Source organism: Jeotgalibaca arthritidis (assembly GCF_011100465.1).
In the GTDB taxonomy this organism is placed as follows: Bacteria; Bacillota; Bacilli; order Lactobacillales; family Aerococcaceae; genus Jeotgalibaca; species Jeotgalibaca arthritidis.
The window spans coordinates 2,035,071-2,150,413 of the sequence record NZ_CP049740.1; the positions used below are offsets into that span (position 1 = coordinate 2,035,071).

General features: G+C 37.8%; 104 protein-coding genes and 1 riboswitch (1 of these 105 only partly in view). Of the genes, 97 read left to right on the forward strand and 7 right to left on the reverse strand.

The window, feature by feature from the left end:
* From G7057_RS10255 to queA, 18 genes are all read left to right on the forward strand, one after another.
* Window positions 1-669, forward strand: the 3' portion of a protein-coding gene (locus G7057_RS10255) for an ABC transporter permease (protein ID WP_166163493.1). Its footprint begins 405 nt before the window's first position; the window shows 669 of its 1,074 coding nt (coding positions 406-1,074); its start codon lies beyond the left edge, outside the window; the stop codon is at window positions 667-669.
* On the forward strand, window positions 670-1,629 hold the full coding sequence (locus tag G7057_RS10260; protein WP_076766330.1) for an ABC transporter permease: 960 nt from the start codon (window positions 670-672) through the stop codon (window positions 1,627-1,629).
* Window positions 1,630-1,768: 139 nt separating this feature from the next.
* Window positions 1,769-3,037: an EF-P 5-aminopentanol modification-associated protein YfmF gene (gene yfmF, locus G7057_RS10265; RefSeq protein WP_166163495.1), complete on the forward strand. Its 1,269-nt coding sequence runs from the start codon at window positions 1,769-1,771 to the stop codon at window positions 3,035-3,037.
* Complete coding sequence (yfmH, locus tag G7057_RS10270) at window positions 3,030-4,325, forward strand: EF-P 5-aminopentanol modification-associated protein YfmH (RefSeq protein WP_166163497.1); 1,296 nt, start codon at window positions 3,030-3,032, stop codon at window positions 4,323-4,325. The genes yfmF and yfmH overlap by 8 nt, the downstream gene beginning before the upstream one ends.
* Before the next feature lies 1 nt (window position 4,326).
* On the forward strand, window positions 4,327-5,052 hold the full coding sequence (gene ymfI / locus G7057_RS10275; protein ID WP_166163499.1) for an elongation factor P 5-aminopentanone reductase: 726 nt from the start codon (window positions 4,327-4,329) through the stop codon (window positions 5,050-5,052).
* Between the two features lie 89 nt (window positions 5,053-5,141).
* A complete protein-coding gene (locus tag G7057_RS10280) occupies window positions 5,142-6,041 on the forward strand; it encodes a helix-turn-helix domain-containing protein (protein WP_076766322.1) in 900 nt (299 codons plus the stop codon).
* A gap of 27 nt (window positions 6,042-6,068) precedes the next feature.
* A complete protein-coding gene (pgsA, locus tag G7057_RS10285; protein WP_166163501.1) occupies window positions 6,069-6,653 on the forward strand; it encodes a CDP-diacylglycerol--glycerol-3-phosphate 3-phosphatidyltransferase in 585 nt (194 codons plus the stop codon).
* 119 nt (window positions 6,654-6,772) lie between these two features.
* On the forward strand, window positions 6,773-8,017 hold the full coding sequence (locus G7057_RS10290) for a competence/damage-inducible protein A (protein ID WP_166163503.1): 1,245 nt from the start codon (window positions 6,773-6,775) through the stop codon (window positions 8,015-8,017).
* 106 nt (window positions 8,018-8,123) lie between these two features.
* On the forward strand, window positions 8,124-9,179 hold the full coding sequence (gene recA / locus G7057_RS10295) for a recombinase RecA (RefSeq protein WP_076766316.1): 1,056 nt from the start codon (window positions 8,124-8,126) through the stop codon (window positions 9,177-9,179).
* Window positions 9,180-9,372: 193 nt separating this feature from the next.
* Complete coding sequence (gene rny, locus G7057_RS10300; protein ID WP_166163505.1) at window positions 9,373-10,932, forward strand: ribonuclease Y; 1,560 nt, start codon at window positions 9,373-9,375, stop codon at window positions 10,930-10,932.
* A gap of 121 nt (window positions 10,933-11,053) precedes the next feature.
* The gene (locus tag G7057_RS10305) at window positions 11,054-11,857 is read left to right on the forward strand and encodes a TIGR00282 family metallophosphoesterase (RefSeq protein ID WP_076766312.1); all 804 of its coding nucleotides are present in this window, start codon (window positions 11,054-11,056) and stop codon (window positions 11,855-11,857) included.
* A 3-nt stretch (window positions 11,858-11,860) separates the two neighbouring features.
* Window positions 11,861-12,229 (forward strand): YlbF family regulator, encoded by a 369-nt coding sequence (locus G7057_RS10310; RefSeq protein WP_076766310.1) that lies wholly within the window; start codon window positions 11,861-11,863, stop codon window positions 12,227-12,229.
* A gap of 26 nt (window positions 12,230-12,255) precedes the next feature.
* Window positions 12,256-14,817: a DNA mismatch repair protein MutS gene (gene mutS / locus G7057_RS10315; protein ID WP_166163507.1), complete on the forward strand. Its 2,562-nt coding sequence runs from the start codon at window positions 12,256-12,258 to the stop codon at window positions 14,815-14,817.
* A gap of 11 nt (window positions 14,818-14,828) precedes the next feature.
* Entirely contained in the window at window positions 14,829-16,754 is a 1,926-nt protein-coding gene (mutL, locus tag G7057_RS10320; protein ID WP_166163509.1) for a DNA mismatch repair endonuclease MutL, read from the forward strand.
* A 71-nt stretch (window positions 16,755-16,825) separates the two neighbouring features.
* Window positions 16,826-17,260: a peptide-methionine (R)-S-oxide reductase MsrB gene (gene msrB / locus G7057_RS10325; RefSeq protein ID WP_166163511.1), complete on the forward strand. Its 435-nt coding sequence runs from the start codon at window positions 16,826-16,828 to the stop codon at window positions 17,258-17,260.
* 115 nt (window positions 17,261-17,375) lie between these two features.
* Complete coding sequence (gene ruvA / locus G7057_RS10330) at window positions 17,376-17,984, forward strand: Holliday junction branch migration protein RuvA (protein WP_166163513.1); 609 nt, start codon at window positions 17,376-17,378, stop codon at window positions 17,982-17,984.
* Between the two features lie 18 nt (window positions 17,985-18,002).
* Window positions 18,003-19,007: a Holliday junction branch migration DNA helicase RuvB gene (gene ruvB, locus G7057_RS10335; RefSeq protein ID WP_076766300.1), complete on the forward strand. Its 1,005-nt coding sequence runs from the start codon at window positions 18,003-18,005 to the stop codon at window positions 19,005-19,007.
* 27 nt (window positions 19,008-19,034) lie between these two features.
* A complete protein-coding gene (gene queA / locus G7057_RS10340) occupies window positions 19,035-20,066 on the forward strand; it encodes a tRNA preQ1(34) S-adenosylmethionine ribosyltransferase-isomerase QueA (RefSeq protein WP_166164227.1) in 1,032 nt (343 codons plus the stop codon).
* A gap of 55 nt (window positions 20,067-20,121) precedes the next feature.
* On the opposite strand, the gene G7057_RS10345 is transcribed toward queA, so the two are convergent.
* Window positions 20,122-20,307: a YjzD family protein gene (locus tag G7057_RS10345; protein WP_076766296.1), complete on the reverse strand. Its 186-nt coding sequence runs from the start codon at window positions 20,305-20,307 to the stop codon at window positions 20,122-20,124.
* Between the two features lie 149 nt (window positions 20,308-20,456).
* On the opposite strand from G7057_RS10345, the gene dnaE reads away from it, so the two are divergent.
* The 15 genes from dnaE (at window position 20,457) to G7057_RS10420 (ending at window position 37,250) form a co-directional block, all read left to right on the forward strand.
* On the forward strand, window positions 20,457-23,792 hold the full coding sequence (gene dnaE / locus G7057_RS10350; protein ID WP_166163515.1) for a DNA polymerase III subunit alpha: 3,336 nt from the start codon (window positions 20,457-20,459) through the stop codon (window positions 23,790-23,792).
* A gap of 144 nt (window positions 23,793-23,936) precedes the next feature.
* Window positions 23,937-24,899 carry a 6-phosphofructokinase gene (gene pfkA / locus G7057_RS10355; protein WP_166163517.1) on the forward strand — a complete coding sequence of 321 codons (963 nt, stop codon included), beginning with the start codon at window positions 23,937-23,939 and terminating at the stop codon, window positions 24,897-24,899.
* Window positions 24,900-24,939: 40 nt separating this feature from the next.
* The gene (gene pyk, locus G7057_RS10360; RefSeq protein WP_166163519.1) at window positions 24,940-26,697 is read left to right on the forward strand and encodes a pyruvate kinase; all 1,758 of its coding nucleotides are present in this window, start codon (window positions 24,940-24,942) and stop codon (window positions 26,695-26,697) included.
* 149 nt (window positions 26,698-26,846) lie between these two features.
* A complete protein-coding gene (locus G7057_RS10365; RefSeq protein WP_166163521.1) occupies window positions 26,847-27,713 on the forward strand; it encodes a CvfB family protein in 867 nt (288 codons plus the stop codon).
* Window positions 27,714-27,736: 23 nt separating this feature from the next.
* On the forward strand, window positions 27,737-28,213 hold the full coding sequence (locus G7057_RS10370) for a Fur family transcriptional regulator (RefSeq protein ID WP_166163523.1): 477 nt from the start codon (window positions 27,737-27,739) through the stop codon (window positions 28,211-28,213).
* On the forward strand, window positions 28,214-29,104 hold the full coding sequence (gene xerD / locus G7057_RS10375; protein WP_166163525.1) for a site-specific tyrosine recombinase XerD: 891 nt from the start codon (window positions 28,214-28,216) through the stop codon (window positions 29,102-29,104). It abuts the gene before it with no gap.
* 16 nt (window positions 29,105-29,120) lie between these two features.
* Window positions 29,121-30,293 (forward strand): phosphopentomutase, encoded by a 1,173-nt coding sequence (gene deoB, locus G7057_RS10380; RefSeq protein ID WP_166163527.1) that lies wholly within the window; start codon window positions 29,121-29,123, stop codon window positions 30,291-30,293.
* Between the two features lie 18 nt (window positions 30,294-30,311).
* On the forward strand, window positions 30,312-31,124 hold the full coding sequence (locus G7057_RS10385; RefSeq protein ID WP_166163529.1) for a purine-nucleoside phosphorylase: 813 nt from the start codon (window positions 30,312-30,314) through the stop codon (window positions 31,122-31,124).
* A gap of 143 nt (window positions 31,125-31,267) precedes the next feature.
* Complete coding sequence (locus G7057_RS10390) at window positions 31,268-31,657, forward strand: N-acetyltransferase (protein ID WP_166163531.1); 390 nt, start codon at window positions 31,268-31,270, stop codon at window positions 31,655-31,657.
* Complete coding sequence (locus G7057_RS10395; RefSeq protein WP_166163533.1) at window positions 31,654-32,433, forward strand: segregation/condensation protein A; 780 nt, start codon at window positions 31,654-31,656, stop codon at window positions 32,431-32,433. The genes G7057_RS10390 and G7057_RS10395 overlap by 4 nt, the downstream gene beginning before the upstream one ends.
* Entirely contained in the window at window positions 32,426-33,013 is a 588-nt protein-coding gene (gene scpB, locus G7057_RS10400; protein ID WP_166163535.1) for an SMC-Scp complex subunit ScpB, read from the forward strand. The genes G7057_RS10395 and scpB overlap by 8 nt, the downstream gene beginning before the upstream one ends.
* 22 nt (window positions 33,014-33,035) lie before the next feature.
* Window positions 33,036-33,776: a pseudouridine synthase gene (locus G7057_RS10405; protein WP_166163537.1), complete on the forward strand. Its 741-nt coding sequence runs from the start codon at window positions 33,036-33,038 to the stop codon at window positions 33,774-33,776.
* A 36-nt stretch (window positions 33,777-33,812) separates the two neighbouring features.
* A complete protein-coding gene (locus tag G7057_RS10410; protein WP_166163539.1) occupies window positions 33,813-34,547 on the forward strand; it encodes a response regulator transcription factor in 735 nt (244 codons plus the stop codon).
* Window positions 34,544-36,358, forward strand: coding sequence for an ATP-binding protein (locus G7057_RS10415; RefSeq protein ID WP_166163541.1), 1,815 nt, complete (start codon window positions 34,544-34,546; stop codon window positions 36,356-36,358). Before G7057_RS10410 ends, G7057_RS10415 begins: the two co-directional genes overlap by 4 nt.
* A 65-nt stretch (window positions 36,359-36,423) precedes the next feature.
* A riboswitch (FMN riboswitch) is annotated at window positions 36,424-36,552 on the forward strand.
* A 122-nt stretch (window positions 36,553-36,674) separates the two neighbouring features.
* Window positions 36,675-37,250: an ECF transporter S component gene (locus G7057_RS10420; RefSeq protein ID WP_166163543.1), complete on the forward strand. Its 576-nt coding sequence runs from the start codon at window positions 36,675-36,677 to the stop codon at window positions 37,248-37,250.
* 70 nt (window positions 37,251-37,320) lie between these two features.
* Here G7057_RS10420 and G7057_RS10425 read toward each other — a convergent pair whose 3' ends face one another.
* The gene (locus tag G7057_RS10425) at window positions 37,321-37,545 is read right to left on the reverse strand and encodes a ferredoxin (RefSeq protein ID WP_166163545.1); all 225 of its coding nucleotides are present in this window, start codon (window positions 37,543-37,545) and stop codon (window positions 37,321-37,323) included.
* A 36-nt stretch (window positions 37,546-37,581) separates the two neighbouring features.
* On the opposite strand from G7057_RS10425, the gene G7057_RS10430 reads away from it, so the two are divergent.
* The 16 genes from G7057_RS10430 (at window position 37,582) to G7057_RS10505 (ending at window position 55,692) form a co-directional block, all read left to right on the forward strand.
* Window positions 37,582-38,649, forward strand: a complete 1,068-nt coding sequence (locus G7057_RS10430; RefSeq protein ID WP_166163547.1) for a helix-turn-helix domain-containing protein — start codon at window positions 37,582-37,584, stop codon at window positions 38,647-38,649.
* Complete coding sequence (locus G7057_RS10435; RefSeq protein ID WP_166163549.1) at window positions 38,637-40,088, forward strand: RecQ family ATP-dependent DNA helicase; 1,452 nt, start codon at window positions 38,637-38,639, stop codon at window positions 40,086-40,088. The genes G7057_RS10430 and G7057_RS10435 overlap by 13 nt, the downstream gene beginning before the upstream one ends.
* Before the next feature lie 59 nt (window positions 40,089-40,147).
* On the forward strand, window positions 40,148-40,753 hold the full coding sequence (locus tag G7057_RS10440) for a LysM peptidoglycan-binding domain-containing protein (protein ID WP_166163551.1): 606 nt from the start codon (window positions 40,148-40,150) through the stop codon (window positions 40,751-40,753).
* 75 nt (window positions 40,754-40,828) lie between these two features.
* Window positions 40,829-41,503, forward strand: a complete 675-nt coding sequence (gene cmk, locus G7057_RS10445; RefSeq protein ID WP_166163553.1) for a (d)CMP kinase — start codon at window positions 40,829-40,831, stop codon at window positions 41,501-41,503.
* 160 nt (window positions 41,504-41,663) lie between these two features.
* On the forward strand, window positions 41,664-42,890 hold the full coding sequence (gene rpsA / locus G7057_RS10450) for a 30S ribosomal protein S1 (RefSeq protein WP_166163555.1): 1,227 nt from the start codon (window positions 41,664-41,666) through the stop codon (window positions 42,888-42,890).
* A 75-nt stretch (window positions 42,891-42,965) separates the two neighbouring features.
* Complete coding sequence (gene der, locus G7057_RS10455; RefSeq protein ID WP_166163557.1) at window positions 42,966-44,279, forward strand: ribosome biogenesis GTPase Der; 1,314 nt, start codon at window positions 42,966-42,968, stop codon at window positions 44,277-44,279.
* 195 nt (window positions 44,280-44,474) lie between these two features.
* Window positions 44,475-44,753, forward strand: coding sequence for an HU family DNA-binding protein (locus G7057_RS10460; RefSeq protein ID WP_076766251.1), 279 nt, complete (start codon window positions 44,475-44,477; stop codon window positions 44,751-44,753).
* Between the two features lie 124 nt (window positions 44,754-44,877).
* Window positions 44,878-46,158: a tetratricopeptide repeat protein gene (locus G7057_RS10465; RefSeq protein ID WP_166163559.1), complete on the forward strand. Its 1,281-nt coding sequence runs from the start codon at window positions 44,878-44,880 to the stop codon at window positions 46,156-46,158.
* A 21-nt stretch (window positions 46,159-46,179) separates the two neighbouring features.
* Window positions 46,180-46,731 (forward strand): YpiB family protein, encoded by a 552-nt coding sequence (locus G7057_RS10470; RefSeq protein WP_166164229.1) that lies wholly within the window; start codon window positions 46,180-46,182, stop codon window positions 46,729-46,731.
* A gap of 35 nt (window positions 46,732-46,766) precedes the next feature.
* Window positions 46,767-48,326 (forward strand): CCA tRNA nucleotidyltransferase, encoded by a 1,560-nt coding sequence (locus G7057_RS10475; RefSeq protein ID WP_166163562.1) that lies wholly within the window; start codon window positions 46,767-46,769, stop codon window positions 48,324-48,326.
* Between the two features lie 146 nt (window positions 48,327-48,472).
* Complete coding sequence (locus G7057_RS10480) at window positions 48,473-48,943, forward strand: hypothetical protein (RefSeq protein ID WP_166163565.1); 471 nt, start codon at window positions 48,473-48,475, stop codon at window positions 48,941-48,943.
* Between the two features lie 146 nt (window positions 48,944-49,089).
* Window positions 49,090-51,849, forward strand: coding sequence for a helicase C-terminal domain-containing protein (locus tag G7057_RS10485; RefSeq protein ID WP_166163567.1), 2,760 nt, complete (start codon window positions 49,090-49,092; stop codon window positions 51,847-51,849).
* 77 nt (window positions 51,850-51,926) lie between these two features.
* Window positions 51,927-52,406 (forward strand): cell wall elongation regulator TseB-like domain-containing protein, encoded by a 480-nt coding sequence (locus G7057_RS10490; protein ID WP_166163569.1) that lies wholly within the window; start codon window positions 51,927-51,929, stop codon window positions 52,404-52,406.
* Between the two features lie 15 nt (window positions 52,407-52,421).
* Window positions 52,422-53,615, forward strand: a complete 1,194-nt coding sequence (locus tag G7057_RS10495; protein ID WP_166163572.1) for a pyridoxal phosphate-dependent aminotransferase — start codon at window positions 52,422-52,424, stop codon at window positions 53,613-53,615.
* A 37-nt stretch (window positions 53,616-53,652) separates the two neighbouring features.
* Complete coding sequence (asnS, locus tag G7057_RS10500; RefSeq protein WP_405002651.1) at window positions 53,653-54,936, forward strand: asparagine--tRNA ligase; 1,284 nt, start codon at window positions 53,653-53,655, stop codon at window positions 54,934-54,936.
* A gap of 69 nt (window positions 54,937-55,005) precedes the next feature.
* Entirely contained in the window at window positions 55,006-55,692 is a 687-nt protein-coding gene (locus G7057_RS10505; protein WP_166163578.1) for a DnaD domain-containing protein, read from the forward strand.
* Window positions 55,693-55,859: 167 nt separating this feature from the next.
* Here G7057_RS10505 and G7057_RS10510 read toward each other — a convergent pair whose 3' ends face one another.
* On the reverse strand, window positions 55,860-58,436 hold the full coding sequence (locus tag G7057_RS10510) for a PBP1A family penicillin-binding protein (protein WP_166163580.1): 2,577 nt from the start codon (window positions 58,434-58,436) through the stop codon (window positions 55,860-55,862).
* On the reverse strand, window positions 58,426-59,058 hold the full coding sequence (recU, locus tag G7057_RS10515; protein ID WP_166163582.1) for a Holliday junction resolvase RecU: 633 nt from the start codon (window positions 59,056-59,058) through the stop codon (window positions 58,426-58,428). The genes G7057_RS10510 and recU overlap by 11 nt, the downstream gene beginning before the upstream one ends.
* 260 nt (window positions 59,059-59,318) lie before the next feature.
* On the opposite strand from recU, the gene tig reads away from it, so the two are divergent.
* From tig to G7057_RS10685, 34 genes are all read left to right on the forward strand, one after another.
* Window positions 59,319-60,599: a trigger factor gene (gene tig / locus G7057_RS10520; RefSeq protein ID WP_166163584.1), complete on the forward strand. Its 1,281-nt coding sequence runs from the start codon at window positions 59,319-59,321 to the stop codon at window positions 60,597-60,599.
* Between the two features lie 205 nt (window positions 60,600-60,804).
* On the forward strand, window positions 60,805-62,046 hold the full coding sequence (gene clpX, locus G7057_RS10525; protein ID WP_166163587.1) for an ATP-dependent Clp protease ATP-binding subunit ClpX: 1,242 nt from the start codon (window positions 60,805-60,807) through the stop codon (window positions 62,044-62,046).
* Between the two features lie 76 nt (window positions 62,047-62,122).
* On the forward strand, window positions 62,123-62,707 hold the full coding sequence (gene yihA / locus G7057_RS10530) for a ribosome biogenesis GTP-binding protein YihA/YsxC (protein ID WP_166163589.1): 585 nt from the start codon (window positions 62,123-62,125) through the stop codon (window positions 62,705-62,707).
* A gap of 27 nt (window positions 62,708-62,734) precedes the next feature.
* Window positions 62,735-64,003: an MFS transporter gene (locus G7057_RS10535; protein WP_076766224.1), complete on the forward strand. Its 1,269-nt coding sequence runs from the start codon at window positions 62,735-62,737 to the stop codon at window positions 64,001-64,003.
* Window positions 64,004-64,144: 141 nt separating this feature from the next.
* The gene (dnaG, locus tag G7057_RS10540) at window positions 64,145-66,016 is read left to right on the forward strand and encodes a DNA primase (RefSeq protein ID WP_166163592.1); all 1,872 of its coding nucleotides are present in this window, start codon (window positions 64,145-64,147) and stop codon (window positions 66,014-66,016) included.
* A gap of 26 nt (window positions 66,017-66,042) precedes the next feature.
* Window positions 66,043-67,179, forward strand: coding sequence for an RNA polymerase sigma factor RpoD (gene rpoD / locus G7057_RS10545; protein ID WP_076766222.1), 1,137 nt, complete (start codon window positions 66,043-66,045; stop codon window positions 67,177-67,179).
* A gap of 118 nt (window positions 67,180-67,297) precedes the next feature.
* Window positions 67,298-67,999 carry a tRNA (adenine(22)-N(1))-methyltransferase gene (locus tag G7057_RS10550; protein ID WP_166163594.1) on the forward strand — a complete coding sequence of 234 codons (702 nt, stop codon included), beginning with the start codon at window positions 67,298-67,300 and terminating at the stop codon, window positions 67,997-67,999.
* Complete coding sequence (locus G7057_RS10555; RefSeq protein ID WP_166163596.1) at window positions 67,996-69,138, forward strand: Nif3-like dinuclear metal center hexameric protein; 1,143 nt, start codon at window positions 67,996-67,998, stop codon at window positions 69,136-69,138. Before G7057_RS10550 ends, G7057_RS10555 begins: the two co-directional genes overlap by 4 nt.
* A gap of 23 nt (window positions 69,139-69,161) precedes the next feature.
* The gene (pepT, locus tag G7057_RS10560; protein ID WP_166163598.1) at window positions 69,162-70,403 is read left to right on the forward strand and encodes a peptidase T; all 1,242 of its coding nucleotides are present in this window, start codon (window positions 69,162-69,164) and stop codon (window positions 70,401-70,403) included.
* A gap of 8 nt (window positions 70,404-70,411) precedes the next feature.
* A complete protein-coding gene (locus G7057_RS10565) occupies window positions 70,412-70,684 on the forward strand; it encodes a DUF1294 domain-containing protein (RefSeq protein WP_166163600.1) in 273 nt (90 codons plus the stop codon).
* 74 nt (window positions 70,685-70,758) lie between these two features.
* Window positions 70,759-71,679, forward strand: coding sequence for a tRNA pseudouridine(55) synthase TruB (truB, locus tag G7057_RS10570; RefSeq protein ID WP_166163602.1), 921 nt, complete (start codon window positions 70,759-70,761; stop codon window positions 71,677-71,679).
* A 21-nt stretch (window positions 71,680-71,700) separates the two neighbouring features.
* Window positions 71,701-72,693: a riboflavin biosynthesis protein RibF gene (gene ribF, locus G7057_RS10575; protein ID WP_166163604.1), complete on the forward strand. Its 993-nt coding sequence runs from the start codon at window positions 71,701-71,703 to the stop codon at window positions 72,691-72,693.
* Window positions 72,690-73,826: a radical SAM family heme chaperone HemW gene (gene hemW / locus G7057_RS10580; protein ID WP_166163606.1), complete on the forward strand. Its 1,137-nt coding sequence runs from the start codon at window positions 72,690-72,692 to the stop codon at window positions 73,824-73,826. Before ribF ends, hemW begins: the two co-directional genes overlap by 4 nt.
* Window positions 73,827-73,938: 112 nt before the next feature.
* Window positions 73,939-74,985 (forward strand): heat-inducible transcriptional repressor HrcA, encoded by a 1,047-nt coding sequence (hrcA, locus tag G7057_RS10585; protein ID WP_166163608.1) that lies wholly within the window; start codon window positions 73,939-73,941, stop codon window positions 74,983-74,985.
* Between the two features lie 15 nt (window positions 74,986-75,000).
* Window positions 75,001-75,522: a nucleotide exchange factor GrpE gene (gene grpE, locus G7057_RS10590; protein WP_227004598.1), complete on the forward strand. Its 522-nt coding sequence runs from the start codon at window positions 75,001-75,003 to the stop codon at window positions 75,520-75,522.
* Between the two features lie 38 nt (window positions 75,523-75,560).
* Entirely contained in the window at window positions 75,561-77,396 is a 1,836-nt protein-coding gene (gene dnaK / locus G7057_RS10595) for a molecular chaperone DnaK (RefSeq protein WP_166163610.1), read from the forward strand.
* Window positions 77,397-77,586: 190 nt separating this feature from the next.
* Window positions 77,587-78,753 (forward strand): molecular chaperone DnaJ, encoded by a 1,167-nt coding sequence (gene dnaJ / locus G7057_RS10600; RefSeq protein WP_166164233.1) that lies wholly within the window; start codon window positions 77,587-77,589, stop codon window positions 78,751-78,753.
* 167 nt (window positions 78,754-78,920) lie between these two features.
* Window positions 78,921-80,744, forward strand: coding sequence for a translation elongation factor 4 (gene lepA / locus G7057_RS10605; protein WP_166163612.1), 1,824 nt, complete (start codon window positions 78,921-78,923; stop codon window positions 80,742-80,744).
* A 317-nt stretch (window positions 80,745-81,061) separates the two neighbouring features.
* Window positions 81,062-81,628, forward strand: coding sequence for an NfeD family protein (locus G7057_RS10610; protein ID WP_166163614.1), 567 nt, complete (start codon window positions 81,062-81,064; stop codon window positions 81,626-81,628).
* A gap of 24 nt (window positions 81,629-81,652) precedes the next feature.
* The gene (locus G7057_RS10615; RefSeq protein ID WP_166163616.1) at window positions 81,653-83,179 is read left to right on the forward strand and encodes a flotillin family protein; all 1,527 of its coding nucleotides are present in this window, start codon (window positions 81,653-81,655) and stop codon (window positions 83,177-83,179) included.
* A 178-nt stretch (window positions 83,180-83,357) separates the two neighbouring features.
* Window positions 83,358-83,858, forward strand: coding sequence for a 5-(carboxyamino)imidazole ribonucleotide mutase (gene purE, locus G7057_RS10620; protein ID WP_166163618.1), 501 nt, complete (start codon window positions 83,358-83,360; stop codon window positions 83,856-83,858).
* On the forward strand, window positions 83,855-84,973 hold the full coding sequence (purK, locus tag G7057_RS10625; protein ID WP_166163620.1) for a 5-(carboxyamino)imidazole ribonucleotide synthase: 1,119 nt from the start codon (window positions 83,855-83,857) through the stop codon (window positions 84,971-84,973). Before purE ends, purK begins: the two co-directional genes overlap by 4 nt.
* A gap of 224 nt (window positions 84,974-85,197) precedes the next feature.
* Window positions 85,198-85,446 (forward strand): phosphoribosylformylglycinamidine synthase subunit PurS, encoded by a 249-nt coding sequence (gene purS / locus G7057_RS10630; protein WP_076766191.1) that lies wholly within the window; start codon window positions 85,198-85,200, stop codon window positions 85,444-85,446.
* A gap of 1 nt (window position 85,447) precedes the next feature.
* Window positions 85,448-86,122, forward strand: coding sequence for a phosphoribosylformylglycinamidine synthase subunit PurQ (purQ, locus tag G7057_RS10635; RefSeq protein ID WP_076766189.1), 675 nt, complete (start codon window positions 85,448-85,450; stop codon window positions 86,120-86,122).
* A 27-nt stretch (window positions 86,123-86,149) separates the two neighbouring features.
* Entirely contained in the window at window positions 86,150-88,372 is a 2,223-nt protein-coding gene (purL, locus tag G7057_RS10640) for a phosphoribosylformylglycinamidine synthase subunit PurL (RefSeq protein ID WP_166163622.1), read from the forward strand.
* A gap of 56 nt (window positions 88,373-88,428) precedes the next feature.
* Window positions 88,429-89,910, forward strand: coding sequence for an amidophosphoribosyltransferase (gene purF, locus G7057_RS10645; RefSeq protein WP_166164235.1), 1,482 nt, complete (start codon window positions 88,429-88,431; stop codon window positions 89,908-89,910).
* Window positions 89,903-90,952, forward strand: coding sequence for a phosphoribosylformylglycinamidine cyclo-ligase (gene purM, locus G7057_RS10650; RefSeq protein WP_166163624.1), 1,050 nt, complete (start codon window positions 89,903-89,905; stop codon window positions 90,950-90,952). The genes purF and purM overlap by 8 nt, the downstream gene beginning before the upstream one ends.
* 1 nt (window position 90,953) lies before the next feature.
* The gene (gene purN, locus G7057_RS10655; RefSeq protein ID WP_166163626.1) at window positions 90,954-91,532 is read left to right on the forward strand and encodes a phosphoribosylglycinamide formyltransferase; all 579 of its coding nucleotides are present in this window, start codon (window positions 90,954-90,956) and stop codon (window positions 91,530-91,532) included.
* Window positions 91,529-93,103, forward strand: coding sequence for a bifunctional phosphoribosylaminoimidazolecarboxamide formyltransferase/IMP cyclohydrolase (purH, locus tag G7057_RS10660; protein ID WP_166163628.1), 1,575 nt, complete (start codon window positions 91,529-91,531; stop codon window positions 93,101-93,103). The genes purN and purH overlap by 4 nt, the downstream gene beginning before the upstream one ends.
* 18 nt (window positions 93,104-93,121) lie before the next feature.
* On the forward strand, window positions 93,122-94,387 hold the full coding sequence (gene purD, locus G7057_RS10665) for a phosphoribosylamine--glycine ligase (protein ID WP_166163630.1): 1,266 nt from the start codon (window positions 93,122-93,124) through the stop codon (window positions 94,385-94,387).
* 192 nt (window positions 94,388-94,579) lie between these two features.
* Window positions 94,580-96,253 carry a formate--tetrahydrofolate ligase gene (locus G7057_RS10670; RefSeq protein ID WP_166163632.1) on the forward strand — a complete coding sequence of 558 codons (1,674 nt, stop codon included), beginning with the start codon at window positions 94,580-94,582 and terminating at the stop codon, window positions 96,251-96,253.
* A gap of 67 nt (window positions 96,254-96,320) precedes the next feature.
* Window positions 96,321-98,219 (forward strand): ABC-F family ATP-binding cassette domain-containing protein, encoded by a 1,899-nt coding sequence (locus G7057_RS10675; protein WP_166163634.1) that lies wholly within the window; start codon window positions 96,321-96,323, stop codon window positions 98,217-98,219.
* 20 nt (window positions 98,220-98,239) lie between these two features.
* The gene (locus tag G7057_RS10680; RefSeq protein WP_166163636.1) at window positions 98,240-99,187 is read left to right on the forward strand and encodes a thymidylate synthase; all 948 of its coding nucleotides are present in this window, start codon (window positions 98,240-98,242) and stop codon (window positions 99,185-99,187) included.
* Window positions 99,188-99,200: 13 nt separating this feature from the next.
* Window positions 99,201-99,677 (forward strand): dihydrofolate reductase, encoded by a 477-nt coding sequence (locus tag G7057_RS10685; protein WP_166163638.1) that lies wholly within the window; start codon window positions 99,201-99,203, stop codon window positions 99,675-99,677.
* A gap of 797 nt (window positions 99,678-100,474) precedes the next feature.
* Here G7057_RS10685 and G7057_RS10695 read toward each other — a convergent pair.
* Both G7057_RS10695 and trhA read right to left on the reverse strand, forming a co-directional pair.
* Window positions 100,475-100,675: a hypothetical protein gene (locus tag G7057_RS10695; RefSeq protein WP_166163642.1), complete on the reverse strand. Its 201-nt coding sequence runs from the start codon at window positions 100,673-100,675 to the stop codon at window positions 100,475-100,477.
* A gap of 128 nt (window positions 100,676-100,803) precedes the next feature.
* A complete protein-coding gene (gene trhA, locus G7057_RS10700) occupies window positions 100,804-101,451 on the reverse strand; it encodes a PAQR family membrane homeostasis protein TrhA (protein ID WP_166163644.1) in 648 nt (215 codons plus the stop codon).
* 121 nt (window positions 101,452-101,572) lie between these two features.
* Between trhA and G7057_RS10705 the strand changes: the two genes are divergently transcribed.
* From G7057_RS10705 to codY, 14 genes are all read left to right on the forward strand, one after another.
* The gene (locus tag G7057_RS10705) at window positions 101,573-102,193 is read left to right on the forward strand and encodes a DUF2140 family protein (RefSeq protein ID WP_166163646.1); all 621 of its coding nucleotides are present in this window, start codon (window positions 101,573-101,575) and stop codon (window positions 102,191-102,193) included.
* Between the two features lie 48 nt (window positions 102,194-102,241).
* Window positions 102,242-102,499: a YozE family protein gene (locus G7057_RS10710; RefSeq protein WP_166163648.1), complete on the forward strand. Its 258-nt coding sequence runs from the start codon at window positions 102,242-102,244 to the stop codon at window positions 102,497-102,499.
* Window positions 102,500-102,501: 2 nt separating this feature from the next.
* Window positions 102,502-103,206, forward strand: a complete 705-nt coding sequence (gene deoD, locus G7057_RS10715; RefSeq protein ID WP_166163650.1) for a purine-nucleoside phosphorylase — start codon at window positions 102,502-102,504, stop codon at window positions 103,204-103,206.
* Window positions 103,207-103,242: 36 nt separating this feature from the next.
* Window positions 103,243-104,745: a S41 family peptidase gene (locus G7057_RS10720; protein ID WP_166163652.1), complete on the forward strand. Its 1,503-nt coding sequence runs from the start codon at window positions 103,243-103,245 to the stop codon at window positions 104,743-104,745.
* Window positions 104,746-105,288, forward strand: a complete 543-nt coding sequence (gene lepB / locus G7057_RS10725) for a signal peptidase I (protein WP_166163654.1) — start codon at window positions 104,746-104,748, stop codon at window positions 105,286-105,288.
* Window positions 105,289-105,327: 39 nt separating this feature from the next.
* On the forward strand, window positions 105,328-105,957 hold the full coding sequence (gene lepB / locus G7057_RS10730) for a signal peptidase I (RefSeq protein WP_227004599.1): 630 nt from the start codon (window positions 105,328-105,330) through the stop codon (window positions 105,955-105,957).
* Between the two features lie 159 nt (window positions 105,958-106,116).
* Window positions 106,117-106,989, forward strand: coding sequence for a ribosome biogenesis GTPase YlqF (ylqF, locus tag G7057_RS10735; RefSeq protein ID WP_166163656.1), 873 nt, complete (start codon window positions 106,117-106,119; stop codon window positions 106,987-106,989).
* Window positions 106,989-107,768 carry a ribonuclease HII gene (locus G7057_RS10740; RefSeq protein ID WP_166163658.1) on the forward strand — a complete coding sequence of 260 codons (780 nt, stop codon included), beginning with the start codon at window positions 106,989-106,991 and terminating at the stop codon, window positions 107,766-107,768. The genes ylqF and G7057_RS10740 overlap by 1 nt, the downstream gene beginning before the upstream one ends.
* A gap of 63 nt (window positions 107,769-107,831) precedes the next feature.
* The gene (dprA, locus tag G7057_RS10745; RefSeq protein WP_166163660.1) at window positions 107,832-108,686 is read left to right on the forward strand and encodes a DNA-processing protein DprA; all 855 of its coding nucleotides are present in this window, start codon (window positions 107,832-107,834) and stop codon (window positions 108,684-108,686) included.
* A 121-nt stretch (window positions 108,687-108,807) separates the two neighbouring features.
* Window positions 108,808-110,871, forward strand: coding sequence for a type I DNA topoisomerase (topA, locus tag G7057_RS10750; RefSeq protein ID WP_166163662.1), 2,064 nt, complete (start codon window positions 108,808-108,810; stop codon window positions 110,869-110,871).
* A gap of 96 nt (window positions 110,872-110,967) precedes the next feature.
* Window positions 110,968-111,894, forward strand: a complete 927-nt coding sequence (gene xerC, locus G7057_RS10755; protein ID WP_166163664.1) for a tyrosine recombinase XerC — start codon at window positions 110,968-110,970, stop codon at window positions 111,892-111,894.
* Window positions 111,894-112,421: an HslVU peptidase proteolytic subunit gene (gene hslV, locus G7057_RS10760; RefSeq protein ID WP_166163666.1), complete on the forward strand. Its 528-nt coding sequence runs from the start codon at window positions 111,894-111,896 to the stop codon at window positions 112,419-112,421. The genes xerC and hslV overlap by 1 nt, the downstream gene beginning before the upstream one ends.
* A 12-nt stretch (window positions 112,422-112,433) precedes the next feature.
* A complete protein-coding gene (hslU, locus tag G7057_RS10765) occupies window positions 112,434-113,843 on the forward strand; it encodes an ATP-dependent protease ATPase subunit HslU (RefSeq protein ID WP_166163668.1) in 1,410 nt (469 codons plus the stop codon).
* Window positions 113,844-113,851: 8 nt separating this feature from the next.
* Window positions 113,852-114,664 carry a GTP-sensing pleiotropic transcriptional regulator CodY gene (codY, locus tag G7057_RS10770; protein WP_166163670.1) on the forward strand — a complete coding sequence of 271 codons (813 nt, stop codon included), beginning with the start codon at window positions 113,852-113,854 and terminating at the stop codon, window positions 114,662-114,664.
* A 46-nt stretch (window positions 114,665-114,710) separates the two neighbouring features.
* On the opposite strand, the gene plsY is transcribed toward codY, so the two are convergent.
* Window positions 114,711-115,322 (reverse strand): glycerol-3-phosphate 1-O-acyltransferase PlsY, encoded by a 612-nt coding sequence (plsY, locus tag G7057_RS10775; RefSeq protein WP_166163672.1) that lies wholly within the window; start codon window positions 115,320-115,322, stop codon window positions 114,711-114,713.
* Window positions 115,323-115,343 lie beyond the last annotated feature (21 nt).

The window sequence follows — 115,343 nt, forward strand, 5'->3', positions numbered from 1 at the left end:
GCATTCTTTGATACAAGTGAAGTTATTGTCACGATTATGTTAAACCACATTGCGTTACATGTCGTTAATCATGTGATTCGTAATGTCTTAACAGAAAACAGCGATTCGACTGCTCGTATTTCTGAAGCAGCAAGCCTACGTATTCCATTTTTAACAAGCTTAACAGATAATTCTACGATTCATGGTGGGATTTTTATCTCATTTATCATGGTATTTGTCGTATGGGTATTAATTAACAAGACAACAGTTGGGTTTGAATTACGCTCTGTTGGGTTAAATACTGATGCTGCTGACTATGCAGGTATGAACGCTAAGAAAAATATTATTCTAGCGATGCTTCTTAGTGGTGCATTAGCAGGTTTAGGTGGCGCTATGGAAGGGCTAGGTAACTTCCAAAATATCTTTACACAAGGTGCGATGCCATCTCTAGGTTTTGATGGTATGGGTGTAGCCTTGTTGGGAGCAAGTAATCCAATTGGTATTTTATTCTCAGCATTCTTGTTTAGTGTATTGAAAACAGGTGGTTCAAGTATGCCACTTATTGCTGGTGTACCAAATGAAATCGTTGATATTGTTATTGCTTTAATCATCTTCTTTGTTGGTGCAAATTATATTATTCGTCTATTGATTACAAAAACCAAACAGACTAAAAAGAAAGAGGTGGCGTAGATGGATATCATTACACTTCTGACTATTGTAGTATCGAATACCTTGATGTATTCTGCACCTCTTATCTTTACAGCATTAGGTGGAACATTCTCTGAACGAAGCGGTATTGTTAACGTTGGGCTTGAGGGAATCATGGTTATGGGAGCTTTCTCTTCCATTGTCTTTAACCTAAGTTTCGGCGAAAGCTTTGGCTCAGCAACACCGTGGTTTGGCCTCATAGTAGGTGGATTAATCGGTGTCGTTTTCTCTCTTATCCATGCTTTAGCGACTGTTAATTTAAGAGCAGACCATATCGTTTCAGGAACGGCTTTAAATATGTTGGCACCTTCTTTAGCTGTTTTCTTAACGAAAGTACTCTATGATGGAAAAGGACAAACTGATTTTGTTGTTTATAATTTTGGTAAACGTAGTATTCCGTTTCTAAAAGATATTCCTGTTATCGGAAGAATTTTCTTTACTGATATTACAATTGCGGCTTATGTTGGTATTTTAGCTGCAGTTCTTGCTTACTTCATTATTTTTAAAACAACATTTGGTTTGCGTTTACGTTCAGTTGGGGAGCATCCTCAAGCAGCTGATACGTTGGGAATCAATGTTTATCTGATGCGTTATGCAGGGGTAATGATTTCTGGTTTGCTTGGTGGTATTGGTGGAGCGGTTGTTGCTCAATCAATTACTTTAAACTTCTCAGTAACGACTATTGCTGGGCAAGGGTTTATTGCTATGGCAGCAATGATTTTCGGTAAGTGGAATCCTATTTCAGTAATGGGAGCAGCCTTATTCTTTGGATTTGCTCAAAGCTTGAGTGTCATTGGAAATTATATTCCGATTATTCAAGACATTCCTGGTATCTACTTAAGTATCCTACCATATGTTTTAACAGTCATTGTATTAGTTGGATTCATAGGTAAATCAAAAGGTCCTGCTGCTAATGGGACAACATATATTAAAACAAAATAAAGACTTACGGGGCTTGAGTTTTCTCAAGCCTTTTTTGTTTTTTTGAGTTTGTAAAAGTAGGGCAAGTAGAGTATAGTTTTTATATGTGTATAAACACTTTAGGCTATTTTGAAAACTAATAAGTATTGGAAGTGAATACGTGGAATTAGCATTGGCAAAGGGCGTAAACGCCCATATTCAACAAACAAAAAAATTTAAAACGATAATCATTGAATACAAATTTAGAACAGCTTACCAAGCTGACCAGGCAACTGCTCGAACACTCTTAAAAAATATGATGGTAACGAATACTAAAACATATACGAGCCAAAAATTGATGGATCAACATATGTCTTGGTTGTATGGTGCTAGTCTAAGCTCAAGTTCCCAACGCTATGGCAGTCAACATGTTGTGACACTACGTTTGAAATTAGTAAATGATAAGTTTATCGGCGGTGATAACAGCTTATTGGAAGCTGCATTTGACTTTATGAGAGAGATTATTTTTAATCCTAACGTACAGAATCAAACCTTTCACGCAGAAACCTTCAACCGTGAGCGTTTAAATCTAAAGAACTATTTTGAATCTCTTGAAGAGAATAAATCTGCTTACGCTCGATACCGTTTGAATCAGTTGTTATTTGAAGGGACAGATCAGATTCATCTAGGAATTGGAAAACCTGATAGTTTAGAACTGATAACTGAAGAGACTTTGTATCAGACATACTTAAATATGATTCAGCAAGATACAACAGATATTTTTGTATCTGGTGATGTTGATTACGACCGCATTAGCGCGATTTTACAGACTAACCCCTTTGAAGATCGTCAGGTCTCTGATTCCTCTATTTTCATTAGAAATAATGGAAAGAATGATGTTAATAAACAAGAAGAGGCATCCGATGTCAATCAAGGGAAGTTGTTATTTGGTTTCTCTTCAAATATTTATTTTGGACAAGCCAATCATTATGCTGCAATGGTATTTAATGGTTTATTTGGTGGCTTTCCACACTCGAAATTGTTCCAAAATGTGCGTGAAAAAGAAAGTTTAGCCTATTCGGCATCCAGTTCATTAGATAACCTTCGTGGTAAGTTAGTCGTTAGTACTGGGATTGATTTTGCTAAGCGTGAGATGGTTGAAACCATTGTTCTAGAACAATTAGCAGATATGCAAAATGGTGATTTCAGTGACAGCTTAATCAATCAAACCAAAGAAATGCTAATTAACCATTATAAACAAAATGATGATAATCAAGGTCAAGCTCTAGCTAAAATTTATACGAGTGAGCTTCTGTTAAATCGCCAAATAGCTGAAGAAGAATGGATTGAAGCTTTAATGGCTGTAACGAAAGACGATATTATTTCTGTTGCCAAAAATATGAAACTGGAAGCAGTATTCTTTTTGAAAGGAGAGGAAGCAGATGCATAAAGTAGACTATCCTCTTTTAGATGAAACAGTTTATTATGAAACGTTAGATAATGGCTTACAAGTCATTTTGATTCCTAAGCCTCAATTCGCTAAAGTGTATGGGATTATGACAACTAATTTTGGTTCGATTGATAATCACTTTGTGCCGATTGGTTCAGATAAAGCAGTCGTTGTTCCAGATGGTGTTGCTCATTTCTTGGAGCATAAATTATTCGAAGGTGAAGAACGCGATGCATTTGAAGATTTTGCAGAATTAGGATCATCTGCTAATGCATTTACCTCGTTTACCCGTACTAGCTACTTATTTTCAGCGACAAGTAAAGCGGAAGAAAATATTGAAACATTACTGGATTTTGTTCAAAGTCCGCGTTTTACATATGAGGGTGTTGAGAAAGAGAAAGGGATTATCGAGCAAGAAATTAAAATGTATGATGACTTGCCCGATTGGCGGTTATTTTATGGTTTGCTGAAGAATCTGTATCCAAATCACCCACTATCTATTGATATTGCTGGGACGGTGGATAGTATTCAAAAAATTACACCTGAAATTTTGCAACAGTGCTATGAGACCTTTTATCACCCATCAAATATGAATATTGTTGTAATCGGTAATTTTGATCCTGAATCAGTGATTCAATTGATTCAAGATAACCAAAGTAAAAAAGAGTTTCCAAAAGAAGATCATATTATGCGCTTTTTACCAGCTGAAAAAATAAAAAGTATCCAATCACATACTGCCATCGAAATGGATGTGAAGCGATCAAAAGTAGCGATGGGCGTTAAAGGTATTCGTGCTGTTCCAGAGGGAAGCGAAGCCGATACCTATTATCTATTAGGCAACTTATTCATGGAATTATTGTTCGGCCGCGGTTCTCAAAACTACAATACGCTTTATGACGAAGGATTAATTGACGATAGTTTTGGCTACTCATTTAATACAGACCGTAGTTTTAATTTCATGTCAATTGAAACGGATACGGATCAACCTGAACTCATCATTGAGCGCTTAAAGGCGATTTTATTGAACTGGGAGAATGATGCTGACTTTAACGAAGATAGCTTTAATCTCTTGAAGCGCGCATTTATTGGTGAGCAGTTGCAAGCTTTTAATTCGTTGGAATATATTTCTAACCAATACGGTTCCTTGTACTTCTCTGGGATTGAAATGTTCGAGCGTATGGACCGAATTGAAGAAATTAAATTCAATGATATCAAGCAATTTGCACAAAAGTATATTAAAGAGCAACTTATTTCATCTTTTGTGATTCACCCTAAAAAGGAGCAGTAATATGAAATCAGCTTTAATAACAGGTGCGTCTGGCGATATTGGGAGTAGTATTGCCGAGAAGCTGGCAGCAGATGGGTGGTCTTTGTATCTTCACTACCACTCAAACCGAGATAAAGTCGCTCAGTTAGTCGAGCGTTTTACTGCCTTGTATCCGAAACAAGATTTTTTTCTTGTGCAAGCTAATCTAGAGTCACTGGATGCTGTGTCAGCACTAAAAAAACAACTATTTTCTTTGAATGCTATTGTATTTGCACACGGTATAACGGAGTATGGTTTGCTTGATGAATTGACTGCAGATAAAATGGATCAATTATGGACCATGCATGTCAAATTACCAATCTTGATTACGCAAGCTTTCCAAAATAAAATTCATCAATCGAGTGAAGGGCGAATTGTATTTATTAGTTCTGTCTATGGTGAAATGGGGAGTAGTAATGAAGTTTTTTACAGCACTGTAAAAGGCGCTCAAAATGCATTTGTGAAAGCATACAGCAAAGAAGTGGCTTCATGGGGAATTACGGTTAATGCGGTTAGTCCAGGAGCAGTTGATACTCATATGAATCAGCACTACAGTGATGAGGAATTAACAGAGTTAATTGATGTCGTTCCTCTTGGACGTTTAGCTCGACCAGATGAGATTAGCTTCTGGGTGGAACAAATTCTCAAGCCAAATAGTTCTTATATGACTGGGCAGATCATCACTGTAAGTGGTGGTTGGTTAAAGTAATAAAAAATTAAAAAGACAAGTGTCTGTTTGATATCATCAATAGCGATTATGTTATAATAGCTATTGAGTAGAGATAAGGTGGTGCATGTATGGATGAGAGAAATCATATTGGTGAAGAATTGAAGCAGGCAAGACTCACAAAAGGATACACTTTGGATGATGTTCAACAACTGACTAAAATTCAGAAACACTATTTAATCGCTATTGAAGAGAATAAATTAGAGGAATTACCGGGCGATTTTTTTGTAAAAGCCTTTATTAGGCAATACGCTGAAGTTTTAGGCATGACGATTAATGAAACAGAATTGCCAAAAACAAACACTGATGTCATCGCTACCCACTTAAACCAAAAAGAGACATCTGAAGTTCCTTTACCAAAACGAGCTGACTTAAAACGCTCTTCTAAAGAGACTGATTTTACCTATAGCAGTTCATCGCATAATAATTTACCAACGTTCCTGATGGTGCTGTTACTTATTTTGGTACTAGGGATGATTTGGTTTTATTTCTTCTTTATGCGTGATAACTCAAATGGTTCCGATGAGCCAGGAGGTATTATTAACCAAAGTGAATCGCTGTCTATCGAAAGTTTAAGTAGTGAACCAGCTAACGATGAAGATGAAACGGCGGTTGAGTCAAGCGAAGAAGATAATAATGATGAAACAGTTGTTAATCGAGACGAAACGGTTACTGACCGTGTGCAGTATCAAGCTGAAGGGCTAACGCTTCCCACACAGGCGCAAATAACCATTGATAGTAGTGGCAGTTCATGGGTGAGGGTCACCTTAGATGAGGCTGTTGTTTTTGAAGGAACAATTGCTGCAGGAAGTAGCCAAGAGATAGCTGTTGCAGAAGGAACAAAAGAAATGGCGATTAGAATCGGCTATTTGCCATCAACAACGGTATCAATTGATGGACAAGAAATTGAAAAGCCGGAAGATAGTCAAACGAATCAGACTCAAACCCTGTATATTAACTTTAATGAGTAGTCTGAATCAAAAGTTAGGAGAGAAAACGTGAACTTACCAAATAAACTTACTGTGGTTAGAATCTTTATGATTCCAATCTTTTTACTATTGTTATCCTTACCTTTAGAATGGGGTAATATTGAATTATGGGGCTCATCTGTCCCTCTTGCCCAATTAGTTGGGACTATTATTTTTGCAGTTGCAAGTTTTACAGACTGGCTGGATGGTTATATTGCCAGAAGAGATGGGTTAGTAACGAACTTTGGAAAATTTGCTGATCCTTTGGCAGATAAGATGCTCGTTGCAGCAGCTTTTATCGTTTTAGTTGAAAAAGGACTAGCACCTGCTTGGGTAGTTAGTATCATTTTATGCCGAGAATTAGCGGTAACGGGTCTACGTCTTCTATTGGTAAAAGACGGCGAGGTTATGGCTGCTGCTTGGCCAGGTAAAATTAAAACGGTGACGCAAATGTTGGCTATTATCATGTTGTTTTTAGATGATTTTCCGCTAGCGATGACTGGGTTCCCAATTGGAACAGTCTTACTTTATATCTGCTTAATGTTTACTATTTATTCGGGAGCAGATTATTTTATTAAGAATAAGCACGTTTTTAAAGATTCCTTTAATCAATAATAATCAAATAAGAAGAAAACAGCAGAAATAGACGCTATAGTTAAAAAATAGTGAATTCTGCTGTTTTTTTAATGGAAAACGATCTTTTTTGCGGATATTAATAGTGAGGGAGCGATAGGATGATTGCAGAAATTATTTCGGTTGGAACAGAGTTATTATTAGGACAGATTGTTAATACGAATGCAGCCTTTATTGCGAGAGAACTAGCTGCTGTCGGTATTAACGCTTATCATCAGTCGGTTGTTGGTGATAACAGACAGAAGTTGATTGATGTCATTAAAATTGCGGAAGAGAGGAGCGACTTATTAATCTTTACAGGTGGTTTAGGCCCAACCCAAGATGATATAACGAAAGAAACAATTGCTAGTTATTTAAATGAGCCTTTAGCGCTTGATTCAGACGGCTTAGCTCACATTCGGAATTATTTTGAAAAAACGGGTCGAGAGATGACAGCTAACAATGAAAAACAAGCTGTTTACTTTAAGAATGGACTCGCTTTTAAAAATATGAACGGACATGCTTTAGGAAGTTACATCAAAAAAGAAGAAACAGCCTACGTTGTTTTGCCCGGCCCACCAAATGAATTGAAAGAAATGGTTCAATCAGAGCTGATGCCGTTTCTACTGGCAGAAATCAATAGCGATAGACACTATATTCTATCAAAAACACTTCGCTTTTATGGTATTGGTGAGTCAACATTAGCAAGTCGTCTTGCTCCCTTAATTGACGGACAAACCAATCCAACTTTGGCGCCTTATGCAGGTAGTCATGAAGTGTCGCTCAGAATTACTGCAAGTGGGAAAGATGCCGATGATTGCAATCAATTGCTTGAACAAATGGTGAAAGACGTATTGGTCAGTGTGGGTGACTATTACTACGGGGAAGGTGAACAGAACAGCTTAGCTAATGTTGTCGGTCAGTTGTTAACGAGTAAAGGGATGACCATTAGCGCTGCAGAAAGTTTGACGGGCGGCTTGTTTCAATCGACTCTCGTCTCTATTCCTAAAAGCAGTCAATTCTTCAAGGGTGGCATGGTTGCTTATGATGAAGCCATTAAACGGAATGGTTTAGGTATTTCCCAGCAATTGCTCGATGAACAGGGTACGGTAAGTGAAGCATGTGCCATTGCTATGTCGGAAGCTTGTCGTCAATTCTTTCAAACAGATATAGCTATTTCATTTACGGGTGTTGCTGGTCCAGATGATTTGGAAAATCAACCTGCTGGAACGGTCTGGATTGGCATTAGCCAAGCAGGAAAAGAGCCATTTGCAAAACAATATCGTTTTATGAAGGACCGAAATGGTAATCGTCAACATGCTGTGATGCAAGGGTTGGATTTAATTCGTCGGTTAGTAGCAGAATAAAACTAGCGAACGTTTGTTCACTTTTTGCTTGCTTTTTTGTTTGGAAAAGGATAAGATAAGAATGCGGAAAAGAAGAAACACTGAATACTCTTATGGAGGTTAAATCATGTCAACAAATAATGAAAATAGACAAAAAGCGCTCGATGAAGCGTTAAAGAAAATTGAACGTACTTACGGAAAAGGTTCTGTTATGAAAATGGGGGACAAGGTCGATACAGAAGTATCGACTGTACCGAGTGGATCATTAGCTGTAGATATTGCACTTGGTGTTGGTGGCTACCCACGCGGAAGAATTATTGAAATTTACGGACCAGAATCTTCTGGTAAAACAACCGTTTCTTTACATGCAATTGCAGAAGCACAGAAAAAGGGCGGCGTAGCAGCCTTTATTGATGCTGAGCATGCGCTTGATCCAAAGTACGCTCGTGCTATTGGTGTAAATGTGGATGAATTATTACTTTCTCAACCAGATACAGGAGAACAAGCACTCGAAATCGCAGATGCATTGATTTCATCTGGAGCGATTGATATTGTCGTGATTGACTCGGTAGCGGCTTTAGTACCACGTGCTGAAATTGAAGGTGAAATGGGAGATTCTCATATGGGTCTTCAAGCGCGTTTGATGTCTCAAGCATTGCGTAAACTATCTGGCTCAATTAACAAAACAAAAACTATTGCAATTTTCATCAATCAAATTCGTGAGAAAATTGGAATTATGTTTGGTAACCCAGAAACAACTCCGGGTGGACGTGCTTTGAAATTCTATTCAACCGTTCGTTTAGAAGTTCGTCGTGCAGAACAAATTAAAAACGGCGTAGATGTGATTGGTAACCGTACTAAAATCAAAGTTGTTAAAAATAAAGTAGCACCACCGTTTAAAGTTGCAGAAGTTGATATTATGTACGGGGAAGGTATTTCGATTATTGGAGAAATAGTTGATATGGCTTCAGACAAGGATATTATTAATAAGAGCGGATCTTGGTATTCATATAAGGATACCCGAATTGGTCAAGGTAGAGAAAATGCCAAAGCTTACCTAGTTGAAAATCCAGAAATCCGTGAAGAAATCGAGCGTAAAGTTCGTGCTGAATTCGGTATTGGTGATCCAGTCGTAGAGGAAGAGCCCGTAACTGGTCCAGTTGAATTGTTAGACGAAGAATAAGAATGTTGACAGACTCTGTTGTGAATCGATTTCACAACAGAGTCTATTTTTCTAATCTATCTATAATCTGATTGACAGTATGCCAAACAAAGTTTAAAATTGGTATATGTATAAGTAAGATACTTGTGCAGACATTAGAAAATATTTTTAAAAATTTTTTAACGACCAACTAAATAGATACGGAGGTGAATTTATGGAATTGATTGAAATTGCCTTCGCTATCATAGCTTTAATTATTGGTGTCGTTATCGGATACTTTTATCGGAAATCGAATCATGAAAAAGAGCTTGCCGGTGCAAGGAATACAGCAACCTCAATTTTGGAAGAAGCAGCAAAAGATGCTGAAACCATGAAAAAAGAGGCCATGTTGGAAGCGAAGGAAGAAAGCCATCAATACCGTTCAACAATTGAAGAAGAACTTCGAGAAAGAAGAAATGACGTACTCAAACAAGAAAATCGCATGATTCAAAAGGAAGAGAATTTGGATCGAAAAGAGAATACTTTATCCAAACGTGAAAAGACGATTGAGAATAAGGAAGAAAATCTTGCAAAGAGAAATCAAACATTAACTTCTGAAGAAAATCGAATTCAGACTATTATTGAAGAACAACAACAAGAGCTAGAAAGAATCGCTACCATGTCACGAGAAGATGCAAAAGCTATCATTATGAAGGAAACTGAGGAGCAGTTAACTTATGAACGAGCTGTCTTAGTTAAAGAGTCAGAACAACGTGCGAAAGATGAATCAGAACGTAAAGCTAAGAATATTATTTTACAAGCGATTCAACGTAGTTCAGCTGATCTTGTGTCTGAGGCAACTGTTACAGTTGTGACACTTCCAAACGATGATATGAAGGGTAGAATTATCGGACGAGAAGGACGTAATATTCGTACTTTAGAAACACTAACAGGGATTGATTTGATTATTGATGATACACCTGAAGCAGTCGTTCTAAGTGGATTTGATCCAATTCGTCGTGAAACTGCTAAGATTGCATTGGAACGTTTAATTCAAGATGGACGGATTCATCCGGCTAGAATTGAAGAAGCTGTTGATCGCGCCCGCAAAGAGATGGATGAACGCATTAGAGAAATCGGTGAACAAGCAACCTTTGAAGTTGGTATTCACTCATTACATCCTGACCTAATTAAGATTCTTGGAAGAATGTATTTCCGTACAAGCTACGGACAAAATGTTTTAAATCATAGTATTGAAGTTGCAAAATTAGCTGGTGTAATGGCTGGTGAATTAGGCGAAGACATTACGATGGCTAAGCGAGCAGGCTTGCTTCATGATATTGGTAAAGCGCTTGATCATGAAATTGAAGGATCACACGTTGAGATTGGTGCAGAAATTGCCCAACGCTACAAAGAAAATGCCATTGTTGTGAATGCGATTGCCTCTCACCATGGAGATGTTGAACCAACTAATATTATTTCTATTTTAGTTGCAGCAGCAGATGCGCTGTCAGCTGCCCGACCTGGAGCAAGAAGTGAATCACTTGAAAATTATATTCGCAGGCTGGAAAGATTAGAAGGAATTGCAAATGAATTTGACGGAGTTTCAAGTAGTTTTGCAATCCAAGCAGGACGAGAAATAAGAATTATGGTTAGCCCTGAGAATGTTGATGATTCTCATGCAATCTTATTAGCACGCGATATTAAAACAAAAATCGAAGAAGAGCTAGAATATCCGGGACACATCAAGGTTACGGTTATACGCGAAACCAGAGCAATAGAATATGCAAAATAATAATCCGAAAGCTAGGACAACTGTCCTGGCTTTTTTTATTGGGTGTTTACTTCTATGCAAAAAAACAAATTATTGTTAAGATAAAGCATAAGAGAAATGTAGAGATGAGGAAATTTAAATCATGAAAGTACTATTTATTGGAGATGTTGTAGGGTCTATTGGACGAAACATGCTATTGGAAAGTTTACCAATGTTGAAGCGGAAATATCGCCCTCAATTGACGATTGTTAACGGGGAAAATGCGGCATCAGGTCGTGGAATTACAGAAAAAATCTATAAGGAATTTTTGCAAGCAGGTGTAGATTTGGTTACTATGGGGAATCACACTTGGGATAACAGAGATATCTTCAATTTTATTGATAATGAGAAAGTAAAAATGATTCGTCCAGCTAATTTCCCTGAAGGAACGCCCGGTATTGGTTACAAAGTCATTAATATCAATCAAGAGAAAATCGCTGTTATAAATATGCAAGGGCGTGCACTAATGAATAGTTTAGATGATCCTTTTCGGAAAATGGACGCTATTTTAGATGAAGTCAGCAAAGAAACCTCTTGTATTTTTGTTGATTTTCATGCGGAAACAACCAGTGAAAAACAAGCGATGGGCTGGTATTTAGACGGTCGTGTGTCTGCTGTAGTGGGGACGCATACCCATGTTCAAACGAACGATGCACGTATTTTACCAAAAGGAACGGCTTATTTAACGGATGTTGGAATGACAGGTGCCTATGACAGTATTTTAGGTGTTGAACGTGACATTATTATTGAGAAGTTCTTAAGTCAATTGCCAGTTCGCCATGAAATTCCAGAGCAAGGCCGTAAATTATTGAGTGGTTGTTTTCTTGAGATTGATTCTTCAAATGGCCAAGCCATTCGGATTGAGAATATTGTAATTAACGATGATCGACCATTTGGGAGTGATTAACTAATGGAAAAACGACCAGAAATTGAGAAACAAGTTGATGAAGAATTGGATAAATTGATTGCACTTCTTCAAAAAAAAGAAGAAATTATTCGTTATCAGCAAATGGAAAAAGAAGTTCAAGAGAATGATTGGTTAGATGAACTTGTTGAGACTATTAAAGATAAGCAACGAGACTTGGTTAATTTCGAATATTACGAAAAACCAGAGGCCTATCAAGCGACATTGAAGGAGCTTGATCGATTAAATAAAGAATTAGACGAGAACATTACCGTAAAAGCTTACAAAGATTCCTTATGGGAGGCTAACGAAGTTGTTCAACTCTTGTTTAGTAAAATCGAAGCAGCTGCTAATAGTAGCACAGATACCAACTAGCAAGAGAATGTTATTGAGGTGGAAAAATGTCACAAAAAACAAAACAAACGCCAATGATGGAACAGTATTTTAAAATTAAAGAACAGTATCCAGATGCTTTTTTATTTTATCGCTTGGGGGATTTTTATGAGTTATTTCATGACGATGCGATTAAAGCAGCGAAAATTCTAGAAATTACCTTAACTAGCCGGAATAAAAATGCAGATGATCCTATTCCAATGTGCGGAGTTCCCTATCACTCAGCGACTGAATATATTCGAACCTTAATTCATAATGGTTATAAAGTCGCTATTTGCGAGCAGATGGAGGATCCTAAAGCAACTAAAGGCATGGTTAGACGTGAGGTTGTCCAAGTCTTGACGCCAGGAACCTATATGGATGAAAAAGGTGGCAGTAGCAATAATTTTTTAGTTGCTATTGAAGAACGGTCTTCAAGCTATGCCTTAGCCTACGCTGATATTACGACGGGTGAATTACGAGTGACTTTATTAGACAATCAAGATGCAGTCTTAAACGAAATTCAAGCTTTGCAATCTAAAGAGGTCATCATTGTAGAAGGCAAGGGTTCTGCAATCGCGCCAGTTTTGAAACAACGCTTGGGTGTCTTAATTTCGTCTCATAAGAAAGTAGACCAGTCCGATAATTATGCTCATTTATTAGAGGATTTAACGGAAGTAGCTTGTCAAAGTGTTGTTAATCTCTTGTTAGATTATCTTGCAGTTACCCAAAAAAGAAGTTTAACGCACATCCAAACTGCTGTCCGTTATCAAGCTGATCAATATTTGAAAATGGATGCCTATGCTAGACGAAACTTAGAATTAACCTTATCTATTCGTGACCAGCAAAAAGCAGGAAGTTTGCTTTGGCTGATGGATCAAACCAAAACAGCTATGGGTGGCAGACGATTGAAACAATGGCTAGAAAAACCATTGATCAACAAAACAGAAATCGAAAGCAGGCAAGAAAAGGTTGCTAGCTTACTTGACCATTATTTTGAGCGAATGGATATTAATGATGCCTTGTCATCGGTTTATGATCTAGAACGCTTAGTGGCTAAGGTATCCTTTGGGAATGTCAATGGTAGAGATTTAATTCAACTTAAAACATCTTTAGATCAACTACCGAAAATCAAACAACTGCTTGTTCAGGTTGATGAAGCAATCTGGCAGTCTACCTTAAGTAAAATTGCAGAAATGCCAGAATTAAGAGACTTGATTGATCAGGCAATTATGGAAGATTCTCCTCTTTTAATTACAGAAGGCAATGTTATTAAAGATGGCTATAATGATCAACTTGATTACTACCGTGATGCTATGGCTAATGGAAAAAAATGGATTGCAGCGCTTCAACAACAAGAAAGAGAACGCACTGGTATTAAAACCTTAAAAATCGGTTATAACCGGGTATTTGGTTACTACATTGAAGTATCAAAAGCCAATGTCCTAAATCTACCAGAAGGCTTATATGACCGTAAGCAGACCCTTACCAACGCTGAACGATTCATTACACCAGAGCTAAAGGAAAAAGAACGCATTATTTTAGAGGCAGAAGAAAAATCGGCTACGCTTGAATATGAGTTATTTATTGCTATTCGAGAAAAGGTAAAACACTATAGCGAAGACCTGCAACAATTAGCTAAGCAAATTTCAGAACTAGATGTCTTACAAAGCTTTGCCGAAATTAGCGAACGTTATCACTACAATAAACCGATTCTTTCAGCGACATCTAAACATATTCACATTACAGAAGGCCGTCATCCAGTCGTCGAGGAAGTTTTAGGAAAAGACCAATACGTCTCTAATAACCTGGAAATGACAAATGATAACAATATTCTGCTCGTAACAGGACCTAACATGTCTGGTAAAAGTACTTATATGCGTCAACTCGCGTTAATTGTGATTATGGCTCAAATGGGTTGTTATGTTCCTGCTGAGACAGCAGAATTACCCGTTTTTGACCAAATATTCACCCGTATTGGTGCAGCTGATGATCTGTATTCAGGTCAAAGTACCTTTATGGTGGAGATGGTTGAAACAAACCAAGCCCTCCAATTTGCGACAGAACGCAGTTTAATTTTATTTGATGAAATTGGTCGTGGAACAGCTACTTATGATGGGATGGCTTTGGCGGAAGCAATCCTGAAGCACTTGCACCGTCATGATAAGGGGAAAGTTTTGTTTTCAACTCATTATCATGAGTTGACGGCCTTAGAAGAAGAGTTAGCTGGTCTTCGTAATGTTCATGTCGGGGCCATCGAACAAGATGGCGAACTTGTCTTTCTTCATAAAATTATGAATGGCCCTGCAGATAAGAGTTACGGCCTTCATGTTGCTAAACTAGCAGGTATGCCAGAGTCGTTAATAACAGAAGCTGGAGAAATCTTGCATCGCTTAGAAACTGAAGCAAATCTGACAGGAAGCGTTGTTGAAGAAGGCATTAGTCAGTTGTCTTTGTTTGGAGAACTTGAAGAAAACATTAATGAAAAGCAAGTTATGAAAGAAATGTCAGAGTTAAGATTAGAAAACATGACACCGATGGATATCATGTATCAAGTCAATCAATGGAAAAAAATGCTGGATAAAAAATGAGGTGAACTGCCATGGCAACAATCAGAGAATTACCTGAACAATTAACGAACCAGATTGCAGCAGGAGAAGTCATCGAGCGACCTTCTTCTGTTGTAAAAGAGTTGGTTGAGAACGCCATTGATGCTAAGAGCAGCCAAATTGATATTTGGGTAGAAGAAGCTGGTTTAAAAAAGATTAAGGTGAGCGACAATGGCCAAGGCATTCATCCTGATGAAGTAGCATTAGCCTTTGAACGTCATGCGACCAGTAAAATCTATTCAAGAGAAGATCTCTTCCGTATCCACACATTAGGGTTTAGGGGTGAGGCACTACCAAGTATCGCCTCTGTTTCCAAAGTGACAGTAGAAACGGCGACAGAGCATTTACCTGGTAAACTGCTTAAAATTGAAGGCGGTAAAATAATTGAAAATAAGACCTTTGGGAGTCCAAAGGGAACGGCTATTACGGTAGAGAGTCTGTTTTTTAATACACCGGCACGCCTAAAATATATCCGCAGCCTTCAAACCGAATTGTCTAATATTACCGATATTATTAACCGCATATCGCTAAGCCATCCAGAAATTGCCTTTCGACTTTACCATGATAACAACCAACTACTGAGAACAAGTGGTAACGGTGACCTCAAGCAAGCAATTGCCGGTGTTTATGGAACGAAGGTAGCCCGTAAAATGATTGAAGTTCAGGCTGAACAGCTAGATTTTCGTGTTTCTGGTTTGGTGACTATGCCAGAAATAACACGAGCGAGTCGAAATTATTTAACGATAATTTTAAATGGCCGTTATATCCGTAATTTTCTACTACAGAATGCCATTGTTGATGGCTTTGGCTCACGACTGATGGTAGGGCGGTTTCCAATTGCAGTTATTAATATTGAGACTGATCCACTGTTATTAGATGTGAATGTTCACCCCTCTAAAAAAGAGGTGCGTATCAGTAAAGAAAAAGAATTGGTGGCATTAATTATCTCTGCTATCCAAGAAGGGTTAAAAGATAAAACCTTTATTCCAAGTGGATTTGAAAATGTTGATTTTAAACGACAACCGATTGAAGTGGAAGCTAAGCATGAACAGACTCATATTCGTTTTGAAAATCCGATTGAGCCGACGGAAGCAGCTTTTCAATCTGTTTTGAAACAGACCGATTATAAAGATGAAGAAGTTGTTCAGGAAGATTTTACAGTCGAAGAGGCTAATCAAGCCATTGACCATACAGAAAATGAGTCGATAGATTGGATAGAGCCAAAAAGGGAAAATCAGCCAAAATTTGAGCCGACTTTTGTTCATGAAAATCATAACGAAAAAAGTTTAAAGACAGCTGAGCGAACCTTGAATGAAGAGCCTGTTCGCCATTTTCCGGAGTTGTATTACTTTGGGCAAATGCATGGCACCTATCTTTTTGCCCAGAATGAAACAGGATTGTATATCGTTGATCAGCATGCTGCTCAAGAACGAATCAAATACGAATACTATAAAGAAGAAATCGCAAAGGTATCACGTGACTTACAAAGCTTGTTAGTTCCGATTACCATTGACTTAGCTTTGGATGACTATTTAAGAGTCAAAGAAAATCAAGAAAAACTCGAAGACATGGGTATTTTTCTTGAGCCGTTTGGAAAACAGACCTTCTTACTAGACCGTCATCCAACTTGGTTTAAGGCCGGGCAAGAGGAAGCCATTTTGGATGATATTATCAGTATGGTTTTGGAAGATGGTCATCTATCAGTTAAAAAACTAAGAGAAGCAACGGCGATTATGATGAGTTGTAAACGATCCATCAAAGCTAATCACCATCTCAATGACCATGAAGCAAGGATCCTATTAGCTGATTTGTCTAAGACAAATAACCCTTATAATTGTCCGCATGGTCGACCTGTACTCATTCATTTTACCAATAACGACATGGAGAAAATGTTTAAACGTATTCAAGATCCGCACTGAAACAAAAAATTATGGTTTCTGCCTTTAATAAGGTAAAATAGAAACAGATTTTAAGATAAAGGATGATTAGGATGAAAGAATCAAAAGAAGAACTACGCAATCGTTTGACGCCTCTTCAATTTGAAGTAACCCAAAACGAAGCAACAGAGCGTCCGTTTACAGGTGAATACGATGATTTTTATCAAGAAGGTATTTATGTTGACGTGGTGAGTGGCGAACCATTGTTCAGTTCATTAGATAAATATGATGCAGGCTGTGGCTGGCCATCATTTTCAAAACCAATTGCTAAATTGGAAGAAAAAGAAGATACAAAACTATCTCGCGTTCGTACAGAAGTGAGAAGTAAAGAAGCTGATTCTCACCTTGGCCATGTTTTCGAAGATGGACCAGCCGAGATGGGTGGCTTGCGCTATTGTATCAATTCAGCAGCGATGCGTTTCGTAGCTGTACCTGATTTAGAAAAAGAAGGATACAGCGATTACCTATCATTGTTTGAATCAAAATAATCAGCAAGAGATGAGATGAGTAAATCTCATCTTTTTTCTGTTTTAAACTGCCTTATTACGCCTATTATGGTAAGATGATAGTCAGGAATTTAATCCAGAAGGGATGTTAAACAGGATGTATGAATATATGTGTGGGACATTAGTTAGCGTCAAACCGCTCTATATTGTCCTTGACGTTCAAGGAATTGGCTACCAAATTCAAGTTGCGAATCCTTTCCGCTTTACGTCGCTCTTAGACCAAGAAGTGATGGTATATATCCACCAAGCCGTTAGGGAAGATGCGATAACCTTATATGGTTTTAAAGAAGAATATGAAAAGCAATTATATCTAAAGTTGATTAGTGTGTCAGGGATTGGTCCGAAAAGTGGTTTGTCAATTCTAGCAAGTGAAGATCATACGGGCTTAGTTCAAGCCATTGAAACAGAGCATGTCACTTATCTAACCAGGTTTCCAGGTGTGGGTAAGAAGACGGCATCACAAATTATTCTTGATTTAAAAGGGAAGTTAGACGATGTTTTAGTTGAAGTTGGTCAACTGCCGATTATACCGGTTGAAGAAACAACGCTCAATAAGCAACACCTTTCCGAAGCTATGGAAGCCTTAGTTGGTTTGGGTTATTCAGCTCGAGAAGTTAATAAAATTAAACCAAAACTGGAAGAGGCGGATGCGAAAGATACGGAAGAATTACTTCGTATGGCCTTTAAACTATTATTGAAGAACTAGAAAGGGGGCAGGCGGCTAATGACAGATGAACGCATGTTATCTGCCGATATTGAAGACTGGAACGAAGAAGCGGTAGAAGAATCACTTAGACCGCAACAAATTAGTCAATATATCGGTCAGAAAAAAGTAGTTGATGAAGTCAATATTTATATCCAAGCAGCCAAGCATCGTAACGAAGCGTTAGACCATGTGTTACTTTATGGACCGCCTGGGCTAGGTAAAACAACATTAGCTGGTGTCATCGCTAATGAAATGGGTGTTCATATGCATACAACAAGTGGACCTGCCATTGAAAAACCTGGTGACTTAATGGTGTTGTTAAACGAATTAAATCCAGGAGATGTCTTATTTATTGATGAAATCCATCGTTTGCCGAGGATTGTTGAAGAAATCCTGTATTCGGCTATGGAAGATTACTTTGTCGATATTATTATTGGTCAAGATGCGACTGCTAGACCTGTTCATTTTACCTTACCTCCTTTCACCTTAATTGGTGCGACAACCAAGGCTGGTAGTTTGTCGGCGCCGTTGCGGGCACGTTTTGGAATTGTTTTGAGAATGGATTATTATAATCATAGTGATTTAAAAGAGATTATTATTCGTTCTTCAAGCGTCTTAAAAACGGAGATTGAAGAAGATGGCGCGATTGAAATTGCCAGACGCTCAAGAGGAACACCACGTATCGCTAATCGTCTCTTAAAGCGGGTTCGCGATTTTTCTCAAGTTTATGAGGATGGTATGATTACAGCTAAGGTTGCAGAAAAAGGATTAACCTTGCTAAGAGTGGATAAAGAAGGACTGGATGCAACCGACCGCAGGATTTTAACCACTATGATTGATTTTTATGGTGGCGGGCCGGTTGGTTTAGCTTCAATTGCGGCTACTATTGGTGAGGACAGAGAAACCATTGAGGATATGTATGAACCCTATCTCTTGCAAATTGGTTTCTTGCAACGGACACAACGTGGTAGAATGGTCACTGCGGCAGCCTATGATCATTTAGGCTACACTTATGATAAATAAAGACAGCTAGAAAAGAATAGAGGAATAATATTGAAAACAAGTGATTTTGATTTTTATCTACCTGAGGAACTGATTGCTCAAACACCTCTAGAGAATAGAACAGCATCTCGTTTATTGAAGCTGGATTCTTCAGCTAACCAACTAGAAGATAAGCACTTCTATGATGTGATTGATGAATTTGAAGTAGGCGATGTTCTCGTTTTAAATAATACTCGTGTTTTACCAGCTCGTTTACATGGTGTGAAACCTGATACAGGAGGGCACTTAGAAGTATTGTTATTAAACAATGAAGAGGGAGATCGGTGGGAAACGCTCGTTAAACCAGCCAAAAAGGCTAAGATTGGAACAAAGATTTCATTTGGTGATGGGATGTTAACTGCTGAAGTTGTGGGTGAAAAAGACCACGGTGGACGCATCATTGAATTTAGCTATGAAGGAATCTTCTTAGAAGTATTGGAGAGTTTAGGAGAAATGCCTTTACCACCATATATTAAAGAACGTTTAGATGATCCGGATCGTTACCAAACTGTTTATGCCAAAGAGAATGGCTCAGCAGCAGCTCCAACAGCAGGTTTGCATTTTACTCAAGAGCTATTAGCTAAAATTGAAGCAAAAGGCGTTAAAGTTGCGTACTTAACCTTGCATGTTGGTTTAGGTACCTTTAGACCTGTTTCTGCTGATGATTTGAGTGAGCATGAAATGCATTCAGAATTTTATTCATTGCCTCAAGAAACCGCAGATTTATTAAATGAAGTTAAAGCAAAGGGTGGTCGAATTATTGCTGTCGGAACAACATCTATTCGGACACTTGAAACGGTCGGTACAAAATTTAACGGTGAGATTAAGGCAGATAGTGATTGGACGAGTATTTTTATCGCGCCTGGCTATCAATTTAAGGTTGTAGATGCTTTTATTACAAATTTCCATTTACCAAAATCAACACTCGTTATGCTAGTCAGTGCATTTGCTGGCAGAGAGACTGTTCTGAATGCCTATGCGCATGCCGTTAAAGAACGTTACCGTTTCTTTAGTTTTGGCGATGCCATGTTTGTTAAATAATAACAGCAAAAATCCCCCTCTAGATTATCTGAAGGGGGATTTTAATGGTTAATCATTATGCTTTTTTAGACTCTGCCGTTTTCGGAAAAGCGCTTGTTAATAGGAATACGATGACAGCAACAGCAATTCCCATAACAGATGCGTGAACAAAGTTATAAGAATTTGTTTCCAAAGCGCCGCCAATATAGAAAGCAACTTGCCCTAAAATAAATCCCCAAAATAAACACACAACAAATTTCATCTTTTTGCACCTTCTCTCGTTTCTTATTTTAGCACTTATTTTAAAGATGACAAGTTTTTATCCGATGAAAGTGACAAGATGATGCTGCTTTTTACCTACATCAAAGCTAGGAAATACGATATAATACAAGAAGAGGAAGGAGGGTTACGATGACATTCGTACAACTTCAAGTAATCAGTTCATATACATTGCTCCAAAGTACAACGAGGCTTTCTGACCTTGTTTATGCTGCTAAAGAACGGGGCTACAAAGCGCTAGCTTTAACTGATCATAATGTTTTGTATGGTCAAGTTGACTTTTACAAATTATGTGAAAAAGCTGGTATCCAGCCTATCATTGGCATTCAATTAGATGTCAAAGGCTTTGTCATGACAGAGAGACGTTTTCCGATGGTCTTGCTGGCTAAGGACTACAAAGGCTATCAACGGTTGATGCAATTATCCACCCTTCGTAGTCAAGAAGATGACCAATTGCTTCAAAATGAAATAGAAAAAGGGTTAAATCATTTAATCGCTATAACTGCAGGAGATAAGAGCGAAGTTGCAGCGCTGTTAGCTGATGGCAATATCCAACAGGCCAAATCGGTTAGTCTTTTTTGGAAGAATTTAGTAACAGAAGGGGACTTTTATTTAGGGGTTCACGCATACAGACAAATGACCCGACTGATTCGACCGCTTCAACAATTGAGTCAAGAAATGACTGTTCCACTCGTCGCCTTAAATGAAGTCTCCTATTTGAATCCAGATGACCAGTTTAGCTGTCAAGTCTTACAAGCCATTTCGAATAATGAACAAATCGATACCCAATCGGTAGAGATGAGCGGAGAACGTTATTTGACAACGGCTGAAGAGGCTTATCACCGCTTTTTAAACATGGATTTAAAAGAAGCGGCAGATGAAACGGAACGAATTGCCAGTAAGATTAATATCCAAATCCCACTAAATCAATCCTTATTACCTAAGTATCCGGTCCCAAAAGGTGTATCAAGTTCTGATTATCTGAAACGACTCTGCATGGAAGGATTAGAAGCACGGGTAGCCGAGCCAGACAGTCGTTACCAAGAGCGACTCCTTTATGAGTTAGAAGTCATTCATGAAATGGGCTTTGATGATTATTTTTTAATTGTATGGGATGTGATGGCCTATGCAAGACAAGTCAATATTTTACCTGGCGCTGGTCGTGGATCAGCAGCGGGCTCTCTCGTTGCTTATGTACTCAGCATTACCCATGTTGATCCGATTGCCTTTAATTTATTGTTTGAGCGTTTTTTAAACAGAGAACGCTACAATATGCCTGATATTGATTTAGATTTTCCTGATAACCGTCGTGACGATGTATTGCGTTATGTAAAGAAAAAATACGGCAGTGACCATGTTGCTCAAATTATTACCTTTGGAACATTGGCTGCTAAAATGTCAATTAGAGATACAGCTAGAGTGTTTGGGTTGACTCCTAAAGAAGCAGGCGAGTGGTCGAATGCGATACCTAGTCAATTAGGTATTCGATTAAAGGATGCTTATAAGCAATCTCGAAAATTGCAGCAACTCGTTGAAAAAGACCCTCGTAACCAGCTGTTGTTTGAAACAGCTGTTAAAATTGAAGGCGTACCGAGACATTTTTCGACTCATGCTGCCGGTGTTGTGATTAGTGATCGCCCGCTGGTTGATATTATTCCCTTGCAACTCAGAGAAAATGATCTGTCTCTAACCCAATACCCAATGGGGAATGTAGAAGAAATCGGTTTATTAAAGATGGATTTTTTAGGCTTGAAAAACTTAAGTATATTAGACGAGAGTATTCAGCTAGCGAAAGAAGTTAATGGGTCATCCTTAGACATCTTTGCGATCCCCATCAATGATCCTGAAACAATGGCTTTATTTAGAAGAAGTGACACAAATGGTGTATTTCAGTTTGAATCAGCAGGAATTAAAAACGTGTTGCGTAAATTAGGACCAGAAAACCTAGAAGATTTAGTTGCTGTTAATGCCCTCTATCGTCCAGGTCCAATGGAGCAGATCGATACGTTTATCAGTCGAAAAAAAGGACAGCAGAAGATTGATTATTTGCATCCAGATTTAGAACCTATCTTAGAAGTTACATATGGCATTATGGTTTATCAAGAACAAGTCATGCAAGTTGCCTCTACCTTGGCTGGTTTCACACTGGGAGAAGCAGATATTTTAAGACGAGCGATTGGTAAAAAAGAAAAAGCGATTCTAGATAGAGAAAAGAAACATTTTGTAGACGGTGCAGTCTCTAAAGGCTATCCTTATCAAACTGCAGAGGAAATCTACCACTACATTGAACGTTTTGCTAATTATGGCTTCAACCGCTCGCATTCAGTGGCTTATTCCTACATAGCCTATCAAATGGCTTATATGAAAACACACTACCCGGCTGCTTTTTTTGCAGCATTATTAAATTCAGCAAACCCACATTCAGATAAGATGAATAGCTACTTATTAGACGTTATTAAACGCGCGATTAAGCTGACTTATCCTGATATTAATAAAAGTGATTGGCATTACACGGTTGATGGCGACACCATTCGAATGGGTCTAAGTGCGATTAAGAGCTTGAGAAGGGATTTTATCAGTCATATTATTTATGAGCGCCAGCAACACGGACCCTACCAAGATTTTATTCAGTTTTTAAGACGATTACCTGAAAAGTGGTTAAAGGACGATCTGATTGAGGCACTCATTTATAGTGGCGTCTTTGATTCCTTTGGTCATACAAGAGCAAGCTTACTAGCTTCTTTACCGGGAATGCTGTCAAGTATTGCTTATAGTGGTAATAATATTGATTTAATCCAAGTGTTAGAACCGCGCTATGTTGAGAAGGAAGAAAAAACAGAAGAGGAACTAGCGCAATATGAAGAGCAATATTTGGGTTACTCGCTCATGCCGCATCCTATTGAGGCTTACGCCTCTCTATATAAGGACGATAACCGTGCTTATATAGCGGAGTTGACTGAAGGGAAGGCGGTTCGAACGATGGGATTAATTCGTGAGGTGAAACGAATTAAAACTAAAAAGGGTGATCCAATGGCCTTCGTTACTCTGACTGACACAACCGGACAACTCAGTCTCACTTTGTTTCCGGAGCAATATGTTCGCTTTATTCGGTTGTTAAAAGAAGGCACGCTTGTTGTTGTTGGAGGAAAGTATGAATCTAAACGATCCGATAATCAATCGTCTCTGATTGTTCAGAATATGGAGGAGTTGACACATTATATTGCTCAACAGCCAAAAAAGAAGAAGCGTTGCTTCATTCTGTTATCTGATGCTATTTATTACGACCAACAATTTCAAGAAATTAGACAATTATTAAAGGATTACCCAGGTGATTGCCAAGTGGTTATTGTAGACAAGGTTAATAGTCGCAATATTTTGTTAGACGAATCTTACAATATTGATGATGAGTCGGATGTTATTGGAAAACTTGTCACAATTATGGGTGAAGACCGTGTGGTATTACAATAGACAAGGATATTGACTTCTTTAGTGGTACCGATAACAAGATTTTTAAGAAAAGCAAATACAAGTGAGACTTTTAATGAAAACAATGGTAAGATAATAAGGGAATATTAAAAAAAGTTTTTCTCAATTTTTGATGGGGTGAATGAATTGAAACGAATTGCAGTTTTAACAAGTGGTGGAGATGCACCAGGAATGAACGCTGCCATTAGAGCAGTTGTCAGAAAAGGGATTTATGATGGATTGGAAGTATACGGTATTAACTATGGTTATGCTGGTATGGTTGCTGGAGATATTCGCCAGTTAACAGTTGATGATGTTGGGGACACTATCAGCCGTGGTGGTACTGTTTTATATTCAGCACGTTATCCAGAGTTTGCTAATATCGAAGGACAACAAAAAGGTATTGAGCAACTTAAAAAATTTGGTATTGATGGCTTAATCGTTATCGGCGGAGATGGGTCTTACCGTGGTGGTGCTGCTTTAACTAAATTAGGTTTTCCAACTATTGGAATCCCAGGTACGATTGACAATGATATTGCTGGAACAGACTACACACTAGGATTTGATACTGCTATTAATACTGTTCTAGATTCTGTTGATAAAATCAGAGATACTGCAACAAGTCATGTTCGCACGTTTATTATTGAAGTAATGGGACGTAATGCAGGCGATATCGCTTTATGGACTGGTATCGGTAGTGGTGCAGAAAGTATCGTTATCCCTGAAGTCGAATTCAATATGGATGAAATTGTTAACGAAATCGAAGAAGGAAGACGTCGTGGTAAGAAACACACGATTATTCTTTTGGCTGAAGGCGTTATGAACGGGAATGCTTTTGCTGCTGAACTTGAAAAACATAAAAACTATCATACACGTGTAACTGTTTTAGGACACGTTCAAAGAGGGGGCTCTCCTTCTGCTCGAGATCGAGTTTTAGGTAGTTTGTTCGGCTATAATGCGGTACAATTATTAGAGGAAGGTAAAGGTGGAATCTGTGTCGGTATTCGAGGTACAGAGATTGTATTCAATGATATTATTGAAACACTAGAAACCAAGCGTCACGTTCCGTACCTTTCGTTATATCAAATCAATAAGGAAATTTCATTCTAATTTTCTTAATTTTATTAAATACAGAAGAGGAGATTTATACATGAAGAAAACAAAGATTGTATGTACGATCGGACCAGCTAGTGAATCGGTTGAGACACTAGTTCAATTAATTGAAGCGGGGATGAACGTATGTCGCCTTAACTTCTCACATGGTGACCACGATGAGCATTTAGCTCGTATTAAAAACATTCGTGAAGCATCAAAAATTACAGGGAAAATGGTTGCTATTCTTTTAGATACAAAAGGACCAGAAATCCGTACTCATAACATGAAAGATGGTATTGTATCACTTGTAAGTGGTGAAACAGTTCGTATTTCAATGACAGAAGTTGAAGGAACAAAAGAGAAATTCTCAATTTCTTATGAAGGTTTAATCAATGACGTTGTTGTTGGAAACCATATCCTTTTAGATGACGGTTTAGTTGACTTAGAAGTAACAGATCTTGATACTGCAAATGGTGAGATTGTTACAGTTGTTAAAAACTCAGGAATCCTAAAAAATAAAAAAGGTGTTAACGTACCTGGTGTTTCTACAAACCTACCTGGTATCACTGATAAAGATGCGGCTGACATTATCTTCGGTATCGAACACGATGTTGACTATATTGCTGCTTCATTTGTACGTCGTGCAAGCGATGTTCTTGCAATTTCTGAAATTTTAGAAAAACATGACGCAACTAACATTCAAATTATTCCTAAGATTGAAAACCAAGAAGGTATCGATAATATCGACGAAATCTTGAAAGTTTCTCATGGTTTAATGGTTGCACGTGGAGACTTAGGTGTTGAAATCCCAACAGAAGAAGTTCCTATTGCACAAAAAATGTTGATTGAAAAATGTAACCGTCTAGGCAAACCAGTTATTACAGCAACTCAAATGCTAGACTCAATGCAACGCAACCCACGTCCAACACGTGCGGAAGCTGGAGACGTTGCTAACGCAATCTTCGATGGAACAGATGCAGTTATGCTTTCTGGTGAAACAGCTGCAGGGGACTACCCAGTAGAAGCTGTAACAACAATGGCAACAATCGCAATTCGTGCTGAAGAAGCTCGCGTTGGTCAAGATGCCTTTGCATTGAAAGCTTACTCAAAAACAGATATGGCTGAAGCAATCGGCCAATCAGTAGGACACACTGCTAAAAACTTAAACATCGAAACAATCGTTGCGGCGACTGAATCAGGACATACAGCACGTATGATTTCTAAATACCGTCCTAAAGCACACATTGTTGCGGTAACATTCTCAGAAAGCCAAGCACGTAAATTGGCTTTATCTTATGGTGTTTACCCATATGTTTCTAAAAAACCATCTACAACAGATGAAATGATGGACTTAGCAGCAATCGTTGCTAAAAACAATGGCTACGCTAAAGAAGGCGACCTAATCATCATTACTGCTGGTGTACCAGTTGGTGAACGTGGAACAACAAACTTGATGAAGATCCAATTAATTGGTTCGAAATTGCAAAATGGCCAAGGGATTGGCGAAGAAGCAGTTGTTGGTAGAGCAGTTGTTGCAACTTCAGCAGAAGAAGCAATTAAAAATGCTACAGAAGACTGTGTATTAGTTGTGAAATCAACTGACAAAGACTATATGCCAGCTATTGAAAAAGCAAGCGCACTTGTTGTTGAAGCAGGTGGATTAACAAGCCATGCAGCAGTCGTAGGAATCGCTCAAGGTATTCCTGTTGTTGTAGGTGCTGAAAACATTACATCATTAGTTGAAAATGGTGAAGTGATTACAGTTGATTCTCGTCGTGGTATTATCTACCGTGGCGCAACAACAGCAATTTAATTATTAAAGCAAAAAGGAAAACATTTCGATGTTTTCCTTTTTTTGTTTATATCTTGCGTTTTCTTAGTATTTTCTCATCGGTTATTTGGTATAAACTAGTTCAACTATGATAAAATGAAAAGAGATATAGAGATAGGATGGAGAAGACTATGAATAATGAATTAGGAACTGTCATAACGGCGATGGTAACAGATCAAAATGAGAAATCATACTTTGTTCAAAAGAATGGTATTACTTATGGACTAGATAAAAAAGAAGTCGAATCTGAATTGTCAATTGGTGATATGGTTAAAGGTTTTGTTTATGAAAATATGAATAAGCAATTAAAAATAACGACTCAAATCCCTAAGGTTAGAATTGGCCATTACGGATGGGGTGTTGTAACGGATGTGAGACGTGATTTAGGTGTATTCGTTGATATTGGTTTAGAAGACAAGGATATTGTTGTTTCTTTAGACAACATGCCTGAATTGAAGAGTCTATGGCCTAAAAAAGGAGATCGCTTGATGATCTCTTTGAGAATTGATTTGAAAGATCGTATTTGGGGAGAACTAGCTGATGAGGATATTTTCCGTTCTATTTCACGTATTCCTTCTCAACAAGACGATTGGAAGAATCAAAATACGACAGCTACGGTTTATCGTTTGAAAATGGTTGGTACATTTGTTTTGACAGATGATTTCCATATCGGCTTTATTCATCCTACAGAACGTGATGCAGAGCCACGTTTAGGCGAACAAGTTGAGGCACGTGTTATTGGTGTTAGTCCACATGGTATGTTGAATTTATCATTGAAGCCTCGCGCCCATGAAGCGCTAGAGGATGATGCGCAAATGATTATGGCTTTACTTGAGAAAAGCCCAACATCATCACTACCTTATACTGATAAGAGCAACCCAGATGATATTCGTGATTATTTTGGTATCAGTAAAGCACAGTTTAAACGTGCACTGGGCCGCTTGATGAAAAACAAATTAATTGTGCAAGAAGACGGTCAAACGAAACTCGTTAAATAAAAACATCTAAGGAGGTGGATGGTTTGCCTGAACAATCACTTGATAGTATTAAAACCGCATTACAAAAAGGTGGGTTTAAATTAACACCACAACGTGAAGCGACGGTAAAAGTTCTTCTTGATAATGATCATTTAAGCGCAGAAGAAATTTTTATGTACTTAAGGCAGACTAATCCCGATATTGGTCTAGCAACAGTATATCGCACCTTAGAAATACTCACGCAATTACAAATTACACATAAGGTTCTTTTCGAAGATGGATTAGCTCGCTATGATATTCGAAAAGAAAGTAATAAGCCATCGCACCTTCACTTACTTTGTACAACTTGTGGTAATATTCAAGAAGTTTACGATGATTTGATCTATGAGTTAGAAAAAGGCATGCAGGAAAAGTACAATTTCCGAGTGGCAGACCACCGTTTGATTTTTCATGGAATTTGTTCTGAGTGTCAAGAAATGCCAGCCCAAATCACCGTTTCAGGCAAAAAAGGTCGCAAGTAAATGGAAGATGTGATGACGGAGTACCTGCACCATTTGCGAATTGAACAGGGCTTAGCAACAAATAGTATTCAAAGCTACCGAAGAGATTTGATGAAATATCACCGTTTCCTTGTTGAACACAAGCTCCATTCTTTTTCTGAAGTGAAAAAAACAGATATCTTTCTATTCCTAGAGCAGTTAAATCAAGAACAACTGGCCTCTTCGTCGATTAGTCGGATGATTTCGTGTTTAAGAAAGTTTCATCACTATTTGCTAATTGAATCAAAAGCCTCTCATAACCCAATGGAAGAAATCAAATTGCCAAAGAAAAAACAGAGTTTGCCAAAATCATTAACAGTTGATGAGGTAGACCGAATTTTATCAACGCCAGATACAACAACGGTTCTCGGAGTAAGGGACCGTGCCATTTTAGAAGTTATGTATGCGACAGGTTTAAGGGTCAGTGAATTGGTTCATTTAACGCTGTCTGAACTTCATTTAGAAATGGGATTTATTCAAACAGTAGGTAAGGGAGACAAAGAGCGTGTTGTCCCTCTAGGTGAAGAAGCTATTTATTGGGTTGAAGAATATTTAGCCTTTAGCCGAACATCTCTTAGTAAAGGCAGAAAAGAAAGTCCGTATTTGTTTTTAAACTTCCATGGACAGGGATTCAGCAGACAAGGAATTTGGAAAAATCTAAATAAGATTGTATTAGAGGCGGGTATTCATAAAAAAATATCGCCACATATGTTGCGACATTCGTTTGCGACCCATATTTTGGAGAACGGTGCAGATTTAAGAGTCGTTCAAGAATTGCTGGGGCATTCTGATATTTCAACAACACAAATATATACACATATTACAAAAGAACGCATGGTTGAGTCTTATCGCAAGCACCATCCACGTGCGTGATACTAGGAGGTAAATGATGAAAAAGTATAATCGTATTCACGTTGTAGTAATGGATTCAGTTGGTATTGGAGAGGCAGCAGATGCTGATCAATTTGGTGATGTAGGATCAGATACACTCGGCCACATTGCTGAAACAGCAGGATTAAATCTCCCTAATATGGAGAAAATGGGATTGGGTAATATCCGTGACATCGAACAAATTAAAAAAGAAGCAAATCCAATCGGCTACCATACAAAATTAGAAGAAATATCTGTTGGTAAAGATACAATGACGGGACATTGGGAATTGATGGGGTTGAACATTACAACACCATTCCGTGTTTTTGAAAATGGTTTTCCAGAAGATTTAATTAACAAAATAGAAACCTTTTCAAATCGTAAAATAATTGGTAACAAGCCAGCAAGTGGAACAGAAATTTTAGACGAATACGGCGAACATCAAATGAAAACGGGGGACTTAATCGTTTATACATCTGCAGATTCTGTTTTACAGATCGCAGCACATGAAGACATTATTCCGTTAGAAGAGTTATACGCAATTTGTGAGTATGCACGTAAAATCACCTTAGAAGATCCGTATATGATTGGTCGTATTATTGCACGTCCTTACTTAGGAGAACCAGGAAACTTTAACCGTACAAGTAACCGTCATGACTATGCTTTGAGCCCATTTGGTAAAACTACATTGGATCATTTGAAAGAAGCTGATTACGATGTTATCTCTATTGGTAAGATTAGCGATATCTTCAATGAACAAGGGATTACAGATTCTATTCGTACTGTCAGCAATATGGATGGTGTAGACAAGCTAGTTGACGTTCTGAAACGTGATTTTACGGGGATGAGTTTCTTGAATTTGGTTGACTTTGATGCGGTTTACGGTCATCGCCGCAATCCAGAAGGCTATGGACAAGCTCTAGAAGACTTCGACCAACGTATTCCTGAGGTTTTAGAAAACTTGCGAGAAGACGATTTATTGCTCATTACAGCAGATCACGGTAATGATCCTACATTTAGAGGAACAGACCATACGAGAGAATATGTTCCATTGCTTGCTTATAGTAAGTCAATGAAAGATAGCGGTGCTTTAGCACAAGGTTATTTCGCTGATATCGCGTCTACGATTGCTGATAACTTTGGTGTAGAACAAAGTGAACACGGTACGAGCTTCCTCGATAAACTTAACTAATAGAAAGAAGGCAAACAAATGAAACATGAACAATTAATGGAAACAGTTACTTACCTAAAAGAAAAAGGGTTACTAGAACCAGAAATCGGTCTTGTACTTGGATCAGGTTTAGGAGATTTAGCAGACGAAATTGTAAATCCTGTAATCGTTTCTTATTCAGATATTCCACATTTTCCAACATCAACCGTTGCAGGTCATAAAGGCCAATTGGTTTACGGTGAATTAAGTGGTAAGACTGTTGTTGCCATGCAAGGTCGTTTCCATTTTTATGAAGGATATAGCATTCAAGAAGTGACATTGCCGATTCGAGTAATGAAGTTACTAGGTGTGACATCAATTGGTTTAACAAATGCAGCAGGTGGTGTTAACGTTGAATTTACACCGGGCGATTTAATGCTGATTACAGACCACATTAACTTTACGAGCCAAAATCCACTTATCGGCCACAATGATGACGAAATGGGACCACGTTTCCCAGATATGAGTCATACTTATGATCCCGAATACCAAGCTATTATACAAGAGGTAGCTAAAAAAAAGAATGTATCAATCCAAACAGGGGTTTATATGGGCTTTAGCGGACCAACTTATGAAACACCAGCTGAAGTTAGAATGGCGCGTATTTTAGGAGCAGATGCAGTAGGTATGTCAACAGTTCCTGAAGCGATTGTCGCTCGTCATGCAGGCTTACGTGTATTTGGAATTTCATGTATTACCAACTTAGCTGCGGGTATGCAATCAAGCTTAAACCATCAAGAAGTGGTTGATGTTTCTACTCGGGTTAACGAAACCTTTAAAACACTATTAAAAGAAACTTTGAAAGCACTGTAACAGTGCTTTCTCTCTATTCATTTGAGATTCACATTTTCATATGGTAAAGTATCTTTTATATTTTCATTATGTATAATGAAAATGGAACAAAAAATGACAAAGCGATGTCATTGATCACTTTGTCTATGTGCGAGGAGAAAAAAGTGCTTATTTCTTATAATCAAAACTATGAAAAGATTGCTATGGGCTTGCTCTCATATGTGGCGGACTTAAAAAATGTTGATCGCTTGCAGAAAGAAATGGCGACTTACACTCAGGAAGAAGATAAAAAACTGTTTCTTTGGCGCGACACAGATACTGATAATATTGTTGCATTGGTTGGAATTGAATATGCTGAGTCTGTTGTTTTAATTCGTCATCTTTCGGTCAATCCGTCCTTTAGAAATGAAGGTTTAATCTACAAGATGCTTGATAAATTAAACCTTATCTATCCTATTCAAGCGATAAATGGAACACTAGAAACAGCGCCAATTATTGCAAAGTGGGTCCAAAAAAATGCAGAAACGGCGCCAGATTTGGATGATGACATATGAATAATGAGACAAATGAATTAACTATCCAGCTTGAATCGTTTGAAGGACCGTTGGATTTACTCTTACATCTTATTAAAGAGCTTAAAGTTGATATTTTCGATATCCCGATGGTAGAAATTACGAATCAGTATTTTCATTATCTTCAAACCATGCAGGAGTTGCGACTAGATATTGCAGGGGACTATCTTTTAATGGCAGCTACCTTATTAGAAATCAAGAGTCGCATGTTACTTCCTAAAAAAGAAATTGAAATTGAAGATGACTTTTATGAGGAGGGGGAAGATCCTCGTGAGGAACTCATTAATCAACTTCTTGAATATAAACGTATTCAGGAAGCTGCCAAAGTTTTGAAGGAAATGGAAAACGAACGCGGTGACTTCTTTACAAAGTTGCCGGCCGATTTAGATAGTTACCGTCAGTCTATTCCTTTATCACCAGGAGAAGTCTCTTCAGAGGATTTAATTTCAGCTCTTCAAAAAATGTATCAAAAATTATTACGAAAAAAACTCTTAAGTGCCAGATTAAATCAAGAGGAGTCTTCAGTGGATCAAACTATGGTTGATATCCTTGATAAATTTGACCAGTTAAAAAAAGCTAAGCATGCAACGATTCCTTTTACTGATTTTTATGAAGTTGCTACAAGGGCACATATTGTAACAACCTTTTTGGCTATGCTTGAACTAGTAAGGGAAAAGAAAATTTACTTTATTCAAGACGTTACGTATGGCGACATTTTATTGAAACGGTTATGGGAGGAAGCAGACGAAGATGAATAAAGAAGCCGCATTGGAAAGTCTGTTATTTGTATCAGGGGATGAGGGGTTAAGTACCGAAGAAATCATGTCCCTATTGCAAGTAACCCCATTAGAAGCTCATCACTTAATCTCACAGTTGAATGAGAGATATGATTCGCAAGCTGACACTGGATTGACGATTATAGAAACAAGACAACGATTTCAGTTGGCAACCAAGAAAGATTATTCCGAGTTAATTCGCCAATATGCAACATCGCCTTTTTCGTCACATTTATCTCAAGCAGCCCTTGAGACATTGGCCATTGTTGTCTACAAGCAGCCGATTACACGGATTGAAATTGATGAAATACGAGGAGTCCAATCTTCAGGCATGCTTCAGAGGTTGCTAATTAGAGGATTAGTCAAGGAAATTGGTAGAGCTGAAACACCAGGTCGACCTATTATTTATGGAACAACAGATTATTTTATGAATTACTTTGGTTTAAAAGACTTGGATGAATTACCAAGTGCAGAGGCATTGTTTGAGATGCAAGATGAAAGTTTCGATTTATTTAGTCATGATGGTAGTGAACAAATCGAAGCAGTAAGTGATGATGAATAGAACAAGACTAGGTGGATGAGAAATGGAAAGACTACAAAAAGTAATTGCCCATGCGGGGATTGCTTCAAGACGAAAAGCAGAAGAGTTAATTACTCAAGGAAAAGTCGCAGTAAATGGCGAAATCGTTAAAACATTAGGTATAAAAGTATCCTCAAAAGATTTAGTCGAAGTGAATGGTCTGCCTATTTACAAAGAGCATCCGGTTTATTTCTTATTCTATAAACCTAAAAATACCCTATCATCTGTTTCAGATGACCGCGGTAGACCCGTTGTAACAGATTATTTTACTAATATAGTAGAACGGATTTACCCAATCGGCCGATTGGATTTTGATACAACTGGTTTACTTCTTCTAACTAATGATGGGGAATTTGCTAATTTATTGATGCATCCTAAATATACAGTTGATAAAACTTATGTGGCTAAGGTTAGCGCGATTCCGACCAGACAACAGTTAAACCAGCTTGAAAGAGGCATTGTCATTGACGGTAGAAAAACTGCAAAGGCCAAAGCAAGGCTGATTTCAGAAGATCGTAAAAAGAATACGGCTATTGTTGAATTGATCATTCATGAAGGCTGGAACCATCAAGTGAAAAAAATGTTTGATGCGATTAAATGTCCTGTTGTAAAATTAAAAAGAGAAGCATTTTCTTTCCTAACGCTAGATGGTCTGCAACCTGGTATGTATCGCGAGCTAAAAGGGTTTGAAATTGATAAATTAAAAAATTTAGCTAAGGAAACAACGGTTGCTCGTAAACGCTAAAAAAGAAAATAAATAATAGCAGAAAGGGTGGGTTCAGTGGCTAACTCAGAGACTACAATACTAATTGTAGATGATGAAGAGCGTATCAGACGCCTTTTGAAATTATATGTAATGAAGGAAGGGTATGCATCTGCTGAAGCAGAGAACGGTACTCAAGCTTTAAGAATGATGCAAGAAAAAGATTATGATCTTGTCTTACTCGATATTATGCTTCCTGAGTTAGATGGGCTAGAAGTAATCAAGGAAATTCGTAAAATAAAGGAAACACCGATTATGATGATTACTGCTTGTGGTGACGAAGGACAGCGAGTGGAAGGATTTCAAGCGGGTGCAGATGATTACATTGTTAAACCATTTAGTCCGAGAGAAGTTATGTTGCGTATAGCGGCAGTTTTAAAACGGACAAAGGTTGAGGAACCAGAAACATCTGCGATTACTTATCCTGATTTAGAGATTTTCCCAGACTCACGACTTGTTCTTGCTAGTGGGGACCCTCTAACATTGACACCCAAAGAGTTTGATTTACTTCTTTTCTTAGCTGAAAATCCTGAAAAAGTATTTACGAGAGAGATGTTACTGAAAGAAGTTTGGCGCTACGATTATTTTGGCGATTTGCGAACAGTTGATACTCATATCAAGCGTTTGCGTGAAAAGCTACAAAAAAAATCAGCTTACATAGCAAAAATGATCGTTACTGTGTGGGGAACGGGTTATAAGTTTTCTCCTATCGAAACGGATTATCAAAAAGCTAATGAGATTCATAAGCTATGAAAAGGAAAAACCTAACCTTAACAAATATGATGATTTTTTCCGTTGCAGGTATTATTTTGCTTTCGGTTTTAAATTTTCTAGAAATTCGTAATTTAAGAAACTCTCTGGGCCACTCCTTTTTTGAAACAACAGAAGATTCATTAAGAGGGGTTCAAGAATATATACTCTCGGAAGAACGTTTGACTGCCACCCTTGAAACAGAAGAATTGGATATACCAGAAGATATTAGCGTGCTTTTTATCCAGGATGGACAACTTTATGAGTTAAATGGCTCTGAAAAAGCTAAAAATCAGTCAAAGCTTGTCATCGATCATTTTTTGAATAGTGATCGGGCAAGGGAAATTTTTGACAATCAAGAAGGTGTCAGTGAGTTAGTAAAATATAAGAAACACTCTAATCGTAAATATTCTTTTTTTGTATCAGTTAGTTTTATTGAAAACGGCAATATACTAGTCCTATCAAAAAGTGTTGGCGCCTACTATACTTTTATTAACAACAATCAAAAGTTGTTTTTAATTATTTTGCTACTCTTTCTAGCAGTTTTTTCCTATGTTTATCATTTTCAGTACCGGAAAATTCAAAAACCCATTAAAGAAGTAACGGAAGCTGCGTTTCAGTACTCAGAAAATAATTTTGAATCACGTATTTCAGTCAAAACTAATGATGAAATTGGTAATTTAGCTAGCTCAGTCAGCAAACTGGGTAAAGCATTGGAAGCAAGTACCATTATGAATACACAAGAAAAAGAACTGCTACAGCACATTTATGAGTCATTAAATATTGGTGTCATTTTTATTGATGTCGAAAAGACCGTCAAAATGATGAATAGTTTAGGACAACACTATTATGCTTCTTTTATTAAGACCGACCAATTAAATGATGATGGTATTGATGATAGGTTCCATTCTATTATTGAAGACTGCTTTAACAATAAGGCAGGGCAACGAATGGAACTACAAAACAATCAAAAGATTTTTGATATTCGTTTTTCAACCTTGTTATCAGCTAATTCAGATAGTGTTTACGGTATTTTATTACTTATCGAAGATGTCACCTATGCTAAACAGCTAATATCGATGAGAGAAGAATTAATTACAAATGTTTCTCATGATTTTAGAACACCTTTATCAACGATTAAAGGCTATAGCGAGGCAATTCTTGATAATATCGCCGAGAGTGTTGAAGAAAAGAATGAAATGGCAAAAATTATTTATGATGAGGCAACAGAAATGAGCTTGACCATAGATAGCTTGCTAGATCTTTCCAGAATAAAGGCTGGTTATGTCCATTTGAATTATGAAATGGTTCAATTGCATGACTTTTTTGATCGTCTTCATCATCGTTTTAAGGATAAATTGGAGAAAGAGCAGATTGATTTTTCTGTTGAAATTGAAAATAACTTAGAGTATTTATTATGTGATGAAGAAAAAATGCACCATGTTTTTTATAATTTGATTGATAATGCCATCCGCTATTCTGCAGATCCAGAAGCCAGAGATAAACGATTTATTCGTATCCATGTTCATTTGGATGATGTCTTGGACAAGGTATTGATAAAAGTATCTGATAATGGGATTGGTATTACACAAGAGAGTATTCCTTTTATTTTTGAGCGATTTTATAAAGATGATAAGGCCAGGTCAAGACCAAGCAATGGCTCCGGTATTGGACTGTCTCTCGTTCATTCGATTATTTATGAACATAAAGGTCATGTGACAGTTGACAGCGTTCAGGATGAGGGAACGACTTTTATTGTGACACTTCCGTATGCGGAAGAACTCTACGATAACGAAAAAAATACTTCAAATTAAAAATAATGTTTGACTATTTATTCACAATAACGTATAGTGAAACTATAAAAAATAAATAAAATATGAAACGTCTTCAGGGCAGGGTGAAATTCCCGACCGGTGGTTAGAGTCCACGAGCTTTTATCAGTTTTGATAAAAGTTGAACTGGTGAAATTCCAGTACCGACAGTATAGTCTGGATGGAAGAAGATAATGTTTCTTTGATATGCAAGTCATCAAAGGGCCATTTCTACCTTTTTTAGAAGACAGGGTGAAATAGGTCTTTTTTGTTGTCTTAGAAACGGATTCTCTGAGATAGTTTCGCAGGAGGAATTCATATGTTGAAAGGTAACACACATCGTTTAGTTGGTATTTCATTATTTGGTGCATTAGGATTTGTTTTAATGTTTATTGCATTTCCTGTTATACCCGCTTTTTCTTATTTGAAAGTAGATTTTAGTGATTTACCGATCTTACTATCATTTCTATTGTACGGCCCGGTTGGTGGCGTTATGTCGACCTTAATACGGTCCATCTTACATTATATTCAAACTGGCGGGGATATGGGCTATCCGATTGGTGATTTTGCAAGTTTCATTGCAACACTAGCATACTGTTTCCCAGCTTACTGGTTGCTTAAAAAATCGAAGAGTCAAAAAAGTGCGATTGTAGCATTTTTATTGGGAACACTCTCATTAACAGTCGTTCTGTCGATTGCTAATCTGTATATCATTACACCTTTATATTTGAAGATTTTGAACTTTAGCGTCGGGAACATAACAGAATACATTTTAGCAGGTGTTGTACCCTTTAATTTGGTAAAAGGAACGATTATTAGTATTGTTTTCTTAATGGTGCTGCCTAAATTGCGACCTTGGCTTGTTAAACAAAATAAAATGCTGACGGTTAAGTAAAAAATTGCATGACTAATTAGGATAATGAATAACAAAAATGAGGTTGGATTTTTTCCAACCTCATTTTTTATTATTCAAAAGGCGTATTAGAACGAAGAATTGCGCCAGTTGGGCAACTCGTATATGCTTTTTTGAATACGTCTAGTTCATCGTTTTCGACAGCAATAATGCCTTTATTGTCGTCTTTTTTTGTATAAGCGATGCCATCTTGATCGTACTCATATAAATCTGGCGCTATTAATTGGCATAATCCGCAAGCAATACAACTTTCCTTGTTAATTTTGGTATAATGCATAAGAACACAACTTTCTGTATAGAGGTAGGTGCAATTGTGGAACTCACATATTTAGATTATCTGTTTTTAGATATTTTTTCAATGAAAGAGCCTAGAAAAATAAATTCACTTTACCATATTTTATCTGGCAAGCGAACTGTATCCGTCATGTTACAAGCCATCCGTTATCAATTGGCGCCTTACTATGGTTTATTAGGTAAATTGAAACGTGATAGTTTTGAAAATAAGCTTAATTATTTTGAACAAGTTGGCTTATTAACATCAACAACTGACGGTCTTCTATTAACACAAACGGGTCAAAATCTTTGTCAGGATTTTTTCAGAGACCATACTAGAATTATAGAAAGCGGTCAGATGAGACATGCTTTAATTTTACCACAATTTAAAAGTCGTTTTTTATTCTTGATTCAAGTTTCATCAGAATCAGCTCATAAAAATAACCACTACGTGCCTCTGCAATTACGATTAACAGAGCAAAGTTGGCTTAAAAGCTATATTAAAGAACAGCAACTCGAAAAAGATGTACTAGCAAAGAAACTTGGACATGAACTCCTTCGATTGTTGGAAGAGGTTGAAGGACTTCAGGCAGGACTATTCGTTTGCCAATTTGAAGGGAATAAGCTTAGTCGAAAAACAGCAAATCAGCTTTCGTTATTAACTGGTTTAGAAGAAACTGAAATTTTAATGGCTTGGCATCAAGATTGGTTAAGGCTAATGGATGCTGTTTCGCTTAAAGAACACAGCTTCCCACTCATCTTTCACATCTATCAGCAATTATCCTTAGAAGGGCGATTATGTCCGCCAAGTACAAGGGATACATATGTATTATGGATGGCGGGTCATCCATTGGATAGAATTGCTCATATGAGAGACTTAAAAGCTTCAACAATAAATGATCATCTATCAGAAATTGCGATTTTGTATCGTCATTTTCCATTCGATAAAATTTTAACAGCTGAGATGATGACCTTTGTGGCTCAAGCAAACAGTGAGGGTCTAGCTTTGGATCATCAAGCGATTCAAAGCCATTTTCCGAAGATTAGTTTTTTTGAAAATCGTTTGATGCAAATTATGAATGGAGGAGGACTAGTGTGGAAGAACTAAATCTTGAAGTCATCTTAACCGAACGGTTTGGTTTTGACCACTTTAAAACAGGGCAAAAAGAAGCGATTCAAGCATTACTTAAAGGCAAAAATGTTATTTCAGTTCTTCCAACTGGAACAGGGAAATCACTTATCTATCAATTTACTGGCTATATGTTAGACGGGATGGTTCTAATTGTTTCACCTTTATTATCACTCATGGATAATCAAGTTGCTCAGATGCGATTAGCAGGAGAGAAACGAACAGCAGCCCTTAATAGTATGCTATCTCGTCCAGAACGCCACTATATTGAACAACATTTAGGTCAATATAAGTTTTTGTTTGTATCACCAGAAATGTTACAGTCCTCTTATTTTATGTCATTACTGAGTGAAATTAAAATTGGGTTGTTTGTCGTTGATGAGGCGCATTGTATCTCCCAGTGGGGACAAGATTTTAGACCGGATTATTTGTTTTTAGGAGATGTTCGAAGCAAACTCGCTTATCCACGCACCCTTGCGCTAACAGCAACAGCGCCTCGAACGGTGATTAATGATATTCAAGAAACATTACACTTAAAGGATAATGTTATGTTAGACCGAACAGACCCTAATCGCTCGAATATTTTTTATCACATTATGGAAATTCATCCACAAGAGAAGGATGATCAACTTATAAGTTTGCTGGCAGATTATCCGATGCCAGCGGTTATTTACTTTTCTAGTAAAAAGCAAGCTGATAGCGTTAGCCAGTTAATTAGCGAACGAACACAACTTAAGGTGGATACCTATCATGCTGATCGTAGCTCAGAAGACAGGACAACCATCCAGAGGCAGTTTCTGAGTAATAAGTTAGATGTAATTTGTGCGACATCAGCTTTTGGAATGGGAATTAACAAAGAGAACATTCGCAGTATTATTCATTACCACCTACCTAATACCGTAGAAGAATATATTCAGGAGGTTGGTCGAGCGGGGCGAGATGGCAAACAGAGTATGGCTACTTTGTTATATAGCTATACAGATTTGGCCTTTAAATACAGAAAAACGATTGAGACAGACTTAACAAAGGGTGTAGTGGACACCTTGCTTCAAACGAGGGATTCTCAACTAGTTAATCTATCAGATGCTGATCAAGCCATGTTGCAAATTATTCGCTATAAACAGATGACCAGTGACCAAGCTCTTGACTTTGTTGAAAACCGTACACTCATCCGAACAAATCAATTAAAAGCCATGCAGCAGTTTATTGAAGCGAAGCAGTGTCGAAGGGATATTATTTCGCGTTATTTTGAACACGATACCCAAGAGAAACCAAAGTGGTGCTGTTCGCATTGTCAGCCGGATAACCAGCTTTTATTACAGGAAATGTCTAGTCAGAGTGTTTTAGTTGGTCAGCAAGAAGAAACATTAACAAATTGGAAAGAATTGATTAAAGAACTGTTTGATTTAAAAAAATAACTTTTTTCGTAGATTAAATGTGCTACAATAAGGTCGATGAAGTTTTAGGAGGAAAGTGGATGAGTAAGAAAAATAAAAATCAAGAAGAGCCTTGGTCTAGACGCTTTGGAGAAGACGAGAGTAACAATACCCGTCAATATTCACGTTCTGCCAGAAAGTATAAGAAACAAGAAATAGCGCCTTTATATAAGGTTATTCTATTTGTCTTTCTCGCTTTACTTGTCATCCCGTTTGCAACTTATGCATGGAGTGAAAAAACTAAAAAAGATCCTGAACCACAGACTGCTGAACAAGTAATGGTTAAAAAACCACAATCAGCTCAGTCGTCATCAGGAAGTCAGGTTTCCTCAGAAGAGGAATCTAGTGAAGAATCGGTATCCTCATCTGAGTCAGTAGACGAACAATCATCTGAATCTCGTCCAATTGAATCAGAAGAAAAACCAGAAAGTTCAACTCCTTCATCAGAAGCAACACCACCAGTTGAATCAACACCAGTGGAAGAAGAACCTAATGACGGTGTTTATTCAAATACATATACGATTAAAGCTGGCGATAATTTATATCGTATTGCGGTTAATCATGGTATGACTTTGGATGAATTAAAAGAAGCAAATGGCTTAACGAGCGAAGTAGCAGAAATTGGCGTCGTTTTAAAAGTTAAATAATAGAAATTCCCTTAGGTCTGCGTTTAACGCAGACCTTGGTTTTTGAGTAACTATATCACTATTTGGAGGAAAACCTTGGAAAATTTCAGTATTGCAATTGATGGACCGGCATCTGCCGGTAAAAGTACCATCGCTAAAAAAGTAGCTAGTCATCTTGGCTTTATCTACCTCGATACAGGAGCAATGTATCGTTCGTTGACTTATGCAGCATTAAAAGCTGAGTTAGTATTAGAGGACGAAGCGGCATTAGTCTCTCTATTAAATACAATTGAGATTACTTTCTCATATGAGGGAGACCAACAAAAAGTCTTTGTTAACGGAGAAGATGTTACTGACCGAATTAGAGAAAAAGATGTCACTCAAAATGTGAGCTTAGTTTCTTCTCATGAAAAGGTAAGAGCGGAAATGGTTGCACGCCAGCAACACATTGCTGAAACAGGAGAAATTGTGATGGATGGTCGTGACATCGGAACGGTTGTTTTACCAGCAGCTGATTTGAAGGTTTTCCTGATCGCATCTGCAGAAGAACGTGCACTAAGACGTTATAAAGAGTCAATTGACAAAGGCATGTCAGTTTCCTTAGAACAATTAACGAAAGAGCTGATCGAACGCGATCATTATGATTCAAATCGTACAGCCTCACCTTTGAAAAAGGCTGAAGATGCAGTTGAATTGGATTCAACTCACCTGACAATTGAACAAGTTGTTGAAGAAGTTCTTAGATTGGCTAAAGAAAGATTAAAAAACTAAAATAATCCTGCTAAAGACGGTTCTAAATTCGACATTACTGGACGATATATAAAGAAAATGTTAAAATGATTCTATATGGTTATACGTTTTCAACTGTTTGTCTGTTTGGAATTTTGGGCGGATAAACTTGCGTAAGAATGATACTAGGAGGAATAGGCATATGGCAGATTTTAAAGAGCATTCACAAGCAAATGAAGAAGAATTAGTAACGATGGATCAAATGTTGGACGCATATCCACCACTTGAAGTTGGAGATACGGTTCAAGGAGAAGTCCTAACAATTGAAGATAACCAAGCGATTGTTGGTATTAGCGGACGAGGCGTAGAAGGTGTTATTCCTTACAAAGAGCTATCTGCGAAACCATTTGATGACATTAAAGAAGTGATTAATGTTGGCGATGTTGTTGACTTAGTCGTTATTAAACAAATTAAAGACAAAGAAAATGGTAGCTTCTTATTATCGAAACGTCGTCTAGATGCTAAAAAAGTTTGGAAAGACATTCAAGAAAAATATGACAACAATGAGTACATTGAAGCACCTGTTAAAGAAGTTGTTAAAGGTGGTTTAGTTGTTGATGTTGGTGTTCGTGGTTTCGTACCGGCATCAATGGTAGAAGAATACTTTGTAGAAGATTTCTCTAGCTACAAAGGAAAAACAATGACATTCAAAATTGTTGAATTGGAGCCAAGCGAAAATCGTTTAATCCTATCTCACAAAGCAGTTGTTGAAGCTGAAAAAGAAACAATGAGAGAAGAAGTAATGTCTAACTTAGCTGAAGGGGACACACTAGAAGGAACAGTTGCTCGTCTAACAAACTTTGGTGCATTTATTGACCTTGGTGGCGTTGATGGACTTGTTCATATCTCTCAAATTGCTCACGAACATGTGAACAACCCAGGTGATGTGTTAACGATCGGCGAAAAAGTAACAGTTAAAGTATTATCAGTAGATAAAGAACGTGGCCGTGTATCATTAAGTATCAAGGATACACTACCAGGACCATGGGAATTAGTTGAAGAAAAAGCAGCTGTTGACTCTGTTTTAACAGGAACTGTTAAACGTTTAACTAGTTTTGGTGCGTTTGTTGAAGTATTCCCAGGTGTAGAAGGATTAGTTCATATTTCTCAAATTTCTCACCAACATATTGCAACGCCTCATGAAGTTCTAGAAGAAGGCCAAGAAATTGAAGTGAAAGTGTTAGATGTTAAACCAGAAGAACACCGTCTATCACTGAGCATCAAAGCTTTGCAAGCTCAAAAAGAAGAGGAAGCGTCATCTGAAACTGTAGAAGAGTATACAGGGTCTTATGAAGATGAGTCTGACTCATCATTTACATTAGGTGATGTTCTTGGAGAACAACTAAAAGACTTGCAAGATAACGAATAAACAAAATGCTGATAGGACATGGATGTCTATCCATGTCCTTTTTTATGGATTAAATAAAATTTAGGAGTGATGAAAATGCCGAATCCTGTTATTGCTATTGTAGGAAGACCAAACGTCGGAAAATCGACTATTTTTAATCGTCTTGCGGGAGAAAGGATTTCCATCGTTGAAGATATTCCTGGAGTGACGAGAGACCGAATTTATGCTGAAGGTGAATGGTTAGGCCGTACATTTGATATCATCGATACAGGTGGAATTGATTTAAAGGATGAACCATTTATGAGCCAAATTAAATTGCAGGCTCAAGTTGCAATGGAAGAAGCTGATATTATTGTCTTTATTACCAGTGTACGTGAAGGCGTAACAGAAGGTGATGAGAACGTTGCACGCTTACTTTACCAATCTGGTAAACCGGTCATACTTGCAGTTAACAAAGCAGATAACCCGGAGATGCGTGCTGATATTTTTGATTTTTATAGTTTAGGATTAGGCGAACCATATCCGATTTCAGGAAGTCACGGTCTAGGCCTAGGTGACTTGTTGGATGCAGTTGTATCTGAGTTGCCACCAGAAGAACATTTCCAAGATGAAGAAGATGTGATTAATTTCTGTTTAATTGGTCGACCAAATGTTGGGAAATCATCGCTTGTGAATGCCATTTTAGGTGAAGACCGCGTGATTGTATCAGACATTGCAGGTACAACGCGTGATGCCATTGATACAAGCTTTGTTGACGACGAAGGTGTCAAATTTAAAATGATTGATACGGCTGGTATTCGTAAACGTGGAAAGGTAACAGAATCAACTGAGAAATTCAGTGTGATGCGTGCAATGCGTGCGATTGACCGCTCTGATATTGTCTTAATGGTATTGAATGCTGAAGAAGGTATTCAAGAACAAGATAAACGTGTTGCCGGTTATGCTCATGATGCAGGTAAGGGTATTGTAATTGTCGTTAATAAGTGGGATAAAATTGAAAAAGATAATCACACGATGAATAAGTTTGAAGAAAAAATTCGTGATGAGTTTCAATATTTATCTTATGCGCCGATTATTTATGTATCTGCGTTAACTAAACAACGCCTTGTTCAAATTCCTGACAAAATTAAAGAGGTTAGCGAATCTCAAAATCGTCGTATTTCGTCATCGTTATTGAATGATGTCCTAATGGATGCTATTGCGAGAAACCCTACGCCAACTGATAAAGGAAGACGCTTGAAAATCTATTACATGACACAAGTTGGCTCTAAACCACCAACATTTGTCTTGTTTGTAAATGATCCAGAGTTACTCCATTTTTCTTATGAGCGCTTTATTGAAAATCAAATTCGAAACACCTTTAGTTTTGATGGTACACCATTTAGAATTATTGCAAGACAAAAGAAATAAAGTGAAATAACGGTCGAAAAAACGTTATAATCATTGCAGTACCAACTATTCTATGATATTCTGTATTAGGAATTACCGATGAAAAGTTGGTAGTCCTTCACTATTTTTGGACCACTCAAAAGTAGTTCATCATGTTTTTTAATAGATAGCTATAAAAGCATGGATCTTCTTTTTTTGGCAGGAGGTGAAAACAACATGACAAACAAAGCTGAATTAGTAGAACGCGTTGCTGATAAAACAAACCTTACAAAAAAGGAAGTTACAGCTACTGTAGATGCATTATTTGAAGCAATTCAAGAAGCTTTACAAAACGGTGAAAAAGTTCAAGTTATCGGATTTGGTAACTTTGAAGTACGTGACCGTGCTGCTCGTAAAGGACGTAACCCTCAAACAGGGGAAGAAATCCAAATCGAAGCAACTAAAGTACCTGCTTTCAAACCAGGTAAAGCATTGAAAGATGCAGTTAAAGGGTAATTAAACTTATCTAGACCGAAGACATGATGTCTTCGGTTTTTTTATTGTCTAAAAATAGCCATTTACTTACAGAAATTTAAGATTGTGGTAAAATGAATTCAGAAGCATAGGGTAGGTGGACGTATTGAATAATGAAGCAAAAAAAATGTTTGAAGCAATTAGGCTCAACGAACAAGAAGAAGCGTTCGTTCATTTTGAAGAATCGCTTAAGCAGTCGAAGGAAGAGCAAGATGTCAATGGACTTGCAGAATTCGGCCAAGCATTACACTTAGCAGGCTTTTTAGACCAAGCTAAGGATGTTTATGATTTACTAAAGGAAATAGCTCCAGGTTTAACTGAATGGGATTTATTCTTGGCCGAAATCGCCATTGATCAAAATCGGATTGAGGATGGACTGGATATTCTTCTCCAAATCGATCAAACGAGTGACTTATATCCAAACGCCTTATTAATGATGGCAGATGCTTATCAAACAATGGGACTTTACGAAGTTAGTGAATACAAGATTAAAGAAGCTATGAAAATCTTGCCAGATGAGGTTGTTTTAACTTATGCACTGGCACAGTTATACCATTCAAATGGAAAATATAAAGAAGCCATTAGTCTCTATGAAGATTTAGTTGAAAAAGACACTGTGGATATGTGGCAAGAAAACCTATTTATTTTATTAGCAGACTGCCATAATGTGATTGGTAATTTTGAAGAAGGGATTGAGTATCTGGAGCAACTTTATGATGATCAACATACGTCTGATAGTTTATTCCAGCTAGGATTTGCTTATTTGCAAGTGAAGCAGTATAACCGATCTATTAAAATTTTGGAACAGCTACTTGAGAAGGATCCTGACTATAATACGGCTTACTACTATTTAGCAGTCTCGTTAGAGGAAGACCATCAACATCAAGAAGCGCTTGAAATGATCAAGCGAGCGATTGCTGTCAACGCCTTCCAAGCAGATTATTATTTGTTAGAAGCTAAATTAAACCTTAAGTTAGATAATAAGGTAGAAGCAGAAGCTGCTCTAGACCGTGCACTGGGATTAGAGCCAGATTTAATGGAAGCGCAGTTGTTGAAGTTAGATTTGTTGATCGGTCAAGATGCTTTTGAAGAAGTCGTCAACGTGATTGAAGCTGAGGATGACGCCAATAAGCAAAATCAACAATTCCAATGGCGATTAGCAAAAGCTTATAATGAACTTGAAGATTACGACAAGGCAGGGTTAGCGTTTGAACAAGCCTATCTGACATTAGCGGATAACTTATCCTTCTTAGAAGATTACAGTGACTTTTTAAGAGAAGAAGGGAACCAAGAGAAATTAGCAGAATTAGTAGCTAAGGCGCTAATGTTAGATGCTAATCATCCTTATTTCAATGAATTAAGAGACCATTTATTAGCGGGTGAGTAAAAACCGAAAGGGGAGGAGAATATGAAACGGCCAACTCTGGAAGAAAAGAAATCATTCATTACATGGTTTATCCAAAATTACCAGCTCAAAAGAAGAGAATCACTATGGATTTTAAACTATTTATTAAATCATGAACTGCTATTAAAAAACATCCATTTTGTTGAAGACATCGCCTTAACCAACCGAGGTATGGGGCTAGCGACTGTTGGTAGCTCCAATGAGCCATTCGTTTATTTTAAGGAAGGGAAACGGTTTGATGATCCGGAACAAGCTTTTCATGACCTACGTCTGAACTGGAAAGAAGATTTTTTCCTAGAACTCTATTTTGATGATGCCTATCACATTCTGTCTCGTTATGGTGTACTTGAAGAGAACCCATTTTTAGAAGTCGAAGATCAATTTTCAGCAGAGCTGATTACTCGTGTTGAAGAATCATTGACACGTTTATCTTGGCAAGAAAGAAAAAATCAACTCATGATTTTGATTGATCAAGCGCTTGTTGATAATAATCAAGACGATTTTAACTTGTATACAAAAGAGTTAAAAGCAATGGATGAAAAAAATAAGATATAGATTACTCGCTCTAAGAGTAATAGATTGGATTTGACATGATTAATATAAAGCAAATACCTGAATTTAATAAAGCATCCTCCATTTTAGAACGAATTGAAAAAGAGGGTTATGAAGCTTATTTTGTAGGTGGGGGTGTCCGAGATACCTTATTAGGCCTGCCCATTTCAGATGTGGATATTGCTAGTAGCGCAACTCCGGAAGAAATTAAACGCTTCTTCCCAGTGACGTTTGATGTCGGAATTCAACACGGTACCGTAATGGTTTTACATGAAAAAGAAACATATGAAATTACGACTTTTCGAACAGAATCAAAGTACGAAAAATTTCGACGACCTGAAAAAGTAAACTATGTGAGGAGTTTGAGAGAGGATCTCAAACGACGTGATTTTACGATTAATGCGATAGCATTAAACCGCCAAGGTCAATTGGAAGATCCTTTTGATGGACAGCGGGATATAAAAGCAAAGATTATCCGAGCAGTAGGTAATCCCTCTGAACGATTCCGTGAAGATGCGTTAAGAATGATGCGAGCAGCACGCTTTATGAGCCAGTTAGCGTTTGAAGTAGAAGAGAATACCAAAGAAGCAGTTCGCTACTATCATCCGTTACTCTCAAAAATTGCTGTCGAACGGACACGAGAAGAATGGACAAAACTCCTAATCGGTCGGAATAGAAAGGGAGGGATCAAGTTTTTTGTAGAAACACGCTTATTCCAAATGTGCCCAGGATTCCAAAATAGGGGAGACGATTTAATTGATCTGGCCTTATTTCCACTTCAATTTCAGTCGCCACTTATGGCGTGGACAGTCCTCCTTTATTTTTTAAAGATTACAGATGAGGAAGCGACAGGGTTTTTAAGAGCGTGGAAGCTGTCAAACAAGGAAATAACTAACGTTAGAATAGCTCTAACAGCCTTAAGAGCCCGTTTAGAGCATTTCTGGGACAACCAGCTGTTATTCGAAACAGGTGTTGATATTGCCTTAGAAATTGAGCATATTGTTACTGGATTTGGCATCGAAAATGATATTAACCGTCTGTTAGCACTAGATAAAACACTTCCGATTCATTCTGCTCAAGATATGAAGATAAATGGGAATGATGTTATCCAATTACTTGGTTTTAATCGTGGAGGTCCATATTTGGGTGTCATTTTAAATGATGTCAAGAAACGGATTATCAACCAACAGCTTGCTAATGATGAAGCGGCTATTAAAGATTTTATCCTTAAAAGACGCTCCATTTATTTAGATGAAGTAAGTTATAGCAACTTTACTGTAAAAAAGGAAGACTGTGATGATTCATTCGACTTTACAGACCATGCTTTTTTATCCTCTTCACGATTAATCTTTTACATCGAAGAAGCTTGCAAAGCGATGATAGAAGGGTTATTGGAAGATGATGATGTTTCTGTCAGTCGCTTCATCAGTTTGAATTATCACTCAACAACAGGATTAGGATCTAACGTGGAAATCGAAAGCAGAATAAAAGAATTATCAAGCAAGGCCTATTCGTTTTCGCTTGTCGTTCGCAGTGATGATGACATTATTGCCATTGGGGAACATAAGCGGAAAATCATTAAAAAGAAAAGTTTATGATTTTTTTAACAAACTGTCGTTTTGTTCGACAAGTAAAAAAATACCTTTAAATAGATAAAAGCATTTTAATTTTTTGAGTTATGTCTTTTCATTTTATGTAAATTGTGATAAAATATTCATATGAAAGATAAGTCAGGAGTGAGAAAATGAAAAAAGTAATGTCAAGCTTGAAATTTATTTTCCGTAACGGTGAAACTTGGACGATTAGTCGTGAAAATATAGGTGACTTGTGGATAAAACAAGTGACAACATCATATGGTCGTATTGGAAACAGTGAATTCCAAGAAATTCATCCATGTGAATCTTTAAGAATTGAAATTTATCAAGAAGCAGACCATGTTAAATCAGTTGATATTAACTTGGGTGGAATCGAAGCGGGTATGTTCGATCGTGTAAGAAAATATCAAGATATTGAAATGATGGATATTCTTTACCAAGATGAAGATCATCCAAAGTCAGATGTTATTGTTCAAAGCGACCGTATTTATTTCCCGTACAAAGCTCTAGATACTGATGGCAACGATAATGAATACCAATCATCAAAAGTTGTTGATGATACGCTTTACATTGTGATTGACCCTCATAAAGATGTCACTGAAATTTATCCTGAAAACTAATTATCATCATTCAATTGAGCCTTATCGTTAGATAAGGCTCTTTTCTTTTGCTTATTTAATGGAATCTTTACGGGAAAGACTACAACTATTGCTGTTTTTTTAGTAAAATAGATGAAGTACAGATATGTGAATTGGAGCAGTATAAAATGAGCTATAAGAATGAAATTTATGCTGTTGTTGATTTGGAGACGACAGGTTCGAGTTATCGAAAAGGACATAAAATATTCCAAATAGGTATTAGCTTGATTCAAGACAAGCAATTGATTCAAGACTATAACGTGGTGGTCAATCCAGGTCAAACGATTCCACCACTCATCAGAGAATTAACTGGATTTAGTAATAAAGATGTTAGAGATGCCCCTTATTTTGAAGATGTGGCTGACTATCTTTATAATCTATTAGACGGCTGCATCATTGTAGCCCATAACATTGGTTTTGATTATGTGTTTTTAAATGAATCATTTGTGGATGCGGGATTGCCACCACTTACTCAAAAAGGGATTGATACCGTTGAATTGACAAAGATATTATATCCGACTTGTCATAGCTATCGCTTATCGGACTTATCTAAGCAATTTGATATTGACCATACAAATATTCATGATGCAGCAGGAGATGCGCGAGCAACCGCTGAGTTATTCTTATTACTCATGAAAAAAGCAGTAGAATTACCATTAGTGACACTAGAAAAGCTCGCACAACTAGCTGGGCACACTCAGAAAGATACCTCTTTATTTTTTGATAGTTGTTTAACAATGGCATTAGAAATAAAAGCAGAACTATCTGATGATGTTATTGTTGTGGAAGGAATTGCTCTTAAAAAGAAAACCGCTTTTAATGAACAAACTGCTCATCGAGTGAAAGAAACGCTCGCTATTGAAGGCTTTCTTGATCCTGGCTTTTTAAATAAACTTAATTACCGCTACCGACCGCCTCAAGCCAAAATGATGACGATGATTGACTCATTCTTCAAGGATGATGAAGCAATTCTAGCCATTGAGGCACCAGCCGGAATGGGGAAGACTTATGCTTATTTGATTCCTTCATTGCTGGCAGCTAATCCTGATCAAAAAGTGGTCATCAGTAGTTCAACCTTATTGTTGCAAGAGCAATTACAGGCCACTCTAGAACGTTTATTGGCTCATTTACCTTTTCAAGCAAATGTCGCTTCATTAAAGAGCAAGACCCATTTTATTCATTTGGAACGATTCGCTAAAACGGCCTTAGATAATCTCTCAACTATTGATGGACTTGTCGCTATGAGTCTATTTGTCTGGTTAACAGAAACAAATACGGGTGATTTGTCAGAATTAAGTAACAGCCACCAAACATCTGCTTTACTTGAAGCCGTTTCGTATCAGTATAATGATGAACCTATTGATGGCAAGTGGCATGAGGTTGATTTTTTATATCACTATCATCAAGAGGCTGAAAAAGCTAGTATATTAGTGACGAACCATGCTTTTTTAACGCATCATTTTGATATGATTAAGGAATTATCAAAAATAAAAAAACCATATTTGTTGGTCGACGAAGCTCACCGCTTACCTGATATTTATCAAGAAAATAAGAGCGTTTCTCTACCTATCACCATGTCTAAACGAAAAATCGAGAAATTCTCTACAGATGTGAGAACCTACCGTGAGCATTTAGAGAGTAGAGCCACTCAATCCTTTCCTCACTATGAGTTGATTAATGTTGAATTCGCGCTAGGCCAATTAGCGATGAGTTTAGAAAGCCTTGAAGATTATTTAAGTGAACAGACAAAAAATGACATGATTGATCGGAAGATTAACTTAGATTCAGCTGTCATAGCAGATGTTTTCTTCAAACGAACACTCAAGAAAATCAATCATCATATCGATGAGGTTGTCTTGACCGCTAAACGGTATCTTGATTCAACGGTTAGTTATGAAGAATCTGAGTTTAATAAACGTGTTCAAAATCTGATTATTAAAGTTGAGAAGCTGAGCTATCATTTGCTTTCTTTTGCCGATATATCAGAATTTGATTATGTTTCTTTAGAGCTTGATATGCAAGCTGTCCATCTTTTTTATAGCTTGAAAAAAGCCAACTGGAATAGCGGTCATCAGTTGCAAGAGCAGATTCAAGAAACGTTCTTAAAAACAGCCTATATTAGTGCGACCTTAATGACAGAAGAAGCGAAAGGTTACTCTGCAAGAAAATTAGGAATTGAAAAATTAGCTGATTACACTTATTCGTTTAAAAATGAGATCCAAAAAAATATGACCATCCTTGTTCCGTCTGATATTCCTAACTTGCATGAGACAGATTATCAAAAATGGACAAAATCAATCGCTCGTTTTATTGTGGAAACGGCAACTGAAAGCCCGCATAAAATGTTAATGCTCTTTAATGCCAATCAAGCATTAGAGGATGTCTTTAATCATGTTCGGAGTAACGCTGCTTACCGCGATAATGAGATAGAAGTATTAGCACAAGGATTCAGTGGGAGTAGAAAACGGATTTTCAGACGTTTTTCTGAGTCTAGTCAGGCTGTTTTGTTGGGAAGCGGCATGTATTGGGAAGGCATTGACTTTCCAGACCAGTCTATTGATGTCTTAGTTATTACACGACTGCCATTTGAGTCGCCAGCTAGCCCAGAAAACATTGCCATATCTGGTTACTTAGAAAGTGTTTCAAAAAATAGTTTTAAACAGGATTTATTACCAAAAATGTTATCTAAGTTTATGCAAGGAATCGGTCGGATTAATCGCAAGGATAGTGATGAGGGGTTAGTTATTTGTTTGGACAATCGGATTTTAGCTAGCTCATATGCTTATAAGATTAAGAAATTATTGCCAAGTGGCAGTGAATTGATTACGATGCCATTAGAATATGTCGAAGCTAAAATCAAAGAATTCACTAAAAAAGAGCGTGACTGATTTCTTTTTCCTCTAAATTTGAGTATGATTAGAGAGTAGATTTTTTATAGCCAAAATTAAAGGAAGAGGGTACTTTTTTGAAGAGAAATATTGTAATGGGACTGATTGTTGTTCTTTTTGTATTAATTGTCAGCTCTTATTCTATTTTATTCTATTCGCAACAACCGATGGATCAAGCGGAGATAGAAGTATCTCAAATTGCTAAAGAGAATGCCGATATTCAGAAAGTAGAGAACTTTTATTGGTATAACGGCAGTAACGATACTTATTTCACTGTAGCAGGTTATACGTCTGAAAATGAGTACCTCTATGTGATGGTTAAGCAAGATGGTGGGGACATGACCGTACTTAACGCTGAAGAAGTTGTAACAGAGAGTGAAGCGAAGGCTATTCTTAAATCCATAAAAGAACCTGCTAAGGTGCTTGAAGCGCGTTTAGGTATCGAAGACAACGAACCTTTTTGGGAAGTTGCTTATAAAGATTCAAATGGTCAGTTAGAATATGTTTGGCTGTCAGTCAGAACAGGCGAACTATTAAAAGAATATCAAAGTATATAGAATGGGGTTGAGAAGATGTTCCACATTTCAAAACGAATGTCTGTGATTGAAGAATCTCCCACTTTAGCAACCGCTGCTAAAGTAAAAGAAATGAAGGAAAAAGGGAAAGATATTATTAGTTTAACAGTTGGGGAACCAGATTTGAATCCGCCGCAAGAAGTGAAAGATGCTGCTATTGCAGCTATTCTAGATAATCGGGCAAATCATTACACACCAACTGCGGGCATTTTGCCACTTCGTCAAGCCATTGTTGATTACCATCATCGTTATGATGGATTAGATTATCAAGCGAGCCAAGTTATTGTAACAGAAGGCGCAAAAAACGCCTTATATACCTTGTTTCAAGTCATCCTAGATGAGGGAGATGAAGTGTTAATTCCATCTCCTTACTGGGTTAGCTATACGGAACAAGTGAAGCTAGCAGAAGGTGTTCCTATTATTGTAACAGCAAAAGCGGACAACGGTTTTAAAGTTTCTGTTCAAGAATTGGAAGAAAAACGAAGCGCTCGTACAAAAGCCATTATTCTTAATTCGCCTAACAATCCAACCGGAACAGTTTATTCTAAAGAAGAATTAAAAGAGCTTGGAAATTGGGCAGTAAAACATGATATGATAATTGTTGCGGACGAAATCTATTACCGTCTTTGCTATAACGGAAATGAAGCTGTTTCGATTGCATCATTGTCTGATGAAATCAAGAAACAGACCTTCTTAATTAATGGTGTATCGAAAAGTTATGCCATGACCGGCTGGCGGATCGGTTATACGATTGGTGATCAAGCGATTATTAACAAGATGGTGGAGCTTTCAAGTCATTCAACATCAAATCCAGCTGGTCCAAGTCAATATGGTGCACTAGCAGCAATAAGCTCTAGCCAAGACTTTGTAGAAGAGATGAGAACGATTTTTGAAGGGCGGTTAAACTATGTTTACCCGTTGATTGAAAAACTACCCGGCTTCAAAGTAACGAAACCACAGGGTGCTTTCTATGTCTTCGCTGATTGTAGTGAAGCTGCTAAGATGACCGGTTATCAATCGGTTTCTGATTTTGCTCTCGGTTTGATTGAAGAAGCAGGAGTCGCGGTTGTAGCTGGAGAAGGATTTGGAGCACCAAACTTTATCCGAATTAGCTACACATTAGAAGAGTCTGTTTTACTAGAGGCTGTTAACCGTATGAAACAGTTTATAGAAATGAAAAAAAACAATTAATGAAGTGAAGGGGAAATAATTGTTGGAACTAATAACAATGAAACAAGCCAAAGATTTTGTTGGTAAAGAAGTAAAAATTGGAGCATGGATAACAAATAAACGTAGTAGTGGTAAAATTGCCTTCTTACAACTAAGAGATGGCGATCACTACTTCCAAGGGATCGTTGTTAAAAATGATGTCGGCGAAGAAATTTTCGACGTAGCTAAATCATTAACACAAGAAACATCTGTTATTGTGCATGGTATCGTTCAAGAAGATAGCCGTTCAAAATTAGGCTATGAATTACTTGTTCAAAATATTGAAGTTCTTGGTGAAAGCCATGACTACCCAATCACACCAAAGGAACATGGTACTGAATTCCTAATGGACCACCGCCATTTATGGTTACGTTCAAGTAGACAACATGCCATCATGAAAATTAGAAATGAAATTATCCGTGCAACTTACGAATTCTTTAATAAAGAGGGATTCTTAAAAATTGATCCACCTATTTTAACAGGAAGCGCACCAGAAGGAACAACTGAACTGTTCCATACGGAGTATTTTGACCAAGAGGCTTACTTATCACAAAGTGGTCAGCTTTATATGGAAGCTGCAGCAATGGCTTTTGGAAAAGTTTTCTCATTTGGACCAACATTCCGTGCTGAAAAATCAAAAACACGTCGTCACTTGATTGAATTTTGGATGATTGAGCCTGAAATGGCATTTATGTCTCAAGACGACAGCTTAGTTGTTCAAGAAAATTATGTTAGCTTCTTAGTACAATCTGTATTGGATAACTGTGATTACTATTTAGATGTGCTTGAACGTGATAAAGAGGCTCTAAAACGTTACACCCAACTACCTTACGACCGTATTTCTTACGATGATGCAATTGCGTTATTGAATGAGAATGGCTTCGACGATATTAAGTGGGGAGATGACTTTGGATCACCGCATGAAACATTCATCGCTAACCAATCTGATCGACCTGTCTTTATTTTAAATTATCCAAAAGCAATTAAACCATTCTACATGAAAGAACATCCAGATCGTGATGACGTTGTTCTATGTGCGGATATGATTGCGCCAGAAGGTTACGGCGAAATCATCGGCGGAAGTGAACGTGAAGTTTATTATGACAAACTAAGTGAACAAATTGAGAAATTTGGTTTAAGCTTAGAGGATTATAACTGGTATTTAGATTTAAGAAGATATGGTTCAGTTCCGCATTCTGGATTTGGCCTTGGATTAGAGCGTACAGTAGCTTGGATTTCAGGAATCGAACATATTCGCGAATCAAGCCCATTCCCACGTTTGTTAAACCGTATTTATCCATAATAAATAATGTTAGTGGAACAGTTGCATATGAGAGCTGTTCCACTTTTTTTAAAAGAGAGGTTTTAAAACATGACTGATTCACTTGAATTATGGCTAGCTAGTGGTCAAACAGTTATTCATAACAGTTTGCTTCACCACTATGCGACAATTGGCTTAGATGAAACGGAGTTAATTTTTATTATTCAGATGCAAAGTTATCTTGATCAGTCTGTTTTTTTTCCAAATATGGCAGAAATAGCTAACCGCATGGGTAGGAGAGAGGCTGATATTTTTTCAATTCTTCATAGCCTTATCCAAAAGAATATTATCTCCATTTCAACTGAAAAAGATGATCAAGGTAAGGTTGTCGATCGCTATTCCTTACTACCTTTATATAAGAAGTTGCAAGAATTGCTGAGTCGGAAAAAAGGTCAGTTTGAAGAAAAACAGCAATCAATCAATTTACTTGAAATCTTCCAACAAGAATTTGGCCGCCTATTGACACCTATTGAAATGCAAACTATTGGTGAATGGCTCGATCGCGATCACTATTCTCAGGACATTATTTTAGAAGCTTTAAGAGAAGCAGTCTTAAACCAAAAATATAGCTTGAAATATATCGATCGCATTTTACTATCATGGGATAAGAAGAATATTCGCTCTTCTAGCCAAGCCAAGCAAGAAACCAAGCGATTTGCTCACTCGCAATATAAAGAACCAACTCCTACTGATGATGAAGAGGAACTGATTCCGCTGTTTAACTGGTTAGAAGAATAAAAAAGCAAACAGATTGAGACGAAGCTCATTAAGAGAGACGTTTCAATCTGTTTTTTGTAAATAATTGGTGGGAAATGTCGAGTGAGCGATGAAAAATGTTCTACTCGACATATTCCACCGAAAAAAAGCCGTCAGCAGAAAACTGACGGCTTTCATGTATTCATATATTAACCAGCAGGCTCGGTTGGAGCAGGTTGACTGCTAGATTCCTCTGGAGCTGGGTTTGCTGGAGGAGTTGACTCATCAGGTTTTGATTCTTCAACACTTGAAGCCGGTTCTGAGGAAGTTTCTGCTTGAGAACTTGAAGACTGGCTTTCGCTTGAAGATTCTTCAGGTTTCTCCTCTTCTTTTTCTTCCTCTTTTTCCTCTTCAATCTTTATAGTAATAGTCGCAGCAGGTGAGTTGTTAGAACCAACTTTGGCGATCAAGCTAATGGCAATATCTCCTGGCTGAGGATTTTTAATAACAATTTTTGTTTCGGTTGTCGTTTGACTTTGTCCACCAGCCGTAACAGTAAACTGTGGCGTACGGTTATCTTCAGCTGTTAGTTTATAAGCATCCCATGAAATAGTTAATTCTTTTTTATCCTTACCGTAAGAGGCTTTTAACCCAGTAGGTGCGGTTAGCTTCTCACCATATTTTTTAGAAACTTGAGTAGGCTCAAACCCTTTGACAAATAATTCTGTAATCGTCATATTTGAAGGGGTGTTTGGACCAGGTTTCATAACTGGATTCGAGAATTTTTCCATAGTTGCTTCTACCACTGAATCAGGTCTCGTCCAATCTTCATACGGTAAATCTTGCGAAACGTAACTCATTAATTCACTGTAAATATAACGGGTAATTTTTCGTGTTTCATAATCAAGGTAATTGCCGTATTCCAGTGGTTGAGCGTACCCCAGCCAAACTGCTATTGAGTGACTTGGTGTATAACCAACAAACCAAGAATCTTTCCCAATATTATCTACGCCAACGCCGCCAACGGAATCTAACTCACTTTCCAAGTAGTCAGTTGTGCCTGTTTTTCCAGCATGTACTAGACCACTAATGTCGGCTTCAGGAGCGCTTTGTGGAATAACATCTTTCAGCATATCTGTTACCATATAAGCTGTTGAGTCCTTCATCGCTTCTGTTCCTGATGATTGGAACTCAAATGTTTCGCCGTCAGATGCTGTTACGGATTGAACGGTATATGGCTCATAATAAGTACCACCATTTGCAAAGGCACCATAAGCAGCAGCTAGATTAACATTTGAAATTTCTCCACCAATGGCATTTGAATCCACTAGTTCCTGTTGATTACCATTATAAATTTTGATGCCTAGGCGATTTAAAAAGGAATTAGCATTGTCGAAGCCAACTTCTTGAAGAAGTTTTGCTGCAGGCACGTTTCTAGAATCGACTAAAGATTCTCTGATTGTCATATCGCCCTTAAACAGTCTATCGTAGTTATAGAGCTCAACACCATCAGAAGGGTAAGTCCATCTTTCATCGACTATCAGGCTACCAGTTGAATAGTTTAAGTATTCTATCGCCGGTGCAAAATCAATCAACGGCTTGATGGTTGATCCGACACTTCGAATCGTTTGATTAGCGTAGTTAACGGCTAATTGATTATTAATTTTCCGATTCCCAATAACGGCATTAATGGCACCTGTATTAACATCAACCATAGTGGCCGCTGTTTGCAGTTCGTCATCTGGGAAAGTAATGTAGTCATCGGAGTTAACAATATCATATAAGCGTTGTTGTGCATCTAAATCTAAATTCGTTTGAACAACTAAACCACCCATTTCAACATCTAAACCTGTTTTTTCTCTTACCTCGTCCATAACAAGTTGAATGTATGCATCGACGACTAAAGAAAGATCAGTATCGTTTGAGTGATCAACAAGACCATCCGCTACTGATATGCTCATTGCTTCTTGCGCTTCAGCTTGGGTTATTTTCTCATTTTCAACCATCATATATAAAACAAGGTCGCGTCTTTCTGTTGTTTCTTCAGGATTAAGGTAAGGATCATAGAAAGAAGGCGCTTGTGGCATACCTGCTAAAATGGCAGCTTCACTTAAATTAATCTCACTTAGTTCTTTTCCAAAATAATATTCAGCAGCAGTTCCCATACCGTAGACATTGTTTGCCATATAAACCTTATTGATATAGAGCGCTAAAATTTCATCTTTATTTAATTCTTTTTCTAATTGAATGGACATCCACGCCTCTTGGGCTTTCCGTTCAAGGGTTTGATCTTCTTCAGAAGTAGAGAAGTAAGCTAGTTTAATTAACTGCTGAGTAATCGTACTTCCACCCTGAGAAATGCCGCCACCGCGAACGTTAGCTATCAATGCTCCGGCTATTCGAATCGGATCGACACCAATGTGGCTATAAAAGCGTTGATCTTCAATAGAAATAATCGCATCTGCTAAGACTTGAGGAATATCTTCCATATCAACTAATTCTTGGTTTTGTGATCCAGCCCCAATTTCAATAAAGACATCACCATCTATATCAAGTAATTGTGATGGAATAGTATCAACTAATTCATCACGATTTATTTCTGGTGAGTTTGATGCATAATAGAAGAAAAGGCCTGCTCCTGATAAAAGACCAATAAAACCAATGGCAATTAATCCGAGGAATAGTTTCTTCCATAATCCTTTTTTATTCTTTTTTACCGTCTTTTTTCTGCCTTTAGGTTGCTTTTTTTGACTTCTAGAGACTCTTGTTTGCCCATTATTTGGCATGTTGATTCACCTCTGTTTTCTTTTTGATAATATCATCAACAACTTTTAGATAATCGAGGATGGGTTGGTAGCCGTATGAAATTTCATAGCCATATTCCTCTATAAACGACAGGGGAATGGATTTACGACCATCAGCTTTATGTTGATTGGACCAAAACTCTGATAAAAAGTGGCTTTCTAATAGAAAAACACGATTTAATTCAGAAAAACGAATCATGACAAAACAAATCCCGCCTTGTTTTTGACAGTGGTCCATATGAATAATTTGATGGTCATGGACGTTTTTGAGGGGAAAAGATTGCTTGTTGCGTGTTTCCTTAGCCTCAAAATCAATATAAAAACCACGATAAATGCCATTAAAGTCAGTTGTTGATGATTGCCGATAATAAGCTTCTTTAATGACCGCAGCACTTCTCTTTGGATAATCCACTTTGACAACTTGGATAGGCGTTGGCTTTTTGTGAATGACCGCCACTTGTCGCTCCAAGTAAAACGTATTTGATTGTGTGATTTCTTCCTCCAATGTCATCCCGCGCTTGCCATATTGGACAGGGCGATCTGCTTTTGTTTTCTTTGAAGAAGGTTGGTTGTTTATATACGTTTTTCCATTTGGATAGTTCATTATTTCTCACTTCCTCTATTGAATTGTAGCAATATTTTTTAGAAATGGGTAAATAAATCGTTTAAAGTTTTTCTAATTTTTTATTTAGCCCTAGTATATAGTCAATTCTGTAAGATTTTACCACCAATTTCTTATTTTTCAAGTTTCCTCACAAATGCGCAGGGTTTTTTTATTTACAATAAAGCGTTTCTAGTGTACACTGGCTTAGTATGCAATGGTTGGACCATTGCGAAAAATGATAGATTTTTGGAGGAAAGATAATGACTGCAAATTGGGAAAAAACAGGCACTAATGAAGGTGTCCTAACATTTGAAATACCTGCAGAAACAATTAAAACTGAAATGGATAACGTATTTAACCGTGTTAAAAAGAACATTTCTGTTGCTGGATTTAGAAAAGGAAAAATTCCTCGTCACGTATTTAACAAACAATACGGCGAAGAATCATTATACGAAGATGCATTGAATGCTGCTCTACCAGTTGCTTATGAAGCTGCTGTTAAAGAAGCAGGAATTGATCCAGTTGCTCAACCAAAGATTGATATTAAGAGCATGGAAAAAGGCGAAGCTTGGGTTATGACAGCGGAAGTTACTGTAAAACCAGAAGTTAAACTAGGCGAATACAAAAACTTAACAGTTGAGAAACAAGATCGCGAAGTATCAGATGCAGATGTTGAAGATGCATTGAAACAACGCCAAGAACGTCATGCTGAATTAGTATTGAAAGAAGATGCAGCAGCAGAAGGCGATACAGTTGTTATCGACTACGAAGGATTCATAGGTGAAGAGGCGTTTGAAGGTGGAAAAGACCAAAACCATTCACTAGAATTAGGTTCTAACTCATTTATTCCAGGATTTGAAGAACAATTAGTTGGCTCAAAAGCTGGCGACGCAAAAGATGTTGTTCTAACATTCCCTGAAGAATACCATGCAGCTGATTTAGCTGGTAAAGAAGCAACATTCAAAGTTGTTGTTCACGAAGTTAAAACAAAAGAATTACCAACTCTAGACGATGAATTCGCTAAAGACTTAGACGACGAAGTTGAATCTTTGGATGAATTAAAAGCTAAAATTCGTAAAGAATTAGAAGAAAGCAAAAATGCTGTAGCTGACGAAGTTGTTCAAGAAGCAGCAATCCGTCAAGCAGTTGATAATGCAGAAGTTGTTGAATTACCACACGTAATGGTTCATGACGAAGTTCACCGCCAAATGGATCTATTCTTGAACGATATGCAACGTCAAGGTATTTCACCAGAAATGTACTACCAAATTACTGGTACAACTGAACAAGACCTTCACAAACAAATGGAACAAGATGCTGATGTTCGTACAAAAACAACACTAGTTCTTGAAGCTATTATCAAAGCAGAAGGCCTTGAAGTAACTGAAGAAGAAATTAACGAAGAAATCGCAACACTAGCTACACAATACAACATGGATGTTAAACGTGTTCGTTCATTAATCAATGACGATATGTTAACAAACGATATCCAAATGAAGAAAGCTATGACTTTGATTACTGATTCTTCAGTAGAAGCATAATTCGCTTGATTTTATAAAGAGACATCTGCCGCAAGCAATGTCTCTTTATTTTTTTGAGAAAGATAAACAGATTATTTGTGATTTGACTAATATGTGTTAAGATAAAGTGCATTATAAAAAAGCTTGACTATCTACTTTTAGCTTTTATGGTAAAATAGAAGTATCAAGTTGAAATGACATACATCAGTTAGAAAGGGGAATGCATATGTTCCGAGATGATGGCACAAGCATTCATTGTTCCTTTTGCGGAAAATCGTCTGACCAAGTAAAGAAAATTATTGCTGGTCCAGATGTATACATTTGTAACGAATGTATCGATTTGTGCAAGGAAATTATGGAAGAAGAAATCTACAGCAACGAAACAGTAGAATTCGGTGACGTACCTAAACCACAAGAAATTCGTCATATTTTAAGCGAATATGTAATTGGACAGGATAGTGCTAAAAAATCATTATCTGTTGCTGTTTATAATCATTACAAACGAATCACTCAAATGGCTAATCAAAAAGATGGTGAAGTAGAATTACAAAAGAGTAATATCTGTCTCATCGGACCAACAGGATCAGGTAAAACCTTCCTAGGTCAAACGCTAGCACGTATTTTAGATGTTCCATTTGCGATTGCAGATGCGACAAGTTTAACAGAAGCAGGTTATGTGGGAGAAGACGTTGAAAACATCTTACTCAAACTCCTTCAAGCAGCAGACTACGATGTCGAACGCGCACAACGTGGCATTATTTATATTGATGAAATTGACAAGATTGCCCGTAAAGGTGAAAATGTATCGATTACACGCGATGTAAGTGGTGAAGGCGTACAGCAAGCTTTACTGAAAATTCTTGAAGGTACAGTAGCAAATGTTCCACCTCAAGGCGGTCGTAAACACCCACATCAAGAATTTATTCAATTCGACACAACTAATATTCTATTTATTGTTGGTGGTGCTTTTGATGGCGTTGAAACGATTGTAAAAGAAAGACTTGGCGAAAAAGTTATTGGCTTTAATTCTGCTAAAGCAAAAGAAGAAAGCGACAAGAGCTTGATGCAACAAATTATTCCAGAAGACTTATTAAAATTCGGTTTAATACCTGAATTTATCGGTCGTTTGCCAATTATGGCTGCTTTGGAAAAATTAACAGAAAGCGACCTTGTAAGAATTTTAACTGAGCCAAAGAACGCTTTAGTCAAACAATACCAAAAATTACTTGAATTAGATGGCGTGACGCTTGAATTCGAGGAGGCAGCACTTGAAGGGATTGCTAAAAAAGCAATCGAGCGTAATACAGGTGCACGTGGCCTTCGTTCGATTATTGAAAATGTCATGCTAGATATTATGTATGAAATCCCAAGTCGTGATGAAATTACGAAGGTAATCATTACAAAAGACATTATCGAAGGTCAAGGTAAACCACTTCTTTACGGAGAAGACCAACGATTAATTAGTTAATAAAGATAGGAGAACCAATGTATAGGACTAAACCCCGTACATTGGTTCTTTATGCCATGAAAAGGAAGTGATAGTTATGCAAGTAACAAAAGCAGATATGATTATTAGTGCCGTTAGTCCGAAACAATACCCAGATACAGGATTGGTAGAATTCGCCCTAGCAGGACGTTCAAATGTTGGGAAATCATCATTTATCAATAAAATGATTCGTAGAAAAGCACTTGCTCGTACATCAAGTAAACCAGGGAAGACACAAACATTAAACTACTATTTAATCAATGAGACCTTTTATTTTGTTGATGTGCCGGGTTACGGCTATGCAAAAGTTTCTAAAACTGAGCGTGAAAAATGGGGCGAGATGTTAGAAACTTACTTTACACAACGTGAAACATTACGTCACGTGTTCTTAATGGTTGATTTTCGTCATCCTCCAACAGCTGATGATATTCAAATGAAAGATTTTATTGAATATTACGGCATTCCTTACACGGTTATTGCTACTAAAGCAGATAAAATTCCACGCGGAAAATGGAATCAACATTTTTCACGGACTAAAAAAGCATTGAATTTAGCAAGTGATCAAGATTTAATTGTCTTTTCATCTGAAACTGGCGAAGGAAAAGACAAAGCATGGGGTGTTATCCAGAAATATTTAGCATAGAGTCGGCTAGAATGGAGGAGTCAAATCATGAAACAAAAATCGGCAAATAAATTCAGATATACGAAAGAAGAACGTAGTTGGATTATGCAGGATTGGGCTAATTCTGCTTACTCTATTATGATTACAACCGCAGTTTTTCCTTTATTTTTTAAGGCGGTCGCAAGTTCTGGCGGTCTCAGTGATGCGACCTCAACAGCTTACTGGGGCTACGCCAATGCGATTGGAACATTAATTGTATCTGTTTTAGCGCCTATACTAGGTGCGCTAGCTGATTATAAAAATCAACGGATGCCCATGTTTACTTTTTTCACATTGAGTGGGATTATCGCAACTTTGGCATTTTCGTTTGCGCCAGAGGGAAGTTGGTTGTATCTGTTTATCTTCTATGTGATTTCCGCGATTGGTTTTTCTGGCGCAAATATCTTTTATGATGGTTCGATCATTGATGTTACGACCAACGATCGTATGGACAGGGTTTCTTCAGCTGGCTTTGGTTGGGGATATATTGGAAGTTCGATACCCTTTGTTATTTTTATTATTTTTCAATTGACGGGTATTTTACCGATTTCTCAGACCTTGTTAGTGAAATTAGGATTTGTGATGACCGCTATTTGGTGGTTTGTCTTTACGATTCCTTACTGGCGTCATGTTGAACAAAAGTCTTATATTCCTCGTGAGACTCAGCTCATTAAAAATAGTTTTAAACGGTTATGGGGAACATTGAAGGGGATTAAAGCTTATAAACAAGCTTTCTTATTCTTAATTGCTTACTTTTTCTATATCGATGGTGTGGGAACTATTTTTAAAATGGCTACGGCTATTGGGAGTGACATAGGACTATCTTCTAACGATTTAATTGTGGTTATGTTGGTTGTTCAGTTTGTTGCTTTTCCATTCTCCATATTGTATGGTGTCTTAGCAAAACGCTTTGGCGCTAAAAATATGATTTTCGTCGGCATTGTGACTTATACCTTTATTTGTATTTATGCTTTGCAGTTGGATAGCTTAACAGCATTTATTATATTAGGATTATTAGTAGGGACCGCTCAAGGTGGGGTACAATCGCTTAGTCGATCACTATTTGGCCAACTTATTCCAAAAGAGCGAGCGAATGAATTTTTTGGTTTTTATAATATTTTCGGAAAATTCGCAGCTGTAGTAGGACCCTTTTTAGTGGGGATTATCGCACAGTTAACTGGCAATTCCTTAGATGGGGTTTTTGCTCTTATTATTTTATTTATTATCGGTGGAATTTTATTGATGTTTGTTAAAATCCCTCAGGAAAATAGTATTTAAGCGAGAGGGCTGAGTATAACTCGGCCCTAATGCTTTTTCTATGGTTCAACTGATTGCTAATATTGGCGAAATTTGCTATAATATAAGTTGTATTTTTATGCCCAATTCAATTGCTATTGGGCGAGTATGTGAGGTGATTCTATGGCAACTCGAATACCTGAAGAAACAATTGACCAAATAAGAACAGAGACCAATATTGTTGATGTTGTGAGTCAATATGTTCAACTTAAAAAAAGAGGGAAAAACTACTTTGGCTTTTGTCCGTTTCATGATGAGCGAACGCCGTCTTTTTCTGTAACAGAAGAGAAACAGATTTTTCATTGTTTTAGTTGTGGGCAAGGTGGTAATGTTTTTCGTTTTCTAATGGAAGTTGAAGGGTTAGACTTTGTTGAATCAGTCAAACGAGCAGCAGAATTATCCGACCTCCAAGTTGATATTGCTATCGACAATCAACCGAAGACAGCTGTCCAAAATAAAAAAGAACAGCTCATTGCAATCCATGAAGCAGCGTCTGCCTACTACCATCAGATTTTGATGAATACAGTAACAGGAGAAAAAGCTCTCGAATATTTACTGGAACGTGGCTTTACGACTGAACTACTTGAAGAATTCCAAATTGGATTCTCACCTCCAAATAAGACCACAACTTATCAAATTTTAAAACGAGATCGACATTCAGATGACTTATTAAGAGAAAGTGGCATTTTTTCAGAACGCAGTGATTCAGCAGAATTACTTGATCGCTTTGGCTCTAGAATTATCTTTCCGCTTAGAAATGAAAAGGGAAAAGTAGTCGCTTTTTCTGGACGTATTCTTCCTGGTGAAGATGATTTCAATGATCAGAGTTTCCATGAAGCTAAATATTTAAACAGTCCTGAAACAGCGATATTCTCTAAACGCTACTTTCTCTTTAACCTAGATAAAGCCCGATCGCAAATGCGCAAAACTTCAGAAGTGGTGCTTTTTGAAGGCTATATGGATGTAATTTCAGCGTGGCAAGCAGGTGTGACGAATGGTGTTGCTTCTATGGGGACAGCACTGACAGAAGAACAAATTAGAATTTTAAATAAAATTGTTGATTCGGTTACCATTGCCTATGACGGTGATCGTGCTGGAATGGAAGCAACGAATAAGGCGATTGAGGGATTAGCTCAGGGCAACCGCTTTGAATTGGCTATTATTCCTTTGCCAAAAGGGATGGACCCTGATGACGTTATCCGTCAAAAGGGAGCTCAAGCTTTTCGAGATATCATCAATAATCAAAAAGAAACGGCCTTTCAATTCCAATCACGCTTTTTAAAAACAAAACTCAATCTCGATACAGAGGCAAATCGCCTACAGTATTTAGAAGAAGTATTGAAGCGTTTAGTCCATGTTGATTCGATTATTGAACGAGAAATGCATTTAACGGACTTAGCAAGTGAATTTAAACTTGACTTAGCGGTTCTTAAAAAACAGCTCCAAGATTATCAGACAGGTTATTTGAATCAACAAAAAGACCAAACTAAGAAGAAAACGCAAGACAGACGAGCACCTATTTCAACTGAATCAATGAGCGTCAAACAAAAGCTAACACCTTTGCAGATTTCAGAACGTCAGTTGATGTATCGACTTTTTCATTATGAAGAGGCTTGGCATTATTTAAAGGAATTAACGACAGATTTTAACTTTGTCAGTGAATCGCTACAGACGATTTATTTGCTTTATGATGCGTTTTACCAAGAAAGTGGGCAAGTCGGTCAAATCGATCGCTTTTTAGATCGGATTAAGGATCAACACTTAGTCACCACGATTATTGAAATAGAGATGATTGATCTTCAATCGGATGTCTCTAGTCAAGAAATCAGTGATATAGTCACGATTATTTGTTCAAAGTCTCCTTTAGAGACACAACTTGAACAAAAGAAACGGGCGATGGCAGAAGCCACACGCCAACAAGATAAAGACCAAGCCATGCGCTTGTTGGAAGACATTGTCAATCTAACAAGAGAGCTAAAGCTTGTTAAGAAATAATCCGTATTGAAATGGAGGAATTTTTTATGGCCATTAATAAAAATGAAGAAGGCAAAACACTCGAGCAAGTAACCAATCAGGTGGTTAAAGAGCATAAACTGTTAGGCTCAATCTTCTATGATGATTTAACTGACAAAATTGCAACACCTTTCCAACTCGATGCGGACCAAATGGATAAATTAATCCAAAAAATGGAAGACAGCGGCGTTAGTGTCGTTGATGCAGACGGTGGACCAACTGCTCGTCAGCTTAAGACAGATGAAAGCAAAAAAGACGATAAAAAAGAAAAAGACAAAGCTGCAGAGGAAGAAGAACTTTCTGCACCAGCTGGCGTTAAGATTAATGACCCAGTTAGAATGTACTTAAAAGAAATCGGTCGTGTGTCATTACTAACTGCTGATGAAGAACGTGACTTGGCAATTCGTATTCTAGATGGCGACCAAGAAGCGAAGCAAGAATTAGCTGAAGCAAACTTACGTCTTGTTGTATCGATTGCTAAACGTTATGTTGGCCGTGGTATGCACTTCTTAGACCTGATTCAAGAAGGTAACATGGGACTAATGAAGGCTGTTGAGAAATTTGACCATGAGAAGGGGTTTAAATTCTCTACTTACGCGACTTGGTGGATTCGCCAGGCAATCACGCGTGCAATCGCTGACCAAGCTCGAACGATTCGTATCCCCGTTCATATGGTTGAAACGATTAATAAATTAGTTCGTATACAACGTCAACTTCTTCAAGATTTAGGTCGCGAACCGACACCGGAAGAAATTGGTGCTGAAATGGACTTACCAACTGAAAAAGTTCGTGAAATCTTAAAAATCGCTCAAGAACCCGTATCATTGGAAACGCCAATTGGTGAAGAAGATGATTCTCATTTAGGTGATTTTATTGAAGACCAAGAAGTAACTAGTCCAGCTGAACATACTGCTCAAACGCTTCTAAAAGAACAACTAGAAGAAGTTTTGGACACCCTAACAGACCGTGAAGAAAACGTGCTTCGTCTACGTTTTGGTTTAGATGATGGTAATGTTCGCACCTTGGAGCAAGTCGGTAAAGTGTTTGGTGTGACGCGTGAACGTATTCGTCAAATTGAAGCTAAGGCTCTTAGAAAATTACGACACCCAAGCCGCTCAAAACAACTAAAAGACTTTTTAGAATAAAAACCATGGAGGGTAGAAGCTAACATTCTATCCTCTTTTTTTAGCCTTTACTTTAATTTATAAGGTGAAACTGCTAAAATTAAAGGCAGTACTGACAATGTGAAAGGAGGAGCAGAAAGTGAACGATAATCAACTATCAAAACGATTAGAAACTGCTGCATCCTATATAAAAAAAGGCGCAAGGTTAGCGGATATTGGGTCTGACCATGCTTATTTGCCATGCCATTTGGCTCAGAAAGAACAAGTGAGCTTTGCGATTGCAGGCGAGGTTGTCATTGGACCTTATGCATCCGCTAAAAAACAAATCAAAGAATCGAATGTTCAAGCAGTTGTTGAAGCACGTTTAGGTGATGGGTTAGCAGTTATTGAAAAGAGTGATGCTATTGACACCATTACGATTTGCGGTATGGGAGGCGATCTAATTGCGCGCATTTTGGATGCGGGCAAGGAAGATAACCGACTAGAAACAGTTGAACGATTGATTCTTCAACCTAATAACGGTGAGAAAAAATTAAGACAATGGTTGTTTGATAATAACTATGGCATTATTTCTGAAGAAATTTTGAAAGAAAATGATAAAATTTATGAAATCATTGTAGCTGAACCAAGTGATGACATTAGTGCGTATACTGAGGATGACTTTACTTTTGGGAAACAACTGCGTCAAGAGAAAGGTCCGGTTTTTGTTGAAAAATGGCAAAGAGAATACGATAAGTACACCTATATTTTAAATAGCTTAAATGAATCACAACGCGATGTGTCAGAAAAGAAAAAAACTGTTGAAGCCTTTATGACTAAAATACAGGAGGAGATTGCATGACAACCTTAACAGGCTATGAGTTCGTGAAGCAATTTGAAAAAGTTGTTCCAACTTGGTTGGCTGAGGAGAGAGATCCTATCGGTTTGCATGTTGGCGATTTATCACGACCAGTGACTAAAATCATGGTCACGCTAGATGTTCGTCCTGAAGTGGTACAAGAAGCAATTGAACACGGTGTGGACTTTATTTTAGCCCACCACCCACCTATTTATAGTCCGATTGCGCGGTTGGATCTTTCTAATCCTCAAATTAATATGTATGCTGACTTAATTAAACACGATATTACGGTTTATGCAGCCCATACAAACTTAGATAATGCACAAGGTGGTATGAACGATTGGTTGGCAGATCAACTTCAATTAGAGGATGTCGAAGTGATGGCTGTTTCCAAAACGATTCCACTAAAACGTTTATCTGTTTATGCACCAAAAGAGCATGCAGAAGCCGTCAGAATTGCAATGACTAAAGCAGGTGCGGGTCATGTTACTGATAACTATAAAGACTGTTCTTATTCGATTGAGGGTAAAGGACGTTTTACGCCCATTAATGATGCGGATCCGACCATTGGGGAAGTTAATCAAGCTGAAGTCGTTGAGGAAGAACGAATTGAAGTAGTCGTAGAGGAGCGTTACCTGTCAGAGGTGATTTTTGCTATGAAGCAAGCTCATCCTTATGAAGAAGCGGTTTATGACTCATTTTCAATTGATCAGAAACAAGCGCAAGCTTACGGCTTAGGCAGAGTAGGTAATTTAAAAGAGGACATGAGTGTGCTTGATTTTGTAACTTATGTGAAACAAGCTTTCCAAGTTGATGGACTGAGAGTAACTGCACCTCAAAATAACCTAAATCAAACGATTAGACGCGTGGCCTTGTGCGGTGGTGATGCTGGGAAGTATTACCAAAAAGCCATCGACAAAGAAGCCGATGTTTATATAACAGGCGATGTTTACTATCATACCGCTCATGATATGCAAGCAGCAGGCCTACTAGTCATCGATCCTGGTCACCATATTGAAAAAGTATGTATACCAAAACTGTATGACATGGTTAATGAATGGCGATCAGACTTGGGTTGGCAGATTGAACTAATGTCATCTACAATTGATACCAATCCATTCCTATTCGATAGTCAATTATAATAATTACTAAGGAGATTAAACACATGCATAATACATTAAAAAACCGTTTATTTACTTACGTTAAATTCGATACACGTTCAGATGAGAGCAGTACAACTGTACCCTCAACACAGAGCCAAGTTGCCTTTGCTAAGGAAATCATTATGCCTGAACTTGCATCAATTGGCTTATCAGACATTCATTACAATGAGAGTAATGGCTTTGTAACGGCTCGTATTCCTGCTAACACAACAGAACCACTACCAGCAATCGGCTTTATTGCTCATATGGATACAGCTGATTTTGAATCAGCTCATGTTAATCCACAGATTGTAGAAGATTACGACGGTGAAGCAATTATTTTAAATAAAGAAAAAAATATTGTCTTATCACCAGAAGATTTTCCTAACCTAAACAACTACATGGGCCAAGAATTGATCACCACTGATGGAACGACATTACTTGGAGCAGATGACAAGGCTGGGATTGCTGAAATCATGACAGCTATGGAACTTATTCTAGCGGACGATAGCATTAAACATGGTGATATTGCAGTTGCCTTTGGTCCAGACGAAGAGATTGGTAGAGGGGCAGATTTGTTTGACGTTGAAGCATTTAAGTGTGATTTTGCTTATACAATGGATGGCGGTCCTGTCGGGGAACTACAATTTGAAAGCTTTAATGCTGCCCAAGCAGTGGTTACTATTCAAGGTAAAAATGTTCACCCTGGAACAGCTAAAGATACTATGGTAAATGCGATTAGTTTGGCGATGGCTTACAATGCTCAACTGCCAGCTGATGAAGTTCCTGAGCAAACAGATGAACGTCAAGGTTTCTACCACTTACTTGGTATCGAAGGAACAGTTGAAGAAAGCAAAATGGTTTATATTATCCGTGACCATGATCGTGCTCTTTTTGAAGCGAAAAAAGAAAACATGTTAGCTATCGCTGAACGTATGAACAAAACCTTTAAAGAACCGCGTATTACAATTGATATGCACGATTCTTACTACAACATGGGCGAAATTTTAGAAAAAGATATGCGTCCTGTGACGTTAGCAGAGCAAGCAATGAAAGAGTTAGAGATTCAACCAATTATTGAACCAATCCGTGGTGGAACAGATGGTTCTAAGTTAACTTATATGGGATTACCAACACCAAACATTTTTGCCGGCGGTGAGAACTTCCATGGTCGCTATGAATTTATTTCAACGGATGCTATGGTGAAAGCAACTCAAGTCATTGTTGAAATTATTCGTCAAAGCAATCACTATTCTGCTTTATGAGACCGAGTATGATGGGACTAGGCATTGCGTTACTGCTCTTAAATGTTCTTGCTTTTATAATGATGGGAATTGATAAATCCAAAGCTCGAAAAAACCACTACCGCATTTCAGAAAAGACCTTGTTATGGCTAGGTAGCTTATCGGGTGGAATTGGCGGGTTAATTGCGATGAAAGTTTTTCGTCATAAGACAAGACACCGTTATTTTTATGGTTGTTTTGGAATCGGCCTAATGGTTTGGCTAATTGTCATCTATATATATTTATTAAAAAGCTGCTTTTGAATTTCGGTTCAAAAGCAGCTTTTCATTTCTGAATTATGTTATAATCATACATTGTATAGAACGGGGGAGTAACAATGAACGGAATCTTGCCACTCTGGAAAGAACGCGGTATGACAAGTCATGATTGCGTTTTTCAATTAAGAAAAATATTAAAAATGAAACGAATTGGCCATACAGGGACACTAGATCCTCAAGTCGATGGTGTGTTACCGATTTGTCTAGGCCCTGCTACTAAAGCGGCAGAATTTATGACAGATATGGGAAAACAATATGAAGGAGAAATCACGATTGGTTTCTCTACAACAACAGAAGATGCCCACGGTGAAGTGGTTGATCAAAAGGCTGTAGAAGGTCTCTTGTCAGAAGAAGAAATTGACCGTCAGATGACGACCTTTATCGGTGAAATCACTCAAATTCCACCCATGTATTCGGCAGTGAAAGTTAACGGTAAACGATTGTATGAATATGCAAGAAATGGCGAAACGATTGAACGGCCTAAACGTAAAGCTAATATCTATCAATTCAAGCGGACAAGTACACCGGTTTATAATTCAGATACCAAAACGGTTTCTTGGACCTTTGCAGTTAGCTGTGGCAAAGGGACTTATGTCAGGACACTTGCTGTTGATCTGGGTGAACGTTTAGGCTATCCTGCTCACATGTCTCAGTTAACACGCACAAAGAGCGGTCCATTTGCTAAAGAGCAATGCTACACTCTTGATCAAGTGAGACAATTGGCTGAAGAAAACAAAGTTGAAACGATTTTAATGCCTATTGAAGGTGTATTTGACGAGCTACCTGCTTATCATTTAAATGATGAATTATGGCAACGTGTTAAAAATGGCGCTGTTATTGAAAATGAGGCATTTGACAACTTAACGAGCTCGGAACTGATTGCTTTCTATTATGGTGAGAATTTGGTAGCATTATATGAGAATCATCCAAAGCGAGCAGGATTTAAGAAGCCGAGAAAAATGTTTTTGTCTTCATTCTGAAAAGAGGAAAGAGAGTTAATCATGGAAGTTATTTATTTACATCATCCCTATAAAAAAGAAGAAATTCCGACTGACCGAGTGGTATTAGCATTGGGTTATTTTGATGGCGTTCATATTGGACACCAAGCCGTTATCAATCGAGCTAAAAAAGAAGCCGAGAAAAGAAATTGTAAACTAGCAGTTATGTCATTCAACCAGCACCCAAGCATTGTTTATAAAAAATTGGATGCTGAGACAATGAAATATTTGTCTGTACCAGAACGAAAGATTGAATTAATGACAGGCTTAGGTGTTGATTATTTTTATGTTATCGACTTTACCTATGATTTTGGAACACTAAAACCACAAGAATTTGTTGATGATTATATTATCGGTCTTAATGCCGATGCGATTGTCGCAGGATTCGACTATACTTATGGTCCCAAGACGATTGCTGATATGGCACATTTGCCACAATACGCTAAAAGTCGTTTTGATATTGTTGAAATTAGCCCCCAAGTGGCTGAAAATAAAGAGAAAATTTCCTCAACAAGTATTCGTGAGGCACTTGATACAGGCAATTTAACAAAAGCCAACCAAATGTTGGGGTATACGTACCAATTTGATGGTCGCGTGATGCATGGCGACGCTAGAGGCCGCGAATTAGGTTATCCAACTGCTAATATTAAAATTGGCAAATACATTCGCTTACCCAAAGTCGGAGTCTATGTCGTTTCTATTAAGGTACAAGATAAGTGGTATCGAGGAATGGCATCAATTGGCTACAATATTACCTTTGAAAAAGACCGTGAAAAAACAGTTGAAGTTAATATTTTTGACTTTGATAAGATGATTTACGGTGAAAAAGTAACCGTGCGTTGGCACCATTACTTGAGAGATGAAGTGAAATTTACAGGTATCGAAGGTTTAATTGAGCAGCTCGATCAAGATAAAATCGATACAGAAACTTTCTTTGACAGCCATCCAGAACAAATAAGCAATGCCTCTGATTCAAGAGCGGAGATGACGGAATGACAGCAGCTTATTTGCATATCCCATTTTGTGACCATATTTGCTTTTACTGTGACTTTAATAAGGTTTTTCTAGAAGGACAACCGGTTGAAGAATACATCGATGCAGTGATTACTGAAATGGCTATTATGAAAGAGCGTCATCCTCAGGAAAAATTGGAAACTTTTTATATTGGCGGAGGAACACCAACGACTCTAACAGCACCACAACTAGACCGCCTTTTAAGTGGTATTCAGACTCACTTCCCAATGGATAAGGGGGCTGAGTTTACTGTTGAAGCGAATCCAGAAAGTGCTAGTTTTGAAAAGTTTGCCGTTTTAAAAGAGCACGGCGTTAACCGAATCAGTATGGGTGTTCAATCCTTTGATAATGCTATTTTAAAGCGTATTGGTCGTATTCATACATCTGATCAGGTTTACCGTTGTGTGGATGATGCGAGACGAGCAGGTTTTGAAAACATTAGTATTGATTTGATTTTTAGACTGCCGACGCAAACAATTGAAAGTTTTCAAGAAACACTAACAAAAGCATTAGAATTAGATTTACCACATTATTCCATTTACTCCTTAATTTTAGAAAACAAAACCATTTTCTATAACTTAATGAGACAAGGAAAATTACCATTGCCGAGTGAAGATGATGAAGCAGATATGTTTGAACTTGCTATGGAAACGATGGAAGCGGCAGGGCGCTATCAATATGAGATTTCAAACTACGCTAAACCAGGCTTCCAATCACAACATAACCTCGCTTATTGGAAAAATGATCACTACTTTGGATTTGGAGCCGGTGCACATGGCTATTTAGGCGACACGCGTTATAACAATCATGGACCTATCCAACATTATCTTGAACCATTAAGAGCTAAGCAGTCGCCGATTATTTACCAACAATCATTGACTCAGAAAAATAAAATGGAAGAAGAATTCATGTTAGGTCTACGAACGATGAAGGGAGTAGACCGCTCTTTGTTTGAATGTAAATTTGATCAAACAACAGAATCTGTCTACCAAGAGGAATTGGATATGCTCTTAGATCGACAACTCATTAAGCTAGAAGATAATCACATTCGCTTAACGAAAAAGGGTGTCTTTTTAGGTAATGAGGTATTTCGATCGTTCTTAAAAGATACTTAAGAAAAGTATGCTTATTTATCAAGCTAATTCTGTTGACAAACATACAGCGTCATGATAAATTTATTTATGGATTAGCACTCTATATGTTTAAGTGCTAAAGTGAGGTGAATAAATGTTAACGGAAAGACAGTTGATGATATTAAACCAAATTATTAAGCATTATATTGAGTACGGTGAACCAATGGGGTCCAAAACCTTATTGAGCGAGACTAATTTATCGGTGTCGCCTGCGACCATTCGTAACGAAATGATGCGCATTGAAGAATTAGGTTTTCTTAAAAAAACACATGCCTCTTCTGGACGTATACCATCCATTTTAGGCTATCGTCATTATGTTGATTATTTACTTCAGCAAGGGTTGGATAGTTCTTCCGAAGAAAAAATGAGGAAAAAAATCCAACAGTCCATACACTCGCCTTATCAAGAAGCACAAGAAATGGTTGAAAAGTCAGCCCGTATGCTCTCTTATTTGACGAACTACACTGCTCTAAGCATTGGTCCCGAGAAGATTAACAGTAAGTTAACTGGTTTTCGACTTGTACCGGTAACGAGCGGACAGTACATGGCAATCTTGGTGACTGATAAAGGTTACATTGAAAGTAAAATGTTTTCTTTAGGTCGAAACTTTGATTCCAGCAAATTGGAAAAAATCGTTACTATTTTTAACGATGAGTTAACTGGTCTAGCCTTAAGCGAGGTTTACAAAAAACTTCAAACGGATATTCCAGCTTTAATCACCAAATATGTCGATTATGAATTAGATTTGTTTGCCATTTTTAAAGACATTATTTCTAAAATGGACAATGATCGCGTTTATGTCGGCGGAGAAATGAATCTCCTTAACTATTTTGACTTTGATCAATTGCAAGACCGTGAAAAAGTCAAATCCCTCTATTCATTAATTCATGAGAGTAGTGAGCTTCGACCATTGTTGTTGACTGATTCAAATCGCATCAGTGTTCGAATTGGTACAGAAATGAATAATGAATTGTTGGACAATTTAAGTTTAATTACGGCAACCTATAGTGCTGGTAAGCGTGGTACAGGAATGATCGCCTTACTTGGCCCCACTAACATGCCATATGATGAAATTATTAGAATTATGCGTGTGACAAGTGATGAATTATCAGACAGCATGCAGCAATTCTATGAAGAATAGCAAAGGAGAATCGTCGTGGAAGAAAAAGATAATCTAACTGAAAACGAAGACGTATCTGTTGATCAAACAGTTGCAGAAGAGACTATATCTGAGGTTGATAAACTAGCTGAAGAATTGGAACAATTGCAAGATCGCTATTTACGCGTTCAAGCAGAGTTAGCTAACATTCAAAAACGTAATGCTAAAGAAAGACAAGATGCTGCGAAATTCCGTTCACAATCTTTAGCTACAGAATTATTAGCGGTTGTTGATAATTTAGAACGTGCTTTAGAGATTGAAGTAGAAGGCGATCAAGCCCTAAACTTCAAAAAAGGCGTGGAAATGGTTTATAACTCAATGCTAGAAGCATTAAAGAGTGAAGGGGTAGAAATCATTGATCCAATGAATGAGCCTTTCGACCCGAATTTCCATATGTCCATTCAGGTTCAAGAACCTGAAGAAGGACAAGAAGCGGATACTGTCGTAGCAGTTGTCCAAAAAGGCTATCGTTTAAAAGAGCGTGTACTTAGACCAGCAATGGTTGTTGTCGCGCAATAATAACCAATAAAATTTTAAATTAGAGGAGATATTCAACTATGAGTAAAATAATCGGTATTGACTTAGGAACTACAAACTCTGCTGTTGCAGTATTAGAGGGTGGAGAAGCTAAAATTATTCCAAACCCAGAAGGAAACCGTACAACACCATCTGTTGTTTCTTTCAAAAATGGTGAAATCCAAGTAGGTGAGGTTGCAAAACGTCAAGCAATCACAAACCCAAATACAATCAGCTCTGTAAAACGTCACATGGGAGAAGCTGGATTCAAAGTAGAAGCAGAGGGTAAATCATATACACCTCAAGAAATTTCTGCAATGACACTTCAATACCTAAAGAGCTATGCTGAAGAATACTTAGGTGAAACAGTTGATAAAGCGGTTATTACTGTACCTGCATACTTCAACGATGCACAACGTCAAGCAACAAAAGACGCTGGTAAAATTGCTGGTTTAGAAGTTGAACGTATTGTTAACGAGCCAACAGCTGCAGCTTTAGCTTACGGTCTAGATAAAACAGATAAAGAAGAAAAAATTCTTGTATTTGACCTTGGTGGGGGAACATTCGACGTTTCTATCCTCGAATTAGGAGACGGTGTCTTCGACGTATTAAGTACATCAGGTGATAACAACTTAGGTGGGGATGACTTTGATAACAAAATCATTGCTTACATGGTTGAAGAATTCAAAAAAGAAAACGGCGTTGACTTAGCAAACGATAAAATGGCAAAACAACGTCTAAAAGACGCTGCTGAGAAAGCTAAAAAAGACTTATCAGGTGTAACGTCAACACAAATTAGTTTACCATTTATCACTGCTGGTGCTTCTGGCCCATTGCACTTGGAAATGACATTAACACGTGCTAAATTTGATGAATTGACTCACGATTTAGTAGAACGTACTAAAATTCCTGTACGCCGTGCTATTGAAGATGCTGGTATCAGCCAAAGTGAAATTGACCAAGTTATCTTAGTTGGTGGGTCAACTCGTATCCCATCAGTCGTAGAAGCAGTTCGTCGTGAATCAGGGAAAGAGCCTAACAAATCAGTTAACCCAGATGAAGTAGTTGCAATGGGTGCTGCAATCCAAGGTGGCGTTATTACTGGAGACGTTAAAGATATCGTTCTTCTTGACGTAACACCATTATCACTTGGTATTGAAACAATGGGTGGCGTATTTACGAAACTAATTGACCGTAATACAACAATCCCAACAAGTAAATCACAAGTCTTCTCAACAGCAGCAGACAACCAACCAGCAGTAGACGTACACGTTTTACAAGGTGAGCGTCCAATGGCAGCAGACAACAAAACATTAGGTCGCTTCCAATTAAATGATATTCCTGCTGCACCACGTGGTATTCCGCAAATCGAAGTAACATTTGATATTGACAAAAACGGTATCGTTAACGTAAGTGCGAAAGACTTAGGAACGCAAAAAGAACAACAAATTACAATCAAATCATCGTCAGGTCTAACAGACGAAGAGATCGAAAAAATGGTTAAAGATGCAGAAGCAAACGCTGAAGCAGACAAACAACGTAAAGAAGAAGTTGAATTACGTAATGAAGTCGATCAATTAATCTTCCAAACAGACAAGACATTGAAAGAACTTGAAGGAAAAGTTGACGAAGCAGATGTGAAAGCAGCTGAAGAAGCACGTGATGCTTTGAAAGCAGCAGTTGAAGCAAACGACTTAGAAGCAATGAAAGAAAAACGTGATGCTTTGAATGAAGTTGTACAAAATCTAACTGTTAAACTTTACGAACAAGCGGCAGCAGCACAACAAGCTGCTGGTGGCGAAACTGAAGGTCAATCATCAGCTGCTAACGACGATAATGTTGTAGATGCAGACTTTGAAGAGGTTGACAACGACTAATAAAGTCAACGGTTCTTATTGGTGAGCTTATAACACGTACAGATCGATTTGGTCTGTACGTGTTTGATTGATTGGGTTGCCAAAACTCTTGAGCGACTATGAAACACGGACAGCTTTCTTGCTGATATAGAGTAAATAATGAAATATGTGCGGAATTGCTTCCGTATCATGGTGATCTAATGGAGGAAATATAATGGCGAAAAGAGACTATTATGAAGTATTGGGCGTTTCAAAAACAGCCTCAGACGATGAAATAAAAAAAGCCTATCGAAAACTTTCAAAAAAATATCATCCCGATATCAATAAAGCAGAAGATGCTGCTGATAAATTTAAAGAAGTTTCAGAAGCATATGAAGTCTTGAGTGACTCTCAAAAACGTGCTGCTTACGATCAGTATGGTCATGCTAGCACAGATCCTAACTTTGGTTCAGGCTTTGGTGGTGGCGGCTTTGGCGGTGGTGGTTTCGGTGGTTTTACAGGCGGTTTTGATGATATCTTTGATACTTTCTTTGGTGGCGGCGGTCGTTCTCGCAATTACAACGCACCACGTCAAGGGGCAGATTTGCAATACCGTCTGCATTTGAAATTTGAAGAAGCTATTTTTGGTAAAGAAGAAACAATCCGTTATGCGCGTGAAGAAGAATGTAAAACCTGTACCGGTAGCGGTGCAAAACCTGGAACAACACCAAAAACGTGTTCAAAATGTCACGGAGCAGGTGCTGTACAAGTGGAACGCAATACACCGTTTGGACGTGTCATGCAACAAGCAGTTTGTGATGTTTGTCAAGGATCAGGAAAAGAAATCGTTGATAAGTGTCACGACTGTCACGGCAAAGGACACGTTGAAAAAGAACACAGTGTGAATGTAACGATTCCAGCTGGAGTGGAAGATGGACAACAATTACGTCTTGCTGGGCAAGGTGAAGTTGGTTCAAATGGTGGGCCATATGGAGACTTGTATGTGGTATTCTCTGTTGAAGAGAGCGACATTTTTGACCGAGATGGTGCAGAAATCTATTACGTTCTGCCAATTTCATTTGTTCAAGCGACACTTGGAACAGAAATTGAAGTTCCAACTGTTCATGGTAATGTGAAGTTGAAAATACCAGCAGGTACACAAACTGCTACAAACTTCCGCTTAAGAGGCAAGGGTGCACCTCGCCTAAGAGGTACGGGGAATGGTGATCAACATGTGAAAGTTAGCATTGTGACACCTAAGAACTTGAATGAGCAGCAAAGAGAAGCCTTGCATGCCTTCGCTGAAGCAAGCGGCGAGAGTATAACAGGTGACGAAGGCGGTTTTTTCAATAAAATGAAAGATGCCTTTAACTTTGATTCTAAAGGTAAAAAGAAATAGCGATAGAAAAGCACTTTAGAGTTTATCTAGAGTGCTTTTTATCTGGGTAAGAATGCCATTAAAAACAGCTATGAAGATGGTTTCTTAGCCTATAGTAACTTGTTACTTTGCTTGATACTTGATATAATCGTAAGGTATATAGTTTGAAGAAGAGAGTGAGTAGTTCAATGGACTTAGAGAAAATGAAAGAACGTCAAAGAAAAATTAGAAACTTTTCTATTATAGCCCATATTGACCATGGGAAATCAACATTAGCAGATCGCATTTTGCAGGCTACTAATACTGTTGCTGATAGAGAGATGCAACAGCAACTCTTAGATTCAATGGATCTAGAACGTGAACGTGGTATTACGATTAAATTGAATGCTGTCGAATTAACTTATGAAGCGAATGATGGGGAAGAGTATATCTTCCACTTAATCGACACACCCGGACACGTCGACTTTACTTATGAAGTATCCCGTAGTTTAGCTGCCTGTGAAGGGGCTATTTTAGTTGTCGATGCAGCACAAGGTGTAGAAGCGCAAACACTAGCAAACGTTTATTTAGCAATTGATAATGATCTTGAAATTGTACCCGTTATTAATAAAATTGACTTGCCAGCTGCTGATCCAGAACGTGTTAGAGCAGAAGTTGAAGATGTTGTTGGTATTGATGCTAGCGAAGCAGTTTTAGCAAGTGCTAAAGCAGGAATTGGTATTGATGAGTTACTAGAACAAATTGTAGAAAAAATTCCAGCGCCAGCTGGTGATTTAGAAGAACCATTACAAGCTTTGATTTTTGACTCGGCTTATGATCCATACCGCGGTGTTGTATTGAACGTCCGTGTTAAGAATGGTGTCTTACGTCCCGGTGATAAAATTCGCATGATGTCAAATGGAAAAGAATTTGACGTAACAGAAGTAGGGATTTTCTCTCCTAAACCAATTAGCCGTGATTATTTAATGGTTGGTGATGTGGGTTATGTAACAGCCAGCATTAAAACCATTCAAAATGCACGTGTAGGGGATACCATTACATTGGCAGACAATCCAGCCTCAGAAGCACTAGATGGCTACCGTAAGTTAAATCCAATGGTTTACTGTGGGATTTACCCAGTTGATTCGTCTGACTTTAATGATTTACGTGAAGCACTAGAGAAGCTTCAATTAAATGACGCGTCCTTACAATTTGAGGCAGAATCATCTCAGGCGTTAGGCTTTGGATTCCGTACTGGTTTCCTAGGAATGCTTCATATGGATGTTATTCAAGAACGTCTTGAGCGTGAATTTGATTTAGCGATTATTACGACTGCACCATCCGTTATTTATAATGTTAACCGTACAGATGGCACAAGTATTCAAATTGATAACCCATCTGAATTACCGGATGCAACAGAAATTGAAAGTATTGAAGAGCCTTATGTAAAAGCAAATATCATGGTTCCAAATGACTATGTTGGAGCTGTTATGGAAATTGCTCAACGTAAACGTGGTAACTTTATGACCATGGAATATTTGAATGACAACCGTGTGAATGTCGTTTATGAAATTCCATTGGCAGAAATTATTTTTGATTTCTTTGATCAATTGAAATCGAGCACCAAAGGTTATGCGTCGCTTGATTACGAAATGATTGGTTACCAACCAAGCCGCCTTGTGAAGATGGATATCTTATTAAATGGCGAAGTTGTGGATGCCTTGAGTACCATTATCCACCGCGATTTTGCTTATAACCGTGGCCGTACGATTACTGAAAAGTTAAGAGAGATTATTCCACGTCAACAGTTTGAGGTACCTATTCAAGCAGCGATTGGACATAAAATTCTTGCTCGTACAACCATTAAAGCATTGCGTAAGAACGTTCTTGCGAAATGTTACGGTGGTGACGTTTCTCGTAAGCGTAAATTACTAGAGAAACAAAAAGAAGGTAAGAAACGAATGAAACAAGTCGGAAACGTTGAAGTACCACAAGAGGCATTCATGACGGTTCTGAAGATGGATGAAGATTAGAAGCTTGATCTATTAGTACCTAATAAGTATAAAAAATTAAAGAGAGACTCGGTCCTACTGCGACCAAGTCTCTCTTTTTTATTAAAGTGAGCGATACAGACCTATTTTGACGGCTGTAACGCTCATCTAGACACACAACTTAACGAGTGGTACAAAAGGATAGAACGAATCCCTAGCCCGCATATTCAGCGAGTTAGGGATTCTTTTTGTCTGTTTTGTGAAGAATAGTAAAATTATATTTTACTATTGTCTGAAAAAAGCGTACAATTAAATTGTAGGATAAAAAAGCAATATCAAAGGAGAAAGGAGAGGTTTGCTTGTCTGCGTTATTTGAATCGATGACCTTAGCGACTGGATTAATGGCAACAGGCATTATAGGTGCACTGATTTGTATTCCCGTTAAAGATATTATTTCTATTGATTTCTACGATATTTGCGATTTGTTTATCAGTCTATTTTTTGTTGGTCTTATTTCAACAAAGTTTAGTATGGAGTCATCTCATCAGACGCTACTATTAATCGCTCTATTTTTAGCGATTTCGTTAGTGATCATTTTGATTAAGCTGTTTGTCTTTGTTCCTTTTCAAGCGAAAGCTGAAACTAATGCTCTCTTATCTCGCAAAGACTACATTGGTGAAAAAGGGAGAGTCACCGTTACCATTAATCTCGATACAGTGGGTGAAGTGGTGCTGTATACTATCTTTGGTAATGTACCAATGACAGCCAAAATCTATCAATCATCGGATGATGATTCACCTCTTCGTATTGCAACAGGGGAACAGATTCGTGTGATGGATATTGATGGTGCTATTGTTTATGTAACACCTTATGAAGAAGACTTATTTTTACCCCCATTAGAAAGTCATTGGGGAAAAATAAAATAAAAAAGAAAAGAAAGGTGATATTGAATGGAAGATTTATTTATTTGGATTGGTTTAGCTGCTATTGTTATTGTATTTTTAGTAGCCATTATTGGTCGTTATGTGACAGTTTCTCCTGATACAGCTTTAATTGTCAGTGGGAGCTTCTTGGGGAATGGCACAAATGTCTTCACCGATAAAGAAAATAATAAAATGAAAATTGTACGTGGAGGTGGGACATTCTTATGGCCTATATTCCAAGAAGGTAAACGTCTCTCTTTAATGTCTAGTAAGTTAGAAGTAGGCGCTAGCGAAGTTTATACCAAACAAGGTGTTCCTATTTCTGCTACAGGTACTGTTATTATCAAAATTGGCTCTTCTGTAGAAGAAATCGCTACAGCTGCTGAACAATACTTAGGTAAGGAAACACACGAATTAGAAGAGGAAGCACAAGAAGTATTGGAAGGACACTTACGAGCAATTCTTGGTAGTTTAACGGTTGAAGAAATTTACCGTGAACGTGATGAATTTGGGGCTCAAGTTCAACAAGTAGCATCACACGATTTAGAAAAAATGGGCTTGAAGATTGTATCCTTTACCATTAAAGATGTAGCTGATTCGAATGGTTATTTAGAAAGTTTGGGACGCCCTCAAATTGCGGAAGCAAAGAAAAATGCTGAAATTGCTGAGGCTGAAGCTGAAAAGACAACCATTATTCAAAAAGCAGATGCGATGAAACAAGCAAGAGAAGCTGAAAACAGCCGAGCAAGTGAAATTGCCTTATCTGAAAAAGACAAGCAATTAAAACTAGCAGAATACAAAAAAGAGCAAGATGTTCAACAAGCGATTGCGGACCGTGCTTATGAGCTACAAGAAGCAGACTTGAAAAAACAATTAGTTGAAAAACAAAAAGAAATTGAATTAGTAGACCGTCGTAAACAAATCGAAATTGAAACAGAAGAAGTTCTTTTGGCAGCTAAGAAGTTAGAAGCTGAGGTTGAAAAATCTGCAGATGCCAAACGTTATGCAGATGTTCAACGTGCCGAAGCGGACAAACAAAAACGGATTTTAGATGCGGAAGCATCAGCTAAAGAAATTGAATTAAATGCGCAAGCCGAAGCTGAAAGTATTTCCAAAGTTGGACGCGCTAAAGCGGAAGCAGAATCCTTAAACATTGCTGAGATTGGTCGTGCCAAAGCTGAGGCAGCACAAAAACTAGCTGAAGCCTATAAAGAATACGGACAACAAGCCATTATGTTAGAGCTACTAAAAGTTTACCCAGAAATTGTGAAACACGCTGCGGAACCCATCAGTAATATTGATAAGATAACCATTATTGATGGCGGTGAAGGTAAGGGCGTTTCACAAGTGAGTGGCTATACGACTCGAACATTAGCAAGTATCCAAGAATCATTGAAGGAAACGTTAGGATTAGATGTTTCAGAGTTGATTAATAGCTATGTTGGCAACCACAATGTTGGGTCAAAGTTGAGTGAATTGAATGAAACACTTCAAACACAACCAGACCTACATACCGATTCAGAACCTGTTAAAACAGAAGTAGAGAGTTTATAATAATTAACCATTTAAGGAAGAGGCTAGTAAAAAATCTAGCCTTTTTTTGTTTTAATCATATTTAATCACTTTTCATATTAACGAACAATAAATAAAACATTTTTATAAAAGTTTGTTTTTAAATGGAAAAAGAACAATTAATATGCTATTCTTTCTATGAAAAGGAGTGTTTTAGCGAATGACAGATCATAATCAACCAAGAGTTGCTATCGTTATGGGTAGTAAATCAGATTGGACACAGATGAAAGAATGTGCAGACTTACTTGATGAACTTCAAGTTCCCTATACAAAAGCAGTTGTCTCTGCTCACCGCATGCCAGACCAAATGTTTCAGTTTGCAGAAGAGGCCGCATCTAAGGGTTATCAGGTCATTATTGCAGGAGCTGGTGGTGCCGCGCATTTACCAGGTATGATTGCTGCCAAAACAAGCTTACCGACCATTGGTGTCCCAATAAAATCAAGTACATTAAACGGCATTGATTCATTACTATCAATCGTCCAAATGCCGGGAGGTGTTCCGGTTGCTACTATGGCTATTGGAACAGCTGGAGCTAAAAATGCAGCTTTATTCGCAGCCAGAATTCTCACTTTAACAGACAAGGACCTTTTAAACCGTTTAACTGACTTTAATAACCAGCAGAAAAAAATGGCAGAAGAAAGTACGGAGGACCTCTTATGATTAAGATACTAGCTCCTCAATCAACCATTGGTATAATTGGAGCAGGACAGCTAGGTAAAATGCTAGCCCAATCTGCCCAAAAATTTGGTTACCAAGTGGCGACTTATGATCCTAATCCTGAGTCATGTGCCTTTGCGGTTTCAAATTGGCATCAAGTCGGAAGTTTTGATGATGAAGTAGCACTGTTAGACTTCTGTAAAAAAGTAGACGTTTTGACTTATGAGTTCGAAAATATTAATGGGGAACTCCTAAAAAAGATAGAATCGATAGTTTCTTTGCCTCAAGGAACGTCGCTTTTGTTACATTCTCAAAATAGGTTAAAAGAGAAAAGTTGGCTAAACAGCATACACATAAAAACAGCTCCTTATTGGGAAATTAATTCATTAGAAGACCTCAGAGAGGCACTCCTTCAATCCGGTTATCCTGCTGTTTTGAAAACAAACCGCTTTGGCTACGATGGAAAAGGTCAGATGGTTATTAAGAGTGCAAGCAATCTAGCTGACTCAAATCTGCTATCATTGGTCAATCAGAACTGTATATTAGAAGGATTCTGTGATTTTATAACAGAGGCATCTATTATGGTTGCAAGAGATCAATATGGGCGTATCGAAACATTTCCAATTAGTGAAAATAATCATCAAGATGGGATTTTATTTACAAGTCAGGCTCCAGCGGATTTTTCGAAAGAAATCACTGATGCAATAACACAATCTGCCCACCAGATTGCTGAAAAAGCGCAATTAGTAGGGGTTTTGGGCATTGAATTTTTTGTATTAAATAATCAAGAAGTAGTTGTTAACGAATTAGCTCCGCGTCCTCATAATTCTGGACACTACAGCATTGAAGGTTGCAATGTCTCTCAGTTTGACCAACATATTTTAGCAGTTAGCGGTCGCCCTCTGGCGGCTGTATCTTGCTTAGCGGATGCATACATGATTAATCTGTTAGGACAAGATTTAGATTTAATACCGTCTATCTGGCATGATTATCCAGAAGCACATGTTCATCTTTATCAAAAAGGCGAAGCCAAATACAATCGGAAAATGGGGCATATAACACTCCTTAATGAATCGGTAGCACATAAACACACATTGACTAGTCGATTTGACCGTTAAAAGACGAATAAAGCAGATTTAATTTGGAATCTGCTTTATTCGTCTTTTTGTCATTTATGGGCTCAAAAAATTAATGTTAAGAATCACAATGAGTAAAAAACGAACAATAAATAAAAACAATTAATAAATGTTAGCTAAAGCTATTGAGTTATTTAATGTTTAATGTTAATTTAATCATGTAAGGTTTAGAAAACGAATATTCAAAAAATTCAAGGAGTGAAGTCATGTATTTAGCAAAAGTTTATATCACTTATAAAGAATCAATTTTAGACCCTAAAGGGGAAGCTGTTAAGAAGGCCATTCATCAACTTGATTATCAATCTGTTGCATCTGTAAGAATGGGTAAATATTTTGAAATCACAGTTGAAGAAAATGATCGTGCAGAAGTTGAACGTACTATCGAAGCCATTGCTGATCAATTATTAGCAAATGTCACAATGGAATCATACCGTTACGAAATCGAGGAGGCATAAGATGAAATTTGCAGTAGTAGTATTTCCTGGATCTAATTGCGATATTGATTTATTTGAGGCGATTGATTCTGTCTTAAAAGAAGATGTCTCATATGTCGACTACCGCGAGACCAACTTAGATAAATATGATGCGATTTTAATTCCTGGTGGGTTTTCTTATGGGGATTATCTACGTTGTGGAGCGATTGCACGCTTTGCACCCATTATGGAAGCTATTATTCAAAAAGCTGAAGCCGGTGTACCTGTATTTGGAACATGTAATGGATTCCAAATTTTAACAGAAGCTGGTCTTTTACCAGGAGCCCTTCACTCAAATACTCATTTGAAATTTGTTTGTAAACCACAACGTTTAGTTGTTGAAAACAATGACACATTATTTACCCACCTTTATGAAAAAAACGAAGAGATTACATTACCTATTGCGCACGCTGAAGGAAATTATTACTGTGATCCAGAAACATTAGCTGAATTAGAAGCCAATAACCAAATTGTATTCCGCTACGCATCGGATGATAACCCGAACGGTAGTTTAGCTAATATTGCTGGAATTACAAATAAAGCTGGTAATGTTCTTGGCATGATGCCTCACCCAGAGCGAGCAGTTGAAGACATACTCGGATTCAAAGACGGCTTGAAACTGTTCCAATCACTAGCTAAAACGCTCGTTCATAAATAAAAAATGGTAGTAAGAAAGGGGATCAACATGCTGTTACAAGCTATGAAGCCGGAAGAAGTAAAAAAATCAGGTATTTTTCGCCAATGGGGATTAAAAGATTCAGAATTTGAATTAATTCAAACAATTTTAGGTCGTTTACCTAACTACACTGAGACAGGCTTATATTCGGTGATGTGGAGTGAACACTGTTCTTATAAAAACTCAAAACCTGTTTTAAAAACATTCTTTACAAAAGGAAAACAAGTTATTCAAGGGCCTGGTGAAGGTGCTGGAATTGTAGATATTGGCGATCAACAAGCAGTTGTTTTTAAAATGGAAAGCCATAATCATCCATCAGCAGTTGAGCCTTATGAAGGGGCTGCTACAGGTGTTGGTGGTATTATCCGTGATATTTTTAGTATGGGCGCAAGACCGATCGCTATGCTAGATTCTTTGCGTTTTGGTGAATTAAACAATCCACAAACAAAACGTATTTTTTCTGGTGTTGTTGATGGTATTGGCGGATATGGAAACTGTATTGGTATTCCAACAGTGGGTGGAGAAACGAAATTTGATGCTTCTTATGAAGGTAACCCACTAGTAAATGCAATGTGTGTAGGGATTATTGACCATGCTGATATTCAAAAAGGGCAAGCGAGTGGTGTTGGGAATGCCATTATGTATGTTGGCGCTAAGACAGGCCGTGATGGGATTCATGGCGCAACATTTGCGAGTGAAGAATTTAGTGATGAAAACAGTGGTCAACGTTCAGCGGTTCAAGTTGGCGATCCATTTATGGAAAAACTATTAATGGAAGCTTGTCTGGAATTAATTAAAGAACTAGACGACCACTTAGTGGGAATCCAAGATATGGGTGCTGCTGGTCTTGTATCATCTAGTTCTGAAATGGCATCTAAGGCAGGTACGGGTATCTTATTAAATCTAGACGATGTGCCTCAACGTGAAACAGGTATGACACCGTATGAAATTTTACTATCTGAATCGCAAGAGAGAATGTTGTTATGTGTTGAAAAAGGTTATGAAAAAGAAGTAGAGGCATTATTTGCACGCTATGATTTGGATGCTGTGACGGTTGGTGAAGTAACAGAAGGCGATCGTTATAAAGTTTTCCAAGGTGGTCAATTAGTAGCAGATGTTCCAGTTGATTCTCTAGCAGAAGATGCTCCTGTTTATCAAAATAAAGCAACCAAGCCTGCCCGTATGAGTCAATACGAAACAGAAGCAGCATTTGTGCCAAAAGTGGATGATTTAAAAGAGAGTTTATTTAATCTATTAACAACGGCTGATTTAGCAAGTAAAGCACCGATTTATGAAACTTACGATTCAATGGTTCGAACAAACACTGTTGTGGGACCTGGTAGTGATGCAGCGGTTGTCCGCATTAGAGGCACACGTAAAGCATTAGCGATGACAGCAGATTGTAATGCCCGTTATATTTATTTAAATCCATATGTAGGCGGACAAATTGCAGTAGCAGAAGCAGCTCGAAATATTGTTGCTTCAGGTGGCTACCCACTAGCTATTACCGACTGCTTGAACTTTGGTAACCCAGAAAACCCTGAAATCTTCTACGAACTACAAGAATCTGCAAAAGGTATTTCAGCAGTTTGTGAACGATTCGATGCACCAGTTATTTCAGGTAACGTGTCACTTTATAATGAAAATAAAAATGGTGCTATTTATCCAACACCAACAATCGGAATGGTTGGATTGATTGAAGATGTTGATCATGTTTTAACGCAACACTTTAACCAAGCAGGTGATGTTATTTATGTTATTGGTGAAACAAAAGATAATTATGCGGGTTCACTCATTCAAAAAGTACAAGTCGGTCAAATTTCTGGCTTAGTTGATTTTGATATGGAACAAGAATATCAAAATCAAGCTTTCGTTCGCCAAGCTAACAAAGCGGGCTTCTTAACAAGTGCGCATGATATTTCTGAAGGTGGGCTTGCTGCAGCATTAATGGAAGCTGTCTTTACAACTCAGTTTGGATTTGATGTTAAAGCAGATTTAACTAATGCTCAATTATTTAGCGAAACACAGTCACGCTTTATTGTTACTGTACCCCAAGATAAGAAAGACCAATTCGAAGCGTCTATCCCAGGAGATGTTCCTGTTGCCGTTTTAGGTAGCGTGACGAAATCAGATGAAATCTCATTATCAACAAATGAAACTGACATAGCATTTAAACGTTCTGATATTGAGACCAAGTGGAGAGAGGTTATCCCATGTCTTCTAAAAGCTTAGAAAACGAAGCAGTAGTACCCCCATTTTTTTATGAAAACGACAATAGTCTCCTCTCTATGGAGTGGGAATCGGATCACAGCAGAAGCATTAATGAAGAGTGCGGTGTTTTTGGCGTATGGAATCATCCTCAAGCTAATCGCGTTACCTTTTTCGGCTTACATGCCCTCCAACATCGTGGGCAAGCAGGAGCAGGTATTAGCTGTGGTGATGGTCAAGCATTAAAAAATTTCCGAGGTATTGGCTTGTTAAGCCACGTCTTTAAAAATGCAGAAGATTTAGAATCGTTAACAGGAGACCGTGCGATTGGTCATGTTCGCTATGCGACAAATGGTGGACACGACAATTTAAATAATTTTCAACCCTTTTTGTTCCATTTTCATGATCAAGATATTGCCTTGGCTCATAATGGTAATATTACTAATGCTCAGAGTTTACGAAGAGAACTAGAAGAATCAGGTGCTGTTTTTAACTCATCATCTGATTCTGAAGTGTTAATTCATTTGATTCGTCACAGTAAAAAAGATGATTTTTATGAAAAGTTAGAGGATGCGCTTCGCCAAATACAAGGTGGTTTTAACTATACGATTCTAACAAACGATGCCTTAATTGGTGTTGTTGATCCAAATAGCTTCCGTCCGCTTGTTATTGGGAAAATGAAGAATGGTGCTTACATTTTAACGAGTGAGAGCTGTGCTCTACATGTTGTTGGCGCTGAATTTGTTCAAAATATTCATGCTGGTCACTATGCTATTATTAATGACGATGGGATTACGATCCGTTCTTACACGGACAAAACGATGATTGCCATTGAAGCAATGGAATATATTTATTTCGCAAGACCAGATTCTGATATTGCTGGTATTAACGTCCACAGTGCCCGAAAAGCCATGGGTCGTCAATTAGCACTTGAGCAGGCTCCACCAGCTCAAGTGGATATGGTGATCGGTGTGCCAAACTCATCCTTATCTGCTGCAACAGGTTACGCTGAACAGAGTGGTATACCATATGAAATGGGACTTGTTAAAAACCAATATGTTGCAAGAACATTCATTGAACCAACTCAGGAATTAAGAGAACAAGGTGTTCGTAAAAAGCTATCTGCTGTTGTCGGAGTTGTAGAAGGTAAATCAATTGTCCTTGTGGATGATTCGATTGTTAGAGGAACAACGATGAAACGCCTAATCTTATTGTTAAGAGAAGCGGGTGCGCGTGAAGTACATGTTCGTATCACGAGCCCGCCATTCCGTTTCCCAAATTACTATGGGATTGATATGAGTACCAGTTCAGAGTTACTAGCAGCTAACATGACTGTTGCTGAAATGACAGATTATCTAGGTGCAGATACCTTGTCCTTCTTATCGGTAGAGGGAACCATTGAAAGTATCGGCTTAAATTTTGACGCACCTCATAAAGGAATATGTATTTCTGCTTTTACAGGCGATTATCCTGCGCCATTAGGTGATTATCAAGAAGGATTAGAAAAACAATTAACAACCATCCAAAAGAAAATTTTGAAAGGGGAACATGTTGATGACTGAAGGTAAGCATTCTGCTTATGAAGCAGCTGGTGTCCAAATTGAGAAGGGGTATGAAGCAGTTGAACGCATGAAAAAACATATTCAACGTACCAACCGTCCTGAAGTGATGTCTCAAGTTGGAGGCTTTGGAGGCTTATTTGATTTATCAAACCATAAAGATGGGCAGCCTATTCTTGTTTCTGGAACGGATGGCGTTGGGACAAAAATTATCCTTGCTCAACAATCAAAAACGTACGATACGATTGGCATTGATTGCGTAGCAATGTGTGTGAATGATGTATTAGCTCAAGGTGCAGAACCATTATTTTTCCTGGATTATTTAGCAGTTGGTCAAAATGACCCTCAAACGGTTGAAGCGATTGTCTCTGGAGTGGCACAAGGGTGTGTTGAGGCTGGTGCTGCTTTAATTGGAGGTGAGACAGCTGAAATGCCAGATGTTTATGGTAAAGAGGATTTTGATTTAGCTGGTTTTTGCGTCGGCATTGTTGACCGTAAAAAAATGCTAGATAAGACAAAGGTCGAAGCAGGCCATGTCTTAGTGGGGATTCCAAGCTCTGGCATTCACTCTAATGGTTTTTCTCTCGTTAGAAAGGTGTTCTTCAAGGATAATGATTGGCAATATGATCAACTACTAGAAGACGGAAAGTCTCTGATTGATCATCTTCTAACCCCTACTCGTATTTACGTTAATGATTTACTACCACTATTAAAAAGAGGACTGATAAAAGGCCTTGCTCATATTACAGGCGGTGGTTTTCCTGAGAATTTGCCGCGAATGTTTGATGAAACGACATTAACAGCTCATGTCGATACATCTAAATGGCAACCTCATCCAATTTTTTCGCTCATTCAAGAACTAGGGAATGTATCATCCGATGATATGTATCAAGTGTTCAATATGGGGATTGGAATGATCGCTGCAGTTGCAAAGGAAGATGTTGAAACAGTTTGCCAACATATTCCAGATGCAGTTGTTATTGGTGTAATGAGTCAGAAAGTTGATGACAAAGATCTTATCTTAACAATGGAGGAATCAAACTAATATGAGAATCGCTTTATTCGCTTCAGGAAATGGCTCTAACGTTGAAGCTATTATCCAAGCGTCACTAGAAGGTCGCTTGGACGCTGAAATTGCCTGTCTATTCTGTGATAATCCGCATGCATACGTGATTGAGCGTGCCATCAAACATAATATTCCATTCTTTGTTTGTGCACCACAACAATGTGCAACACGAGAGAAGTGGGAAGGATTTATTCTTTCTTTCTTGGAAACACATCAAGTAGACTGGATTGTTTTAGCAGGCTTTATGCGAATCATTGGTCAACCATTGTTGAATCGATTCCCTAATCGCATTTTGAATATTCATCCATCGCTTTTACCAGCTTTTCCGGGTAAAAACAGCATTAAAGAGGCCTTTGATGCAAAAGCTACTCATACGGGTGTAACGGTTCATTATGTTGATAACGGCATTGATACGGGCCCCGTTATTGCCCAAGAAGAAGTAGCCATTCAAGATGGATGGGATTTAGAAACGCTAGAAGAAGCAATTCACCAAATTGAACACCGACTTTACCCAGAAATTATTCAACAAGTAACGAAAAAGGAGTGCGCATATTCATGACCAAACGTTATGCCTTAATCAGTGTGTCGGATAAAACAGAAATCGAAAGAGTAGCCAAAAGTTTAATAAAAGCTGGTCTATCTCTTCTAAGTACAGGTGGAACGTTAAAAGCATTAGAAGATGCCGGTATTCCAGTAGCAGCCGTTGAAAGTGTAACGGAATTTCCAGAGATGATGGACGGTCGTGTAAAAACACTTCACCCTAAAATTCACGGTGGTTTGTTAGGACTTAGAAGTAACGAAAAGCATCAAGCAGCTATGTCAGAACATGGGATTTTACCAATTGACGTCGTTGTTGTTAATTTATATCCCTTTAAAGAGACAATCACGAAAGCTGATGTGACATTGGGTGATGCGATTGAAAACATTGATATTGGTGGTCCAAGCATGCTGAGAAGTGCAGCTAAAAACTATCAATCTGTCACAGTCGTAACAGATCCAAGAGACTACGATCAATTGATTAGTCAATTAGATGAAACTGGTGAAACAAACTTAGCTTTTAGACAATACTTAGCTAAAAAGGTCTTCCAATTAACAGCTTACTACGATTCACTAATTGCTAATTACTTAACAGAATCGTTTGAGCCATTAGAAAAAGAAGCGAATTGGCCACAATTAGTTTTATCTTACGAGCATAACCAAAGCCTTCGTTATGGCGAAAATAGCCACCAAGAAGCTGATTTCTATACGCAATTAAATGCGCCTAACTATAGTATTTCTCGAGCAGAGCAATTGCATGGTAAAGCACTGTCGTACAATAATATTAAAGATGCTAATGCGGCCCTTCAAATCATTAAAGAGTTCCCAGAAGCTTGTGCTGTAGCTGTCAAACACTTAAATCCTTGTGGTGTAGCTATTGGAGACAATATTGAACAAGCTTTTGATCGTTGTTTTGAAGCAGATCCGATTTCCATCTTTGGTGGGATTGTTGTTGTCAATCGTCCCGTTAGTTTAGAACTAGCTGAAAAGCTACATACGATCTTTTTAGAAATTGTTATTGCACCATCTTTTGATGAGGATGCTTTCCAATTATTAGCGAAAAAGAAAAATCTTCGCTTAATGACCCTCAACTTTCCAGAGTCGCATGACCAAAAAGAATGGGAATATAGTTCAGTTTCTGGTGGCTTACTCGTTCAAAATGTGGATGATTCAAAAGAATTAACACAATTTGATCAATGGGAAACGATGACTGAGCGCCAACCGACAGAGCGTGAATTAACAGCAATGAGCTTTGGTATGCGCGTGTGTAAACACGTGAAGAGTAATGCTATTGTAATAACAAATGATTATCGCACGTTAGGAATCGGTTCAGGCCAAATGAACCGTGTTGGCGCTGCTAAAATTGCGTTAGAACAAGCTAAAGAAGCTTTAACAACTCTAGATGATACGCTATTAGTTATGGCTAGTGATGCCTTTTTCCCAATGGACGATACCGTTCAACTTGCTAACCAATACGGCGTTACTGCGGTTATTCAACCGGGTGGATCTCTAAAAGATAGTGATTCAGTCAAAGCCTGTGATGAAGCAGCTATGGCAATGGTAAAAACGGGTATCCGTCATTTCAAACATTAAAAAAGGAGCCGGCCACTTATGACCAAAACAAGCATATTAGTGGTAGGAGCAGGCGGTAGAGAGCATGCTCTTGCTAAGCAGTACGCCAAAAGTTCGCACGTTAACCAAGTTTTTGTTGCCCCAGGTAATCCAGGCATGGTTCAATCAGCTAATGAATATGAAGCAGCCATTTCATGTGTTGCTATAACTGTAGAGGATATTGAAGCATTACTTCATTTTGCTAAGGAAGAAGCTGTTTCTCTTACATTTGTTGGTCCTGAAGTTCCTTTAAATCTAGGAATTGTAGACCGTTTTTCAGAAGAGGGATTAGCGGTTGTAGGACCAACTAAGGAAGCTGCTCAATTGGAGTCTTCGAAGGCTTTTGCGAAGGCTGTTATGGAAAAAGCTGATGTTAAAACGGCAGCCTATCGTTACTTTAAGTCAGACGATTTCGACAATGCTTTAGAGTATTTAGCAGAGCAAAGCTTTCCAATTGTTTTAAAAGAAGATGGTCTTGCACAAGGGAAAGGTGTAACCATTTCACCAGATTTTGAAGATGCTAAGCTAACACTAAAGGCGATGATGATTGACCATCAGTCGGATGTCATCATTGAAGAGTGCTTAGTCGGCGAAGAATTCTCTTATTTTGTTCTTGTTAATGGCAAGCATACCATTCCGGTCGGAACAGCTCGTGACTATAAGAGAGTTGGCGATGGCGATAAAGGTTTAAATACAGGCGGCATGGGGGCCTATGCACCTGTTGATTGGGCTGATGAATTACTGGATGAGGTAAATCAAAGTGTTATCCAACCGGTTATCGATCAAATGGTTAGCCAAGGATGTCCATTTACGGGTGTCTTATATGCTGGGTTGATGAAAACTGAGAAAGGCATTTATGTCATCGAATTTAACACGCGCTTTGGTGATCCAGAAACACAAATTCTATTACCTTTAATCGAGGATGATTTTTATGATGTGACACTGGCACATATTAATCAGCAACCTTTTAAAATCAGTTTGTCTGATCAAAAAAGCCTTGGGGTTGTTTTAGCGGCAAAAGGTTACCCAAAAGTCTATAAGCGTGGTATGCCGATTCAGCTAACCGAAGAAACCGTAGCTGATGCCATTCGTTACGCCGGTGTTAGCAAAGACGCTGACCAACTAGTTGCTAATGGTGGCAGAATTTTGATGGTAACAGCTCAAGCGAATGAATTCTCTAAATGCCGTGACCAGGTTTATAAACAACTCACACAGTTAACTGTTCCTGATAGTTTTTATCGAAATGATATTGGGCTGCACCAATAGTATAAATAGGAGGCGCCAGAAAATGGCGTCTTTATTTTTTTGAATAAAAGAGATAGCGAACCTTATTTTCAGTTTGTGCCGACCAGTTTTAAATGAGTGAGGAAAAGATTAAAAAGAAGAACAGAATATAGATATTTTTTAATTCAAAACTTTGGTAAAATGAATAAAATAATTCGAATGGGGTTGAGTTGATTGAAAACTGATATTCAAATTGCACAGGAAAACCAAATGCAACCGATTATGACCATTGCAAAGACATTAGGTCTTGGGGAAGATGACATCAAACAGTATGGTAAATATAAAGCTAAACTATCATGGGATAAAATAAAAAACTTAGGTCAAGAAGAAAATGGCAAATTAATTTTAGTAACGGCTATTAGCCCGACGCCAGCTGGCGAAGGAAAGTCAACGATGACAGTTGGACTTGGCGATTCGCTAGCTAAAATTGGTAAAAAAACGATGATTGCTTTAAGAGAACCGTCAATGGGGCCAACCATGGGAATGAAGGGCGGAGCTGCAGGTGGTGGTTATGCGCAAGTTCAACCAATGGAAGAAATTAATCTTCATTTTACTGGCGATATGCACGCCATTACAGCAACAAATAATGCCCTAGCCGCTTTTATCGATAACCACATCCAGCAAGGTAATCCGCTACAAATTGATCAACGCCGCATTACGTGGAAACGTGTCTTAGATATTAACGACCGTGCGCTGAGAAACGTTGTTATCGGTTTAGGTGGTCCAACGAATGGTGTACCCAGAGAAGATGGCTTTGATATTACTGTTGCTAGCGAAATTATGGCCATTTTATGTTTAGCGACTTCTCTTCATGATTTAAAAGACCGTTTAGCTCATATTGTGATTGGTTACAATACAAGCCGTAAGCCAGTGACCGTTCGTGACTTAAAAATGGAAGGAGCTTTAACACTTATATTAAAGGATGCCCTTGAACCAAATCTCGTTCAAACCCTTTATCATACACCAGCTTTCGTTCATGGAGGACCGTTTGCAAATATTGCTCATGGCTGTAACAGTGTCATTGCGACTCAATCAGCCCTGAAATTAGCGGATTACGTTGTAACTGAAGCGGGTTTTGGTGCTGATTTAGGAGCTGAGAAGTTTTTAGATATTAAAGTACCAGTTTTAGGTAAGCACCCAGATGCAGTTGTCATTGTTGCGACGATTCGCTCATTGAAAATGCACGGTGGTGTTCCTAAAGATAAATTGAAGGATACAGAAGATGTTGCAGCAGTTAAGGCCGGCTTCGTTAACCTTCAAAAACATATTGAAAATATGCAGTCTTATGGTATTCCAGTTGTTGTTGGAATCAATCAATTTGTTCATGATACTCAAGAAGAAATTGATGCCCTTCAAGAAGCTTGCCAACAAATGGGTGTTGAGTGCGTGCTATCGTCTGTTTGGGAAAATGGCCCAGATGGCGGAATCGCTTTGGCTGAAGCTGTTGTCCGTGCATGCGACCAAGAAACATATTTTAGTCCCTTATATGTGGCTGATGAAACAACGATTAAAGAGAAAATTTCTCGCGTCGTAAAAACCATTTACGGTGGTTCTGATGTTCAGTATAGTAAAAAAGCTGAAACACAAATCAAGCAATTTAATCGTAATGGCTGGGAACATTTACCGGTTTGTATGGCAAAAACGCAATATTCTTTATCAGATGATCCATCTAAGCTTGCTCGTCCAGAAGGGTTTACGATTACGATTCGCGAATTTGTACCAAAAATTGGTGCAGGTTTCTTAGTTGCCTTAACAGGTGACATTTTAACGATGCCTGGTTTACCGAAACAACCAGCAGCTTTAAACATGGATGTTTTAGAAGATGGTACAGTAACCGGTCTATTTTAAAAATCTGTTCACTATAGAGTGTGCTATAATGGCAAAGAATGTTAATGTGAACTGAGGTTATAGGAAAATGAAAGATTTAAAAGCAATTGAATTGTCAAAAACATATGGAATTAAACAACTATTTGATCGGGTATCGTTTACCATTCGTGAAGGCGAATATGTGGGATTAATTGGTCCGAACGGGAGTGGTAAAAGTTCGCTAATGGAAATTTTAGCGGGCAAAGAAGAACCTGATTCAGGTAGTATTGAAAAACCGACTGATTTTCGTGTTGGTTATTTGTCTCAAGAACCTGAAATGGATGATAATCATACCATTTTTGAAGCGGTATTTGAGGGTGACTCGCCGCTCGCTCGCGTTGTTCGCGACTATGAGCGTGCCGTTTCACTTCTTTCATTAGACAGTATGAATGATCGCTACCAGCAAGCCTATGCTAAGGCAGAACAAGAAATGAATACGAAAGATGCGTGGCAAGCAGAAGTTCAATTTAAAACGATTTTAAATAAATTAGGCATTACTGAATTAGATAAAAAAATCGGTGAATTATCTGGTGGTCAGCGCAAGCGTGTTGGGTTGGCACAAGTGTTAATCCAATCGCCAGATTTATTACTTTTAGATGAACCGACTAACCACTTAGACGTGGATGCGATTATTTGGTTAGAGAAATATTTGGCTCAGTATAAGGGGTCATTGTTACTGATTACCCATGATCGTTACTTCCTTGAGCGAGTAACGAACCATATGCTGGAATTGAAGCATGGTCAGATTGAGAGTTACAAGGGTAATTACGCGTCATACTTGGAGCAAAAAGCTGAGCGCGAAGCTATCCAACAGAAAATGGATGATAAGCAAGTAAAATTGTATAAGAGTGAACTGGCTTGGATGCGTAAAGGAGCGAAGGCTCGTACAACTAAGCAGCAAGCGCGTATTCACCGCTTCGAAGATTTATCTCAGGGTGTTAAGCAACAAGTAAAAGATGACCAGCAAATTGAAATTGGCTTAGAAAGTTCTCGCTTAGGTAAGCGTGTCTTTAATTTAGAAGATGTGACGTTAGAAATCGGTGGAAAAACCATCTTGAATGATTTTAGTCATATTTTCCAATCGACCGACCGCATTGGGATTGTTGGTGAAAACGGCTCAGGTAAAACGACCTTTTTACGGATGCTAGCCGGGGATTTAGAGGCAGTTTCAGGTAAACTAGTTGTTGGTGAAACGGTTCGCATTGGTTACTACCGCCAAATTATGGAACCATTCCCAGAAGATAAACGTGTGATTAACTATTTGCAAGAAATTGCAGAGGAAGCTAAGAAAAAAGACGGCGTTGTTGTCAGCATTACCGAGTTGCTAGAAACATTTTTGTTTCCACGTGAGATGCACGGTAGCTTGATCCGCACCTTGTCAGGCGGTGAGAGAAGACGGTTGTATTTATTGAAAATTTTGATGAATCAACCGAATGTTTTGCTGTTTGATGAGCCAACTAATGATTTGGATATTGAAACATTGACCGTTTTAGAAGATTATTTAACCACTTTCCAAGGCGCTGTATTGGTTGTTTCTCATGATCGTTATTTCTTGGATAAAGTTGCGCATAAATTGTTGGTTATTGACCACCCAACTGGTCCAGCTCTTTTCTATGGTGACATGACAGACTATATAGAGAGTGGCTTAAAAGATAAAGCCAGTGAAGCAACTGAGAAAAAAACAGCTATAAAAGAGGCTATTCCAACAGCAGAAAAGAAAAACGAAAAAGTCAAACTGACCTATTCGGAGCAAATGGAATGGAAGACGATTGAAGAAGATATTATGCTAGCAGAAGAAACTGTCGATGAGTTAAAAGAGCAGATGGCAGTCAATGCAAGTGATTATTCCAAACTAGCAGAACTGCAAGAGCAGCTTGATTTAGCTGAAGCTGCTGTATCTGACAAGTGGGAACGTTACGAGTATCTTAGTCAGTTTATAAATGAATAAAAGGTTGAGGTGAAAAAAGGATGACCAAGCAATACTTAGAACTTGCTCAAAAAATTCTAGACGAAGGTGTTGTAAAAACAGATCGTACTGGAACAGGAACGAAGAGTATTTTCGGCTATCAAATGCGTTTCGACCTTCAAAAAGGATTTCCTTTATTAACAACTAAAAAAACAGCATTTGGATTAATTAAAAGCGAATTACTGTGGTTTTTAAAAGGTGATACAAATATTCGTTATTTGTTAGAAAATAATAACCATATTTGGGATGAGTGGGCTTTTGAACGTTATATTAAGTCAGCTGATTATACAGGACCAGATATGACCGATTTTGGTCGTCGCTCCTTGGAAGATGAGGCGTTTAATGAGCTTTACCAAATAGAGCTAACCCAATTTCAAAATCGTATTCTAGAAGATGATGACTTCGCCAGTAAACACGGCGAACTCGGACAAATCTATGGCTCACAGTGGCGTCATTGGAAAACGAGTCAAGGTGAAACTATTGACCAAATTAAAGATGTCATTGAAATGATTAAACATAATCCTGATTCGAGACGGCTAATGGTATCCGCATGGAATCCAGAAGATATTCCAAATATGGCATTACCGCCGTGTCATTCTTTATTCCAGTTTTATGTAGCAGATGGCAAACTTAGTTGCCAACTCTACCAAAGAAGTGCAGATGTCTTTCTCGGCGTACCTTTTAATATTGCGAGTTATGCTTTACTAACGCATTTGATTGCTAATGAAACAGGCTTAGAAGTCGGCGACTTTGTCCATACCTTTGGAGATGCTCACTTATATTTAAATCATATGGACCAAATTAATGAGCAATTGTCTCGTGATCCGCATGACTTGCCAGAATTAGTTATCAAACATCCAGAGAAATCAATTTTTGATATGGAAAAAGATGATATTATCGTCAAAGGTTACAAGAGCCACCCCCGTATTAAAGCACCGATTGCTGTTTAGGAGGAATCACTGAATGATTATTTTTGTATGGGCTGAAGATGAAAAGGGCGCTATTGGGAAAGATGGCGGATTACCTTGGAAATTACCAAATGATATGAAGTTTTTCAAAGAAACCACAACGGGCCATACGGTTCTTATGGGGAGAAAAACTTTTGAGAGTATGGGAAACCGACCATTACCTAATCGTCAAAACTTAATTATGACAAGACAATTGGATTATCAAGCGGATGGTGTGACAGTTGTTCATCATCTTGATGATATTATTGGTAATAGTGAAGATATTTATGTGATTGGTGGGAGCGAGATTTTCAAGCAGTTTATGCCAGTTGTAGATGTCTTATGGCAAACTAAGATTGCTGGTGATTTTGACGGCGATACCTTTTTCCCACAAGTAAACTGGGAAGATTGGCAGTTAGTTGAAAAAATACCAGGCATTCGCGATGAAAAAAATAAGCACGACCATGAATTCTTAAAATATATACGCAAATAAAAGGTAGCGATCTTCCTTTCTGAGTATTTCAACTCACGTAGTTGTTTGATTTTCATATACATATGCCATTTATCCACCTTTTCCACCTACTAATCATAAAAATAAGAAATACTGTCTTATCATACAATAAAGTAGATTCAATTTTAGAAAAGTGGCCCATTATTGTCTGGCGAAAATGGTCTACTTTAGTTTAGCAGTTACAAGAAACATCTCAGAATCTATAGTAGTGTATTTTTAAGTGAAAATATTTAACAAATTCCAACTTATGTACCTAATTAAGATAAACTAAATATATTAAAAATAGTTTACTGGGAGGAATAACAATGTTTTTTATTTATGGTTACGCAATCTTCAATATAATTTTAGGGATACTATCATTAAAGAGAATTCCAAATAAAAATGTTGTTTTTATTGAACTATCAGGTTTATTGATATTTATCTCTGCATTTTTTGAAAGCACATTAATTTTGTTAATTGGATTAGTAATTAATCAACTAGTAATGATCTCAAATGGATACCATATGAATGGAAAAATAAATATTAAACATCATATCATTAGACTGGTTATAAATATAATTTTGGTTACTTATTTTCTGTATTATAGTAGTTGAGCTCGTATTCTAATTCATTAACATATACGGGTAATTCTAGACTAAGAAGAACATCTCTACATTTTATTTGCGTAAGTGTATCATGTTCTATCATATTCTTCAGTAATCGTTGCAGCTAATCCATCAATTTGGCGACGCATATCTGTTTTTCCGCAGACAATGAAGATATTTTCTACTTGAGTAAAATCAATGAGCTTCATTAATTGACATCTCCGTGAGGAGAATTTTCAATGTCGATTGTTTAATCCCCTCATATATAAGTAGCTCGGTCTGACTGCTTTTTAAATGTGCTACTAACTTCTGTGGCAAGGACTTTTCAACGGTTCGACGATTATTTTGATCATTCTGCAAGATTACAGGTACGATAGACTGTTTATTTTTTTCCAAATTAAAAACCTCCTGATTACTTAATATATCTTAAGTTTAACCGGAGAACGTCAGGAATCACAGGTACCTAGCTATTTATCGCTTACAAATAAAAAACGGTTTGGGATTTTTCCCAAACCGTTTTTCTTTTATACATAAAGTAAAATACAGAAGTAATGGAAGGCAGCGCCCGCTAATACAAACAAATGCCAAATGACATGCATGATACCATATTTTTTATTAGCATAGAAAATGGTTCCTAAGCTATAGCTTAAACCACCTAATATTAATAAAATCAAGCCGTTGGTACCTAAATGTTGGTAAATAGGACCGATAAGGAAAATAGCTAACCATCCCATGACTAAATACAAAATGGTTGAAATCCCATTAAATTTCCCAACAAAGAAGATTTTTAAGATGACACCGACAATTGCAATTGACCAAATCGTTGCAAATAAAAATGTTGAAGCCGTTCCTTTTAAAGCGATTAAAGCAAAGGGTGTATAGCTCCCAGCAATCAGCAAATAGATAGCTGCATGGTCAATATAACGGAATACCTTGTAGTAACTTGTGAAACTAAAGCTATGGTATAAGGTAGATGAAAGAAAAAGTAAAATCATTGAAATACCATAAATCAGATAAGCTGAAAAATGAACCGTATTTTGTGCGTCGAGTCCTTTCATAATTAAGAAGACAAGTGCTGCGATACTTAGAAGCGTTCCAATCCCATGTGTCACGGCATTTAGAACTTCCATTAGTATCTCTTTTGATTTTTTCATTTGAATGTCTGTTGTCATAGTAACCCTCCCTTAAGTCGAACAATTACAAGTTAATCTAATGACAGTATAGCATAAAAAGTGGTAAAATTATGAAATATAAGGCTTCGTGACTATTAAAAATATGTAAAGGAGGATTCAAGTGGAAAAAGGTCAAAAAGATAGACAAAATGGATGGAAATGGGCATTTTTGATTTTAGTAACACTAAATCTACTGCTGATCATCAGTTTATCAGTCAGTTTGTTTTCCAATTCTAAAACAACAACCGATCAATCAGTTGAACAAACGGGTCCAGTATCGCCGACTTCTGACCAATTGCAGGCAACGGTCATTTTGGGTAATACAGATATAGAAACATTGCTATCACAGGCATTAATCGCTAGTCAAAATGAGAGTATCTCATCGGTAAGTGTCGCTGAAATGATTAGCATGACCGGTCAATTAAGTGTGCTGGGTTTTCCAGTCGACTATGTTGTTGAAGCAGAGCCCTTTCCAATGGAAGATGGTAATCTACAATTGAAGGTGAACAGTATACAGCTAGGTAACTTATCTTTACCGATCAAGCAAACGATGGCAATTATGGCCAATCAATTTCAATCAGATTTACCATTAGATGTGAATCCTGATGACCAATATTTGATTGTTCGATTAGATCAACTCGTTTCGGAGCAAGTTGATCAAATAAAAGTTCTTCAAATCGACAAAGATAATAAAGAATATACAATTCAACTCACTATCTCTAAGCAAAATTTGCTACAATAGGGAAAAGGTCTTTGCAATGAAGAGACAAGGATAAAAGAGGTGGATAATTTGGATCAACAATTTTTTCAATTTGCAATGACTTATAGAGATCCCTATAAAAAGGATGCTTTAACAGCTTTTGCTAACCTGTTAGAAGCAGATAGCGGATTTCCACGATCACATTCCAATTATGCTGACTTAGCCGATTATTTGGAATTGAGCGGTGAATACACAGAATTTATGGATACATTTGATGAAATGTACCAAGAGTATATCGAAAGAAAAGAGCAAGCCAATAAAACAACAATGAAAAGTGAGGAATTTTAATCATGAGTGTACATATTTCAGCTAAAGTAGGAGAAATTGCAGAAACAGTTTTATTACCAGGAGATCCATTACGTGCAAAATACATTGCAGAAACATATTTAGAAGATGTTGTTCAATACAACTCTGTCCGTAATATGTTTGGTTACACAGGAACATACAAAGGGAAACGCGTGTCTGTTCAAGGAACTGGTATGGGATTACCGTCTATTATGATTTATGCCAACGAATTAATTACAGAATATGGTGTGAAAAACTTAATTCGTGTAGGTTCTGCTGGTTCTATTCAAGAAGATGTTCATGTTCGTGATATCGTCTTAGCTCAAGGTGCAACAACAGATTCTAGCGTTATTCAAAATATTTTCCATAATCAAGTAAGCTTTGCGCCAATTGCAAACTTTAACTTGCTTCACGATGCGTACCAAGTTGCTAAAGAAAAAAATCTTAACGTTCATGTTGGAAATGTTCTATCATCTGACCGTTTCTACAACGCAGAATTAGATAAAAAGAAATTAGCTGACTACGGTGTTTTAGCAGTTGAAATGGAAGCAGCAGGCTTATACATGTTAGGTGCACAACACCACGTTAACACATTAGCGATCTTAACAATTAGTGATCACATTTTAACAGGTGAAGAAACAACATCAGAAGAAAGAGAAACAACATTCAACGATATGATGTTAGTTGCGCTTGAAAGTGTCTTAAAATAAGCGATTCGAAGACCAGCTGGAGGTGACCCTTGTTAGATGAATGAAGAAAAGGAAAAAAGAAAAGTACAACCAAGAAATAAAAAGAAACGAATAGGGGTAAAACTCCCTGTTTATTTTATATCACTGATTCTTGTTGCTGTTATAGCAGTTGTAACAACTTGGTTTTTTGTTGGAGATAAAGAGACCGATAGTCATCCTTTAAGCGGACTGACTGGCAGTCAAAACTCAAGCATTAATGCGATACCAGGTTCTGATAATCTACAAGCTGTTTATGAACTGATTTCTCAATACCATATTAATGAAGTCGACAGCGAAACGCTCTTAAATGGTGCCCTAAAGGGAATGGTTGATGCAGTCGGTGATCCTTACAGTCAATTTCTAGATGTAGATGAAAGTGATACTCTGGATGAGAGTATCTCTGCATCCTTCGAAGGGATTGGAGCTGAAATTACTAGCTTAAATGATCAAATTGTTATTGTTTCACCGATTAAAGGAGCACCTGCTGAGGCAGCAGGCTTGTTACCCAATGATATTGTTTTAAGTGCAGATGGCACCTCCCTAGCAGGGATGACAACCACTGAAGCGGTCAACCTGATTCGTGGTGAAAAGGGAACAGCTGTCACATTAGAAATTCAAAGGGGAAGCCAAACCTTTACAGTCGATATTGTCCGTGACACTATTCCAATTGAAACAGTCGCCTATGAACAACTTGAAGATGATCCAACTATTGGCATCGTCAGTGTCTTTAGCTTTTCTCGTCCAACCTATGATGAAATGGTTTCAGCTGTTACTGAGTTGAGAAATCAAGGGGTTGAAAAATTTATTTTTGATTTCAGACAAAATCCAGGTGGCTTGTTAGATCAAGCTATTAAAATTGGAAATATGTTCGTTGAAGACGGAGCCGTTCTCGTTCAAACGGAAGAACGTGGCATTGAACCACAAAAAGTGTTAGCAAGCGATAAAGAGTACGGTGATTTCCAAATTACAGAGCCATCCGTCATGCTGATTGATGAAGGCAGCGCTAGTGCGTCTGAAATTTTAGCCGGTGTTTTACAAGAAGCAGCGGGTATTCCATTAGTGGGTGTCACGTCATTTGGTAAAGGGACCGTTCAATCCATTTACCCATTAAGTCAAGACAATGAATTAAAATTAACCGTTGCGAAATGGTTAACCCCAAATGGCAATTGGATTCATGATGAAGGGATTCAACCTGACTTTGAAGTAGAATTACCCGATTTTGCCTTTTTAACCTTGATTGACTTTACGCAAACATATGAAATTGGTGAAGTATCAAGTGCTGTTTTAAATCTTGAAAAAATGTTAGCGGCTGTTGGCTTTGAAGTTACTGCTGATGGTTACTTTGATGAAGAAACATTCGTTGCGATTAAGGATTTCCAAATGAGTGTTGACTTAGAAGTAACGGGTGAATTAACAGAAGAAACAGGCGGAAAATTGATTGAAAAATTAAGAGAAGTCATTGCTGAAAATGATACGCAAGTTAAAAAAGCGATTGACGTGTTAAGGGATATGAGTGAATAGATGGAAATAGAGCGTTCAAAAACAAAAAAAATAACTGACTTCTTGCGATTGTTATTACTTTCGTTAGCTGTTGCCGTTTTTATACGCTATTTTGTTTTCATTCCGGTTAAGGTGGAAGGCAGTTCTATGTCACCTACTTTGGAACATAATACGCATATTGTTTATGAGCCCTTTACGACATTGGAGCGATTCGATATTATTTTGTTCCATGATAGTCAAGGCGAAGCCTTTATTAAGCGTATTGTTGGCTTACCTGGTGAACGTCTTCGTTATGAAGACGATCAACTCTATATTAATGATGAGCCAATTGATGAGCCATTTCTCGACCTAGAAAATGAAGAGAATCAAGTCGATACTGCGGACTTTACACTGGAATCGTTAACAGGTTTAGAGGTTATCCCTGAAGGGAATTACTATGTTTTGGGTGACAATCGATCACGTAGCAAAGACAGCCGAATGTTTGGTTTTGTTCCGAAAGTGTCGATTGAAGGGAAAGCAAGATTGGTTATTTATCCTTTTGATAAAATAGCCATTCTTCCGTAGTATTCTTTTTAAACCGTCGAACGAAAAGGAGCCATGATGATGAATAAACAAACAGAAAAACAATGGAAAAATAAAAAATCGGCAGCTTCTAAGTCGACTGGTAGTTTTTTCAAAGAAGTCCTAAACATCTTATTTTCGGTTGCGATTGCTTATATCTTGTTTTTATTGATACGAGCGTATTTGTTTTTCCCATTACAAGTTGTGGGACCGTCTATGTATCCGACTTTGCAAGACGGCGACCGTTTGATTTTAAATCGTTTGGGCTCAATTGACCGTTTTGATGTCGTTGTTTTTCCTGCTCCTGATCCAGAAGGGGCTAAAGAGAACGAAGAATATGTCAAACGGATTATTGGTATGCCAGGAGATGAGATCGTCTATCTTGACGATTTGTTGTATGTGAATGGCGAAGCAGTAGAAGAACACTACTTAGAAAGCTTGCAAGCTGAAAAAGAAGATAGTACGTTAACGCCGGACTTTACCTTGATGGATATACCTGAGAGTGATAGCTATCAAGTACCAGAAGGCATGTATTTCGTTATGGGAGACAATCGATCACGTAGCAAAGACAGTCGCGTATTTGGATTTGTTTCAGAAGAGCTGATTGAAGGAACAACCAGTTTAAGAATTTGGCCATTAAATCGGGCTGGCTTTCTTGAAAAAAATGAATAGAGCATCACCTCTAACAAGAGAAGTTGAGATTACAGTATCTCAACTTCTTTTTTTAAAAGAAAAAAGAATAATTTTTTTCTAAAGCCAACTATGTTATGATAGTAAGGCATTTGATAGCGTAAAAAGCTGTGAGACAATGAAATAAGGAAGTGTATAAATATGGTTATTCAATGGTTTCCAGGACATATGGCGAAAGCCAAGCGTGAAGCAATTGAGAATAGAAATATGGTGGATATTGTTATTGAACTTGTTGATGCAAGAATCCCAGAGTCTAGTTCGAATCCATTGATAGATGAGATTGTCGGTCACAAACCACGTTTAATTATTTTGAATAAATTAGATTTAGCTGACCAAAGTAAAACAGAAAAATGGTTACAATATTATAATAAAAAGAATGAAAATCAAAAAGCCATCGCTGTTAACGTATTTAATCAAAATGATATTAAATATGTTAAAAAAGTTCTTCAAGAAATGATGGCAGAAAAACACAAAGTCTGGGTATCAAAAGGAATGAAACCCCGTGCGACACGTTTAATGGTACTCGGTATTCCTAACGTAGGTAAGTCGACTTTTATTAATCAAATGATTAAGAAAAATCGTGCCAAAGCATCCAATAAACCAGGTGTAACCAAACACCAACAATGGTTGAAAATTGGAAATGAATTTGAATTATTAGATACACCTGGTATCCTATGGCATAAGTTTGAAGACCCTCAAACGGGTGTTCACTTAGCACTAACCGGTGCGATTAAAGATGCGCTCTTCCATAAAGATGACATTGCTATGTACGCTTTAAAATTCTTTAAGACAGAGTACCCTGGTCGTATCCAATCCTACTACCATTTGAACGAAGATGTTACTGATGAGGAATTGCCAGACTTTTTAATGGCCTTAACAAAGAAATTAAACTTTGGTGACGACTATGATCGTGCCAGCGAAAAGTTGATTTTTGATATTCGTGATGGGAAATTAGGGACATATACACTTGACCCGGTTCCTCAAGACCCGACTGTTGAAGTGGAGTTAGACTAATGGAGAAGCGACCAACTATACAAGCGCTCAAAGAACAGTTGTTACAGATAACAGATCCTAGTGATGAACGTCTATTGGCTATTGCCAAAGATGAACGAAAAGGTATTCAGACTGCTTTAAAGCAATGGCATAGTCGCTATGAAAAGGGTCAGCAATTACTTACTCATCGCGAGAAAATGTTGACATACGAAAGACAATTAATGACAGAAGGCTATCATATTATTGCGGGCATTGATGAAGTGGGACGTGGCCCTCTAGCAGGTCCAATTGTTGCGGCGGCAGTTATTTTACCATCTGATATGCCTGCGCTACCGATTAATGATTCAAAAAAACTATCGGAAAGTAATCGAAACCTATTGTCGAAAGAAATATGGGAATGTGCTAAAGTCGGAATAGGTGTCGTTGACAACCAACAAATCGATGAGTTAAATATTTATCAAGCAACCAAACTAGCCATGAAACAAGCGGTGGGAGCGTTGGGTATTCAACCAGATGCTTTATTAATCGATGCGATGACGTTAGATCTGCCATTTAAGCAAGAGTCACTCATTAAAGGGGACACCAAGTCTTATTCGATTGCTGCTGCTAGTATTGTAGCAAAAGTTTATCGCGATAGTCTGATGAAGGACTATGCTAAAGTCTATCCACATTATGGTTTTGAGAAGAATGCTGGTTATGGGACAAAGACTCATTTAGAAGGGTTAGACCAATATGGTGTAACGCCAATTCATCGTAGAAGTTTTGAACCAATCAAATCAATGACACAAAAAATGAAATAAAAAAACGCAAAAGCCTCTTTTTGTTCTATTTATATATAGAGACATATATAAGGAGGCTTTTTTATGCTAAAATCTGACCTAAGAGACTTGCTTATCCAATTGGCTATTATGGGCGAGTTATCTGCTAAAGAAATGAATGTAATCGCTAACACGACTGACGAAGGCGAACGACATTATTTATTGCAAGTAATGGATAGTCGAATTGTAGGGGGAAAGTGTGACACTGCATATGAAAAAGTTCTAAAAGATTATCAGTCAGCAAACATTCAATTTTCTACTATTATTGATGAGGATTACCCACCATCCTTGAAAGAAATTCATTCACCACCGGTTGTTCTTTTTTACAAAGGAGACTGGAAATTGACAAAGCGTAGACGATTGGCTATCGTAGGTAGTCGAAGAGCATCTGCTTATGGTGAACAGGTTTTGGCTGTTCTATTACCAGCCTTAGTTTCAAAAAATGTGACGATTGTTAGTGGATTAGCTGCTGGAATTGACCAATATGCTCATCAACAAACGATTCGTTTGAAAGGTGACACAATCGCGGTTATCGGAACGGGGTTGGATGTTTACTACCCTTCTCAGAATCAACATTTACAACAACACATGCTAGACAAGCAATTGGTGATTAGTGAATACCCACTCGGTAAAAAGCCACACCGTTCTCATTTCCCAATGAGGAATCGCATCATAGCCGGATTGTGTCAAGGTACGCTTGTGGTAGAAGCAAAAGAACGCTCTGGAAGTTTGATAACGGCAAATTTAGCCTTACAGGAAAATAGAGAAGTGTTTGCAGTGCCTGGCAGTATTTTAACAGCAGCCAGTAGTGGCACCAATCACTTGATTCGTTCAGGAGCCAAACTAGTGATGACTGCCGATGATATTCTCGAAGAAATGACACATTTGTGGCAATTATAAGTTTTTTTTGATAAATAAAAATAAAATAAATTTGACAAAGTGATGTATAGTAGCATAAGATGATTTACGATTTTAGTTCGATCCATTGCAATCGAATAAAAAGAGAGAAAGGGGTTTTCCTTTGGCATATAAATACTTGGTGATTGTTGAATCCCCAACCAAAGCAAAAACAATTGAAAAATATCTTGGACGTAATTATAAGGTTGTCGCAAGTAAGGGACACCTCCGTGATTTGCCGAAAAGTCGTATGGCAATTGACTATGATAATGACTATAAACCCGATTACATTTCCATACGAGGAAAAGGACCCATTATTAAAGAATTAAAGAAATATGCAAAAAACGCTGAAAAAATATTTCTCGCGTCTGACCCGGATAGAGAGGGAGAGGCAATTGCTTGGCATTTGTCATATTTACTAGGACTAGACCCATCCGATAATATCCGTGTTATTTATAATGAAATAACAAAAACATCTGTAAAAGAAGCGATTAAAAACCCACGCCCCATTGACATGGACTTAGTAGATGCCCAACAAGCGAGACGTGTTCTTGACCGACTAGTTGGTTATTCTATCTCGCCTTTATTATGGAAGAAAGTGAAAAAAGGATTGAGTGCGGGACGTGTTCAGTCGGTTGCTTTGAAGTTAATTATTGATAGAGAAGACGAAATTAATGCCTTTAAACCAGTAGAGTCATGGACTTTAGATGGTACCTTCCAAAAGGATCGTAAGATCTTTGAAGCGGCCTTTTATGGTAAGGCAAATAAGAAGCTCGTTTTAAACAATGAAGAAGAAGCAAAAGCAATTCTTGCAGATTTAAAAGGTAATGAGTTCTTAGTCAGCGATGTCGTTAAGAAAGAACAAAAGAGAAACCCAACCGCACCGTTTACAACATCAAGCTTGCAACAAGAAGCGGGTAATAAATTAAACTTTAGAACGCGTAAAACAATGATGGTTGCGCAACAGCTTTATGAAGGGATTTCAATCGGTAAGGAAGGATCGGTTGGTTTAATCACTTATATGCGTACCGATTCAACCCGTATTGCAGACAGCGCTGTAAGTGAAGCTCATGATTTTATTGTGAAAGAATACGGCAGTGAGTATGCACGAAACAATCCGCGTAAAGATAAAACGTCAAGCTCAGCACAAGATGCTCATGAGGCAATTAGACCGTCAAGTGCCCTTCGTAAACCAGAAGATATCGAGCAGTATTTGACGAAGGATCAGTTCAAACTGTATCAATTAATTTGGTCACGTTTTGTAGCGAGTCAAATGACTGCAGCGATTTTTGATACGATGCGTGTTGATTTAACAAATGGTGACATTATTTTCCGTGCGAATGGATCGAAAGAGAAATTCCCAGGTTTCCGTAAAGTTTATGTTGATAGCAAGAAAAAGGATAATATGCTTCCAGATCTTGAAGTAGGCGATAAAGTCTTTTCGAAAGACATTATTCCAAACCAACACTTTACACAACCACCTGCCCGTTATTCAGAAGCAACATTAATTCGCGCGCTTGAAGAAAATGGTGTGGGTCGTCCATCAACCTACTCACCGACTATTGAAACCATCCAAAGACGCTATTACGTGAAATTGAACGCTAAACGTTTTGAGCCAACAGAGCTTGGAACGATTGTTCACCAAGTCGTTAATGAGTTTTTCCCTGATATCGTTAACGTTTCCTTTACGGCAGAAATGGAGAAAGATTTAGACAGCGTTGAAGAAGGTAAAATCGAATGGGTAACTGTTATTGACCAATTCTTTAAGCCTTTTAAAGAAGATGTTACAAAAGCTGAAGCTGAAATGGAAAAAATCGAAATTAAAGATGAACCAGCAGGGTTTGATTGTGAGTTGTGTGGTCATCCAATGGTCATCAAACTAGGTAAGTTTGGTAAATTCTATGCATGTAGTAATTTCCCTGATTGCCGAAATACGAAAGCCATCGTGAAGAAAATCAATGTGACGTGTCCATTGTGTAAAGAAGGCGACGTTATTGAACGTAAATCTAAGAAAAAACGTATTTTTTATGGTTGCGATCGTTACCCAGAATGTGAATTTGTCTCATGGGATAAGCCAGTCGGTAGAGATTGTCCGAAATGCGAGCATTATTTAGTTGAGAAAAAAGTTAGAGGCGGCATGCAAGTCAAATGTAGCCACTGTGACTACGAAGAAAGCCTGCAAAAATAAGGCTGAAGAGTTAATAATCTTTTAAACTTAAAACTGAACAATTGAAATCTCTCCAGCCTTATGATATTTTTAACGTAAGTTGCTGGAGGGATTTTTTTGAAATCAAACAATTATTTAATAGAAGGGTTTATTCATTATTTAGCGATTGAACGTCGCTATTCTGATGAAACAGTAAAAGCCTATTTACAAGATTTGAAGAAATTTGAAAGTTTTTTAGCAGAAAGTGGCACAGCCTCGTTTCTCGATGTCCGTTTGTTTGACTTGCGGACCTTTTTGAGTTTTCTAGATGAAGAAGCGTTGAGTAGGAACACCATATCACGTATCCTATCGAGTTTAAGAGGTTTTTATGGCTATTTATTACGTGAAAAGCATGTCGACGAAAATCCTGTTTCGACCATTAGTTTTAAAAATAGGTCTTTACGGCTTCCTAAATATTTATATGATGAAGAATTAGAAAAATTATTTGAGACAGCAAAAGGAACAGAAGCGCTAGATTACCGAAATGTGGCGATTTTAGAACTGCTCTATGCGACTGGGATTCGTGTGAGCGAGTGCCGAACAATTCAAATCAGTGATATTGATTTTACACTAGGCGTCGTTTTAGTAGTCGGTAAAGGGAACAAAGAGCGTTACGTGCCGTTTGGACAATTTGCCCTAACTGCTTTGGAAGATTACCTTGAAAAGGGACGTCAGCCACTCATGGCGAAATTTAATAAGCAACATGATACGCTTTTTATTAACCGTTTAGGTGATCCGCTTACATCAACAGGCATTGAACATATTTTAAATACAATTATGAAAAAAACTGGCATGACTGGTCATTTGCATCCTCATATGCTGCGCCATACCTTTGCAACGGATATGTTGAATGGTGGGGCAGATATGCGGACCGTTCAAGAGTTACTCGGTCATTCCAGCTTATCATCGACACAAATATATACACATGTAACCAAGGATGTTTTGCAACAGAATTATCGTGCTTACCATCCACGCGCAAAACGAAAGAATAGAGGAGAATCATAATGACAACAATCTGTGCTGTACAACATAATGGGAAATCTGCAATGGCTGGTGATGGCCAAGTCACAATGGGTGAGCAAGTGATTATGAAAGGCTCTGCTCGTAAAATTCGTCGTATTTATAATGATGAAGTTATTGTTGGTTTTGCAGGAGGCGTTGCTGATGCCTTTACGCTTGAAGATCGGTTTGAAGAGAAATTAAAGCAACACAAAGGCAATCTTCTTCGTGCATCTATCGAAGTTGCTAAGTTTTGGAGAGGCGACCGCGCCCTACAAAAGTTAGAAGCCTTGTTGATTGTGATGAATAAAGATGAAATGTATTTAGTATCAGGAAGTGGCGAAGTTATTGAACCAGATGATGGGATTTTAACAATCGGATCAGGTGGCAATTTTGCTTTGGCAGCTGCACGCGCTTTAAAACGAAATAGTACGAATTTAACTGCTAAAGAGATGGTGCAGCAAAGCCTACAAATTGCGTCTGAAATCTGTGTTTATACGAACGATAATATTATTGTTGATGAATTCGCCTAAGAGGAGAGAATAATGTTGAAAACGAAAACGAATTTAACACCACGTCAAGTATTAACTGAACTAGACCGCTATATTATTGGTCAAAATGAAGCCAAGAAAGCCGTAGCAGTAGCGCTTCGTAATCGTTACCGCCGTATGATGTTGGATGAAGAAATGCAACAAGAAGTCACACCAAAAAATATTTTAATGATTGGACCAACAGGTGTTGGTAAAACAGAAATTGCTCGCCGCTTAGCGAATTTAGTTCATGCACCCTTTGTAAAAGTGGAGGCAACTAAGTTTACCGAAGTCGGTTATGTCGGTCGTGATGTCGAATCAATGGTTAGAGACCTAGTTGAAAATGCTATGGCTCTTGTAGAAGAAGAAAAACGAAGTGATGTTTATAGTAAAGCCTACGAAAAAGCCCTACAACGACTAGCTAAGGCATTGAAACCAGGTATAAAAAAGAAGAAACCAGCTGATAGCAATGGTTTCCAAAACATGTTCCAACAATTCGGCTTGCCAGCAATGGATAATGCTAGTGAAGAAGAGGCAGAAGAAGTGACTGCTGAAATTTCATCGGCTAGAGCGGATATTGTTGAGCAATTGCGTAAAGGTGTACTAGATAACCGCGAAGTGACTATTCAAGTAGAAGAAAAGTCGTCTAGCCCACTCGGTACAATGGGTGGTAATGAGCAAATGATGATGCTGCAGTCTGCACTAGAATCGATGACTCCTAAACGCAAAACAAAGCGCACGATGAAAGTGAAGGACGCCATAACTATCTGTGTAGATGAAGAAACTGATAAACTAATTGATAAAAATGATATTGCAATGGAAGCTTTAAAACTTGCAGAAGAAAATGGGATTATTTTTATTGATGAAATTGATAAAATCACATCAAAGTCTGACCAAGGTGGACAAGTATCTCGTGAAGGTGTTCAACGTGATATTCTACCAATCGTTGAAGGGTCACAAGTTGCAACGAAATATGGTAATATTAAAACCGACCATATTCTCTTTATTGCTTCTGGTGCTTTTCACGTATCTAAGCCGAGCGATTTAATTCCAGAGTTGCAAGGCCGTTTTCCAATCCGCGTTGAGTTAGATGATTTAACTGAGGAAGATTTTGTCCGTATTTTAACAGAACCTAACAACGCACTCTTAAAGCAATATAAGGCATTGTTAGAAACAGAAGAAGTAGTGGTGACCTTTACAAAAGAATCCATTGAGCGGATTGCGGCTAATGCGGCTGAGATGAACGATGAGACAGATAATATTGGGGCAAGACGTTTGCATACCATTTTAGAAAAACTATTAGAGGATTTGCTATTCGAGTCCCCAGATATGCCTGGTCAACAAATAACCATAACGGCTGAATATGTGGATGAAAAAATATCCCATATTATTCAAGATGATGATTTAAGACGTTATATACTGTGAGGTAAGAAATGGAAGAGTTATTAGAAAGGTTACGAACGATTAATCGTTTACTTCAAAAAGGTGACGGATTTGTAACAACAAAAGCAGTAAGCGAAGAAGAGAGCAACTTGCCTTTCTTAGAGATGACAGAACATTTAGCAGATATTTTAGGTGCTAATGCCTATTTAATTGACGTTGAGGGGACTTTGTTAGGCTTTAGTGAAGCGATTAATATCAATAACGAGCGTGTGAAGCAGATGCTGATTGATAAAAAGTTTCCTAGCAACTACTCAAAGGAATTAAACAAGTTGAAATATACGACAGCTAATATTGGGATTGAATCGAGTATGACGGCTTTTCCAATTGAAACACGAGATATTTTCGTGACAGGCTTAACGACTATTGTTCCTATTTTCGCAGCAGGGCAACGATTGGGTAGTTTAATCTTTGCACGGCTAAATGATCCCTTTGGTAATGGCGATTTGATTCTAGCTGAACATAGCGCAACGGTTATTGGTATGGAGATGCTTCATTTAATTAATGTTCGAACCGATGAAGCTGCTCGTGCAGAGACGTCAGTAGCAATTGCGCTGCAGTCTTTGTCTTTTAGCGAGACTGAAGCAATTACGGAGATTTTTAAAACCATTGATGGTTTGGAAACACGTATCAATGCGTCTCAGCTAGCGGCTAAAAAGGAAATCACACGTTCAGTAATCGTGAATGCTTTAAGAAAATTAGAATCAGCTAGCATTTTAGAATCCAAATCACTGGGGATGAAGGGAACATATATTAGAGTCAGTTCACCTTTATTATTAACCATGATTAAAGAAAAATTAGCATAAAAAGAGAGCGGTGAAAGGGCAATTAGCCCCAACCGCTCTCTTTCTTTTATTTAGAATCCTTTTGCTTGTTGTAGCGTAGTCCGAATGGTACTAATGATTCTGTGCCATCTTTAATACGTTGTATATTTGCACGATGTCGGTAAATGATGTAAGACGTTAAGGAAATGGTCACTATAATTAACCAAATATCTCCCATGAAAAAGGAAATCACAACAGCTGTTAAACAAGCTGCCATACTAGCGAAACTTACCATACTTGATACAAATAAATAAATTAAAAAACTACTAATAGCTAGTGTGAAAAACAAAGGGTTGTAAGCGAGGATAATACCAGCGCTCGTTGCTACAGCTTTACCACCTCTAAAATTGACGAAAATTGGAATTGTATGACCCACAGATGCAATGACCCCTGTTAAAAGAGGGTGCAAGGATAAGCCAAACCAAATAGGAAGTAAGGTTGCTACAGACCCCTTTAATATATCCATGATTAACACAATGATGCCTGCTTTTGTTCCAAGCACTCGGAACGTATTGGTTGTTCCCATATTTCCACTGCCGTATTCGCGTACATCTTTGTGATAAAATAATTTTCCAATCCAAACACCAGACGGGATAGATCCTAATAAGTATGCTGCAATAATGGTAATCAGTGAAATCACTTAATTCACTCCTATAGTAAG

Coding starts and splice junctions, on each gene's coding strand:
- ruvA (WP_166163513.1), top strand. CDS start 17,376: ATGTATGAATATATGTGTGGGACATTAGTTAGCGTCAAACCGCTCTAT.
- G7057_RS10425 (WP_166163545.1), bottom strand. CDS start 37,545: ATGCATTATACCAAAATTAACAAGGAAAGTTGTATTGCTTGCGGATTA.
- pepT (WP_166163598.1), top strand. CDS start 69,162: ATGCATAATACATTAAAAAACCGTTTATTTACTTACGTTAAATTCGAT.
- G7057_RS10535 (WP_076766224.1), top strand. CDS start 62,735: ATGAAACAAAAATCGGCAAATAAATTCAGATATACGAAAGAAGAACGT.
- ribF (WP_166163604.1), top strand. CDS start 71,701: ATGGAAGTTATTTATTTACATCATCCCTATAAAAAAGAAGAAATTCCG.
- hemW (WP_166163606.1), top strand. CDS start 72,690: ATGACAGCAGCTTATTTGCATATCCCATTTTGTGACCATATTTGCTTT.
- G7057_RS10280 (WP_076766322.1), top strand. CDS start 5,142: ATGGATGAGAGAAATCATATTGGTGAAGAATTGAAGCAGGCAAGACTC.
- dnaG (WP_166163592.1), top strand. CDS start 64,145: ATGGCAACTCGAATACCTGAAGAAACAATTGACCAAATAAGAACAGAG.
- G7057_RS10310 (WP_076766310.1), top strand. CDS start 11,861: ATGGAAAAACGACCAGAAATTGAGAAACAAGTTGATGAAGAATTGGAT.
- lepA (WP_166163612.1), top strand. CDS start 78,921: ATGGACTTAGAGAAAATGAAAGAACGTCAAAGAAAAATTAGAAACTTT.
- G7057_RS10405 (WP_166163537.1), top strand. CDS start 33,036: ATGGAAAGACTACAAAAAGTAATTGCCCATGCGGGGATTGCTTCAAGA.
- rny (WP_166163505.1), top strand. CDS start 9,373: ATGGAATTGATTGAAATTGCCTTCGCTATCATAGCTTTAATTATTGGT.
- G7057_RS10480 (WP_166163565.1), top strand. CDS start 48,473: ATGAAAAAAGTAATGTCAAGCTTGAAATTTATTTTCCGTAACGGTGAA.
- purQ (WP_076766189.1), top strand. CDS start 85,448: ATGAAATTTGCAGTAGTAGTATTTCCTGGATCTAATTGCGATATTGAT.
- yihA (WP_166163589.1), top strand. CDS start 62,123: ATGCAAGTAACAAAAGCAGATATGATTATTAGTGCCGTTAGTCCGAAA.
- G7057_RS10345 (WP_076766296.1), bottom strand. CDS start 20,307: ATGAAATTTGTTGTGTGTTTATTTTGGGGATTTATTTTAGGGCAAGTT.
- G7057_RS10505 (WP_166163578.1), top strand. CDS start 55,006: ATGACTGATTCACTTGAATTATGGCTAGCTAGTGGTCAAACAGTTATT.
- G7057_RS10470 (WP_166164229.1), top strand. CDS start 46,180: ATGAAACGGCCAACTCTGGAAGAAAAGAAATCATTCATTACATGGTTT.
- rpsA (WP_166163555.1), top strand. CDS start 41,664: ATGGCAGATTTTAAAGAGCATTCACAAGCAAATGAAGAAGAATTAGTA.
- G7057_RS10740 (WP_166163658.1), top strand. CDS start 106,989: ATGGAGAAGCGACCAACTATACAAGCGCTCAAAGAACAGTTGTTACAG.
- purE (WP_166163618.1), top strand. CDS start 83,358: ATGACAGATCATAATCAACCAAGAGTTGCTATCGTTATGGGTAGTAAA.
- G7057_RS10290 (WP_166163503.1), top strand. CDS start 6,773: ATGATTGCAGAAATTATTTCGGTTGGAACAGAGTTATTATTAGGACAG.
- ymfI (WP_166163499.1), top strand. CDS start 4,327: ATGAAATCAGCTTTAATAACAGGTGCGTCTGGCGATATTGGGAGTAGT.
- G7057_RS10555 (WP_166163596.1), top strand. CDS start 67,996: ATGACAACCTTAACAGGCTATGAGTTCGTGAAGCAATTTGAAAAAGTT.
- G7057_RS10565 (WP_166163600.1), top strand. CDS start 70,412: ATGATGGGACTAGGCATTGCGTTACTGCTCTTAAATGTTCTTGCTTTT.
- purS (WP_076766191.1), top strand. CDS start 85,198: ATGTATTTAGCAAAAGTTTATATCACTTATAAAGAATCAATTTTAGAC.
- lepB (WP_227004599.1), top strand. CDS start 105,328: ATGAATAAACAAACAGAAAAACAATGGAAAAATAAAAAATCGGCAGCT.
- purK (WP_166163620.1), top strand. CDS start 83,855: ATGATTAAGATACTAGCTCCTCAATCAACCATTGGTATAATTGGAGCA.
- G7057_RS10385 (WP_166163529.1), top strand. CDS start 30,312: ATGAAACATGAACAATTAATGGAAACAGTTACTTACCTAAAAGAAAAA.
- ruvB (WP_076766300.1), top strand. CDS start 18,003: ATGACAGATGAACGCATGTTATCTGCCGATATTGAAGACTGGAACGAA.
- G7057_RS10615 (WP_166163616.1), top strand. CDS start 81,653: ATGGAAGATTTATTTATTTGGATTGGTTTAGCTGCTATTGTTATTGTA.
- der (WP_166163557.1), top strand. CDS start 42,966: ATGCCGAATCCTGTTATTGCTATTGTAGGAAGACCAAACGTCGGAAAA.
- G7057_RS10415 (WP_166163541.1), top strand. CDS start 34,544: ATGAAAAGGAAAAACCTAACCTTAACAAATATGATGATTTTTTCCGTT.
- yfmH (WP_166163497.1), top strand. CDS start 3,030: ATGCATAAAGTAGACTATCCTCTTTTAGATGAAACAGTTTATTATGAA.
- purN (WP_166163626.1), top strand. CDS start 90,954: ATGAGAATCGCTTTATTCGCTTCAGGAAATGGCTCTAACGTTGAAGCT.
- G7057_RS10395 (WP_166163533.1), top strand. CDS start 31,654: ATGAATAATGAGACAAATGAATTAACTATCCAGCTTGAATCGTTTGAA.
- asnS (WP_405002651.1), top strand. CDS start 53,653: ATGAAACAAGCCAAAGATTTTGTTGGTAAAGAAGTAAAAATTGGAGCA.
- G7057_RS10460 (WP_076766251.1), top strand. CDS start 44,475: ATGACAAACAAAGCTGAATTAGTAGAACGCGTTGCTGATAAAACAAAC.
- recA (WP_076766316.1), top strand. CDS start 8,124: ATGTCAACAAATAATGAAAATAGACAAAAAGCGCTCGATGAAGCGTTA.
- G7057_RS10685 (WP_166163638.1), top strand. CDS start 99,201: ATGATTATTTTTGTATGGGCTGAAGATGAAAAGGGCGCTATTGGGAAA.
- purH (WP_166163628.1), top strand. CDS start 91,529: ATGACCAAACGTTATGCCTTAATCAGTGTGTCGGATAAAACAGAAATC.
- purD (WP_166163630.1), top strand. CDS start 93,122: ATGACCAAAACAAGCATATTAGTGGTAGGAGCAGGCGGTAGAGAGCAT.
- ylqF (WP_166163656.1), top strand. CDS start 106,117: ATGGTTATTCAATGGTTTCCAGGACATATGGCGAAAGCCAAGCGTGAA.
- deoB (WP_166163527.1), top strand. CDS start 29,121: ATGAAAAAGTATAATCGTATTCACGTTGTAGTAATGGATTCAGTTGGT.
- pyk (WP_166163519.1), top strand. CDS start 24,940: ATGAAGAAAACAAAGATTGTATGTACGATCGGACCAGCTAGTGAATCG.
- deoD (WP_166163650.1), top strand. CDS start 102,502: ATGAGTGTACATATTTCAGCTAAAGTAGGAGAAATTGCAGAAACAGTT.
- G7057_RS10675 (WP_166163634.1), top strand. CDS start 96,321: ATGAAAGATTTAAAAGCAATTGAATTGTCAAAAACATATGGAATTAAA.
- trhA (WP_166163644.1), bottom strand. CDS start 101,451: ATGACAACAGACATTCAAATGAAAAAATCAAAAGAGATACTAATGGAA.
- G7057_RS10680 (WP_166163636.1), top strand. CDS start 98,240: ATGACCAAGCAATACTTAGAACTTGCTCAAAAAATTCTAGACGAAGGT.
- codY (WP_166163670.1), top strand. CDS start 113,852: ATGGAAGAGTTATTAGAAAGGTTACGAACGATTAATCGTTTACTTCAA.
- lepB (WP_166163654.1), top strand. CDS start 104,746: ATGGAAATAGAGCGTTCAAAAACAAAAAAAATAACTGACTTCTTGCGA.
- msrB (WP_166163511.1), top strand. CDS start 16,826: ATGAAAGAATCAAAAGAAGAACTACGCAATCGTTTGACGCCTCTTCAA.
- G7057_RS10475 (WP_166163562.1), top strand. CDS start 46,767: ATGATTAATATAAAGCAAATACCTGAATTTAATAAAGCATCCTCCATT.
- G7057_RS10365 (WP_166163521.1), top strand. CDS start 26,847: ATGAATAATGAATTAGGAACTGTCATAACGGCGATGGTAACAGATCAA.
- G7057_RS10440 (WP_166163551.1), top strand. CDS start 40,148: ATGAGTAAGAAAAATAAAAATCAAGAAGAGCCTTGGTCTAGACGCTTT.
- purM (WP_166163624.1), top strand. CDS start 89,903: ATGACTGAAGGTAAGCATTCTGCTTATGAAGCAGCTGGTGTCCAAATT.
- tig (WP_166163584.1), top strand. CDS start 59,319: ATGACTGCAAATTGGGAAAAAACAGGCACTAATGAAGGTGTCCTAACA.
- G7057_RS10720 (WP_166163652.1), top strand. CDS start 103,243: ATGAATGAAGAAAAGGAAAAAAGAAAAGTACAACCAAGAAATAAAAAG.
- purF (WP_166164235.1), top strand. CDS start 88,429: ATGGAGTGGGAATCGGATCACAGCAGAAGCATTAATGAAGAGTGCGGT.
- G7057_RS10305 (WP_076766312.1), top strand. CDS start 11,054: ATGAAAGTACTATTTATTGGAGATGTTGTAGGGTCTATTGGACGAAAC.
- mutS (WP_166163507.1), top strand. CDS start 12,256: ATGTCACAAAAAACAAAACAAACGCCAATGATGGAACAGTATTTTAAA.
- hslV (WP_166163666.1), top strand. CDS start 111,894: ATGACAACAATCTGTGCTGTACAACATAATGGGAAATCTGCAATGGCT.
- purL (WP_166163622.1), top strand. CDS start 86,150: ATGCTGTTACAAGCTATGAAGCCGGAAGAAGTAAAAAAATCAGGTATT.
- hrcA (WP_166163608.1), top strand. CDS start 73,939: ATGTTAACGGAAAGACAGTTGATGATATTAAACCAAATTATTAAGCAT.
- xerD (WP_166163525.1), top strand. CDS start 28,214: ATGGAAGATGTGATGACGGAGTACCTGCACCATTTGCGAATTGAACAG.
- G7057_RS10510 (WP_166163580.1), bottom strand. CDS start 58,436: ATGCCAAATAATGGGCAAACAAGAGTCTCTAGAAGTCAAAAAAAGCAA.
- dnaK (WP_166163610.1), top strand. CDS start 75,561: ATGAGTAAAATAATCGGTATTGACTTAGGAACTACAAACTCTGCTGTT.
- recU (WP_166163582.1), bottom strand. CDS start 59,058: ATGAACTATCCAAATGGAAAAACGTATATAAACAACCAACCTTCTTCA.
- G7057_RS10260 (WP_076766330.1), top strand. CDS start 670: ATGGATATCATTACACTTCTGACTATTGTAGTATCGAATACCTTGATG.
- truB (WP_166163602.1), top strand. CDS start 70,759: ATGAACGGAATCTTGCCACTCTGGAAAGAACGCGGTATGACAAGTCAT.
- hslU (WP_166163668.1), top strand. CDS start 112,434: ATGTTGAAAACGAAAACGAATTTAACACCACGTCAAGTATTAACTGAA.
- rpoD (WP_076766222.1), top strand. CDS start 66,043: ATGGCCATTAATAAAAATGAAGAAGGCAAAACACTCGAGCAAGTAACC.
- scpB (WP_166163535.1), top strand. CDS start 32,426: ATGAATAAAGAAGCCGCATTGGAAAGTCTGTTATTTGTATCAGGGGAT.
- dprA (WP_166163660.1), top strand. CDS start 107,832: ATGCTAAAATCTGACCTAAGAGACTTGCTTATCCAATTGGCTATTATG.
- G7057_RS10495 (WP_166163572.1), top strand. CDS start 52,422: ATGTTCCACATTTCAAAACGAATGTCTGTGATTGAAGAATCTCCCACT.
- dnaE (WP_166163515.1), top strand. CDS start 20,457: ATGACATTCGTACAACTTCAAGTAATCAGTTCATATACATTGCTCCAA.
- clpX (WP_166163587.1), top strand. CDS start 60,805: ATGTTCCGAGATGATGGCACAAGCATTCATTGTTCCTTTTGCGGAAAA.
- mutL (WP_166163509.1), top strand. CDS start 14,829: ATGGCAACAATCAGAGAATTACCTGAACAATTAACGAACCAGATTGCA.
- G7057_RS10420 (WP_166163543.1), top strand. CDS start 36,675: ATGTTGAAAGGTAACACACATCGTTTAGTTGGTATTTCATTATTTGGT.
- G7057_RS10485 (WP_166163567.1), top strand. CDS start 49,090: ATGAGCTATAAGAATGAAATTTATGCTGTTGTTGATTTGGAGACGACA.